Consider the following 115,343-nt stretch of genomic DNA (forward strand, 5'->3'; position numbering starts at 1 on the left):
GAGTACCGCGACGGCTACGTCGACATCCCGGACGGGCCGGGACTCGGTATCGAGATCGACGAGGACTACGTCCGGGATCAGACCGGCGGTGTCGACTGGCACAACCCGATCTGGCGCCACGACGACGGCAGCGTCGCCGAGTGGTAACGCCGGGAGAAACTCGACCGGTTTTCCGACGCCAGTCGTTCGGTACCCACCGAAACTCGGTGCAGACCCGACCGCACAGCCGTCGATCGGTCTGTAATCCGTTTTGATTGGTACTATAGGACATCAGTGAGTAGGACGAACGATGCCGAAAACTGCCATCAACCTCTACAGTGTTCGCGAACTCGAGGAGTCGACGACCGAGGTTCTCGACAGCGTCGCCGACGCGGGCTACGACGGCGTGCAGTTCGCCGGCGAGTACTCGCCGCTGCACGACGATCCGGAGACGATCGCCGAGACGCTCGAGGACCGCGGCCTGGAGGTCGCGCCGCCTCACGTCGGTATCGAGACGCTCGAGGACGACCGCGAGGCCGTCCGGGAGGCGTACGAACCGCTCGGCGTCGACGCGGCCGTCGTCCCGTGGCTCGATCCCGAACGGTTCGAATCGGCAGCGGCCGTCGACGAAACCGCCGGGCGACTCGACGCGCTCGCAGCCGATCTCGCAGACGAGGGGTGGGAGCTCTACTACCACAACCACGACCACGAGTACGCTGATCTGGACGACCAGCGGGCGTTCGACCGCTTCGTCGAGGCGACGGACGTCGGAATCGAACTCGACGTCGGCTGGGCGCTGACCGCGGGCGACGATCCCGCGGAGCGCATCCGCTCGCTCGAGGGACGGCTACGGACGGTTCACATGAAAGATATGGACGTCGACGCCGATCCGGGCTTCGTCGAAATCGGCGAGGGTGACGTCGATATGCAGGCCTGCGCCGAGGCCGCCGAGGCTGTCGGCGCCGAGTGGCTCGTCTACGAACACGACGATCCGGACGATCCCGCCGCGTCGCTCGAGCACGGTGCGGCGTTCCTGAGCGACCTTCAGTAGCGATGGAACGAGACGCCGGAGGAGCCGGCGGCGTCTAGACGGACGCTGTAAGGCCCCCGTCGACGCGGACGTTCTGGCCGGTGATGTAGCTCGAAGCGGGTGAGAGCAGGTAGGCGACCGCGTCCGCAATCTCTGCGGTTTGTGCCGGGCGTCCCATCGGGATCCGCTCTCTCGTTTCCTCGTCTACGTCGTAACTATCGACGAACCCGGGCTGGACCGCGTTCATCCGGATTCCGTTCTCCGCGTACCGGTCGGCGTAGAGTTTGGTGAAACTCCCGAGCCCAGCCCGGAGCACCGACGAGACGGGGAACTCACTCGACGGTTCGAACGCCGAGAACGTGGAGATATTCACGATCGACCCGTGGGCTTGCTCTTCCATGATGGGTGTGACGAGTCGCGCCATACGGACGGCGTTCAACAGCACGAGATCTACCCCCTCGTGCCACTCCTCGTCGGAGATTTCGAGAAGGTCGCCGGACGGCGGGTGGCCCGTGTTGTTCACTACCACGTCGATACGACCGTAGCGCTCGTGCGTCGTCTCGACGAGGGCCGCCAGGTCAGCGGGATCGGTCACCGAGCCTTCGAACCCATCTCCGCCGAGTTCGCCCGCGACCTCGACGGCGCTCCCGGACCGTGACAACAGAACCGGCGTGTATCCCTCCTCGTCTAATCGCCGGGCACAGGCCTCTCCAATTCCGCTTCCCGCGGCTGTCACTACTGCGACTTTCGTATCAGCCATACAACTGCTACCATGGTCGCGTTCATAAAAACACTCTCAGCACACACGACGGTGTTCAGAGTACACCGATTCGCCGAGAGAATCGAACACCATGAAAGCCCCTGGGCCGCTCGAGTCGGGGGGCTCGCTGCGCGCTCGCTTTGCTCGCGTGCTTGCGTCGCCCGCCGTCCCCGAGCGGCCCAGCCCCTTTCAGTCCCACCCGCGGTGGCTGGCCAGGCAGCCGACTCAGGTGGGACTGAAAGAGAGCTTTCGTGGTGGTCTCACCGGACACTGAGTACTTACGGTCGTATTTGAACACGGCCGCACACACCCGTTGCGAGTTCTTCTTTTCCCTGTTCGTGTCGAGTATCGGGGCGCAGCGGGGGTAGTTGCTGTAACCGATACGCCTTCGATTCAGCGTCAGTCGGGAGGAATTACTACGACCGGATAGCAGTGACAGCGCGACGTTCGCACCTCCACCTGACGAACCAACGATTCGAAGTACCGGCTGTCGTTACTCGAGCCGCTCGACCGAGAGCCCGTCGACGATCCGCCCGTCGGCGATCGCGACGTCGTAGGCCCCGACCGCGGCGTCGCCGAGCAGCCACTCGACGTCCGCGTCGGGATCGAGCCCGAACCGATCGCTCGAGAAGTTCGTCACCCACGTGTAGTCGCCACGTTCGCCGACCCGGAGCCCCTCGGGGAGCCGATCGCAGTAGGGGACGTCGGCCCGCTCGAGTAGCGGGCGAACGAGCGCGTCGGCCAGGTCGGCGTCCGGCCAGACCCCGCAGTAGACGACCGTGCCCTCGCGGACGTCGTTTTCGACGACTGCCGTCCGACCTGCCTCGACGCCGCCGGTATCGTACTCGAGCAGCGGCGTCGCGGCGTCGGCCTCGAGCCACTCGGCCCAGGTGCGGAACCCGTAGGTTTCGTCCCCGTCCGCGCGGCGGACGCGGGTCTCGAGGTGTGCCGGGACCGACTCGTGCTGGTCGACGCTCGCGCCGACGAGGTCGGCCAGCGGCCCCGGCTGCGGGGCGGGTCGGAGTTTGTTGTACTCGTCTTTGACGCCCGTTCGCGGGCCGAAGAGGAGTTCGCCGCCCGTTTCGACGTAGTCCGTGAGACGGTTCGCGAGGCCGTCGGTGACGAGGTGGAGCGCCGGCGCGACGACGGCGTCGTAGCCCGCGAGGTCGGTTTTCGGGTGGACGACGTCGACCTGGACGCCCCGGGCGCGGAGCGCGCCGTAGAAGGCGTCGAGCAGGCTCCAGTAGTCGAAGTCGGGCGCGTGTGGCTGCTCGTCGAGCGCCCAGAGGTTGTCGTAGTCGAACAGCAGCGCGACGGGGGCGTCGACGTGGTCGGCGTCTTCGATTGCGGCCAGTTCCGCGCCGGCCTGGCTCGCATCGTGGTAGCCGCGGTCCGGCGAGCCGTCCTGCTTCCGAAGGCCGGCGTGATACTGTTCCTGGCCCTCGAGACAGCGTCGCCAGCGGAAGTACAGCACCGCGTCGGCGCCGTGGGCGGTCGCGTGGTGGGCCCAGAGACGCATCGCGCCCTCGCCGGGCTGGGGACAGTGGGGCGGCCAGTTGACGTCGCCCGGCTGCTGTTCCATCACCCAGAACGGCCGATCTAACGCGGCCCGGTAGAGGTCGTGGTCTATCCCGAGCTGGTCCGGATCGCCGGCACGAAGCTGATCGGACGTCGGTTCGCCCTCGAGTCGGTCCTGGACGAACCCCGTCGGATAGGAGTCCCACGAGACCAGATCGAGGTCCTCGCTGACCGCGTAGGCGTCGAGCGTCGGGAACCGGCCCATGAAGTTGTGCGTGACGAACCAGTCCGGGTTCGCCTCATTCAGGAGATCGACCTGTAATCGGTTGTAGTCGACCACCGAGTCGCTCGAGAAGCGGGCGTAGTCGAGCAGCCGCGACGGGTGGTGCTCTGCGGGCGTCGGTCCCGGTGGATCGACCTCCTCGAAGCTCGTGTACCGCTGGCTCCAGAAGGTGTTCCCCCAGGCCTCGTTGAGCGCCTCGATCGAGCCGTACTTTTCGGCGAGCCACTCGCGGAACGCCGCGGCGCAGTCGTCGCAGTAACAGCGAACGGTGCGGTGACAGCCGAACTCGTTGTCCGTCTGCCAGCCCGCGACGTGTGGGTTGTCGGCGTAGCGCTCGGTCAGCTTCGTGACGATGCGCTCGGTCTCCTCGCGGTAGGCGGCGGAGTTGAAACAGTAGTGGCGACGGCTACCGTGCTCTCGAACGGTGCCGTCCGGCTCCTCCTGTCGGATCTCGGGCCGCTCGTCGACCAGCCACTTCGGCGGCGTTGCCGTCGGCGTACAGAGCACCGCCTGCATCCCGTGGTCGCCGATCAGTTCGATCGCCTCGTCCAGCCACTCGACGTCGAACTCGCCGCGTTCGGGCTCGAGGACGGCCCATGAGAACTCCGCCATGCGGACGTACTCGAGGCCGGCCTCGGCCATCTGTTCTACGTCCGTTTCCCACCGTTCTCGGGGCCAGTGCTCCGGAAAGTAACAGACACCAGTACGCATACCCGCAGGTCACAGTGGCGCTACCTAAACGTTCTCATGAGAGAGTATATGTAACACCAGACCCACCCGTCGCTATGGGCGAGTTATCGGTAGCCGAAACCACGATACGGTACGGTCTCGGCGACGGATCGGTTTCGATCGCCGACGCGAACGGCGAACTGCTCTCGGGGACGCTCGACGTCGCGGCAACGAACGAGCCAGCAGGGCTCGAGGTGACCGACCTCGTGGCGACGGAGCGGGCCGGCGGAATCGCGCTCTCGATCTCGGTTACGAATACGGGAACGGAGGCAGCGTCGCTCGACCGGCTGACCCTTTCCTGGGTGTCCGCCTTCGGGCCGGACGCACGAATCTACCACCACGGCTACCAGTCGTGGTCGCCGACGGCGACGCTTCCGGTCGGCGAGCAGTTCCCCGCCGAAGACCCGGACAACGCGCCGATGATGCTCGATCCCGCGGCCCCGGAGGATCGACGGACGAGCAGCTACCTCACCGGCTTCGTCGAGGAGGGGCGGGCGCTCACGATGGGGTTTCTCGAGCACGAGCGCTTCTGCACCCGGTTCGACGTCGTCGACGACGCCGACGGCGTTCACGACGTTACGGCCGTCTGCCCGTTCGAAGGGGTTTCCCTCGAGCCCGGCGCGACGCTCGAGGTACCGACTCTGTGGGTAGACGCGAGCCGCGACCTCCGCGAGGGGCTGACGGTGCTCGCCGACCTGGTCGGCGAGGAGATGGACGCTCGCGTCCCCGAAGAGGTCCCGACCGGCTGGTGCTCGTGGTACCACTACTTCACCGACGTCACCGAGGCCGACGTCCGCGAGAACCTCGACGAACTCCGGGAGTGGGGCATTCCGGTCGATATCGTCCAGCTAGACGACGGCTACATGGAGGCGTTCGGCGACTGGCGATCGATCGGCGACGGCTTTGCTGATATGGCTGCGCTCGAGGACGACATCGAAGCGGCGGGCTACAGGTCGGGACTCTGGCTCGCCCCCTTCTACGTCGAGAACGGCGCCGCGCTGTACGAGGACCATCCCGACTGGTTCGTGACGAAGCCCGGAACCGCGGACGGTGGCGTCGGCGAGCCCGTCGACGGCGGATTCCGCGCCGGATCGCAGCTCTACGGCCTCGACACGACCCATCCCGAGGTCCAGGACTGGCTCCGGGAGACGTTCGCGACGATCGTCGACGACTGGGGCTTCTCGTATCTCAAGCTCGATTTCCTCTTCGCGGCGGCGCTGCCCGGCGAGCGTTACGACGCGGACGCGACCCGGTTCGAGGCCTACCGGCGTGGCCTCGAGATCGTCGACGAGACGGTCGGCGACGACGTCTTCGTGCTCGGCTGCGGCGCGCCGCTCGCCCCGAGCGTCGGACTGGTCGACGCGATGCGGATCGGACCCGACACCGACCCGGTCTGGGAGACCGAGGGCGAGGCGGCGAGCCAGCCGGCGCTGAAGAACGCAGTCCGGAACACCCTTACCCGCCAGTTCCTCCACCGCCGCTGGTGGGTGAACGATCCCGACTGCCAGCTCGTCAGGGTGACGAGCGACCTCACCAGAGCCGAGCGCGAGGCGTTCGCGACGCTCGTCGCGACGACCGGCGGCGTCAACGTCTTCTCGGACCGCATCGCCGAGATCGATCCCGAGGGCCGACGGTTGCTCGAGCGCTCGCTGCCGCCCGTCGAGACGGGCGTCGTCGAGGGGCTCGAGGGCGCCGAGTTCCCCGAACGAGTCGTCTGCGAGCGACCCGGCGACGGCGCGCCGACGGTCGCGGTCTTCAACTGGGCCGACGCTCCCCGTACCATCGAGTTCGATCCGTCCGAGTACGCAGCGACCGCACCAGACGCCGACTCGCTCGCCGTCTGGGACGACGTTCGCGGCGAACGGCTTCCCGCCGAACCGCTCGAGCGAGAGCTCCCGGCCCACGGTGCAGCGGTGTTCGCGGTCGTCGAAGACGACGAGTCGACTCCCGTCGGCGACGAATCGACCCTTACCGGGGGTCCGGTCGGAACGGAGTAACGGACGAACGGCCGCGGGTTGCGGAGCCGACAATTTCTTTCCTCTCGTCGATGGTCGTTCGAACGGGCACCTTCCGTTTCACTCGGATTCCGAAGCGACACGCCGTTTCTGCGAGAAAGAGCGGCGATCGCTCGAGTCGACTGCCGACCCGACTACGTCTCCTCCGCGACGACGGTTACCTCGCGAGCGGTGTCCTCGAGTTCGATCCACTCCCGATCGGTGAGCGTCCCGTCGTCGTCGGTGTCGCGCGAGACGGCGATCGGTCCGAACTCGTAGACGTTACTTTCGAGGAGTTCGTCGGGCGCTTCGGCGAAGTGGATCAGTTCCTCGTAGCTCCCGCTCGAGTCGTCTAGCCCGAAGTAGACGTGCGTGCCGCCGTTCATCGCGGGCGTGGTCGCCTCGACGTCGCCGTACGCCTCGTCGACGCCCCAGTTCTCGGGCACCGTATCCCGTACCAACACGGACTCGTCGTCGGGTTCGACGACGTCGACTGCGAGTTCGGTGCGGTTGGTCTGGCCGCCGGTGAACACCGATCCCGAATCCTCGCGGTCGCCCTCGGCGGTGAACTCGGGTTCCTCGCCTTCGATCGGCCCCTGCTCGGCGTCGCCGATCCGCATCGTCTCCTCGCCGTCGACGATCCGGACCTGTTCGAAGCCGAGCGCGTTGGTGAAGACGGTGTGTCCGAAGAAGGAGAGGACGTGGTTCTTCAGGCCGAAGGGGTGGAGTTCGGTCTGGTTCGCCGGCGGCAGCAGGCCGCCGACGGCGTGGATGCCCTGCCACGCCTCGTCGTCGGTGAAGATCGAGCCGGCGCTAACCAGGCCGTCCGTCGTTCCGGCGACGGACCCGCCGGACTCCTCGAAGGCGTCCGCGTCGATCAGCGTCATCGGCGCGTCCTCGGCGTAGGGGTAGCCGAGCGGCGCGACCTTCCAGAGCATCCGCTGGATCGGTCGCGTGTCGGTCAGCAGCGGGTGGTCCTCCTTCTCCTCTACGTGGGCGACGCCGAACGTCTCCGTCACCACGTCGTCGGCGTCGATCCCGGCTGCGGTCTCCATCTCGGCGAGCAGGCGGAGTCCGGTGTCGGTCACGACGAGGTTGCCGTCGTCCTCGACGAACGCGTCCAGTGCATCGGCGTAGGCCTCGCGGTCGTCGCCCGCGTCGTCGTGGATGACGACGAGGTGGTCGTAGTCGGCCGCGGCGCCGTCCGCGACTTCCGCGGGAGTCAGGGCGACCGCATCGATCCGGTCGTTCGCGTCGTCGTAGTCCTCGAAGAACGCGAGCGGCGTGACTTCGTACGCCTCCTGCTCGAAGCCGAGGGCGTCGCGCGGGTCCGGATGGTCGGTGTCGGACTGCAGGGTGCCGATTTGAACGTCCATGTGGACCGGGCGCTCCTCCATCAGGCTCTCCACCTCGAGCGTCCACTCGCCGCCCTCGGGTTCGCGGACGACGAACGGCTCGAAGTCGTGGTGGGCCTCGCCGTTTCGCTCGGACGGGCGGTAGGCGCGGACCTCCTCGCCGGCCGGATTCTGGAGCACGACGTCCGCGAGGTCCTGCTCGGCGTGAGCGTGCACCGAGAGCGTGTGGAGCCCCTCGGCCACGTCGAGGGTCGTCGTCTCCGTCTCGTAGGCGTCGACGACGAGTTCCTCATCGGTCGCGTTCACCGCCGTGCTTCCCTCCTCCTCGAAGAAGCTGAGCTCCTCCGAGGAGCGGGTGAGTTCGTCGGTCGTGACGTAGGCGACCTCGGCCGACTCCCCGCTCCGGGTCGCGACCGTCGAGTCGACGTCGCGCAGCGCGTACTCGGTCATGGTCCGCATCGACTCCATGTAGCCCGTCACCCACATCTCGCAGAGCTCGGGGTTGTAGACGTTGCCGCCAACCATGTGGCTGTAGGCCATCTCGAAAGCCATCGTCGTCACGTCGAGGCCGCCGCGGTCCTCGCTGGCGCCCATGAAGCCGATCAGTCCGCCGGTAATGGTGTAGCCGATCGTGTCCCAGATCGTCGAGTAGTCGTAGGCGGTCTCGGGCAGCACGGGGAAGCCGAGCGCGTCGGTGTTGAAGTCGTCCGTCGCCGCCTCCTGGGCGTCCGCAAGCGCCTCCCAGTTGTCGAGTTTTTCCTCGAGGCTCTCCTCTAGGACGCGGTTCATCTCGTAGAGGTCGTGGAACTCGTTCTGGGTGTACTCGATCTGGTTGATCAGCCCGAGGATGAAGTCGGAGTTCCACAGCATCGCGTGGAGGTCGGCGCCGTGTGTCAGGTTCGCGTACTGGCGGAAGTGCTCGACGGCGCCCATCGCGTCGGGGACCGTGGTGACGATGTCGGAGGGGTTGTCCTCCGCCCAGCGGTCCTCGTCGGGTTCGCCGGGGTGGTGAACCGGATCGATCCAGCCGATCGTCGGATACTGGCGGTTCGTGTCGAACACCTCGGCGTTGCCGCGCTCGTGTAGCGGTGCCGCCGGTACCCTCGGGCTCCCGGTGCCGTCGCCGCCGACCTGCCAGCCGCTGTCGTACTGGGGACTGCGGGCGACCCAGCCGTCAGGGTTGACCGAGAGGATAATCAGGACCACGTCGTCGAGCAACCGCTCGAACTCCTGTTCCCGTCCGGTGAGAATGCGCTCGATGAACCGGTAGCAGGCCTCGGGGCCGGCGCGCTCGAGACCGTGGATCGAGGCCTCGAACATGACCTTCTGGCGCTCCTCGAACTCCTCGGTGCCGCGGATCTCGTCGATGTCGTTCGTGATCTCGGCGACGTGCAGGTCCTTCGGGTCCTCGCGGTCGGTGATGCGGTTGTGGTGGCCGGGACTCTGCCCGAACTCGACGTCGTGGGGGTTCTCCGCGTCCGAGAGCGCGTAGAAGTCGAGTCGATCGGAGTGCTCGGACTCGAGGTGCTCCATCCCGCTGATCATCTGCTCGTAGTCGATGAAGTCGACGGCGCGGTGGGGTGCCGGGAAGACGCCGAGCGGGTACTCGCCGAGACGCCAGAACGGGTTCGAGCCGGGCGAGTAGCTCAGCTCCTCCGTGCTCGGCAGATCGATAACCTCCTCGACCTGGGCGGTCGTCAACTGCGCGTAGGCGACGGACTGGTCCTCCAAGATCCAGTCGTCCTCGAGGTCGACGTCGAGTCCCAGCAGGTCGTCGATGCCCGACTCGTCTTCGAACCGGATCAGCGTCGGGACCGGGTAGTCGTCGGGCGTGTGGTTGACGACGTACTCGTACTCGTCGGTCATCGCCGAATCCTCGAGGTCGGCGACGGCGTTCCCGGGCAGGGTCAGCGCCGCACCGACGGCTGCGGCCAGTCGGCCGAACTGCCGACGGCCGATCGAGACGTCCTCGAACGCGCTCTCGTCGGGAATTTCGTGAGCGTGACCGGCGTGATTTCGTTCCTGTTCGTCCGCGTCGTTCGGTTCCGCTTCGTCGTGCGATGGATCGTACTCGCTCATGGCTACTATCGTGGCTGTTTCGTGTCGCGTGTCGTTCGTCGGGCTGTGCTCCGGCGTCGGCGGGACGATCGCTACTCGCCCGCCAGGATCACCTCCTCGAAGCTCGCGAGGTCGCCGTCTTCGCCCCGTCGTGTGGCGGCCAGGGCGTCGACGTAGCCCGCGCCGGCGTTGGTCGGCGTGTAGTCGGCCGTCCCGCTCGGCTCCTCGAGTCCGTCCGTCGCCTCGGCATCCGCGGTCGCCTCGAGCGTCGAGATGACGTCGATCGGATCGGGGACCTCGCCGTGGTGCTCGAGGAACGCGTCGATCACGAGGGAGGCACAGCCGACGGCGACGGGACAGGCCATGCTCGTGCCGCTGAGCAGGCCGTACCACAGCTCCTCGTCCTCGCCCAGCGCCCACAGCGGCTGGGCGGGGTTCAGCGTGCTCATCACGTCCGCGCCCTTGGCCGCGACGCCCGGCCGGTGGAGCCCGAGCGGGCCGTCGATCTCGGCCTCCGGAACGCCGGAGTAGAGGTCGACGACGTTCCCGAAGGCCGTTTCGCGGTCGTGGTTGCCCTCGGTATCGCCCCGCGAGGAGAAGTCGGTGATCGACTGGTCGGCGTGGGCGGCGGCGACGTTCATCACGTACGGGGCCTGCTTGCGCTGGCCCAGCGTGTCGTTCTCGGGACCGTCGTTGCCCGCCGAGAACGAGACCAGAACGTCCGCCTCGTAGGCGTGCCAGGTGGCGACGTTCAGCGGATCCCAGGGGTCGAACTCGCCGGGGCCGGCGCCGTAGGAGTTCGACGCGAGGTGGATCTCGTGCTCGCCGGCCTCCTGGAGCGTGAGCAGGTGGTCGTACGCCGACGTGGCCTTCAGCAGCGTGAGCGACGCGTTGGTCGAGTACGACGTCAGCGTCACATCGGGCGCCATCCCGCGGTACTCGCCGTCGCTCTCCGAGCCGTCGGCGCCGATACTCCCGCTGCAGTGGGTGCCGTGGCCGACGTCGTCGCTGTTGACGAGACCGAGGTCGACCCAGACGTCCTCGTCGCCGCCCTCGTCGAGCGGGTTTCCGACCCACTGCCAGTTCGCCTCGAGGTTCTCCTCGAGGTCCGGGTGGGCGCCGTCGATGCCGGTGTCGATGACGGCCGCGTGGACGTTCTCCCCGGTGTAGGGCGTCTCGAGCCCCTCACCCTCCTGGACGTCGCGGGCGCGGGTGTCGGGTCTGGCGTCGTCGTGCTCCCAGTCGAGTTCGACGTTCGGCGACACGCGGCGAACCTCGTCCCAGCCGGCGACCTCGAGCAACTGGTCGCCCGAGAGCAGTCCGTAGCCGATCGGGAGCGTCTCGTAGCCGTAGAAGCCCTCGGCGAGATCGAGTTCGGCGAGCCGTCCGACGTCGGCGGCGTCGTCGAAGACGACCAGCGCTTCCTGGAGGTCGTCGGTGGCGGTCTCGAGGCCGTCCGCGATCGTCGCAGCGGCACCCCCGCTGAAGGCGACGGCGCCGGCGCTCGCGGCGCCGACGAGTCGAAGGAACTGTCGTCGGTTCGATGCTGTCTCGTGTGGATTAGGTGACATCTAATCGTCGTGTACGGTGTGTGCAATTCGCACGGAACGCTCGAGCGCGTCCGCGGTGTGACGGTTCATCGGTTCGGAAAGAAGGGCGTTATCCGGTCGAACGCCCGGGCGAGACGGTCAGGTTTCCTCGGCGACGACGGTGACCGTCCGATCGGTGCCGCTGATCGCGGTCCACTCGCGGTCGGTGAGCGTCCCGTCGTCGTCGGTGTCGGTCGTGACCGCGATCGGGCCGAACGTGTAGCGCCCGGTCTCGTCGACGCTGTCCGGCGCCTCGGCGAAGTGCGTCAACTCCTCGTAAGCCGACTGCGGGTCGTCGACGCCGAAGTAGACGTGCGTGCCGCCGCCGAAGGCGGGCGTCGTCGCCTCGACGTCGCCGTGGTCCTCGTCGACGTCCCAGCCCTCGGGGATCGTATCGCGCACCACGACCGCCTCGCCGTCGGGGTGGCGAACCGTCGCGTCGAGCTCCGTACGGTTGGTCTGACCGCCGGTGAACACCGACGCGTCGTCCTCGCGCTCGCCCTCGACGATCAGGCCGGCCTCGTCGAACGCGGTCTCGAGGTCGAGGTGCGCCTGGACGTCGAAGCCGTTGACCACACCAGGGACGTTCACGAGCTTCGCGACGACGTAGAGGACGCGCTCGCCGCCGTTTTCTTCGAGGTCGTCCGGCGAGACGCTCGTCGAGACGTCGGCGTCGCCCTCGAGGCCGGCGTCCTTGTCCACGATCGTCGGTTCGCCGGTCAGTTCGTCCGGGTTCTGTGCGTCGTACAGGAAGAGGTCGACGTGTGGATCGCCCTTCGTCGCGCCCGCGTTGGCACCGCTGTAGTGGCTGAACGCGACAGAGGCATCGATCTCGCCGGGATCCGAAACGTGAACGTAGCCGGCGACGGCGCGTTCGTCGTCCGGAACGCCGAGGCCGACGGTCCCGGAGATCGATTCGTCCGTGAGGTCGCGGGTGACCGCGTCGATCGCTGGACCGACGTTCGCGCGGCCGTAGCCCTCGTAGGGGTCGCGACCGCCGAAGCGGTAGACCGGAACCTTCGCGCGGTGGTACGGCGCGGCGGTCAACGCCGTTTCGCTCGCCGTCGCGAGGATTACCTGCTTCAGGCGGAGACTGTCCTCGTAGCCCGCGTCTGCCGGTTCTGGCAGGGCGATCGCCTCGGTTGCATCTTCTTCCATCGCGTCGGCGACGAGCCCGGAGATTCCGGCGACCGACGGCGCGGCCATCGACGTCCCGGCCTTCCCGGTGTAGTCGCGAACGTCGCCGTAGCGGTCGTCGTTCTGGCCTCGTCCGGGACCGAACGCCGAGAGCAGTTCGCCGTCGAACTCGAGCAGCGTATCGACGACCTCGTCGGCGAGCGTGGGCTCGTAGTCGGCGTCGCCGGTGATCGCCTCGTCGAACTCGGTCTTCGGCTCGAGTTCCTCGTCATCGAGGTCCTCGAGTTCCTCGACGGGCTCGAGGTCGGCCTCGGTCGCCTCCTCGTCGCCGTCGTCCTCGGTGACGTCGTCTTCGATCTCGCCGATGTCGGCGGCGACGTCGGTGTCGGTGATCTGTCCGCCGGGTGCCGTCACGTCGGGCTTCGTGTACGGCTCGCCGGTTTCGTCGTCGATACCGCCGATCCCGCCCGAGGAGTAGGCGGCGATGCCGTCGAAGGGACCGGTGGAGACGACGGAGATGGCCTCGCTGGCGACCGCGGGAGCCCCGTTCCCGCTCGCGGGCGTCGCGTCGTTACCGGCCGCTGCGACGGGGAGGATCCCCGCCTCGGCGATCTGCCTGATCGATTCGGGGATGTCGTCGAGGGTTCCCCCGGCCGCACCCAGCGGCAGGCCGCCGACGTAGCCCCAGGACATGTTCAGCGCCCGCACGTTGAACGTCTCGGCGAACTCGTCGGCGAACTCGCCGAACGTCTCGGTGGCGGTCCCGAGGTCGGTGAGACTCGTGATACTGTAGCCCGGGGCGACGCCGGCGTGGACCGAGAGGTCACCGTCCTCAGTCGCGTCGCCGTCGGTCTCCTCGTAGTGACGGAACGCACCGACCGCGATGGAGTCGACCTGACCGGTCGAGACGAGTTCCCCCTCGAGCGGCCGGACGAAAACCGTGTAAGTCGCCTCGCCCTCGTCGTGGACCGTCGGAGTTTCGGCGATCGTGCTCTCGAGGTGGAGCTCCGTCGAGCCCGTGACGTCGCCGGTGCGGTCGAGTTGCACCCCGTCCGGCCCTTCGATGACGATCTCGATGGCATCGCCGAAGGCGGTGGCGAAGACCCCCGTCTCGGCCTCGGCGTCGACGGTGTAGCTCAGCGTATCGCCGAGGACGAGCGTCGTAAGCGGCTCGTCGACCTGCGTACGGTCGTCGTCGATCGCGCTCGCTCGACCGCTCCCGGCCATGATCGAGGCGACGTGCGTCCCGTGACCGTTCTCGTCGCGGGGACGACTGTAGCTGCCGTACCTGTCGTGGTCGTTGTGCCAGCCGACGAGGTGTGGGAGACCCGTGTCTTCGACCCGTTCGAACGGATCGATCTCGCGACCTTCACCCGGGTGCGTCGACTCGAGTGCGAACTCGCCGTCCTCGGTGGTGACGGTGACGCCGGTCCAGGGACCGATATCCGGATGCCGCGCGTCCGTCCCGGAGTCGGTGAGCGCGAGCGACCGGTCGGGCCGGCCCCGATACCCTCGCTCCCAGGCCTGCAGCGCCTCCCGTACGCGAATATTGGTGTACGCCGCGTCGAGAGAGTCGTCTCCGTCGGTACCGAGAGCGGCTACCTGGTTGCTGAGCGCCGTCGACCCCGCCATCCCGACGCCCGCCAGCGCTCCGATCTGAAGAATCGATCGTCTCGATAGCCGTGCCCCGTCGTTCTTCTCGTTTTGACTATCGTGCCCTTTCATAACACAACCCATCGTTATTCCCTAGTCATATAAAAGATTATGGCAAATCCATCCAAACATAATCAGACACTCCGTAGAAAATTGGACATCTATCTAAATTCCTCCGTTTGCTTGCGACCCTTCATACTGTATTCGGACCGTGGTCGTTGATTTTACAGGAATACATGACTATCTGTGGAGATTGAAAATGCCTGTTCCATTTAGATCTGTTCAACTTTTAGAAATGAACGCTCAGTTGTAACCGTTTGGCGCTCTAATTCCGTGTATAACTGTTGTTGGAATTGAACTGGACCGTTCGCGCGACGGGAGATAGCCGTTCGACGGAACCCAGTGTTGCAGTCGAGAAACGCCGGCAACTCTTTCGACAGGGGTGTTGATTTTCACCCTCACACCGTCGTTCGCAGTTCGATTCCGGCCAACCGTCTCTCCACTCGAGCGATGGACTCCGATACTGGTGGCTAGTCAACGATTATCACGCGTACAACTGTGATAGTGGATTTCATAACTAACAGCCCCTGGGTCGTTGGTCGAACTGGTATGTCCGAGACACCACTCGAGTACCAGAAAGACGTACTCGCAACGGTCGTGGACGAGGCGGTCCACGAGGGGATGGCGTCGGAATCCGAGGCCGAGCGGTTGCACGACCGCCTGGAGTCGGTCGAATCGATGCAGTCGGTCGACCAGTTCTGGGACGACCTCTCTCAGGAGTACGAACTGCTCGAGCCCGCCTGAGGGGTCGAGCGGGGGAACGGGACGCAGAACGCAGAGCAGGAATCGCATAATCGACCGGAGAAAGTGCCACAGGGTCTGCCCTCGTGTCGTCGGTCGTGCCGGAGCGTGTCGTAGCCGGTCGTGCTTCGAAGCTCTTATACTCGGGAGTTGGGTAGATCAGTACGACTCGCTGAGCCGCGGGCGTCAGTGGGCACCTGTCCGGCACGTCGCCGCCACAGGTCGGAATGTGATCCGCGGGGAGACCCCCGCCGGGTTGAACCAAGAAATGCCCGCAGGAGATTCCAATGGCAAAAAGCTTCTACTCCCACATCAAGGACGCATGGAAGGACCCCGGCGACGGAAAGCTCGGGGAACTGCAGTGGCAGCGAAAGCAGGAGTGGCGCGACCAGGGCGCAATCGAACGGATCGACCGTCCGACGCGTCTCGACAAGGCACGCGAACTCGGCTACAAGGCAAAGCAGGGTATCATCGTGGTCCGCGTTTCGGTCCGCAAAGGGACCGCTCGCAAGCAGCGCTTTACCGGCGGTCGCCGGTCGAAGCGCCAGGGTGTCAACCGCATCGGGCGGCGCAAGAACATCCAGCGCATCGGTGAGGAGCGCGTCTCCCGAAAGTACCCCAACCTGCGGGTACTCAACAGCTACTGGGTCGGCGAAGACGGCAGCCAGAAGTGGTTCGAAGCGATCCTCGTGGATCCGAACCATCCCGCGATCCAGAACGACGACGATCTCAACTGGATCTGCGACGACGCCCACAAGAACCGCGCCTTCCGCGGACTCACCAACGCAGGCAAGGCCAACCGTGGTCTCAACAACCGCGGAAAGGGCGCCGAGAAGGTCCGACCGTCCAACACGGGCGGCCGGGGCCGCGCGAAGTAAGCCGACGCCGAACACGTTTTTTTGCCGTCCGCGAGAACCGAACCGACAGCGCTCGAGCCGATTACTGCCGTAGACGGAGCGAACAGCGTGAACCCACCGTCGAACGGTATCGAGCGACGCCCGTCACCCGACGGGATGCGTGACCGTTCGGGGTGTGAACTTATCTGACCCCACGGTGTACACTCGTTCATGCCGAACCACGTTCTCGTTCCGGTAGACGACTCGGACCGTTCGACGCAGGCCCTCGAGTTTGCAGTCGAGGAGTACCCTGAGGCGACGATCACGGCGCTGCACATCCTCGATCCGGGGGACTTCTACGCGGCGACGGGGATCGAGGGTGGTGCGATGGCGAACTACGACGAGATCCAGAAACACCACGAGACGCGAGCCGACACGATTCTCGAGAACGCGAAAGAACAGGCGGCCGAGCACGGCGTCACCATCGAGACGGAGCGCATCGTCGGCGGCATCTCGAGATCGATCGTCGACTACGCGGACGACAACGACGTCGATCACATCGTCGTCGGCAGCCACGGACGGACCGGTGCCAGTCGAATCCTCCTCGGCAGCGTGGCCGAGACCGTCGCCCGACGATCGCCCGTGCCGGTGACGATCGTTCGCTGAGCCGGTCACGGTATCGCTCCCTTCGGAGACCGTCCTCGAGTGAGCGATGCATACCGAGTCCGCTTTCCCCTGAGACTGTAGCTCACAGGAGCCAACATACGAACGATTAGGCGGTTCGAACTCCTCCCTCCCGAGTATGTCGGACGAACCGACCACCGTCGCACTTGTCTGCGTCCAGAACGCCGGCCGGAGCCAGATGGCGACCGCCTACGCCGAGCGCGAACGCGACGCTCGTGACCTCACCGACGCCGTCGAGATCCTGTCGGGTGGAACGCATCCGGCGGAATCGGTCCACGACGTCGTCCTCGAGGCCATGCACGAGGCGGGGTTCGATCTCTCGGATCGGACGCCGGCAGAGATTACAGAGTCAGAACTCGAGGCCTGCGACTACGTCGCGACGATGGGCTGTTCGACGCTCGAACTCGACGCCGACACCGACGTCCGCGACTGGGACTTAGAGGATCCGCACGGGCGAGAGCTCGAGACGGTCCACGAGATCCGCGAGGACGTGAAAGCGCGCGTCGAGGCGCTGTTCGACGAGATCGAAGCCGGACGCGAGGAGTGATCGAAGAGCGAAATCAGACCGTCGTGAGAGAGCCGACCGGTGCGTCCGTTCGGTCACGGGCGCGCTCGATGCCGTCGTTGCCGGCCGCGATGAGCGCGAAGACGCCCGCGACGTCGGCGTCGGCGGTTTCGACGATATCGAGCAGCAGTTCCTGGGTCTCACCCGAGCGGATGAGGTCGTCGACGACGAGAACCGACTCGCCGGAATCGATCGCCGAGGCCGGCAGGTAGTAGGTGATCTCGATGCCGGACTGGAGCCGTTCGCGAGCCTCGATGAACTCCTCGACGGCGGTCTCCTTGGTCTTCTTCGCGTAGGCACAGCGAGTCCCGTAGTAGCTCGCGAGCGCCCCGGCCAGCGTGATGCCGTCGGTCGCGGCAGTCAGGACGACGTCGGGCCGGTCGAAGTCGAAGGCGTTGGCGACGACGGGAGCGACGAGGTCCAGAAAGGGCTGGTCGAAGACGGTCGCCGTGTTGTCGACGTAGCCCTCCTCGTCGACGGTGATCCTGGCGTCGAGTTCGTCCGCGAGCGCGTCCCGTCCCAGTTCCTCGACGACCTCCGCCGCGCGATCGGTTCCGGGAAGGACGTGCCCGTTGACGTAGCGGTTGAGGTCGCCGGCCGGCAGGTCCGTTTCCTCGGCGAGTTCGTCGTACGTTCGCGTCTCTTTCAGCATCCGCAGGACGTCGACCGCCCGGAGCTGGAGGGCGGCCTTCTCGGCGCGGTTCATAGTGATGTTCACGATTCCGTAACCATGGATATGTCGATTGCGGACAAGATGAATATCAGCACGTACGTGATCGTGTCACACGCAACTCGTCGGGGTGAATCGCGTCGAAAAGACCGCGAAACCGGCCGCTACTGGAGGAAGTCGGGTTCCGTCCGTTTCTCCTCGCGTTCGGCCTCGAGGTGGTCGCGGAACGCCTCGATCTCGACGTCGTACTCCTGATCCTCGAAGCGGTCGCGCACCGAGATGTTGCCGTCTTCCTCCTCGTTGTCGCCGACGATGATCTGGTAGGGGACCCGATCGTCGTGGGCCGCGCGGATCTTGCGCTCGAGGGTGCTGTCACGGTCGTCGACCTCGACGCGGAAGCCGTCGAACTCGTTGGCGACGCGGTGGGCGTAGCCCAGGTTGCCGTCGGAGATCGGCAGCACGCGGACCTGCTCGGGAGCGAGCCAGAGCGGGAAGTTACCCTCGTAGTGTTCGATGAGCATCATGAAGAAGCGCTCGTAGCTGCCGTACAGTGCGCGGTGGATCATCACCGGCTCGTGTTCCTCGTTGTCCTCGCCGACGTAGTCGAGATCGAACCGCTGGGGCATGTTGAAGTCCAGTTGGACGGTGGGGCCGTCCCACGAGCGGCCGATGGCGTCCTCGAACGCGAAGTCGATTTTCGGGCCGTAGAAGGCGCCGTCGCCCTCCTCGAGTTCGTAGTCGAGGTTTCGCTTTTCGAGGACCGACTCGAGCTGCTCCTCGGCGCGGTCCCAGATCTCGTCGCTGCCGACGGACTTCTCGGGACGCGTCGCCAGCGCCATCTCGTACTCGAGGTCGAACGTCTCGAGCACGTCCGTGATCATGTCCATGATCCCCTCGACCTCGCGCTCGATCTGGTCGGGGCGGATGAACAGGTGGCCGTCGTCGATCGTGAACGCCCAGACCCGCGACAGGCCCGAGAGCTCGCCGCGCTGTTCCTTGCGGTAGACCTTCCCGTTCTCCGCGTAGCGGATGGGGAGATCCCGATAGGACCAGGAGTGGTCCTGGAAGATGGCGGCGTGGCCCGGACAGTTCATCGGCTTCAGGCCGAACTCGTCGTCGCCGACGTCGAAGATGAACATGTCGTCGGCGTAGTTCTCGTAGTGGCCCGAGCGGTGCCAGAGGTCCGTCTTGAAGACGTGGGGCGTCTCGACGTAGTCGTAGCCCGCCTCCTGGTTGAGGCTCTCGACGAAGTCCTCGAGCTCTTTCAGCACCGTCTTCCCGGCCGGGTGATACAGCGGCAGTCCGGGGCCCGTCACGTCCTGGATCGAGAAGAGATCCATCTCGTTGCCGATGCGGCGGTGGTCGCGCTTCTCGGCTTCCTCCTTGCGTTCGACGAACTCCTCGAGGTCGCTCTCGTCCTCGAAAGCGGTGCCGTAGATCCGCGTCTGCATCGTGTTCTCCTCGTCGCCGCGCCAGTAGGCGCCGGCGATCTCGAGCAGTTTGACGACGCCGATCTCTCCCGTCGAATCGACGTGCGGGCCGGCACAGAGGTCCTCCCACTCGCCCTGTTTGTAGAAGGTGACCTGCTGGCCTTCGTCGGCGAGTTCCTCGAGAAGCTCGAGCTTGTACGGTTCGTCGGCCAGCCGGTCGCGGGCCTCGTCGACGGAGAGCTCCTCGCGCTCGATCTCGTAGTCTTCTGCGATGATCTCCTCGATCTCCCGCTCGAGGTCGGCGAGATCCTCCTCGTCGACGTCGAGGTTGTCGAAGTCGTAGTAGAAGCCCTCGTCCGTCGGCGGGCCGATCGCGAGATCGACGTCGTCGTAGTGGCGCTCGACGGCCTGGGCGAGACAGTGCGAGGCGGAGTGGCGCATGACCCGGAGGTACTCCTCGGAGCCGTCGGTGACGATCTCGAGTTCCGCGCCGTCGTAGACGGCTGCTTCCTTGGCGACGAGTTCGCCGTCGAGCTTTCCGGCGACCGTGTCGCTTCCGAGGCCGGGGCCGATCTCGTAGGCGCAGTCTTCGACCGTCGCGTCGGCGTCGACCTCGAGTTCGGATCCGTCTGGCAGTACGACCGCTATCCGCTGCTGTGAATCTGGTTCTGACATTGCTGTAATCGGTGTGGGAACTTCGGACAGAAGTTCGGACGGGCGTCCGCGCACGCCGCTCGCTGGCGGATCGGGACCGGCACAGCGAGCGGTAGGTGTGGATTAGAAGCGGGCGAGAGCCCCTGTAAAGCGGACACCTACCATCGTGACTACGAGTTATCTCGAGCGGGATAAAAACATTGTGATGGTGTGGTCGCCGGCCGAACGGTTTTGACTCCAAGCGAGCTAGACCGGATCGTGGGCATTGATCCGTCAGGAGACGACGATCCGTTCGAAGATCCGTTCGAAGACCCGTTCGCGGACGACCCACTCGAGGATTCGTTCGAAGACGATTCGTTCGGCGGTGGGGACGATGGTGCCGACGAACTCGAGGACACGTTCAATTCGATTGAGCGATCGACGCTCGTCGCGTTCATCGTCGTCGCGGTACTCGTCCACGCCGGACTCTTCGGTGCCAGCCTGGGGGTGATGCTGATCGGATTCCGGGCGCAGTGGATCTTCGGTGGCGCGCTCACGGTCGGCGGCGTCCTCGCGCTGGTTCTCGGGGTCGTGGCGTACCGACGGTACCGGAGCCGACAGTGAGTTTTTGATCGAGGGCGGCCGGAATCTACGGATTCCCGGGTGTTCTATCGCGCTGGGCGTCCGGAGCCTCGCAGCTCGCGGGCGATCCGGGATACTGTCGGAATCGACACGCGTTTGTCGTCTCGGCGAACACGACACCGTATGACACCCTCGGTCGCGCTGTTCGACCTCGACGATACGCTCTATCCGTACCCGCCGTGCAAGGAGGCGGGGATGGACGCAGCCTTCGAGACCGCCCGCGAGTTAGGATACGATTTCGACCGTGAATCCTTCGACGAGTTCTACCAGACCGGGCGTCTCGAGGTCAAGCGCGAACTCTCGGGAACCGCAGCTACCCACGAGCGGTTCATCTACTTCAAGCGTGCGCTCGAGGAGCACACCGGCGAACCCAGGGCCGGCGACGCCCTGGCGCTCGGCGACGCGTTCTGGGAGGCCTACGTCGACGAGATGGAGCTCTTCCCGGGTGTCGAGGAGACGCTCGAGACGCTCCAGCGAGAGGGCGTCGACGTCGCGATCACGACCAACCTGACGACCCGAATTCAGCTCGCGAAGGTCGAAACGCTGGGACTCGAGTCCGACATCGATCTCCTGCTCACCTCCGAGGAGACGGGCCGGGAAAAACCGGGTTCGGTCATGTTCACCCTGCCGCTGGCGCGACTCGACCGGCGCCCCTCGGAAGCGATAATGGTCGGCGACAACGTCGGCGCCGATATCGTGGGCGCCAACGCCGTCGGCCTCGAGACGGTGCTCTGGAACGCCGACCCCGACGAACCGCTCGAGGGACGACGGAAACCCGACCACAGGATAGATGCCTTCGAGGAGCTAACGGAGGTGGTACTGTGATCCTCGAGTCCGAGCGACGACAGGTCGTCGAGCACGCCGCCGAACTGGCCGAACTGACCCCCGCGCGGACGGGGAACCTGAGCGTCCGGGACGGCACGGACGGCGACGCCTTCGCGATCACGCCGACGGGCGTTCCCTACGACAGCTTCGACGTCGAGCAGACGCCGGTCGTCGGCGTCGACGGCGAGCAGCGCGACGGCGAGATGGCGCCCAGCAGCGAGGTCCCGATGCACAGCGCCATCTACCGCCGGGAGGACGTCGGCGCCATCGTCCACACCCACTCGCCGTGGTCGACGGCGCTGGCGACGGCCCACCAGCCGCTGCCGCCGATCCACTACATGATCGTCGCGGTCGGGAAGCGGGTGCCGGTCGCCGAGTACGCCCCCTACGGCACCGACCAGCTGGCTGCAAACATCGTCCGGGCGATGGAAGACGCCGGTTCGACCGCCTCGTTCATCGAAAATCACGGCCTCGTGGTGACGGCGCCGGACCTCGAGACCGCCCTCGAGAACACCCACCACGTCGAGAGCCTGGCCCGGCTCTACCTCGAGATCCGATCGGCGGGGCTCGAGCCGCGAGAGCTCTCGGACGAGCAGCTGGAGACGGTGCTCGAGAAGTTCGAGTCCTACGGGCAGTAAATCGAGTCCTACGGACAGTAAACCGCCGAGAACGCTGTTTTCTCGGGATCGATTCGTCACCCGTTACGCACGGGATCCGCCGGTTCGGGTTGCCGGTACAGCAAGACGAGACCGACGGTCGCGAGGACGGTCCCGACGGTAAGCAGATGGAACCGGGACGCTCGAACGATCGTGTATATTTCGGGGAGGAAGCCGACGAGAGCGAGCGCGATCCCGGCACAGAGGAGTACGTATTCGTTTTTCATACAGTCTCGCTCTCGTGAGATACTGAATTTCTTTCGGCGTGGTCGTCGTGCTAACCGAGCGCGACCGTCTCTTTCGCTCGAGCGACGCCGTCGATCACCGCCTGGGAGGGACCCGATCCCGTCGGGGTCAGTCCCGATCTGCCAGCAACTCTTCTGCGGTCACGAGCGCCTCCATCTCGAGACCCGCCTCTTCGACGTTCTCGCGGCCGCCCTCCTGCCGGTCGACGACGACTAAGGCGCGCTCGACGGTGGCGCCCGCCTCTCGAAGCGCCTCGACGGCGTCGACCAGACTCGTCCCCGTGGTGACGATGTCCTCGACGACGACGACCTCCTCGCCGTCCTCGAGGCGACCCTCGACCAGGTTCCCGGTGCCGTACTCCTTGCGCTGCTTGCGCGCGATGACGTAGGGAACGCCCGCGGCGACGCTGGTTGCGGCCGCCAGCGGGACACCGCCGAGGGCGACGCCGCCGAGTTTGTCACCCGCCTCGAGTCGCTCGGCGAAGGCGTCGGCGATGGCCTCGAGACAGCGCGGATCCGTCTCGAAGAGGTACTTGTCGACGTAGTACTCGCTCGTGCCGCCGTGGGAGAGTTCGAACTCGCCGAACTGTACGGCCTCCGCCTCGCGCAGCGCGTCGATGAGGTCCTGGTTCGTCATTAGGGGGAGAGGCGACCCGCACCGAAATAAACGGTCTGATACTGGCGGGCGGCGGCCGCCGGAGCCACTTTGGGAGCGGGCTTCGAAGAGCCGCCGATGACACCGGCTCCAGAGAACGGGTCTTCCGCCGTCGACGAAGCGCACGCTGCCGACGAACCACGCCCCGAGGCGCAGGCGGTGCTCGACGCGCTCGAGGCGATGGGCGCCCCTTCTATCGCCGACCTCACGCCAGAGGACGCACGCGAGCGGATGGACGACCTGCTCGCGGTGGACTCGAGTATCGAGGTCGCGAGCGTCGAAGACCGGCGTATCGACGGCCCTGGAAGCGAGATTCCGATCCGGATCTACGATCCGTCCGGCGAGTCGAACGACAGCGAGGCGGACGACGGCGAGGCGGAATCGCGACCGGCGATCTGTTTCTTCCACGGCGGCGGCTGGGTTCTCGGCGACCTCGAGTCAGCCGACCCGACCTGCCGGAAGCTGGCGACCGAGACCGGTTATCCCGTCGTCAGCGTAGAGTACCGGCTCGCGCCGGAACACCCGTTCCCGGCCGGGCTCGAGGACTGTTATGCCACCCTCGAGTGGGTCGCGGAGAACGCCGCCGAGTTCGGCGGCGACCCCGACCAGATCGTCCTCGCGGGCGACAGCGCCGGCGGGAACCTCGCGGCGGGGACGTGCCTCCTGACGCGGTACCGCGACGGGCCGGACGTCGCCTACCAGGTCCTCGTCTATCCCGTCACCGGCGACGCGACCGAAACGGCAGCCTACGAGGAGAACGCGGCGGAGTACGGGCTGACGGCCGACGAGAGCGAGTGGTTCCGGAACCACTACTTCGAGCGCGAGATCGACGCGGCCAATATCTTCGCCGCGCCGCGGCTCGCGAACGATCGGCTCCTCTCGGAACTGCCGCCGGCGACGATCCTCACGGCTGGCTTCGACCTCCTCCGGGACGACGGTGCGGCCTACGCCGACCGACTCGAGGGTGCTGGCGTCACCGTCAGCTACCGAAACTATCCGGGAATGATCCACGGCTTCTTCGGGATGCTCGAGCAACCGGCGGACCTCTCGGTCGCCCACGAGGCCCACGCCGACGTGGTGGCCGATTTGCGGGACGCGCTCGAGTAGCCCGTCCGGTCGACCGATCGGCGGTCGAGATTCGCGTTCACGTTCGCGGACACTTTTGTCGCCGTGCGCCCTCACTCGAAGCATGGATCTCGCGATCACGAACACGCTCGCGCTGACGATGCGCGACGATCGACTGGGCATGCTCGAGGACGCGACGATCGCCGTCGACGACGGGGAAATCGCGTTCGTCGGCCCGGCGGACGAGTTTTCAGGTGACCCCGAACGCACCATCGACGGCGACGGCCTCGTGACGATGCCCGGGCTGGTGAACGTCCACGCGCACACCGGCCTGACGCTGCTCCGGGGCGGCGCGCAGGACGTCCCCGAGATCGAGTGGATGAACCGCGCGCTCGGGCCGCTCTCGGCGGCGATGGCGCCCGCCGATCACGTCGCGGGAGCGAGACTGGGCGTGCTCGAGGCGGTTCGCTCCGGCGTGACGACCGTCGGCGAGTACGCCCGCGACGTCGGGAGACTCGTCGAAGAGGCCTACGAGCCGACGGGCGTTCGCGTCGTCGCGACGGAGACGATCAACGCCGTCGACGGCCCGACGGACGATCTCGGGCCCGACGAGCCGTATCCGCTCGACGAAGCGCAGGGACGGTCGGCGCTCGAGCGCAACGAGGCGCTGTTCGACGCATACGCAGACCACGAGCGCGTCTCGTGTCTGTACGGCCCGCAGGCGCTAGACATGGTGCCGCCGGGACTGCTCGAGGAGATCCGCGACCGCGCCGCGGAGCACGACCGCGGGATCCACATGCACGTCGCCCAGGGCGGACGCGAGCAGCGCCAGATCGAGGCGCGCTACGGCGCGGACGAGACGACCGTGAGCGTGCTCGAGGATCTGGGACTCGTCTCGGATCAACTCCTCGCGGCGCATCTCCACGGCGCGACGCGAGACGAGCGTGCCCACCTGGCCGACGCGGGCGTTCGAATGGCCGCGAACCCGAGTTCGATCGCCGCGATCGACGGCGTCACCCCGCCGATTGCCGAATATCGCGAGCACGGCGGCGTCGCAGGTATCGGCACCGATCAGGCGCCGGGACCGGGCGGGCACGACTTCCTCCGGGAGCTCCGGACGACGGCGCTGCTCGCGAAGACGAAGCGGACGGATCCGACCGCGTTCCCGGCCTGGGAGGCGCTTCGTGTCGGGACGATCGAGGGGGCGCGGGCGCTCGGGATCGACGACCGCGTCGGGTCGCTCGAGGCCGGAAAGCGAGCCGACGTCGTTCTGCTCGACCTCAAGCATCCGTCGACGGCACCGATCGTCTCCGAGCCGCTGCACACGGCGGTGCCGAACATCGTCTACGGCGCGAACGCCGGCGTCGTGGACACCGTTCTCGTCGACGGGGAGGTCGTCCTCGAGGACGATGCGGTTCGGACCGTCGACGAGCGGGAGATCCTCGAGACGGCGAACGAGCGCGCGAGCGACGTCTTCGCTCGAGCGGCAGAGACGTGGCGGGACGCCAATTCGGAACTCGTCGACCGTGTCGAGGACGGCTGGCTCTGAGGGGCAGAACTACTCCAGGACGGTCTGCGGACGTTTGAGGTACATCTCCTGGTCGACGACCCGTTCGTAAACGTCGTAGAGGGTGTCGACCGCGTCGCGATCCGGCTGAAACTGGATGTGCGGCGCCGAGTGGTAGGCCCGACAGGAGGTCAGAAAGAAGTAGAGCGTCTTGTGGTGTTTCGGCGTCGCGTCGACGACGCCCAGCGAATCGCCGGCGAGATCGTCGGAGAAGTCGTTGAGCATCGCTGCGATGTCGTCGGCGAGTTCCTCGTCCGGGCGGTAGACCGGGGCCCCGAACGTCTGCTCGAGGAACTGGGTCGTCGCCTGGAGGAACGGGTTCGAGTCGATCCCGGTCGGGTCGACGGCCGCGAAGGTCTCGTACAGGTCCAGCAGCGTCGTCAGTTCGTCGCTGGTGATCGCGATCGGCATCACCGGATCGCCGCGAGGGAGGGAGTACTCCGGAAAGCTGTGGGTCCCAGGGTTGGGGAGCGCCGATAGCGTGTCATCGATACCCATGGAATGTCAACGGCTCGCGCGCCCTAACCGTTTCCGGAGATCGAGGCCCTCGGTTGCCGTTACTCCTCGGGTTCGTACTCCTCGTAGATCCGGTCCATGCGGGCCGCCATGACGAAGTCCGCCTCCAGCAGGCCGTCGATCTTGTGCGTCCACATCTCGATCACTACCTCGCCCCACGAGAGGTGGATGTCGGGGTGGTGCCACTCCTCCTCGGCCAGTTCGCCGACCTCCTTCGTGAACTCGAGAGCGTCCCGGAAATCCTCGAACTCGTAGGTGCCCTCGAGGTGGTGTTCGTCGACGACTTCCCAGACGTCGCGGTCGAGTTCCTCGTACAGATCGATCAGTTCCTGTCCCTCGAGGGGGTCCTCGTCGCCGGTACAGGCCTCACACTCTCGATCGGCAAGTTCGGTCTCTGCCATACGTGAACAGACGGCGTCCGAAGCTATGTAACTCTCCCGCCGGCGAGCGAATCGGCAGCGCATCCCGATCGACCTGCCCAGATGTATACAGTTACTGTAACCATTGTACACGAAAAACTTTTAGCGCTTCTGCGCAACCTACTGGATACAGCATCCGTTATCATGTCCCAGGATATCTTCGACGAGCGAGAGTACGAACGACGGTTGGGGCGGACGAAGGAGCGCCTCCGCGAGGAGGAACTCGACGCCATCGTCGTCTCGGACCCGGCGAACATGAACTATCTGGCGGGATACGACGGCTGGTCGTTCTACGTCCACCAGGCAGTCATCGTGACGCCGGAGCGCGACGAACCCGTCTGGGTCGGTCGCGAGATGGACGCCAACGGCGCGCGAGCGACCACTTGGCTCTCGGAGGAGAGCATCCGATCCTACAGCGACGACCACGTTCACTCACCGTACGACCTGCACCCGATGGACTACGTCGCGGGCGTGCTCGAGGAACTCGAGGTCGACGGCGGCCGAATCGGCCTCGAGATGGACGCCTCCTACTTCACCGCGAAATCCTACACGCGCCTTCAGGAGAACCTTCCGGAGGCCGACTTCGAGGACACGACGCTGCTCGTCAACTGGGTCCGCGTCAAGAAGTCCGAGCAGGAACTCGAGTACATGCGGCAGGCGGCCCGGATCTCCGAGAACGCGATGCGGGCGGGACTCGACGCGATCGAGGAGGGCGTCCCCGAGTACGAGGCGGCGGCGGCGATCTACGAGCGGTTGATCCGTGGCACCGACGAGTTCGGCGGTGACTACCCGTCGATCGTCCCGCTCATGCCCTCGGGCGACCACACCGGAACGCCACACCTGACCTGGACCGATCGTCCGTTCGAGGACGGCGATCCGGTCATCATCGAACTCTCGGGGTGCCGTCACCGATACCACTCGCCGCTCGCCCGGACGACGTTCGTCGGCGACCCTCCCACGGAGCTCCAGGAGACCGCCGACATCGTCGTCGAGGGGATCGAAGCCGCGCTCGATACCGCCGAGCCCGGCGTCACCTGCGAGGCGGTCGAGAAGGCCTGGCGCGATAAGATCGCGGAGTACGGTCTCGAGAAGGAGGACCGCATCGGCTACTCGATGGGACTGGGCTACCCGCCGGACTGGGGCGAACACACCGCGAGCATTCGTCCCGGTGACGAGACGGTGCTCGAGGAGGACATGACGTTCCACATGATCCCCGGTATCTGGACGGACGAAATCGGAATGGAGATCAGCGAGACGTTCCACGTTACGAGTAGCGGAGCCGAAACGCTTGCAGACTTCCCGCGAAAACTGTTCACCGCGTAACCCCCGATGAGTACACCACCATCCCAGCAGGAAGCCGAACCGGACGAGGAACTCGATTCGGCGCTCGTCACTGCCCGCCGGCAGCTCGAGCGCGCCGCAACGCACATCGACGTCGACGAGGGGGTCATCGAACGGCTCAAATATCCGACCCGAGTCGAGCAGGTATCGGTCCCGCTCGAGCGTGACGACGGGAGCGTCGACGTCTTCACGGGCTACCGCGCCCAGCACGACGACGTCCGCGGGCCGTACAAGGGCGGCCTCCGGTACCATCCCGAAGTGAACGCCGACGAGTGTATCGGCCTCTCGATGTGGATGACCTGGAAGTGCGCCGTCATGGATCTCCCCTTCGGCGGCGGGAAAGGCGGCATCTCCATCAACCCCAAGTCGCTGAGCGACGAGGAGACGGAGCGGCTCACCCGCCGGTTCGCCGAGGAGCTGCGCTACGTCATCGGCCCGACGACGGACGTTCCGGCACCCGACATGGGGACGGACGCCCAGACGATGGCCTGGTTCATGGACGCCTACTCGATGCAGCAGGGTGAGACGATTCCCGGCGTCGTCACCGGGAAGCCACCCGTTATCGGCGGTAGCTACGGCCGCGAGGAGGCCCCCGGTCGATCGACCGCGATCGCCGCCCGCGAGGCCGTCGACTACTACGGCGGTGACCTCGAGGATACCACGGTCGCCGTCCAGGGATTCGGGAGCGTCGGCGCGAACGCCGCCCGCCTGCTCGAGGAGTGGGGCGCGACCGTCGTCGCCGTCAGCGACGTCAACGGCGCGATCTACGATCCGGACGGACTCGATATCGGATCGATCCCGACCCACGAAGAAGAGCCCGAGGCGGTTCTCGAACAGGACGCGCCGGAACACCTCTCCAACGAGGAGATCCTCGAACTCGACGTAGACGTGCTGATCCCCGCCGCGGTCGGCAACGTTATCACTGCCGACAACGCCGACCGCATCGCGGCCGACATCGTCGTCGAGGGCGCGAACGGGCCGACGACGTTCGCCGCCGACACCATTCTCGAGGAACGCGGCGTCCACGTGATTCCGGACATCCTCGCCAACGCTGGCGGCGTCACGGTGAGCTACTTCGAGTGGCTCCAGGACATCAACCGCCGGAAGTGGAGCCTCGAGGAGGTCAACGAGGAACTCGAGGCGAAGATGCTCGACGCCTGGGAGGAGGTCCGGACGGAGGTCGAGGCGAAGGAGCTCTCCTGGCGCGACGCGGCCTACGTCGTCGCGCTCTCCCGGATTGCGGAGGCAAAAGAGAAGCGCGGCCTCTGGCCGTAGTCGAGCGTCTCAGTTCAGGTCACTGACGCGAGACGCGCTTTCTGACCGGTACGCTACCCGTTACGGTCGGGAAATCCCGAGTCCTCATGTCTCGTGGTGGCGCGTATCGTCCTCAAGAGAGATTCGATGCGGTGGCCGCTCCGATACCGGACCGTCTCCCGGTCCCAGTCGACGTCGACTATCCCGGCGTCGGAGAGCATCGGTAGGTGGACATGCAAGAGCGCGATTCGTGCTTCGTCACCGGTCAGTTTCTCACGACTATCGACCAGGAGTCCGTCACGCAGTTCGTCGATGGTCGCGACGGTGTCGTTCTCCTGAGATAGTTGCCAAAGCAGATGTCGTCGGATGGGGTTGGCAAGAATCCGGAGAGAGCTGTCGAGTTGTTCGTCGTTCCACTCGGTACTGGGGCTGGGAGACGCTTTCATTGGCGTTCGACCTCGTCAGAAGGGAAGCGTTAGCGGGTGTTATCTATTCTCGTACGTTCGCGCGCAGGTCCTTGGAAAGTATTCGGACGTATAAATAGCCGCTTCCGGATTGTAAACGACGTTCTATTTCGCCATCAGTTTTCGCCCTCGGTTTCGAGGAGGGCCAGCGGATGGTAATACTGGTTTCGAACGAGAACTTCGTCGCTAATCGAGACGCCCATTTCGGACAACTCCGTGACGATCCGGGTGATGTCGTCGTTGGACTGGCCGACGGTTTCGAGTCGAATATTGCCCTCACCGATCATGAGTTCGCGAACGTTCACCACGCCAGGGACGTCGAGCGCTCGTCGAGCGAGGGCTTCTCGTTCGACTATCGGCGCGGTACCCGTAATCAGGACGTGCAAGGGGAACCCTGCCCGGTCGTAGTCCAGTACGGTGTAGTAATCGGTGATAATTCCGTCCGCTTCCAGGTGGGTGATACGGTTACTGACGGTGCTCGCCGTCACGCCCACCTGCTCAGCGATATCTCTCGTCGTCGTGTTGCGGGCGTCTTGCTGGAGTGCGTACAGAATCCCCCTGTCGACATCGTCCAGTACGGTAGCAGACATATGGTACCATTACGCACGAATCGCAAAGAAGATTCACTGGTCGGTATGGGACGACGAGACGACCGAGTGGTGTCGTCGGCCGATTGAGAACGAACGGAAAGCGTCCCTCGCGGGAAACGGCTGGCGGGACCGACGTTCAGCGAGTGGGCTCGCTCGAGAGCGCGTCCGATAGCTTCTCGATCGGGTGAGGCGGCTCCTCGCAGCCGTCGTACCCCGACAGCTGGCTCCGGCAGGACGCGCCGGGGGCGACGACCGTCTCGCCGTCGCTTTCCTCGACCTGCTCGAAGAGAACCTCGCCGATCCGCTGGCTGAGCGAGTAGTGCTCGGCCTCGTAGCCGAACGAGCCAGCCATGCCACAACAGCCCGAATCGAGCGCGTCGACCTCGTAGCCGACGGTCTCGAGGACCGTCGCCGCGTGGCCGTCCTTCTTCGTCGCCTTCTGGTGACAGTGGCCGTGGTAGGTCAGCCGCTCCCCGGGGTCGGCGGTGGGGAGCCCGGCGGCCAGATCGAATCGCTCTACGTACTCCATGACGCCGTAGGTGCTCGAAGCGACCGCCTCGACGTCGACGCCGGAGCACAGGTCGAGGTAGTCGGACTGGAACATGACGGCGTCCGAGGGCTCGACGAGGACGACGTCCCAGCCGTCCTCGACGAACGGCGCGAGGGCGTCGACGTTCGTTCGGGCCCGCTCGCGGGAGAGGTCGAGGAAGCCCTTGGAGTGGGCCGGTCGGCCAGTCGAGGTCACCTGGTCGGGGATCCGGACGTGGACGCCCGCCGTCTCGAGGACCTGGACCGTCGCTTTCCCGGCTCTCGGATGGTTGTAGTTCGTGTACGTGTCAGGGAAGAGCAGGACCTTCCGGTCGGCCTCCTCGAGCGGAACGCGGGAGCCGCGCGCTTCGAACCACTCCTCGAGCGATTCGCCGGCGAAGGTCGGAAGGTCGCGTTCGCGGGCGATTCCGAGCGTCTTCTCCGCGACGAGCCCGGATCCGGGCAGCGACGCGGCCCAGTTCGAGAGGGGTGCGAGCGCGGAGCCGACGGCGTTCAGCCGGTCGACGTTCGCGAACAGCTTGTCGCGGAGACTCGAGCCGTTCTCCTGATGGTTCGCGTGCTCCACTTCGGCCTTGAGCTTCGCCATATCGACCTCGCTCGGACAGTCCCGGGCGCAGCCCTTGCAGCCGATACAGAGGTCCATGATCTCGGCGAGGAACTCCGCGTCGGTCGCGTCGACGTCGAGTTCGCCGCTCATCGCTCCACGGAGCATGTTGGCCCGGCCGCGGGTGCTCAGACTCTCCTCCTCGGCCGCGCGGTAGGTCGGACACATGACGCCGCCGGTCGTCTCCTGGTCGCTCCGGCAGCCGCCACAGCCGTGACAGAGTTCGGCCATCCCCTGGAAGCCGTTCTCGTTCTCCCAGTTCAGGGCGGGTTCGAACCCCGCCTCGAACTCGTAGTCGGGGTCGAACCGCAGGTTGGCGGTCATATCGTGGTCGCCACAGACGTTCCCCGGATTAAGCAGCCAGTCGGGATCGAACGCCGTCTTCAGGTCGCGAAAGAGCTCCCAGACGTCGTCGCCGTAGAGCTTGTGGTTCCACTGGGTGCGCGCGCGGCCGTCGCCGTGTTCGCCCGAGACGCTCCCGCCGTACTCGACAACGAGGTCCGTGACGGCGTCCGAAATAGCCTCGAACTCCTCGAGTCCGGCCTCGCTCTTGGTGTCGACCAGCGGCCGCATGTGCATACAGCCGGGGCCGGCGTGGGCGTAGAAGCTCGCGAACGTGTCGTGCTCCTCGAGCACCGCCTGGAAGTCGGCGACGTAGTCCGCGAGGTTCTCGGTCGGGACCGCCGTGTCCTCGATGAACGAGATGTGCTTCGCGTCGGAGGTCCGCGAGAGCAGGATCGGCGCCGCGCTCTTGCGGAGCTTCCAGAGTTCGGCGATGCCGTCGGGGTCGTGGGCCTCGAGGGCGTCGAAGGCGCGGACGGGGTCGGTCTCGGACGCGGTCACGTTGCCCTCGGCGTCCGCCTCGGCGTCGTCCGCCGTGGGATCCGGGACGGTCTCGTCGGGCAGCCGATCGGCCAGCAGCTCCGCGACCTGCTCGCGGCCGTGGTCGTCGTCCTCGGCGTAGAACTCGACGAGCAGCGCCGTCTCGGTACCCGCGGGGAGTCGCTCGACCAGGTCGGCGAACTCTTCGGTTCGCTCGGCCAGGTCGATCAGCACGTCGTCGATCGCCTCGATCGCCGCGGGATCGTGGCTCCGGACGATGGTGTCGACGTCGGCCATCGCCTCGAGCAGGTCGTGGTAGGTCAGCAGGGCGACGGACGTCGTCTCGGGGACGGTCTCGAGCGAGACGATCGCCTGCGTGATCACACCGAGGGTTCCCTCGCTGCCGGCGAAGACGCGGGCGAGGTTGATCGTCGCCTCGGGGTCGGATTCAGCGTCGTCGTCGATCACGGCCGAGTCGCCCGCGGTCTCGTCGAAGGCGTCGGGTTTCCCGTAGGCTTCCGCGACGAGTCGATCGAGGTTGTATCCCGACACGTTGCGCTTCAGTTGCGGGAAGACGTCCCGGATCGAGTCGGCTTCGTCGTCGATCACGCGACGCAGGGCCTCGTAGATCCGCCCGAGCAGGTCGCCGTCGGGTTCGGCCCGATCGCGCAGTTCGGCCATCGTTATCTCGCCGAAGCGCTCGATAGAGCCGTCGGCGAGGACGACCTCGCAGGCGTCGACGTAGGCGTCGGTCTTGCCGTACTGCAGCGAGTGGGCGCCGGTCGAGTTGTTGCCGATGGCGCCGCCGACCGTGCTCCGATTTCCCGCCGCAGGGTCAGGCGCGAACTTCAGATCGGAGGGCGCGAGCGCGTCGTTGAGGTCGGCGAGGACGGCTCCCGCCTGGACGGTCGCCCGTCGCTCGTCGGGGTCGATCTCGAGCACCTCGCCCATGTGCGCCGTGAAATCGAGGACGACGGCCTCGTTGACCGCCTGCCCTGCAAGACTCGTCCCGCCGCCCCGTGGGAGCACCGGGATCCCGTTCTCGGCGCAGTACGCGACGACGCTCGCCACGTCGTCCGTCGAACGCGGGAGGACGACGCCGATGGGCGTCATCTCGTAAGCGCTCGCGTCGGTCGCGTACAGCCGGCGGCTGTACTCGTCGAACCGGACCTCGCCGTCGATTCGCTCCTGGAGGTCCGCGACGAGTGCGGGACGGTCGACGTCGCCGCCGACGTAGTCGTAGTCCGCCCGCGGGTCCGCTGCGGGATCGTCCGCCCGCGGATCGTCCGGCGGCCCAAGATCGGTTTCGTCCGGCGTGGACGTCTGGTCGCTGTGGTCGGTCGTGGAAGGCGAGTTGTCGGTGGCCATCGTCACTCGTCAGTTCGACTCCGGCCGGTAGACGGCGTTCTCGAGGTCACCGTGCCCATCCTCCTCGAGCACACCGACGTTGTGCGCGACGATGTCGGCCAGTCGGTCCCAGTGTTTCGGCGTGTGGCCGCCGGTGTGGGGTGTGATGAGGCAGTTCTCGAGGTCCCAGAGTTCGTGATCGTTCGGCAGCGGTTCGGGGTCGGTGACGTCGAGTGCGGCGCCGCGGATCCCGCTGAACTGCAGCGCCGAGACGAGCGCGTCGGTGTCGACGATCCCGCCGCGAGCGGCGTTGACGATCACCGCGTTCGGCGGGAGCGTCGCCAGCGCGTCCTCGTCGACGAGGTTGCGAGTCAGGTCGTTGAGCGGACAGGCGAGAACGACGTACTCGCTTCGCGAAAAGGCCTCGTGGATGTCCGCTTCCTCGAAACTCAGCACCTCGTCGGTCGGGCCGCCCTTCGAGGGCGTGTAGCGGATGCCGATCGTCTCGACGTCGAACCCCTCGAGACGCTGGACGATCTCCTGGCCGATGGAGCCGAGGCCGACGATCGTGACGGTGCTGTCCGTAAACTCGTGGGACTGGAAGTGACGCCACTCGCCGTTCGACTTGCGCCGCCAGCCCTCGTGGAGATTTCGCGCGAAGACGAGCATGTTGGCGATCGACTGCTCGGCGATACCGGGAGCGTGGATACCGCCTGCGTTGGTGACGGTAACGCCGTGATCTGCCAGCGCGTCCATCGGGACGTGGTCGGTGCCGGCGAACGTACACGCGAACAGTTCGAGACGGTCGGCGTCCTCGAGCAGGTCCTCCTCGATCGTGATGCCCGTCACGATCCGCGCCTGCGGGACGAGTTCGCGCTCCTCTTCCGGCGTCCGCGCGAGCGCGACGGTGTGCTCGGGGAGCCGCTTGCGCAGCGTTTCGGCGTACGATTCCATCGACAGCCCTTCCGTTCCCTCTCTCAGAACGACGACGTCTGGATTCGTGCTCATGTAGGTGACTCCTGCGTTGCAGTGACGGATCTCCGCCGCTGCGACGCAACTATACCCTACGGTTGTCATCCTCTCTCTTATCCTTTTTGTGTAGTCGGCGTCAACACTGATTGTGTATAATTAAGTCCGTGGGGAACGTCAGTGACTGTCATGAACGAGCCGATACGGGACCGCCTCGTGTCCCTCCGCCGCAGTTTGCACCGCCATCCCGAGCCAGCCTGGCGCGAGTTTTACACGACCGCACGCCTCGTCGAAGAGATCCGAGCCATCGGCGTCGACGAGTTAGCCGTCGGCCCGGACGCCTACGATCCCGCCGACCGGATGGCCGTCCCCGAGGTCCGTCGACTCGCATCGTGGGATCGATGGGCACGCGACCGCGGTGCCGACCCCGACCTGCTCGACCGGATGGCCGGCGGCAACACCGGCGCGGTCGCCGTCCTCGAGCGCGGCGAGGGGCCTGCAATCGGGCTGCGGGTCGACATCGACGCGCTGTTTATCGAGGAGTCGCTCGACGAGGACCACGCTCCGGTCAGCGAGGGCTTTCGCTCGGAGATCGACGGCACGATGCACGCCTGCGGGCACGACGTCCACATGACCTGGGGGCTGGCCGTCCTCGAGGCGATCAAGGAGAGCGACTTCTCGGGCCGACTCGTCGTCTTCTTCCAGCCCGCCGAGGAGACCAGCGGCGGCGGCTGTCCGATGGCGAAAAGCGAGTTCGCGGACGATCTGGACTACCTGCTCGCCGCCCACGTCGGTCTCGACCACCCGACCGGCGAAGTCGTGGCGGGAATCGAAAAACCGCTCGCGATGTGTCACGTCGACGCGACGATTCACGGCACCTCCGCACACGCCGGCAAGGCGCCCAACGAGGGCGACAACGCGATGCACGCGATGGGGACGGCTATCGAGAACGCCTACGGCATCCCGCGTCACAGCGACGGGATGACCCGCGTGAACATCGGCTACGCCGAGGCTGGCTCCGCGAGCAACGTCATCGCCGAGGAGGCCCACATGGAGGCCGAAGCCCGCGGCGAGACCAACGAACTGATGGCGTACATGAAGGAGAAATTCGAGCGAACGGTCAAGTCGGCGGCGACGATGCACGGCTGTCGCGCCGACGTCGAGGTCGTCAGCGAGTCGCCCCGAGCCGACAGCGATCCCGAGTTGCAGGCGCTCGTCAGCGAGGCCGCGAGCGGCGTCCCCGGGATCGATCACGTGCTTCCAGCCGCCGATTTCGGTGCGAGCGAGGACGCCACGTTCCTGATGGAGCGCGTCCAGCAGGACGGCGGGTTGGCGACGTACGTGATCGTCGGCACCGATCACCCCACCAGCCACCACACGCCGACGTTCGACGTCGACGAGGACAGTCTCGAGCACGGCGTCGACGTCCTCGTCGAGACGATCCGGGAACTCGAGCGCCGGCATCCGGTTCCACACGTCGACGAGGGGACGGACGTGGGAGACGTCGCGGACCCGGAGGGCAGTGAATGAGCAGTCGACTCGTCACCCGCGAGGAGTGTGAGGACGCACGCGAGCGAATCGAGGACGTCGTCCACCGGACGCCGCTCGATACCTCGCAAACCTTCGCCGAGATGAGCGGCGCGGCCTCCGTCGGTCTCAAACTCGAGAACGTCCAGCGAACGGGCTCGTTCAAGATCCGCGGGGCGTACAACACGATGGCCCAGCTATCCGACGAGGAGCGCGAGGTGGGTGTCATCTCCTCGAGCGCGGGCAACCACGCCCAGGGCGTCGCGCTGGCCGGCCAACTGCTCGACATCGAGACGACGATCGTCGTGCCCGAGGTCACGCCGGCCGCAAAGATCGAGGCCACCCGCGGCTACGGCGCCGAGGTCGTCGTCGAGGGCGACATCTACGAACGGTCCTACGAGTACGCCGTAGAGCGCGCCGAGGAGACCGGCGAGACGTTCGTCCACCCCTTCGACGACGAGGCGATCATCGCCGGCCAGGGGACGATCGGCCTCGAGTTGCTCGAGCAGTACCCGGAGATCGACACCGTCCTCGTCGCGATCGGCGGCGGCGGGCTCATCTCGGGTATCGGAACGGTGCTCGAGGCCCACGATCCGGATATTCGAGTCGTCGGGGTCCAGCCGGAGGGCGCCTCCCACGCGAAACCGTCGCTCGAGGGCGACGCGATCCACGAACTCGAGGACGTGGACACCGTCGCGGAGGGGATCGCGGACACGCGACTGCTCGAGACTACGTTCGCGAACGCCCGCGAGGTCGTCGACGACGTGGTGAGCGTCAGCGACCGCGAGATCGCGGCTGCCGTGACGTTGCTCGCCGAGCGTGCGAAGACCGTCGTGGAGAGCGCGGGGGCTGCGCCGCTGGCTGCCGCCATTTCCGAGGGCGCGGATCTGGACCTCGAGGACGAGCACGTCGGCGTCGTGATCTCGGGCGGGAACGTCAACCTCACCGAGCACGCCGAACTGAGCCGGACAGGGCTCCACGAACTCGAGCGCTACGTCGAGGCCAGGCTGGCCGTCGCGGGCTGGCCGACGACCGTCGGCAGCGTGGTGGAGACCGTCGAGTCGGAGGGTGCGGAACTGGACGTCCTCGAGCGTGCGCGCCGGGGCTCCGTCGACGAGCCGAATCGGGTTCCCGTGACCGTGGGGCTCGAGGGGAGCGGAAAAGAGCATTTGAAGGGCGTGCTCGAGTCGCTATCCGATCTCGAGGGCGTTTCGGTGGTCGAGCGCTCGCTCGAGTAGTCACCTCGAGAGCTGCTGGCGCGCTGAACCGCGACTTCGTCGCGGTTCGATTAGCGCGAGGTCTTCGTGAACGAAGTGAGCGAAGGCCTGGAAGACGCTCCGCGTCTTCCTTTGGATGAGTGAGCGAGCGAAGAGAGCGAACGAATCGGCTGGGGTGGGTGTGGAAATCCATAGTTGCCAGTATGAACAGAACGGAGAGTACACGACTCGCAAATCACGACCACTGGGGATTGCCTCGTCCTCCCCAGCCGATTCGCTTACTCACTGCGTTCGTTCGCTCATCCCTCACGCGGCTTCGTCCCGCGATTCACTCGTCGCTCATCGCGGTCCAGCGCGCGCCACCGCACGTGGATGGCTTCGCGCTGTACGATCTGCACGGGATGACCTGCTCTGTACGAGCCGCGCGATACGATCGTCGAAGCGAAAACCGAGTTGCGAATACAAAAACTGATTACGCAACTTTCGTGCTCGGAGCGACCGCCTCGATCGCCTCGAGGAAGATCCCGATCCCCAACTCGATCTCGCGCTCGCTCGAGTCCAGCGGCGGCAGCAGCCGGATCGTCTTCTTGCCACAGCCCAGCGTGAGCAGTCCCCGCTTCAACGATTCCTCGACGACGGCGGCACGACGCTCCGGCGTGTCGAACTCGACGGCGAGCATCAGGCCTTTCCCGCGCACGTCGACGACGTGATCGGGCGAGTCGTCGCGAAGCAGTTCTTTGGCCTGCTCGCCACGTCGAGTGGCGTTCTCGAGCAGGTCGTGTTCCTGGATGGCCTCGAGGGTGAACGCGCCCATCATCGAGCCGAGGAGGTCGCCGCCGCCGAAGGTGGAGCCGAGCCGGTTCTTCTCCGTCGGGAAGAGCTCCGAACGCGAGATAGTCGCGCCGACGCGCAGCGCCTTCGCGCTGGCGATGACGTCGGGTTCGATCGGGTAGTGATCCGAGGCCCAGATCTCGCCGGTGCGCCCGACGCCGGACTGAATCTCGTCGACCACGAGCGGGATGTCGTACTCGTCGGTGACGTCCGCGACCTCCTGCATGAACGCCTCGCTGGGGAAACGGTAGCCGCCGACGCCCTGGATCGGCTCGAGGGTGAGAAACGCGATCTCGTCGGGGTTGATATGCCCGCCCTCCGGCGAGAGGGAGTTGCGCAGTTGTGAGCCGGCACCGGTGAAGAAGCCACAGTCACAGGTGCTCGCATCGCAGCCGCGGTCGGCACAGAACGGCACCGTCTCGATCCCGCTGATCTCGGGGTAGTGACGCGTGTACACCTCCTTGGACTTGGTGATCGAGAGCGTCCCGAACGTGCGGCCGTGGAAGCTCCCGCCGAAGGCGACGCCGTATTTCGACGGCGCGCGATAGTCGTGGCTGATCTTCATCGCGTTCTCCATGGCCTCCGCACCGGAGTTCGAGAGGAAGACGGTGTCCATCCCGTACTGGCTCGAGACCTCGGTGAGTTTCTCCATCAGGTGACTCGAGCCCGGCACGTCCGACTCCTCGGGGGTCGGACCGGCGCCGAAGTACATGTCCTGGCCGGCGATCTTCATCGGTTCGACGAGGTCGAACTCCCGGAGTTTCCCGAGGACCTTCTCGTTGTTGTAGCCGATCGGCGCCGCGCCGATGTGACAGGTGAAATCCAGCAGGACGTTCCCGTCGACGTCCGTAACGAACGGTCCGTCCGCCTCCTGGGTGATGTCCCAGACGAACTCGTGGGAGTACTCGCTGGGGGCCGAGTAGCTCTGGTGAAACTCCACCCACTTCTGGGCGTTCGGACCGGGAAGCGCGTCCGCGTCGGGTTCCGCGGTGTCCCTATTCATACACAGTTAATGTGTACCACATACATTAAAACTTGTTATAGATCGGGTGAGGGTCGGGAACACGCCCCACAGTGGCCGGAGCGCAACGACCGACAGAGATCCCCTCGAGAGCGGGCCAGTGCCGGCTGATCGGGGCAGCACTCGGCGAGTGAGAACGGGAAAGCGGAAGAACGGGAGAACGGAAGAGCCGAAGAACTGGAGAACGGGAAAACGGGGAAACAAAAAACGGGAGAGCGGGACGTGACCGGTTTCGAGAAGACGACGTCGGTCGCGAAGAGATACCGATCGTCGTTTCGTACGGACTGCTGTAAATCGTTGCCGGCGAAACCGCAGACACGTCGCGGCTCCGCCGGAAAATCGTCACAGCAGACCGTCTCAGTCGTCGTCCTCGCTGGTCTGGGCTGTCCCGCTGATCGACGACGGTTCGTCGCTCGAGCCGATGATCACGGTCTCGTCCTGGAGCAACGTCCGCCCGTGGTTCGCACTGAAGTGTTTGATCAGTCCGAGCATCGCGAGGAAGCAGACGAACGCGAACGGGCCGCCGGTGATGATCGCTGCAGACTGCAGGGCGTCGACGCCACCGAGGATCATGAGGATCGCGGCGGTCATCCCGAGGACCACGCCCCAGAAGATCCGGTTGATGTTCGACGGTTTCGCCTTGCCGCCGGTGGTCATCATCGACACCGCGAGCGTCGAGGAGTCCGCCGACGTGATGAAGAACGTCGTCACGAGCAGCATGAACGCGAGCATGAACACGGTGCCGATCGGGAACGCGTCGAACATGATGAAGCCGGTGGCTTCCGCGCCGACTTCGAACGCCATGACCTCGCTGAAGTTAGCGATATTGTTGTGTTGCATCCAGACGGCCGTTCCGCCGAGCGAGACAAACCACGGAATCGTCGCTGCCGAGGTCGCGACGATGCCGGTAAAGGCGACCTCGCGGACGCTTCGGCCGCGGGAAATCCGTGCGATGAACAGCCCCGCGAACGGAGACCACGAGAGCGCCCAGGCCCAGTAGAAGACAGTCCAGTCGTTCACCCACTGGGTCCCACCCTCGGTGCCGGCACCGGTAAAGAGGCTCATGGAAATGAAGTCGGTGATCATCCCGCCGATCGCCTGCGTTCCGAGCAGGACCAGGAATATCGTCGGACCGACGATGAAGGTCGCGATCAGAAGGATGAAGAAGAGAACCATGTTGAAGTTCGAGAGCCGCCGGATCCCCTTGTCGACCCCGAGCACCATCGAGATGGTAAACAGGAGCGTCATCGTCGTCACCACGAGGATAATTCCGGTGTTCCCCAGGTCGATCCCCCACTGGAAGTTGAGCCCGCTGACGAACTGGCTGCCGATGAATCCGAGCGAGGTTGCGACGCCGCCGATGGTCGCGAAGACGGCGAGGATGTCGATCGTCTTCGCGGCCGGGCCGTCCAGATTCTCCTTCCCGAGGATCGGCGTGAGCGCCGACGACACTCGCAGTGGAACGTTCTCGTAGTTGTACGCGAAGTAGCCGATCGCGATCCCCATGATCGTGAACACGGCCAGTTGGGGCAGGGCCCAGTGGAACAGCGTCTGCTGTACGGCGACGCTCATCGCCGCACCCGACTGGCTGCCGACGTCGAACAGCGGCGAGGGATTGTCGTAGTAGAACAGTGCCTCGGTCGGTCCCCAGAACACCACGCCCGCTGCGAACCCTGCGGAGTACAGCATCGCGAAGAACGACAGGAAGCTGTACTCCGGTGGATCGTCACCGAACCTGATCTTCCCCCACGGTCCCACGATCAGGAACAGCAAGAAGACGACGATCAGGAAGACGATCGCTAGCAACGCCCAGTTCAAGTACGCGAGCATCCCCTCGTTGAGCGTCGCGATCGTGTTCTCGACGGTGGTCGGACTGATGAAAAACATCGCGATCACGCCGACCGTGATCCCAGCACCGAAGAGGAAGACGATCGGATCGAGTTCCTCGAAGAACTGATCGAACATCCCCGCGTCGGACTCACTCATCTCATCTCACCCCTGAAACCGAGCTGCCACTGCGCAGTTCCCCCCGATTCCACCTACTGTATGCCGTGCTGAGCGATGGCATACCAATCTGGTTGCTGGTCTACATAATAAGTATTTTCTTTTCGTATCTGGCATAAACGGATTGTGTATATTCTCGGAAGGTTGTCACTCCGCTCCCAGAGCCGTTTGCGGTCGGGGATGCGGATTCGACGGCAACTCTCGTGAGCACGCTCTACACAGAGAAAAAGGCGCTACTCTTCGGGAGTGACCAATTGGGCCAGGATCCGCGGCGTGAGCCGGTTAGCACAGTCGAAATCGCACGGAGAATCCGAGATCGATACGCAGAGCCCGATCTGGACGGTACCGTTCGATCGGCAGTTGCAAAACTGGGCAGGCAAGCACTCAGTTCGTCAGTTCCTCGAGTTTCTGTTCGCGGGTTTCGGCGCTCTCGTTGACGCGTTTGGTGTACTCGTCGACGCGATCCTTGATCTTTTCGCGGGTCTCCTCGGGCGAGAACTCGTCGGACATCGTCAACAGTCGGACGAACGCCCGGAGTTCCTCGTCGGTAAGCTGAGCGAACTCCTCGTTGTCGAGTTTCTCGACGACTTCGTCGACGTCGATCTGGCCGACGGGGTCGACGTTGAACTCGACGTTGACCATCCGGTAGTTCGAACCGGCGAGTCGCTGTTCGGCCTTGCCGACGCCCTCGGAGAGCATATCCTTGAACGGGGTGTAGTAGCCCATCGTTCCGAGATGGAGGAAGGCGAGCGTGTCCGTAATCCCCTGGGTGTACGCGTCGCGGTCCTCGTCGTCGGGGTCGAAGACCGTGTTCCGATCTCGTTCCTCCATGTACTCGAAGAGGATACTGAAGTCGAGAACCGCGTTTCTGACCCGGCGTCGAATCCGGTTTCGCTTCTGTTTCTTCGAGTGGTCCGTGTAGTCGGTCTTTCGACCGAGCAAGAAATCGCGATCGGAGGGCGTGAGGATACCACGTGGCCGATCGGAGTCCGCTGCTGTCTGTAGTGACTCCGGCACGTCATCCTGACTCATACACAGAACACGGTTACCACTCGAATTAACCCTTCTGATCTAGCAGACGTGACAGCGTACGCACACTTCCTGCGTCACTGAACCCCCGATCTCGAGCGATCCGGTTCCTCTCGTCGTCCGTTTTCTGGCCTCTCTGTGTCAGTTTGCCGCGTAGCCTCGCTCCGAGAAGCGCGTTCGTGATACAGTTTTCGTGTACTGATGACGGCCGCAGTCGCCGAGTAGAAGTCAGTCAGTTGCCGTCGGTTACCGACCTGCGCCGTCGCGTTTCACCCCGGAGTGTCGCTCGGCCCGCGGGCGGAGAGTTCGGTCACGCTCTCGGCGAGCACGGCGACGCCGGTCTCGAGGCTCCCCTCGTCGACGTCGAACGTCGGCGTGTGGTGGTTCGTCGGGTGATCCGTCCCCAGGATGACGTACGTCGCGAGCCCGCCGCCGTCCTGGACGCGTTGCATCAGGTAGGTCGCGTCCTCGCTCACGCCGAGTTCTTCGGCGGGGACCACCGTGTCGATGCGCTGGTTCTCCCTCGCGACGTCGCTGACGAGCTCGCGGAGCGCGGGATCGCTGTCCGTTCGCGGCGACTCGCTGATCGTCCGGAGCGTCACGTCGCAGTCGTGCATCTCCGCCGCGGCGTACAGTACGCGCTCGAGTTCCGTTCGGATGTACTCCATCAGCGCCGTCGTCTCGCCGCGCACCTCTCCCTCGACGGTGATCTCCTCGGCGATGACGTTGCTCGCGGTCCCGCCCTCGACGCGACCGAAGTTCACGCGGGTCATCCCGTCGCTGTGACGCGGGATGCCGTAGGCGTTCTGGACCGCCGACGTCATCGCCTGCATCGCGTTCGCCCCCTCGTTGGGTGCCTTCCCCGCGTGGGCGCTCGCCCCCTCGAAGGTGGCCGTCACGTGCGCCATCGCGAGGGGTTTCTCGATGCCGGCGACGATCGTTCCCGACGGGTGGTTCAGCCCGATGTGGAGCGCGAACAAGTAGCCGACGTCGTCGAGGTATCCCCCTTCGGTCATCGCCTTGCCGCCGCCGGAGATCTCCTCGGCCGGCTGGAAGAACACCTTGAACGTTCCCGAAAAGTCGCTGTCTTTCACCGCCTCGAGAACCCCCAACCCGATCGTCGCGTGGGCGTCGTGCCCGCAGGCGTGCATGTACCCCTCGTGCTCGGAGCGAAATCCCTCGTCCGCCGGCCGGTGGCCCGCCTCGTCGGACTCCCGGAGCGAGATCCCGTCCAGATCCACCCGCAGACCGACCGTCGGCCCCTCCCCTTGCTCGAGGACGGCGACCGCACCGGTGTGGCCCTCCGCGGTTCGCTCGAGGATATCCGATCGCACCCCGGCCTCGCGGGCGCGCTCGAGCCAGGACTCGAGTTCGCGTTCCTCGGGAACGGCCATCCGCGCGTCGGTCTCGAGCGCCTCCCGGCCGACGGCGATCTCGTCGACGCCGATCCGCTCGAGTTCCTCGACGACGCGCGCCGTCGTTCGGAACTCCCGCCACCCCGGTTCCGGACATCGGTGGAGATCGCGCCGTATCTCCGAAAGCCTGTTTCGAACGTCGTGCACCATCGTCTGGAGCAGTAGGGAGTGGCCTCACTTAACGATAGTCAATAATCGTATTCGGTTTGTACACGACGACGGCTTCACGGGAGCGCTTCGAGGGATTCCCAGTACCAAGACACCACCGCTAGTAACAACTGAAACGGTTTCCACACCGATCGCGCTGTCCGCGGGTCTCGCTTGTATCGCTCCCGGGTCGTTCCTCCCCGTTCACGTTCCGCGGTTCTCACTCACTTCGTTCGCTCACGGTTCGTTCCTCTCCGTTCGTTTCGCGGTTCTCACTCACTTCGTTCGTTCCGAACCGCGTACGTTCCGAACCCCGCTCACTCCGAACCGCGCTCCCATCGTGCGATCGGGTGTGCACTGACGTTCAGTGGCTACTATCATCCACGGCACCCTACGAGACTACCCCGACTCTCGAAAACCAGGAGCGACGACCGAGAAAGCGGGTAGTGCTGGAGAGTGATTAGGATCCTGAAGAGACTGGTTTCGGCGGAATCACAGCGACAAAGTCTAAGCCCGTTCTGAACGGACGTACTCCATGGTAACAGTAGGCACTGTATTTGAATTGCTCGAGGAGAAACGCCGGCGATACGTCTTGTACTATCTTTACGAACGGGACGGGCCTGTAGGCGTCGAAGAACTCGTCAAAACGGTCGACGAATGGGAAGACGAGCCGCCACCGCAGAATCGTTCACTGGATCGCTTCGAGGAGATCGCCCTCGAGTTGAAACACACGCACCTTCCGAAATCTGCGGAGGTCGAATTCGTCCAGTACGACCCGGACCAGAACATCGTTCAGATCCAGGGTTCGCCACACGAGTTCGATACGTTCGTCACCGTCGCGAGACTGGTCGAGAAGCCAGAAGAGTGAACACGGCCACGGTGGGTCTCCGCCGAAGTAGCCAGTCACACCCGGACATACTCTCGAGACGAACGAGGGGAACCTGACGTCGGTTACTGCGCTCCGAGATACGCGGTAGCGTCCATCTCGACGCGGACGTCCTCGGGCAGCCGCGAAACCTCCACGCAGACCCTGGCCGGCGGTTCGTCGCCGAACTGCGCGCCGTAGGCCTCGTTGACGCGCTCGTAGTCTGCGAGGTCGGTGAGGTAGACGGTGACCTTCACGACGTCCGCGAGGCCGTCGCCGCCGGCCTCGTCGACGACCGCGGCGATATTCTCGAGGACGCGTTCCGTCTGGTCCTCGATGTCGCCCTCGACGGCCTCGCCGCTCTCGGGGTCGACCGGGCCGTAGCCGGAGACGTAGAGGGTCTCCCCGGCGCGGACGCCCTGCGAGTACGGGTTGTCGTTGCTCGGTGCGCCGTCGGTGCTGATGGGCGTTTTGTCTGACATGGTCGAGTCGCGGCGATCAGGCGGTCTGTTGCATCTCTGCCGTCACGTGCTCGATCGCGTCGGCGACGACGTCGAGCGCCGTCTCCGCGAGGTCCTCCGTGAGCACGAGCGGTGGCAGGAGTCGAAGAACGTTACCGTGTCGGCCGGCCGTCCAGACGAGCACGCCGTGTTCGAAGCAGTACTGCTGGACGGCGTCGACGAAGTCGCTGTCCGGAGCGCCGTCGGCGTCGACGAACTCGGCGCCGATGAACAGTCCTCGTCCGCGGACCTCACCGATGTGGTCGTTCCCGTCGGCGACCTCACGGAGACGGTCGCGGATGGACGATCCGAGTTCGCGGGCGTGTGCCAGCAGATCGTGCTCCTGGATGTACTCGATGGTGCGGGTTCCGGCCCGCATCGCGACGACGTGTCCGCGGTAGGTGCCGGCGTGATCGCCCGAGCCCCACGTGTCGAGGTCCTCGTGGTAGATCGTCGCCGAGAGCGGGAAGCCGACGCCGCCCAGCGCCTTCGCCGAGGTCATTACGTCCGGCGTGACGCCCTCCCAGTCGTTGGCCCACCACTCGCCGGTGCGGCCGAGACCGCTCTGTATCTCGTCGAAGACGAGGACGATATCGTTGTCGTCGGCGATGTCGCGCAGCCCCTGCAGGAAGCCTTCTGGTGGCGTGATGACGCCGCCTTCGCCCTGGATCGGCTCGACGAAGATGCCGGCCGGGTTCGCGAGGCCGCCGTAGGGATCCTCGACGATCGCCCGGACCTCCTCTAACGCGTGATCGACCGCCTCCTGGGGCGCCTTTTCCTGACGGAACGGGTCCGGATACGGCGCGTGGACGACGTCGGAGAGCAGCGGCGAGTAGTGCTCTTTGAAGCTCTTGTTGCCGGTGAGACTCATCGCACCGGTCGTCGCGCCGTGGTAGGCGCCACGGAACGCGATCAGACCGTCGCCGCCGGTGTTGTACTTTGCGAGCTTGATCGAGGCCTCGATCGCGTCGCTACCGGTGGGACCGCCGAAGACAACCTTCTGGTTCCCCTGCAGACCCGCGGGTGCGATCTCGTCTAGCTTCTCGATCAGTTCGAGTCGGGCCTCCGTCGGGAAGTCGACCGTGTGGACGAGCTTATCGGCCTGCTCGTGGACGGCCTCGAGGACGTACGGGTTCGCGTGACCGACGTTGAGCACGCCGATGCCGGCGAACATGTCGATGTAGGTGTTCCCGTCGACGTCGCGGACCGTCGCACCCGATCCCTCCTCGAAGGCGACCGGGATATCCTCGGGGTACGCGACCGCACTGCTGTCGATCTCGCGCTGTTTCTCGAGCAGTTCCCGCGACTGCGGACCGGGAACGGTGTCGACGTTCGGTGCATCCTCGTAGTGTAGCTCGTCGATGGGTGGGCCTGCCGTCATACGTAAGGCCAGGTGAAACAGTGATAAATAGTTTATTCACAGTAATCATATAGGACGTACACAAAAACTGATTCCGTAGTCGATTTCGAGGTCGAAGATCGGACTCTTAGTACACAATAACCGTGTCCGGGCGATCGGTGTCGGTCGCCGCGGAATCGGCTCACGATCGACCGCCCTTCCGTGTTGGATGACCAGTTGCCACGACGGTGACCGTCTCGAGGATTGCTCGACGAGTACGACGAGCGTCGCAGCTGGACTGACGAGGGAATCGTTCCGGAGGAGCAGCTTCGGGCCTGACGCCGCCGGCTACCAGGGTTCGTTCTTCAGGCCGAGCTGATAGGCGATCATGTTAGTCGTCACATGGAGAATCGGCGTGAGGACGATGACGACCGCGATGACGCCCCACGTGAAGACCTCGAAGAACCACTCGGTCGCGAGCAGCGCCGTCAGCGGGAGCGAGACGACGACGAAGTCGAGCTGGTCGAGGCCGGGGAACATCGCGCCGCGCTGGCGACCGGTCCGACGCTTGAGGAACGAGGCCAGGATGTCGCCGAGCATCGCCCCGGCTGCGAGTCCGATCGCCGCCGGGAGCACGAACGTCGGCACGTCGAATCCGAGCGCTGCGCTCACGTCGTCCGCGAGGAGGTTCAGGACGCCGGCGAGACCCATCCCGGCGAGGATCCCTGCGACCGTCCCGCGCCAGGTCTTCCCGTCGCCGAGTACTCGCTTCTTCCCCCACGTCCGACCGCCGTCGATCGGCCGGCCGCCCCCGGCCAGAACCGCGGCGTTGTTGGGAACGTAGGCGGGCAACATCGCCCAGAAGGCGACGACGATCGTCTCGAGTACTGCCATATGCGGCGGAATGGGCCGGCGTGTCTTAACCTGCGGTGGTTCGCGGTCGTCGAATCGGTGGGCGTCGTCCACAGGATAGAGCACTACATCCATATAAGTGGAGACATATCACTCAGATATGATTCCGCCAATCGCGAGCCGGTTCGTCGCGGGGGAGGAACCGGCGGAGGCGCTCGACCACGTTCGACAGCTGAACGATCGCGACGTCAAGGCGATCGTGAATCTGCTCGGTGAGCACTACGACGACCGCGAGCCGGCACACGCCGACGCCGTGGAGTACCAGGAACTCGCCGAAGACATCGCTCGATCGGACCTCGAGGCCTGCATCTCCGTCAAACCCTCCCAGATCGGCCTCGACCTGGGCGAGGACGTCTTCCGGGAGGAACTCACCGAGATCGTCGAGACGGCCGCCGACCACGGCGTCTTCGTCTGGATCGACATGGAAGACCACACGACGACCGACGCGACGCTCGACGCGTTCGAGGACCTCGCGCGGGAGCATAACGGAGGGGTCGGTGTCTGCGTCCAGGCGAACCTCAAACGCACCCGCGATGACGTGAAACGGCTCGCCGACGTGCCCGGAAAGGTCCGGTTCGTCAAGGGTGCGTACGACGAACCCGACGAAATCGCCTACAAGGGGAAAGAGACCGTCAACAAGGAGTACGAGGCGTTGCTCGAGTACGCCTTCGAGCACTTCGAGGACGGGATCGCGGTCGGCAGCCACGATCCGGCGATGATCGACCACGCGATTTCCCTCCACGAGGAGCACGGCACCGACTTCGAGATCCAGATGCTCATGGGCGTGCGCGACGACGCGCAGTACGACCTCGCCGACGAGTACGAGGTCTGGCAGTACGTCCCCTACGGCGGCCGCTGGAAATCCTACTTCTACCGGCGTGCGATGGAGCGCAAGGAGAACCTCTGGTTCGCCGTTCGGGCGATCATCGGCCGCTAAAGGAAAGGGCTCATTAGCCCCTAGTGTGAGTTGGAGTACATGGCTTCGTGGAAGCGGGATTTCGCGAGTGGGCTGATCGTCCTCGGGCCCATCCTCGTGACGCTTTACGTCATCTACTGGCTCTACGGACTCGTCGCCGGGATCACGCCCGGTCTGATCCTCGACGAGGCAGCCCTCCGGCCGCTCATCTCGGGTGACGGCCCACAGGCCCAGCAGACACGCGAACAGATCGCACAGTTCCTCCGGGTTGTCGTCGCGCTGACCGTCTTCATCATCCTCACGTTCTCTGTGGGCTATCTCATGCGAACGACCGTCGGCGGTCTGGTCGAACGACTCGTCGACAACGTCGCCAACCGCGTTCCGGTGATTCGGGTCGTCTACAACGCGTCGAAGATGGCGGCCGAAACCGCCTTCGGCGAACAGGACTCGCTTCAGACGCCGGTCAAACTCGAGACCTGGGACGGACTCCGGATGACGGCGTTCAAAACGGGCAAAGTAACCGAAGACGGCCGTGAGGTGCTCTTCCTGCCGACGTCGCCGAACATCACCACCGGGTTCGTCATCGAGGTCGAGTCCGACCGGATCACCGAACTCGACGAGGACGTCGAAGACGCCCTCACCCGCGTGCTGAGCGCAGGGTTCGGCGACTCGAACCGCAACCGCGGCATGGACGCGGGCGTCTCCATCGACGTCGTCGACGAGGCGACGGCCGACGGCGGCGAGAAAGACACGGGAAGAGGGAAGGCGGACGCGGACGACGACTAACACCAACCTTTTACGCTGCGGTCTTGCGCGTTCGCGACGGAATCCCGTCGCGAACGCGCCGTCCCTCGGTAAAAGGTTGATCAACAGCGCTCCTCCCTCCACTCCGTTTCGGGTCGGTCGTCGGCCCGCTCGCAGCCGACGGCTGCTCGCGGCGGATTTCGGTGAGCGGCCTGCCCTCCCCCGGGTTGCGGGCTCACCGTATTACGGCGAGCCCGCGTCCGGCCGAAGATCGCTTACGTGGCCGCTTCGATAGCTGTGTACGGGAGTTATCGATTCATCCACTCGTGTAGGTCCACGATCTCTTGGACGGGTGGCGAGCCAAGGACGATTTTCCCGGGACCGACATCCCGCGAAACGGTCGCTCCCGCTGCAACGACCGTCCGTTCGCCGATCTCGATACCAGGCGCGAGGACGGCACCGGCCCCGACGAAGACTCGCTCGTGGAGGACGATCCGCTCGAAAACGTCGTTTCGGAACTCCATCCCCCGTTCGCTCAGTTCGTGGGTAACGCCGACGACGCTACAGTTCGGACCGATCTGCACGTTGGGTCCGATTTCCGCGTTCTCGATGTACGTCCCCGCGTTGACGTCGACCTGGTCGCTGATACGGGACTTTTTGATGGAACTCCGTTCGTAAACCCGGCATCCGTCGCCGAGTTCGGAATCGTGAATGGTCACGTGTTCTCGGATCTCCGCCTGGCCGACGCTGGAGTCGACCACTCTCGCGGAGTCGTCGATAGACGGCATACGTTCGAACGGACTCGAGCCCACTTCAACCCTCTCGCAAAAACGCGATCACAGAGGCGCCGACGGCGTCAGTCGTCGGTCGTAACCTCGAGCACCATCTCGTCGCCGTCGCGCAGCGTGTACTCGGTCGGCTCGACGTCGTCGCCGTCGACGGTGAACGTCATCTCCGTGCCCGCGTCACCCTCGTCGTAGGTCGTTCCGTCGTGCTCGAGGACGTGGTCGCCGTCCTCGGTCGCGAACGCGAAGTGCGGCAGCAGATCGATCGCTTCCGCGAACGTGACGCGTTCTTCGCCCTCCATGAACCACTCGTCGGTTCCCTCGTGGAGGTGGAAGTCGATCGAGTGGTTCTCGGCGTGCTCAGCCTGGTACCGGTCTTCGGAGAGGTCGACCGGGGAGTCGTCGATCACGATTTCGATGTCACCGCGTTCGTCGATCCGATCGTCATCGTCGGAGAGACAGCCGGCGAGGAGCGCGAGACTCGAGGCACCGAGGATGACCGCTCGTCGTTTCATATACGCCTGCAGGAAGCTGCCGATTCAAAGGGTTCTGGTTTCCCTCTCGAAAGCGGGAAACGACCACTGTTCGTGCCGAACGCAGCAGAGTCCACCCGAGTTGTGCCCCGAGTGAGTGAAACCCTATTTGTAGGTAAACCACTCGTCGTACTCGTCGGTGCGGCGCTCGACGACCTCGAAGAACTTCGACTGGATCTCCTCGGTGACGGGGCCGCGCGAGCCGTCGGCGATGACGACGTTGTCGACTTTCCGAATCGGGGTGACCTCGGCCGCCGAACCCGTAAAGAACAGTTCGTCGGCGGTGTTGAGTTCGCCCCGCGAGATCGAGACGTTGTCGTGGACCGTGTAGCCCAGGTCCTCTGCGAGCGTGATCGCGGTGTCGCGGGTGATGCCGTCGAGGATCGACTCGGAGAGGCCGGGCGTGTAGATCTCGCCGTCGCGCACGAGGAAGATGTTCTCGCCGGGTCCCTCAGCGACGTGACCCTCCTTGTTCAGCACGATCGCTTCGGCGTAGCCGTTGCGGCGAGCCTCCTCGCCGGCGAGCATGCTGTTGACGTAGAGGCCGGTCGTCTTCGCGTTCGTCGGGATCTGACTCGAGGAGTGCTTGCGCCACGAGGAGACCATCACGTCGATACCGTTCTCGAGGGCGTCCTCGCCGAGGTAGGTCCCCCACGGCCAGGCGGCGATCGCGGTCCTGGTGGGACAGTCGCCGGGGCTCACGCCGAGACTGTCGTAGCCGTAGAAGGCGATCGGGCGGATGTAACAGGAGGAGAGGTCCTGGCGCTCGAGGAGTTCGAGCGTCGCCTCGGTGAGTTCCTCGGCCGTGTGGCCGATCTCCATCTCGTACGGCTTCGCTGACTGATAGAACCGCTCCAGGTGTTCTTCCCAGCGGAAGATCGCGGGTCCTTCTTCGGTCTCGTAACAGCGCGCACCCTCGAAGATGCCGCTGCCGTAGTGGAGTCCGTGGGTGAGCACGTGGATCTGTGCCTCGTCCCAGTCGACGAACTCCCCGTCCATCCAGATCGTGTCGACGTCCATCTCGTCGAAGCCCATGGACGGTGGGACGAAGCCCTTCGTAATGAACGTTCGCGATTGTCACGATCAAACTCGGATACGAGAACCCGGTCGAGGTGTCCGTCGCCTACTCGTCGCGTTCGCGGACTCGGATCGATTCGACCGTGGCGGCGACGGTGCCGACGACTGCAACCGCGACGGCGCCGAACTGCAACAGCGTCGCGAAGGCGGTATCGGGGCTCGAATCGGGGTCGTGATCGTGGTCCGCGTGGTCGTCGTGCTCGTGGTCGGCACCGTCATCGTGATCGGCACCGTCGTCGTGCTCGTGATCGCCGTGGCCGTCCGCCGAAACGGCGGTCGCATCGATCCACTCGCTCACGTACGACCCGTCGGGAGCGCCGGTTACGCGAAGCTCCCAGTGGCCTTCGTCGGGAAGGGGCTGGACCGTCGCGTACGTGCCGTCGTCGTGGGCCTCGAGTTCGACTTCCATCTCCGTTCCGTCCTCGCTGCTCGCCAGCAGCCGGACGGGTTGGTCTGATTCGACCGGCTCACCGTCGTCGAGGAACGCGACCTCGAAGACGATCGGCTCGCCCGCCTCGAGCGTGAACGACTCGTTCGTCGCGTCGGCGACCGGGAGCGCCGTCACCTCGACGAGCACGTCGTCGTACTCGTACTCGATCGTCGCCTCGGCGGCCTCGTCGTCGACGCCCGCGACCGCGGCCGTCGGCGCGGACGTGAGCACCGCCGAGAGGAACAGGACGACGACCAGGAGTGCAACCTCGAGTCGCACGGCTCGAGCGATCCGCGAGACCGTCGGGGGGTCGTCGCCTCCGTCGAATCCGCCGTCCGTACTCGCCGGCCGTGCGGCGCCGGTCGGTCCGCCAGACCGGGCCGATTCGAGCCGACGCAGGAGGACGAACCGGGTGATGCCGCCGAGCGCGAGCGCGGCGGCGACGAGGACCAGTTTTGCGACCAGAGTCAGCCCGTAGAACGTGTCCGTGAGACCGTCGGCGGTCGGGACGTGCCACGACGCGAGGACGAGTCCCGTCGTCACGACGAGGGTGACGCCGACGAGCGCGAGGATCGAGTATCGACGGATCGTGCGCTCGAGGAACACGGATCGGTCGTCGGCGTCGGCCGCTCGAACGTGTGGAACGACGACGAACGCGAGGACGGCCAGTCCGCCGATCCAGAGACCGGCCCCGACGATGTGGACGAAGTCGACGACCGTTCCCTGCAGTCGATCGATCGCGGTCGCCGAGTGACTCGTCCACGCGATCGTTCCCGCGACGGCGAGCGACCCGACGAACGTTCCGACGAGCGACCGGCGACGGGGGAGACGGCCGCGAGCCATCGCTACCACGAGTCCTCCGAGCGCGAGGCCGAGGACGGACTGGACGAGCCAGGCCCGGCCGAGCGGCGTCTTCGCGAACTGGGCGACCGTCTCGACGGAGAGCGGTCCCAGTGCCGTGCTCCGAGCGAGTCCGAGGACGAGCGCACCGACGAGCGCGAGTCCCGCAGCGCCAGCGAGAAGTTGCGTGAGACGGCGGTCGATCGCCTCCCGCCGCTCCGCGCGAGCGAAAACGGGGCCGACCGCGAGGGTAGCGATCGCCGGAATCCCGATCAAGCCGACGACGCCGACGAGCAGTAGCGACTTCGCCCCCGCCTCGATCGGCGAGACGGATTCGTCCGTTTCGTCCTCGTCGTAGGCTTCGAGGACCGCGTCGCGGTCGAGCGGCTCGTCGCCGACGGCGAAGAAGAACGAGCCTGACGTGGTGTGACCGTCGTCGGCGAGCACCTCCCAGTCGACGGTGTACATCCCGTCCTCGCCGTCCGCGTCGTCGATCGGGACGCGAACGATCTGCGTGTCGTCGGGGTCGATCTCCGGTTCGCCCGAGACGGCGTCACCGTCCGGACCCTCGACGGTGACGTCGGCGTTGACGACGCCGTCGCCCGAGAAGTAGAGCGTGACCTCGTCGGGCGGCGAGTCGACCTGCTCGCCGTTCGCCGGGTCCGATTCGCTCAGGTAGGCGTGGGCCGCAACCGGCGTCGCCACCAGCGCGATCGCGAGGCCGGCGACGACGAGACATGCGAGTATCGCCGCGAGAAGCGACCGACGAGGGGCCGAATTGCGTCCATCGAGCGACGATCTCGCGCTCATCGGTCAGCGGAGTCTGCTGGAGTAGCCGACGCCCGAGTCACCGACGTACTGTACCGTGTCGACGCCCTCCTCGACCTCGACGTGGGCGGCGACCTCCTGTTCTTCCATGTCGAGGATCGCGACGATCCCGTCGGCGTCGGCCGGACTGATGAAGTAGCCGCCGCCCTCGACGCCGGACCGGTGGAGAAACGGCGCGTCCTCGGGGCGAACGATGTCGCCGATGTCGAGCGTCTCGAGGATCTCGAGTTCCTCGACGTCGATGACGGACGCCTGGTCGGTCTGTGTGTGTGCAGTATAGGCGTACAGCGTGCCGTCCTCGCTCTCGTGATAGCGGAGCGCGTCTGGACCTTCGTCGACCTCGACGATGCCGAGTTCGTCGCTGTCTTCGCTCGTCACGTCGAGGAACCGAATACTGTTCCCGTCGAGGACGCCCAGTACCTCCTCGTCGGGAGAGAGGTACATCCCGCCCGAAAAGTCGAGTGTGTCGACGACTTCGTCCGTCTCGGTGTCGACGACGGGTGTCTCGTCGCCGTGCTCGAAGTAGGCGAGGCCCGTTTCGGGGGCGTAGGCCTTGTAGTGGGTCCCCTCCTCTTCGTTCTCGAACTCGATGAAATCGCTCCGTTCGTAGCTCTCGAGGTCGATCACCGGCGCGCCGGGGTCGTTGACGTTCGTCGCGTAGCCCATCGAGCCGAGGTCCTCGTGGTACAGGAGTTTTCCGTGGCCCTCGTTCTCGAGGCCCGACTCGACGATCTCCGTGACCTCGTGGGAGTCAGTGTCGACGACGTAGAAGGTCCCTTCCTCGTCGCTGTGGGCCCACATCTCGTCGTCGTTCGGGTGGTACATGTGCGTCGCATCCGGTCCGATATCGACCTCGTCGACGATCTCTCGGGCGCCGGTGTCGATGACGAGAACTTGCGACGGCGACTCCCGGATGACGTAGATCTCGCTGTAGTCGGCCGTAATCCGCGGATCGCCCCACCCCTCGTCGTCGAGTCCGTCGGTGATTTCGTCGACGACCTCGCCCGCTTCGGGATCGATGACCGCGATCGTGTTCGGAGCGAAGGCGTAGACGAGTCCCTCGCTATCCCCGCCGTCGGTTTCGTCGCCTCCACCGTCGTCGTTCCCGTTGTGCTCGTGATCGTCGTGCTCGTGGTCGTCGCCCTCACTGCCGTCGCCGTTGTCATCGGCACACCCGGCGACGCTGACGACGAAACCGCTGCCCAGCACCTGTACGAAACGCCGTCGTTTGACGGGTCGGTCCATACGCCGCTCTCTCTTCCTGAAAATATTCTTGCTTCTGGTTCAAACGTCGAAATTATGGTTCAAACGTCGAAACGAGTTGTCGCTGTGACGACCGGTTCTCGACGGTTCACGTCGACTGTTTCCAGCGTAGAGAAGGACGGCCGATCACGCCCTTAGGTCGGGGACCGACACAGGTCACCGCGACTCGACACCGCCGTCGAGCAGACCGTCGACGAGTCGGGTGAACCGGTCGAGCAGCCGGTCGGGGACCGTGGGTTCGACCGTCGACAGCAACTCACCCGTCAGCCCTGGATTCGCCAGGCGGAGGGTAACGCGGTTCCGCTCGTCGTATTTTTTCTCGACGATGTCCCGTTCGACCAGTCGGTCGAGGTGATACTCGAGCGTGCTCCGAGCGATCTCGAGCGCGTCGGCGATCTCGCTGGGCCCCGTCGGCTCGTGTTCGATCAGGTAGACGACGATCTCGCGGGCGGTTTCGCGCCGGAACAACGCCAGCATGGCCTGTTCCTGCTCGTCGTACTCGGGGGGATAGTAGTGGGTCCGGCCGTAGAACTCGCGGCGGACGAGTTCGTCGTCGGCGATCAGTCGACGGACGTGGTACTGAATCTGTCCGGGCGCGAACGCGGACTCTCTGACGAGTTCGTTGAAGTGAATGCCGGCGTTGGCGTAGACGTGCGTTCTGATCTGGCGTTTCGTATCGGTCATTTGAATCGTGGGGAGATCCGACGCAGTCGCTACTGCTGGCTAGGGCCGTCGTTTTGATAACGGCTTTCGTTCGTTCTCACGGGGTGGGAACGGAGAGTTCGGCCGGTTCCGTGATCGAAGCACATAGGTGACACTCTCCCCGAAGTAGAGTCGCGGCAATGCAGCACACGAATCCGTTCGACGTCGGATGGGTGGATCCACAGCTGACCCCCGTCCTCCTCGCCGTGATCGTCCTGGCAGCGGCGGGTACGACGGTGCTGTTCTGTATCGGGATCGTCGCGTACTCCCGGCGACAGTCGATGCGGTACCTGCTGATTACGGTCGCGCTCGGCCTGCTGATGGTGCGCTCGGTGGTCGGACTCGGGACGGTCTTCGGACTGGTGCCCATGACGATCCACCACCTCGTCGAACACGGCGCCGATTTCACGATCGCCGTTCTGATTCTCTACGCGGTGTATCGAAGCGGTCCGGGCGCCGAGCAGACGACGCTCGAGAGCGACGGTGACTGAAAAGAGCGGTCACCCGAGTCGCTCGAGGACGTCCCGCCCCTCGAGGTAGACCAGGTCGTGCCGGTTGGCGTACGCGCGGGCGTCGACTGGGGTGAGCGCCTCGCCGGTTTCGTCGTCGAGCATCTCACAGACGACGACGGCGGGCTGGAGGTCGGCCGCTCCCGCGAGCGCGAGGCCGAGTTCGGTGTGGCCCTCGCGCTGGCCGAGCAGACCGGGTGCGGCTTTCAACAGGTGAACGTGCCCGGGAACGCGAAACTCGTCGGCGAACGTCGTTTCCTGGGGTTCGGCGGCGGCCTCGCCGAGCGCCCGAATCGTCAGCGAGCGATCGGCGTCCGTGATCCCGGTGTAGGTGTCTCGGTGGTTGACCGTCAGCGAGAACGACGAGCGCTCGTCGTAGCCGAGTTCGTGGTCGGCCGCGGCGGGGTGGTCGACTTCTTCGGTGTAGAACGGGAGATCGAACGCCTCTGCGATGTCGTGGCTCAGGGCGACGCAGACGAGTCCTCCGGCGTCGTTCCGTAGCTGGGCGACGGCCTCGGGCGTCACCGCGTCGGCGTGGTAGATGAGGTCCGTCTCGCCCTCGCGGTCGGCCGCGTCGTGGACGAGCACCGGCTCACCCGCCCGGAGCGACTCGAGTGCGCGCTCGAACGCGGTTGCGGATGCACTGCTTCCCGTCCCCGTGTTGGTGTTCGCGCTGGCGTGACGCCCGGTCATCGGCCATCACCCACGGAGACCGTGACGTGATCTCCGTCCTCGAGACCGAGCACCTCCCGAAGCTTGTCGGGGGCGATGACCTCGAGTTGGTCCTCGTCGTGGTGCGTGCGCTCGGGGGCGATGATGTGTGCCTCCTCGTAGCGCTCGCCGTCGGCCGTTTCGACCGTCGCGGAGTGACAGACCGCGGGGCCGTACGTGCGCTCGTCGTCCTCCCAGCCGTCGATCGGAACCGGCTCGAGCGAGGCGACGGCGCTGCGCCGGCGGACGCTGTCCTCGCGGAGGTCGACGTTCAGGGTACCGGGAAACGGCTCGTAGCCGAGTCGGTCGGCGAACTGGCGCCTGTATCCGGACAGCGAGATGTAGTGGCGACCCTCGCCCATCCCGCTCGTGACGGTGCCGTCGAGTTCGACCTCCGAGTCCGCCTCGAAGATGCGACGGTAGTCCTCGTACTCGGTGTGGAGCGCCCGCTCGCCGGCGTCGGTGATCGCGACCCACTGGCCGTCGCTGACCGTGTCGCGTTCGAGCAGGTCGGCGCTCTCGAGTCGCTGGAGGCGTCTCGAGGCTGTCTGGTTCGACGCGTCGAGCCGATCCGCGAGATGAGAACAGGAGATTTTGACGTCGCCTTCGAGCCCGCCCTCGAGGGCGAGCAGTTTGAGGACGGCGAGTTCGTCGTGACCGACGGCGGACTCCGCTGTCACTGGCATACCAGTGGGTTTGGTGCAGCGGGGTAAAAGCATACCGAATGTGGCATGCGTAACAAAACTGTTACGCAGTTCACCGGCGTTGTCGTCAGTGTTCGTCCATCGGCGACTCCGCGGAAAAACCCACCGGAGTTCGGAACGCTGCCCGAAGCGAGCTATAGTAACAACTGAAACGGTTTACACACCGATCGCACGGTGGCTGTGCGCTCGAGTGTGCGCTGATTCTCAGTGGTCGGCGACGAGCGGATCGTCCTCCCAGAACTCGCTGCCCTTCTTCAGTTTCGGTACCCAGGTGTCTTTCTCTTTCGAGAGGAGCGCGACGCGCGAGGCCGGAACGTCTTTCAGTTCGGTGAACTCCGGCATGTACTCCTGGACCTCCTCGGTGAACTCGACGACCCGCTCGTGGTCGGGCATCGAGGAGCGGTCGAGTCGACCCTGGGAGTGGCCGACGTGCATGTACGCCTTCAGCTCGATGAAATCGGGGTCGGCCTGCTGGTAGAAGCCGGCGTACCAGTCGGGATGGTGCATGTTCTCGCCCTCGACGAGCGTCGTTCGCAGGACGGTACGGGTCTCGTCCTTCTCGGAGAGGACCTCCATCGTCTCGAGGAGTTTCTCCCAGGCGTCGTCCTCCATGGCGCCGACGACCTGATCGAAGGTGTGGCGCTCGGCGGCGTCGACGCTGACGTAGAGCTGGGTCGGATCGCACTCTCGGAGCATTTCAGGACGGGTGCCGTTCGAGACCAGGAAGGTGGTGATGCCGCGGTCGCGGAAGGCCTCGATCAGCTCCGGCAGGTAGGGGTACAGCGTCGGTTCGCCGTCGAGCGAGATGGCGACGTGGCGGGGTTCCATCGCCTGGTCGAAGACCTCGCGCGGAACCTCCTCGTTGCCGCCGAATCCCGACAGAAGTCGCTTCTGGAGCTCGATCGAGGCGTCGACGACGGCTTCGGGATCGTCCCACTCGACGTCGCCCAGTTCGTAGGCGTGGCCCTTGTGGTCGCGCCAGCAGAAGACACAGCGCTCGTTGCACTTGACCACGGGCGTCATCTGGATGCAGCGGTGGGACTCGATCCCGTAGTAGATGTACTTGTAACACTTCCCCTCGCCGCGCAGGGCGTTCGCCGTCCAGCCGCAGGTCTGGGCCGCGGTGTGGTTCTCGCTGTGGTAGTCCGGACTCGAGACCTGTGCCGGGGCGTCGTCCTCGCCGTCGGCGTTCGTCCCGGAATCCGCGGAGTCGCTCATGTTGGCACCCGTTGGACCGGCGCGGGCAAAAGGCGTGTGGTGTCTCGTTGCTCGAGGACGCTACTTCTGGTGTGGCAGCGTCCCGGGCTCGACCGACTCGTCGCCGTCCTCGTCGTTCTCGTTCGCGATCTCCCGTTCGAACGTGTAGAGAACCAGGCCGGTGTTCGCGGTCATGATCACGCCGGTCATCGGCGCGGGCGCGAACAGGTAGAGCCCCACCCCGAGCAGAAAGGGAAGTGCCGCGATCGCGGCCCACCGCTGTGGCCGGGAGATCCCCTGCTTGATCGCGTCCCGGTGGATGAGCGCGAAGATCGCGGCCGTCCCGCTGAGGCCGAAGGCGGCGACCGCGACGTCGAGTCCGTCCATACCTGAGGGTTGGTCGGTCGATAGAAAAGGGTTCTGCGACCGACCCGATGCTGGCCCGCTTCGATTGCGTCTGCCGGTTCCCGGCATCTGGGCTCCGGCAGAAGTATCTTGTCGGTCGGCACGGACGTTTGCCTATGGCCGATCAGATAGACGATCCCGAGGAACTGCCGTCGACGGCGGGCGAGTTCGCAGAGGAGTATCCCGAGGTCTGGGAGCAGTACTCGGATCTCGGCGAGGCCTGTTCGGCGGCCGGCCCGATCGACGACGAGACGAAACGCCTCGTCAAACTCGCACTTTCGATCGGCGCCCAATCGGAGGGGGCGGTCCACTCGCACGTCCGGCGCGGCCTCGACGAGGACGTCGATCCCGAGGCGCTGAAACAGGTCGCGGTGCTCTCGATCCCGACGCTTGGCTTCCCCCAGGCGATGGCCGCGATCAGCTGGATCGAGGACCTGACCGACGAGGGCGAGACCTGAGACGGTCTGCTGTGACGATTTTCCGGCAAAACCGCAGACGGGTCGCGGTTTCGCCGGAACTGACTTGAGCAATCCGTACGAGGCGACCGAGCGCTCGGTTTTTGCGACCGTACTCGAGCGCCGACGAGCCGAATCCGACGTGGCCTTTCCGGGCGAACCCACCACCGGGATCGATTCGCGATCCGCGCACTCTCCACGTCGTGGTGGCGCGCGCTGTCGATCACGTTCGAGCGAAGCGAGGTGCGAGTTTCCGAGCACCTCGACGGCGAGAACTGATGGACGGCGCCGTGCGAGGGGCGAGTGAGGGAACGATGTGACCGAGCGAGTCGGTTGGGGAGGGCATGGCCATCCCTTGTTGCCGGCGTGAGTCGAGTGTTCGAGTGAAACGTCATGTTGTGTATCGGCTGCGAGTACGGCTGCACTCGTAGCGAGTGCGACTGAAGAACCGAGAGCTCTCCACGACTGGCAACAAGGAATTACTACGTCCTCCCCGGTCGATTCACTCGCTCGCGGGTCGTCCCTCCCGCTCGTGCGACTCGCGAAGATCTCGCACAGCATCGAACCGCGTCTCGCTAGTCGCTCGTCGCGATTCAGCGCACGCCACCGCAACGTGGTTTGATCGGTTCGGCGGTACGGGCTCCTTCTACATCGAACATGCGCCCCCTGCTCCCCTCATCGAGTCCCGCGAACGCGCTCGAGCACCGCCAGCGTCCCGTCGGCGTGGACCGCTTCGAGCACCTCGTCCGCGGCGTTTTTCGCAGAGCTGTCGGCGTTCGCGACGGCGAAGCTCCGCCCCGCGACTTCGAACGTCGAGACGTCGTTGACCGAGTCGCCGATGGCGACGGCGTCGGCGAGGTCGAAGCCGACGTGTTCCGCGATGGTCTCGACGCCGTCGCCCTTGTTCGGGGTCGCGTCCTTGACGTGGTAGGCGTAGCCGGTGTCGACGACCTCGAGGCCGTGCTCGGCGGCGATCTCGCGCAGCGGCTCGACCGGCTGCTCTAAGTTGATCGCGACCTCGGTCTCCCGCCAGCGGTTGACGGTATCCTCCTCGCCCCAGCCGGGCGAGTAGCCCGCAGCGCGGTACTCCTCGGTGACGGCCTGGGCGGCCTCGCGGTCGGCGGTGAAGAAGACGTCGTCGCCGGTGTAGACGACGCCACCGTTCTCGGCGACGACGAGTTCCGGCACGCCGACGAAGTGACAGAGGGCGATAGGGTAGGGGAAGGCCTTCCCCGTGGCGATCACGACGGGGGCGTCCCAGTCGCGGATCGGGTCGAAGACGCGCGGGTCGATACCCCACCCGTCGGGGCGGGTGAGCGTGCCGTCGATGTCGAGGACGAGCGGTGGGGCGGTCATAGCTGGCTGTTGGCGAGTGAGGATAAAGATGCTGTGACCGAGGGCGGCCGGATACCCGTCGAACGCAGTTGTCTCCCGGCTGGCGCTTCTCGGACAGTTCGTCTCGCCTACCCCCGACGCTCAGTAGTCCGGCCCGAATCGGTTGATCGTGACCGTGACGACGAGAAACGTGATCATCGTGAGTACGCCACCGACGACGGCCGCCACGACTCGAGCCCCCAGCGCACCGTCGGCGACGAGAAACAGGATGGGAATCATGATCGCCAGAACGATCAAAAGGTTTCGACCGTCACGTTTCGCGAACTCGACCTGGCTAAACATATGGTTCAAAGGCAATCGCTCCGGTAAATCAGTTGTGATCGGTCCAGTACACCGCAGAGACCGTAGCGACGACATCAGAGTCCGAACCGTGATGAGTTCGCACGTCCGACCGAACCGAAGCCAGCGAAACGGTCAGGCGCTGGGGAACGCCCTCGAGAACGCGACGTAGGAGACGGCCAGTCCGATCCCGCCCGCCACCAGCCCGGGTGTCGAATCCCCGCTAACGACTGTCACGACTGCCGCCACAACCGAACCGAGTATCAGGGCGCCGCCGGCTGCACCGTGGTGAAACTGCAGCGACCGCTGATCCGCGACGAGCGGCTCCCGCTCGTCGGCGGGACGGGAGAGGGTAACCCAATAGGGGATGACGAAGCGGACCCCGATACCCAGAGCGGCCGCGACGACGGCGCCGAACTCGACGCTGCTCGTAAGCACCACCGTCGCGAAGAAGAATCCGAAGGTGACGGCCATCGCGATCCACTTGCTCCACTGGTCCGCCCGCTGCATACGTTCGGAGAACTCCAGTTCAGACGGAGACTGGGGTTCGGATTCGGACATGTGCCAGAGAAGGTGAGTCCACCCACATAACTGTTCTCGACCGCGTTCGGCGTTCCACGCGATCGCTCGAGTTCCGCTTCGAGAGCCGATCTCCCGGTACCGCTGCTTGCAGTCCACCCCCCCCAAGCTCTAATGCGCTGGTGCTGGTAGAAATCACCCCAAGCGTTCGCTTAGGGACGAACTATGTACACCGATATCCTCTTTCCGACGGACGGGAGCAGTGGCGCTAGCGCGGCGATCGAGCACGCCCGGGATCTGGCGGAGCAGTACGATGCGACCGTTCACGTACTGCACGTCGTCAACTCGTCGTACATCGGCTACACGGGCGACGATGACTCCGAGAAGTCACCGTCCGGGATGCTCGGTGGACTCTCCGACGAGACGCAATCCGGAATGCTCGGCGGTGACTCCGACGAGACTCGATCCGGAATGCTCGGCGGCGATCACGAAGACCTCCGAGACGAAGTTCGAGAACGTGCGGTCGAGATCGTCGAGGAGGTGGAAAGACAGTTCGAAGGGGTCGAAACGGAAGGGATCGTTCACGTCGGAGAGCCCTATCAGGTTATCCTCGCGTACGCCGACCACGCGGATATCGATCTCGTCGTCATGGGGACCCACGGCAGACGGGGTGTCGACCGGTACCTGCTCGGGAGCGTTACGGAAAAGGTCGTTCGGGTGTCCGACGTCCCTGTCGTCACGGTTCGAAAAGAGGCGGAACCGCCGGAGACCGTCGACGAAGCGACCTAGCAACAGTTTCGACCGCTCACGTCGAACGAGGGGGTCGAGATACGGCGTCCGGGTCGTCAGTGGAACTCGCCGAGACGGTATTCCCGCCGCAGAAATTCGTCGACGGCACCGGTCGCGTCCGCGACCGGCAACCGATCGTCCTCGCGTCCACGCTCACCGAAACGGTGAGCCGCGGGTGCAAAGCGGTGTCGCTATCAGAAGCCGAACGTCGGCCAGATAGACGCGTCGAAGACACCGATCGCGACCAGCACGGTTGCGAGCAGTCCCGAGGCTGCGATACCGAACGCCGGCGGATCGACGTGTGTCTTGCCGTGTGCGTAGAAGACACGGTTACAGACCTCGCCCATGAGTGCCCCGAAGACACCGAAGGCGAGCGCGAACAGCATCACGACCGGCTCGCTCATCCCGGCCGAGAGCGCGCCGAACGCACCGACGGATCCGGGCAGCGTGATGTGGTGGGTCACCGGGAAGTTGTCGACGCCGCAGTTGAGCAGCACCAGACTGGCCGCACTGATACCGAACACCAGCACCGGGCTCTCCGTAACGAGGTAGACGAAGCCACCGATGAGACCGCCGATGATACCGATCGACGCGACGCCGCTCCACTTGTACTGCCACGGCAGCCAGATCCCGGGCGCCTTCTCCTCGTCGCGCTCGGCGGGACCCATGTCGAAGACGTTGTCTCCGTACACTTCACCGATGATGTCGTAACCGAAGACGACGCGGTGGACGAGCGCGGAGACGAACACGATCAGCGCGATGTTGTCGGTTCCGAATCCAACGTAGTTGAGCAGCTCGGTGGCTGCAAAACCGAAGACGCCGAAGATAGCACCGACGGCTAACACGTCGATACGGTGTGTCCCGAGGGCACTGGCGATATCCTTGCCGTCGTCCAGTTCTGGATAGCCCTGTTTTGCCGCGTACGCCGCTGCGGCTGCACCGCCGGCGAAGGCGATGTGTGGACCGAAGATCGGTCCGAAGCCGATGGCTCCGGTGATCTCGTCCCCGGCACCAGCGAACACCGCCGCTTCACCGGCAATGACCATGAAGCCGGTGAAGACGAAGGCGGGCAGGGCACCGATCGCCGCACCGAAGGCACCGCCTGCCAGGGCGGCCATCCAGAACACCGGATCGCCAAGTGCCGTCTCGAGTACCATCTATTCACTCCCTCCGTCGCGAGCCCAGTCGAGCGACCGTTCGACGGCGTCGCTCCAGCGGCTGTACTTCTTGTCCGCCTCGTCGCGGTCCATCTCCGGTTCGAACTCGCGGTCGATCTGCCAGTTGTCGCGCAGCCCCTCGATGTCCTCCCAGTAGCCGACTGCCAGGCCCGCCGCGTAGGCGGAGCCGAGTGCGGTCGTCTCGTCGACCTCCGGTCGGACGATTTCCGAGCCGATGATGTCGGACTGAAGCTGACAGAGGTAGTTGTTCTTGACCGCGCCGCCGTCGACCTTGAGATCCGCCATCTCGATGCCGGAGTCGGCCTCCATCGCCTCCGCGACGTCGCGGGTCTGGTAGGCGATCGACTCGAGCGTCGCGCGAACGACGTGCTCTCTGCGAGTGCCGCGGGTCATCCCGACGATGGTGCCACGGGCACGCTGGTCCCAGTGGGGTGCGCCGAGGCCGGTGAAGGCGGGAACGACGTAGACGCCGTCGGTCGAGTCGACGCTACGGGCGAGTTCGGCCGTCTGGGCCGGGTTGTCGATCAGCGACATGTCTTCGAGCCACTCGATCGCCGCCCCGGTGACGAAGATCGCGCCCTCGAGGGCGTACTGGACGGGTTGGCCCGAGCGCTGGAAGCCGATCGTCGTCAGCAGCCCGTGGTCGCTCTCGACGGCCTCGTCGCCGGTGTTCATCAGGAAGAACGAGCCCGTGCCGTAGGTGTTCTTGGCCTCACCGGCGTCGAAACAGGTCTGGCCGAACAGCGCCGCCTGCTGGTCGCCGAGCGCGCCGGCAACCGGAATCTCAGCCTCGAGGAAGCCTTCAGGGTCGGTCGAGCCGTAGGTTTCGTCGTCGCTCGAGGGGCGGACCTCGGGCAACATCGCTTCCGGAATGTCGAACTCCTCGAGGAGTTCGTCGTCCCACTCGAGGTCGTGGATGTTGTACAGCATCGTGCGCGAGGCGTTCGTAACCTCGGTGATGTGGTTGCCCGTGAGGTTGTAGATCAGCCAGGTGTCGATCGTCCCGAAGAGGACCTCGCCCTCCGCAGCTCGATCCTGGATGTCTGCGGGACGGGCCCGCTCCATCTTGATGGGATCGGCGTTGTCGAGCAGCCACTCCGCCTTCGTCGCCGAGAAGTAGGCGTCCGCCTCGAGCCCGGTCTTCGCACGGATGGTGTCGACCAGATCGTCCTCCTCGAGCTGTTCGACGCGATCGGTCGTCCGTCGGTCCTGCCAGACGATGGCGTTGTGGACCGGACGGCCGGATTCAGCGTCCCAGAGGAGCGTCGTTTCGCGCTGGTTCGTGACGCCGATGGCCTCGAGCTGGTCGGGGCTAATCCCCGCTTTCCCGAGTGCCGTCGTGATGACGCTTTTCGTGTTTTCCCAGATCTCCATCGGGTCGTGTTCGACCCAACCGGGTTCGGGATAGAACTGTTCGTGTTTTTCATAAGCGTTCGCGATGACCTGTCCCCCGTGGTCGAATACCATAAATCGGGTTCCGGTCGTTCCCTGATCGACTGCGCCGACGTACGTATCTCCTGTCATTGGTAGTCCCCAGACGTTCATGCGCCGCCTTTACTGACGATCGCATGCTATTGGTAAACATTTGCTACGATCATTATAAATGTTACCAAATTTGTAGCCCTATTGACAGTATTGCAGACGGCCAGTGAGTAGACTATCCGAGAAATATGCCCCGTATGCGGCCAAATATCTGTTCTGAGGAGGGTCGAACTCGGTTCTGGGGACGGTTGTACTCGGCTCTCCAATATTCGTTCACGTCGCACTAATCGGCATTCTATCCATTTGTTATGGGTGGTACGGTGGCGTCGATAAAATAAAGACGGGGGGGCGCTAGGTACGGATGAAGGGATGGCACATGATACGGAGGTCCTCGTACTCGGCGGTGGCTCGACCGGCTGTGGCATCGCCAGAGACCTGGCGATGCGCGGCCTCGAGGTCACCCTCGTCGAACGAGGCAATCTAACGGACGGGACGACGGGTCGGATGCACGGCCTCTTGCACAGCGGCGGGCGGTACGCCGTTTCCGATCAGGCCAGTGCGATCGAGTGTATCGAGGAAAACAAGATTCTCCGGGACATCGCCGGTCACTGCGTCGAGATGACTGGCGGGCTGTTCGTCCAGCGCCCCGAAGACCCCGACGAGTACTTCCAGGAGAAACTCGAGGGCTGTCGCGAGTGTAACATTCCCGCGCGGGTTCTCTCCGGCAGGGAAGCACGCACGGTCGAACCCTACCTCGCGAAGGACGTCAAACGCGCGATTCAGGTTCCCGACGGCGCGATCGACCCGTTCCGACTCTGCGTCGCGAACGCGATCGACGCCGAACGCCACGGCGCACGCATCGAGACCCACGCCGAGGTCGTCGACCTCCTGCGTAATGGCGACGACATTTACGGCGTGGAGGTGCGCCACGACTCCGGGCCCGGCAAGCGGACGCACAAGACGCCGGGGACGACCGAGGAGATCACCGCGGACTACGTAGTCAACGCGACGGGTGCGTGGGCCGGCCAGATCGGTGCGATGGCCGACCTCGATATCGAAGTCCGCCCCTCCAAGGGCGTGATGACAATTATGAACGTCCGACAGGTCGACACCGTCGTCAACCGATGTCGACCGAAGGGCGACGCCGACATCGTCGTCCCTCACGAGACGACCGCTATTCTCGGGACGACCGACGAGGAGGTCGAGGATCCGGACGACTACCCCGAAGAGGGGTGGGAGGTCGACATGATGATCGACACGCTCTCGGAACTCGTCCCGATCCTGGAGGAGGCCCGGACGATCCGCTCGTTCTGGGGCGTCCGGCCGCTGTACGAGCCACCGGGACGCGGCACGAAGGATCCGACGGACATCACGCGGGACTTCTTCCTGCTCGACCACGAGGACCGCGACGGCGTCGACGGCATGTCGAGCATCGTCGGCGGCAAGTTCACCACCTACCGGGCGATGGCCGAGCAGATCTCCGATCACGTCTGCGAACAGCTCGGTGTCAGCGCCTCCTGTACCACCGCGGAGGAATCGCTCCCGGGCAGCGAGAACCTCGAGGTGCTCGAGAAGGGGATGGACGACTTCGGACTGCGCTCGCCGGTCGCCCGCCGGAGCAAGCAGCGACTCGGCAGTCGCTCGCCCGAGGTGCTCGATACCGACGAGGCCAACCCCGTCATCTGTCAGTGCGAAGGTGTTACGCGGGCGGAGGTCTGCGACGCGATCTCCCAGTCGGGATCCGACCTGAACGCGGTTCGCATCCGAACGCGGGCTTCGATGGGCAACTGTCAGGGCGGGTTTTGCTGTCAGAATATGGCCAGCGAACTCCACCCCGAGTACGACGAGGAGACGACCCGGGAGGCGCTGGACGAACTGTTCCAGGAGCGCTGGAAGGGCGAGCGCCACGCCCTCTGGGGCGAACAGCTCTCCCAGGCGATGCTCAACTACGCGCTACACGCGACGACGATGAACCGCGACAACGACCCCGCGAGCGCCGCCGAGCCCGTCGAGTACGGCGCGTTCGACACGGGGGTGCAGTGAGATGGCGATCGAGGACGACGTCCTCGTCATCGGCGGCGGGCTAGCCGGTGCGACCGCCGCACTCACCGCAGCGGAGGAAGGCGTTCAGGTCCGACTGGTCACGCACAAACAGAGCACCCTCCGGCACGCGAGCGGTCTGATCGACGTTCTCGGCTACACGCCCGCGGGAGAGGGGCCGATCGTCGATCCGTTCGAAGCGCTCGCGGACCTCCCCGAGGGCCATCCCTACGAGCGCGTCGGCACCGAGGCGGTACGCGAGGCGCTCTCGTTCTTCGACGAGATCGCCGGCGACGCCTATTCGGGCGGGCACACGGCGTCGAACGCGCTCGTCCCGACCCACGGCGGCACCGTCAAGCCGACCGCGCGCTACCCCGTCTCGACGGCGGCCGGCCTGGCGAGCGTTCCGGAGGACACGCTGCTCGTCGGATTCGAGACGCTGACCGACTTCGACGCGCCGCTGGCGGCGTCTCACCTCGAGGCAGCCGGCGCGCCCTTTTCGGCCCGTGGTGTCACCCTCACGTTCCCCGGAATCGTTCGCGACGACGCGAAGATCAACCGCTACGCCCACCTGCTCGACCACGAGGAGACCGTCCAGACGGGTGCAGGCGAGACGTCCGCGCGCGAGGCGCTCGCGGCGACCGTCGACGCCCACCTCAAGGACGAGTCCCGGGTCGGGTTCCCCGCGATCCTGGGCGACGACCACGCGGCGGACGTTCGAGCCGACCTCGAGGACGCACTGGGGGTCGACGTCTTCGAGGTCCCGATGGGGCCGCCGAGTCTGCCCGGAATGCGCCTCGAAGACATGCTGTACGACGCGCTCGGTGACGCAGGCGTGCGAGTCACGTCAGGGGTTCCCGTGATCGACTACGAGACCGACGGGAACGGCGCGATCGAGCACGTCGTCGTCGACCGTCACGGCCAGGAAGTTCCGTACCGGGCCGAACAGTACGTGCTGGCGACCGGGGGCCTCGTCGGAAAGGGTGTCCGGAGCGAGCGCGAGCGGGTGTTCGAACCGATCTTCGACTGTCACATCCCCCACGCCGCGGAGCGCTACGACTGGTTCGTCGAGGACGTCTTCGGCGAGCAGCCCTACGCCCGGTTCGGCCTCGTTCCCGACCGCGAACTGCGGCCGCTCGGCGAAGACGACGACCCCGAGTTCTCGAACCTGCGCGCCGTGGGCGGGGTTCTCGGCGGCTACGACTACGCGGCGGAGAAATCCGGCGCCGGCGTCTCGCTCGCGACGGGATACGTCGCGGGCGAGCGGGCCGGCACGGAGGCGAGCAGATGACCGCAACCCTACCAGTGATTGTACTTGACTCGAGCGAGCGAGCGACCACGGTGATTCGATGAGCGACGCAGAACAACCAACCGACGACCACGTTCCAGGAGACGACGAGTTCGAACCGATCCAGGTGTTCCCCGAGGCCGAGGAGATGGACCTCCGACCGGGTGCCGACAACTGTTACAAGTGCTCGACCTGCGACACGAACTGTCCGGTCGCCGAGGTCGACGACGAGTTCCCCGGCCCGAAGTTCCAGGGGCCCGAGCAGTGGCGGCTCAAGCGCCAGGACGACCACGACATCGACGACTCCGTGATGAAGTGTTCGAACTGCATGCGCTGTGACAGCGCCTGCCCGTCCGAGGTTCCACTCTCGCAGATGCACAACACGGCGCGAGCCGAGTACGTCGAGGAGAACATGAGCAAGTTCTCCCGCGAGTACTGGCGCAACCGGATGCTCTCGAACTACCGCCAGCTCGCTCCGCTGGCCGCGACCTTCCCCCGAACGGCGAACTTCGTGATGGGACTCTCCGTCACGAAGTGGATGGGCGAGAAGGTCCTCGGCATCGCGGGCGACCGGGACTTCCCCGAGTTCGCGAAGACGACCTTCCGCGAGTGGTGGGCAAAGCGAGGTGGCAACGCCACCTCGAGGGAGCGAGCGCAGGAAGCGCGAGCGGAGCGCGGCGCCGAGGTCCAGAACGAGGACAAGCGCATCGCCTACTTCCACGGCTGCTACTCGAACTACAACACGACGGAGGTCGGGAAGGCGCTCGTGCGCGTCTTCGAACACTTCGGCTACGAGGTCATGATCCCCGAACAGGCCTGTTCCGGGACGCCGATGTTCGCCAACGGAATGCTCGACGACGCTCGGCGGGCCGCCGAGACGAACGTTCGGGAACTCTCCGCGGCGATCGAAGACGGCGCCGACATCATCGCCTCCTGTACCTCCTGTTCGATGTCGCTCCGCCAGGAGTATCCGGAGCTGTTCGACTTCGACGGGACCGAAGACGTCGCCGAGAACACCTGGGAGGCCGTCGAGTACCTTCGAGTCCACGAGGACCTCGAGGGCGAACTCGAGGGGACCCAGGTCGACGACACCAACTTCGCCTACCACGCCCCGTGTCACTCGCGAAACCAGGGGCTCGACGGACAGACGATGGAAGTGATGAGCGCGATCGACGGCGTCGAGGCCGAGGACGTCGGCGACTCCTGTTCCGGAATCTCCGGAACCTACGGCTGGAAGGAAGAGAACTACGAAACCTCCATGAAGATCGGTGAGGAAATGTTCGACCACATGGAGGACGCGGAAGCGACGACCGGACTGACGGAGTGTCCGACCTGCTCGATGCAGATGGAACACGGAACCGGCTACGAGATCCAGCACACCCTGCAGGTTCTCGAGGCCGCACTCGTCGGAACGGAGTTGGAGGAGGCGTAATGGACCTTCAGGAACGCATCGCTCGACGACGGTCCGCCCGGCGCGACAGCGGGATCGTCGTCAACCGTGAACACCTCAGCCCGGTGGTTCACCGATCGGAACCGGTGGGTCGAGGCCCCGTTCTCGAGCAGTTGCTCGACGCACTCGAGGCGGTGTTCGACAGCACGCTTCCACAGCCCGTCGCGGTCGTCGGTCCCGCGGGTGCCGGCACTTCCGCGATCGTCACGGCGCTGTTCGCGGCGCTGAACGAGCGGCTCGGTAAAAGTACCCGCACGATGGGGACGACGACGCGGGCCGGCAGCACCGGCCCGGTGACGTGGTTCGTCTACGTCGACGCGCGCCGCGTCGAGAGCGCCTTCGCGTTCTACCGGACCGTCCTCTCGCGGATCTCCGCCGAGTCGGTCCCCGAGAGCGGCGTGGGGACCGACGATCTCCGCGAGCGACTCTGCTCGCGACTCGAGCGACCGGACCGACGTGCGGTCATCGCGGTCGATCACTACGACGAACCCGAGACGCTCTCCTACGAGCGCGTTCGCGAACTCGTCGAACCGACGGCCGAAAACATCTCGACGGTCGCCGTCGGACAGACCGAACCCGACGGCTGGGACGGGCCGGTAGTGACCGTCCCGGCCTACCGACACCACGAACTCGTCGACGTCGTCACCGATCGAACGTCGAGCGGGCTCTCTCCGGGTGCCCTCGACCACGAGGCCGTCCGTGAGGTCGCGATCTGGGCCGACGGGAACGCACACGACGCCCTCGCCGCACTGTTCGGCGCGGCGGTGCTCGCCAGCGAAGACGGCGCGGAGCGAATCGAACAGTCACACCTCGAGGCCGCGACTGCGGACGTTCCCGAGAACGGCGTCCACGTCGATCGAGTGCTCGCACTCTCCGACACGCGTCAGCAGGTCCTCCGCCACCTCATCGCGGTCGATTCCGCCGACCGCCCGATTCGCGACGTCGCGGCGGAGATCGCCGACCGGTCGTCGCTGACCGCCGGCACGGTCAAACGCTTTCTGTACGAACTCGCGGATCGGGGCGTCATCGAACGCGTCCCGCTATCTGCCAACGGGAGCGGCCGCCGCCCCAGCACGGTCGTCGCCCGGTTCCCGACGATCGCGTTTCGGGCACTCGGCCCGCCCGAGAGCGTCCCCGCGACGGACGATTCGTCGTAAGCAGCAGGCGAGACGGCGTTATTTTGAACGAAGCGGATCGCTCGAGAGTGAAGACGCGAGTAGCTCGGCCGGGAAGCCTCGAGTACGGTACAGAATTTTAAACCGGAACTAGCGTCTCAGAGTATCGGACGATCAGTGACGGACGATCGAAGAAACGCAGCGGCGAGATCTATTTCAGTTCGGTGTTACGGATTCAGTGCGCCTCGAGAGCCGCGGACTCGACGATTATCCCACCGTCTGGGCGACCGGTGCGATCGAATCCGTCGTGTCGTCGCCTGCGTTCTCGTCGTCGGTCGTCTCGTCGGTGCCCTCACCGTCGTCTTCGTCGGTTCCGTCGGCGTCTTCACCGTCGTCAGCGTCTTCGTCGGCACCGTCGTCAGCATCGGCGTCTTCGTCGGCACCGTTCTCGTCTTCGTCAGCGGCGTCCTCGTCCACCGGTTCCTCGTCGTCGGTCTCCTCGAAGTCGCCGATCTCGACGGCGTCGCCCTCGACGACGGCGGTTTCGGAGACTTCGGTCTCGGTCTCGAACGCGGTCTCGTCGCCGACGACGGTCACGGTGTAGTCGCTGACGGCTTCGACGCTGCTGTTCGTGTAGCCGTCCTCGACGCCGAGTTCGTCGTCGGTCGCGTACGGGACGGTCAGTTCGAACGAGCCGTCCTCGTCGACTTCGGCCTCCTGGGTGTAGACGAACGCGCCGCGTTCGGTGCCGGGGTCGAGTTCGACGTCGACGACCACTGTCGCATCGTCACCGGCTGCCTCGTCGACGGTGCCGGTGATCGTCGCGCCCTCGACGCGTTCGTAGGTCTTGACGGCGGGACCCTGGCGCTCGTCGAAGACTTCGACGTCGACGTTCGGGTTCTGCTCGAGTTGGGCGATTTGCATCTGCGTTCGCTGGTCGACCATCTGGTTGATCGCAACCTGTGGCTCTCCGTTCTCGCCGTGGAGTACCTGATCGGTCTCCGGATCGACGAGGGCGTAGCTGATAAACGGCGTCGAGCGATCGTCGTTCTCGTGGACGAGCCGGTAGTGCTCCATTCCGTTCGCGTCGTCGAAGTAGAGCTGTGAGAGCGTCGTGTTGTCGTACGGCACGTCGCCGAAGCGCTCGTCGACCTCGTCGCGATCGATCTGCTCGTTCGCCTGGTAGTCCTCCGGCGTGACGTAGTGACCGTAGTCTGGACCGGACCAGGCCGTAATCGCGCTGAACTTCCCACCGGCCATCTGGTCGTCGATCATCACGTAGCGCATCTGCTCGTGGGCGTCCTCGTCGGCCATCGCTTCGAGTTCCTCGCTCGAGCGCACGTCGTTATCGTCGTCGAGCGGGTCCTCGTCGGCGGCGATCGCCTCGAGGATCAGTTCCGACTGCTGCTCGGACTCGGCCGTGAAGAACGCCGAGGAGGTGCGCGCGTTCTGCTGGAACGGGTTCGAGTGCGGGATGCGTTCGCCCTGGGTCGTGATCAGGTGGCCGTAGTCCCACCAGGAGATCACCCCGTAGGCTCCCTCGGGGTAGTCGTAGTCTCCGCCCTCGGGGTAGTCGTAGGTGCCGTAGTACTCGAGTTCGCTGGCGTTGTCAGCGCCGCCGTAGGCGCCGGGGTCGGGGGTGTTAGACTCGAGCCAGTGGGTCGACTCCTCCCAGACCATGGCGTCGGGGTGTGGGGATGCTGCTTCGCCGCGATCGATTGCGTTTCCATCGGCGTTGACGACCGGAAGGAGCGGAGCGAACAGGAGCAAGACGACCACGAGAACGACGATGATCTGGTAGGTCTCGATCTCCCGGAGCGACTGGGCGCTGCGCTGCAGGTCGAGATCGAACAATCGGACGACGTCCGCGACGAAGACGGCGTTGACGACGGCGACCGCGAGCACGAGATAGTACGCAAAGCGGATCTGCGTCGCGGCCATGCTGATCAGGAACAGCGACCAGACGAGGATCAGCGTGTACTCCGCGCGGTACTCCCGACCGAAGAACGGACGAACGGCGAGGAACACGAGGCCGGCCAGCATGGTGTAGAAGGCCGTGCCGAACTCACTGAAGACGTGTGCGGTGAAATTCGCGGGCTGTTGGGCTTCCTGGATCGTCGTTCGGTGATCCGCGGGATCCAGCGGCATGATTCGGCCCGTCGCTTCGCTCATTAGTCTGCCGAACAGGTCCGGAAGCACGACCGCCAGAACACCGAGTGCGACGACGATCATTCCTACGACCGCGACGGGATAGTACCGCCGGTCGATTCCTCGATTATCCCACTCTCGTGCGAGCCACGCCATCGAAACGAAGCCGCCAACGCCGAGTATGGCGAGTGCCGGCTGCATGTATCCGAAGCTCGTGACGCTGAAGCCGGGTTCCTCGATCAGGAGAATCGTGACCAGCGCCGTAATCCCGAAGCTCGTCGCCCCGACGAACGCCAGGTGGTCCGGCGAAACGCCGCGAAGATAATCGATACAGAGTGCGGTGATGAAGAACACGCCGAAGATACCGATTAGGACGACCGCAGGCGGCCAGACCCAGACGTACAGCGCCAGTGCGAAACCGGCGAGTGCGCTGTATAGCGCGGGTTCGCGAAGCGTCTGCCAGTCCTTGTCGACGACGAGTTCGTAGATCGGTTTCTCGCGTTCGGCGGTCCGAATGGCGACCATCATCGCGAGGACGGCGATCGCCATGAACAGGACCTCGGCGACGTGGTGCTGGAGCTGTCCCGCAGTCGAACGCGCGAGGAACTGACCGGGTGCGAGCGCGAGAAGAACTACTGCAACGAGTCCGCCGATCGTACCGCCGAGTCGGCGACCCATGAAGAATACCGGGATCGCGACGAGCGCTGCCATCGCCGGAACGGCGAGCAGCGAGACCAGATACAGCGTACTCGTCGAGGGATCGCCGAGGCCGACGACCATCGCGACCGTGACGATAATCTGGTCGAATAAGGTTCCGAACTGACCGACGTAGTTCCCGGTCGGGAAGCCGGTCCAGATCTCGTACGGCATCGTGTACGGATAGTTCTCCGCGGTCCACTGGATCGTCCGCCAGTGATACCACGAGTCGACGCCCGCGAGGGCAGCTGTTCCGTCTTCAGTTACGAACGCGCCGTACGACTGGGCTCGTACCCAGAACATAAACAGCATCACAGCCCCGATTACGGGAATGTGATACCAGTCTTCCCACGTCTCGAGGACGGATGAGGACATATCAGTTCCCTCCTCGGCGTGTTCAGTGTCGGTACTCATTAGGTTTCACCAGAGGTATGTAAAGAATAAGCTTTGTCATATACTCTCGATTTGTTTACAGTCAGGTTTCGGAACACGTATCTGCGTCGGGTCGGCTCGCCGCCAGTCGTTCTATCAGTACCCGGACGTGATCGGGTGAACGAAAAGGCTTATTCCGCGTTCGACAAAACCGATCCCCGATGAAGGTTTCCGTCGTCATCTGTACGTACGCGATGGAACGCTACGACGTCTTCTCGGAGTGCGTCGATAGCGTTCTCGCACAGACTTACGATCCACTCGAGGTCGTCATCGTCGTCGACGGGAACGAGGACGTGTTCGATCGCGTCTGTGAGGATTACGGCGGACTCGAGGATGTCGTCCTCCACTGTAACGACGAGAATCAGGGGATCTCCTACAGCCGGACGAGGGGTGCCGAACTCGCGACGGGCGACGTAGTCGCGTTTATCGACGACGACGCGGTCGCCGAACCGGATTGGGTCGAGGAGTTGGCTCGAGTGTACGACGAGACCGACGCGATCGCCGTCGGCGGCCACGCGAAACCCGACTGGGTCACCGAGAAACCCGATTTTTTCCCCGAGGAGTTCTACTGGCTCGTCGGCTGTGACGAGCGGGGAATGGGCGAGCACATGGAAGAACTGCGGAACACGTACGGCTCGAACATCTCCTTTCGCCGAAACGTGTTTCTGAACGTCGGCGGCTACGACGAGAACACCGGCCGAAAAGGTGATCGACACATCCAGGCCCACGAGGCGCCGGTCTGCATCCGAATGGCCAACAAGTACGGGAAGGGCGTGATCTACAACACCGACGCGGTGGTCAATCACAAACTGTTCGATTATCGGGGCGACTTCCGGTGGCTGGTGTTTCGATCGTTCTGGCAGGGCTACTCGAAGCGGATCATGGACCTGCTGTTGCCCGAGGCCGCCGGGGACAAGAACGAGTATCTGAAGCAGTTGCTGCTCGAGTTCGTTCCCTCGAGAGTGCGGGAACTCGTTCGGGAGCCCTCGAGTACGAAGGCGAAACAGCTCGTGACGATCTTCGTCTTCACGGCGGCGGTCGGCTTCGGCTACCTCTACGGACTCGTGCAGTCCGACGACGCGCTCGTGCGGGAGGGCACAGAGAACGAGTTGACGACTGCGTGAGGATTGCAAACTCGAGACCGGCGTGATCTCGCTCAGTTCGTGAGGGAGTTGGCTCAGTTGCTCTTGATCGCGAGGTTCGTCGTCCTCCTCAGGTCTGATGACGATTGACGACGATACGAGTGCTCGTCTGCGGACGCGGCCTCGTGAGTATTATTTCTCGAGTGTGGGAACGCTGTCTCCCAGGTCGTCGCGACGCTCGCCGGTGAGATACTCGTGATAGTAGCCGATTCCGCGGACGCCGGTGAAAAATCTCGAGAGGGCCCCGAAGGCGAGTCGATCACGCGTCTCGAGTTCGGGATCGGGGCGTTTGACGCCCGACGGCCGGGGTGGGATCCCTGGGGTCCCGAAGCGTTCGGGATGATATCGCTGGAGTTGGCAGAGCCCGCGACCGACCCGGCGGTCTTTTCTGATGAGTGCCTGCAGCGAATCCCGGACGGGATGGTACATCGTCACGTCTTCGGCGAAGTGCATGTCGTAGCCCGCCTCGTAGACCCGGGTGCCGAACTCCTTGTCGCCGCCCGAGGTGAGTCGGTGATCGAAGAGGCCGACGTCCTCGAAAACCTCGCGGCGGACGAAGAGACAGCAGGTCGGGGCGAACTGTTGGTGCTCGATGTACTGCTGTACGGGGAATCCAGTGTGGTGGTCGTAGCGAGCCGCGAGAGTGGGGTCGTCGGGAAGAGTGAGTTCGACGTTACAGCCCATGTAGTCGGCTTCTTGGGTTTGGAAGGTTTGGAGGGCTGACTCGAGCCAGTCCTCGGGGACGGTCATGTCGGCGTCGACGAAGGCGAGGATTTCGCTGTCGGTGTTCCGGATGCCGGTGTTGCGGGCGGCGTAAGAGGACTGGATCTCGGTTTCGTGGCAGAGTACAATCCGATCGTCGGCATACGACCGGGTGATTTCAGGAGTCTGGTCAGTAGAATTGTTGTCGACAACGTAGATTTTGTGTTCGTGATCGGGTGGTTGAGAGCGTAGCGAGTCAACCGTGGTTGCAATGCCGTCGGGATCGTTATAGACGGGAACGATGATTGAGAGCATGGTCATTGTTCCTCTCGTTCCGAGCGGTGCAACGAGATCGATTCTCTGAGTGTACCATAGGTTTGCGTGAGTTTTAAAATATATTCGAGGAGATAGAAACCGATAAGCGATAATAGCGACATATCACGACCGGAGAATCGGCGGGAAAGCCGAAACGGGCTTGGTGGGAGGTAGTTGATCGGGTGTATCGGATGGAAGTATCCACCGAGTTCAGGATGATACCGTCGCATCTGTGCCCGTCCTCTGCCGATCCGAAGCGCCTTCGACTGGAGTGCATCCCACGAATCCCGTGCAGGATGATATGTAGCCACATCATCTGCGTAACACTGAGTGAACCCAGCACGGTGAACGCGTTGTCCGAATTCCTTGTCACCACCCGATACCAGTCGTTCGTCGAACGGTCCTGCCGAGGTTATAACATCCGCTCGAATAACGAGAGCACAGGTCGGTGCGAAGTTCTTGTCCTCGAGATACGTTTTAATAGGAAAAGAAAACGTTTGTTCATATCGTTCCCAAACCGTTGGTGACTCCTCGTCAGTTATGACGTTGACTTGATATCCCATGTAATCACATGACCGCGTTTCGAAGGCGTTGATGGCGTCTTCAAGCCACGTTCGGTCAACACTCATATCCGAATCGAGGAACGCGAATACCGATCCCGTTGCTGCTTTTATTCCTCTATTACGTGCGGCGTAGGAACTCTGAACATCTGTTTCCTCCAGGGGATGGATCAGTTCTGAATGACGCGTAGCGAATTGATCGATAACGGTCTTAGTGTTATCCGTAGATGCATTGTCGACCGGTAGGACTTCGTACTCGTCGTACGTCTGGTTGACGACGGCCGCTAACGTCGTCTCGATCCCATCAGGATCGTTGTATACTGGGATGATAACTGAAACAAACGGTTCATCATTCTCGGCCATGCGCAATTACTATATTTAGCCTCGGCATTTCTCATAGTCGTTGTGAATGACAAAACAGATAGGCATTGAACGTAATATAATCAGGTTGAGCGATAGACTCTGACAAAGGGATTATTCTGTTTCCGAATAGTCGATCTCTTTTATTCGGTTCCATTCCATTGAGGTAAATCTGGGTGTCCGTTTGCAGTTGGATTTTCTGCCAAAACTTCATCTCGGTGTTCCATCCAGTCAGAGTGACGAACGAGAATTACGATGGGCACAGAATCGAGATCCAGTATCTTAGCGATCGATAGTCGATGTTTTCCATCGACGAAGAGCAGTTCACCGTCACGTCCAATATCAACCGCAATTTCGTTCGCAGCGTCTAAATACAATCCCTCATTCGGCCGGTCGTCTTCTTCGAGCAACTCGAGTTGAGTTTTGAATCCGTTTTCTGCAATAGATCGATAGAGTTCTTCGATTTCTTTGACTCGGATTCGCAGTTTCTGGTCAGAGTCTCTTGATGAATTCTGGCGTTTTTGCCAGAACTCAGTCGCTTCCCATGCTACACCCTCGACAAAATGTCGCTTTATAGCTCTATAGTGCGAATACTCGTCGAAACGTTTCGTAGGTCTATCCCAATCTCCGTCTGTAACTTTTCCAAATAGTTTCCGACGACCCTTCCATGGTGGATGTTCCCGGTTGGTTCGATATTTGATCCTATCAGGGTCTACCCATACAACTTTGAATCGATCAGGAGGGAAATCGTATTGAAAAACATCAGATGAGGCTCGCCATCGATAGTACTTGGGAGCTACCGTTTCGTAGAGCTGTTGTTGCCGACTGATTGTCTGGATAAACATAAGTTCTAATCCAGATATGATCATCTCCTGAATTCTATATCGAGAAATGTATGTACTGATCTTATTAGCGGAGGTCTTCATTGAGTCCGAATTCCCATCAGATCACCAAATATTTGTCGCACATCGAGTATTAAACAGATCTAGTGCCTATGATGGCTTGTCCACAGCTCTATTGTACTGTTGCCAGCGTAGATCTGTCGCGTTGATTTTAGCGATAATTCCCTAATTAGGTTTACGAGAAGAGTTCTAAACCAACTCTACGACCAGTTCACTTTCAACCTAGCCTAACTATACACTGCACTACTATACCTCTGGAATTAGATTGATTACTACTAAATATGGAAGCGGATCGTCTACTATTGACCGGACTTGAATACATTGGGTGGCGGACTGGCATAAGACGTCGTATCCGAAACAGCAACCAATATCTCCAATCATTGGTGTTCGGTCCGTACCAGACCGGCGTCTCGGCGTTAGTGTCTGCTCTCCGAACGGTTACACCTGAAAAATACACTGATGCAGATCCATTCAAAATACTCACTGTAGATCCCACCAATATCGTCTTTGAGACAGAGGATCATTTCCGACACCGTGGGTGGGTCGTTGACGGGGACTGGGACTTACAACGACGCCAGATCGATAGTATACCGCTGTATCAATATCTTAAAAAACGATTTGTCAACGGTGAATCGTGGGACAGTTCGGGTTACATCAATTACGCCCGCTCACAAATCGAGGGAAATTCTAATTCATGGGGGCTGACATCCCGCGATCAAATCGAAGATCGGTGTAAATACCTCGACCGGCTATGGGAATCGATTCGCGAGAAAGGGTACAAATCACAGGCCGAGTTGCTTGAATCCCGCTCGAGGGACACCTATCGAAGAAACGTCGACGAGATACACCCGCGTCTGAACGAAATTGGTATTGATATCGGTCGTGGCGGAGAGCTACTGTGGAACCGCGTTGGTCACCACAGGCTGATTATGGCGAAGCTTCTTGATGTTGAGTCGGTCCCGGTCCTCGTCTACCGACGTCACTCAGATTGGCAAGTTACACGAGACGCGATTTCAAGGAGAGAAACGGTATCTGACGTCGATGAGTCACATCCAGACTTAGCAGATGTTTCTCGAAGCGAATAAGCAGTCGTTCGCGAACACCGTTCGTTGAGTGTCGGGTTTGGTGCGGCCATTATCGATAGTAATGTATTCGAGAGTCGAAGCAGATGTTTTTAATCATTCTGAGGTGTTTGAATTGTCAGTACAATCTTTGTTCACGTGAATATTGACAAACAGGCACACCTAGTATTAAATCTTCGACAATCTTATATATACACTCGAATATTTCTTATTCAAATTCATTGATATTTAGACTGAATCACAACAGGCAACCCTAAAAGAGCATTCTACCCCATGAGAAATGAGTCAATTAATGTTATATCCATGTTGATATTCTCTCCAGAAGGAGTATCCGCTATTGAATGCGGCTCGAATTAGCCTCCAAATTCTGTTGTCCTTGGTTCATTACCCACCACAGACTCAAGCAAGAAGTGGATGGAGTACTGTGACGAACTCTGCACAAGCGACCAGCAAATCCCCGACCATCCAGACCTACGTGATTTGAAGTAGTTCGGACGATGACAACAGAGTGATGAAGCTCGGGCAGACTTCGGTCGTCTATTTCTTTTCGAAGTTCGGATCCTCTATCGCAGGGTTCGTCGCGACCCTCTACATCGCTCGAGCCCTCGGCGCCGAAGTCTACGGAATCTATGCACTGGCGCTCGCGGTACTCGCCTGGCTCAAGATCGGCGGCAAAATCGGGGTCTCGTCGGCGATCACCAAACGAGTCAGCGAAGGTGAGGATTCGGACGCGTACTTGATGACTGGGCTCGGGATGATGGCAGCGATCTTTACGATCGCCGCGACCGCAGCGATCGTTCTCCGAAACCCGCTCGAGAGCTACATCGGCGCACCGGTCCTCTCAGTTCTGCTGGTGTTGCTCGCGGCCGAACTGTTCCGGTCGTTCACGTCTTCGGCACTCCAGGGACAGCATCTCGTGCACGTGTACGCAGTCCTGGATCCAGTGAACGTCACGATGCGCAGCGTCCTCCAGATCGGTGCGATCGTCGTTGGGTTTAGTGTTGCAGGGCTGCTCGCAGCGTACGCGTTCGCCTCCATCGCGATCGCACTGGTGAGTCTGCTGGTTATTTCCGTCACGCTCACCCGTCCGACGCTTCGACACGCGAAGAGTCTCTTCGAGTACGCGAAGTACGCCTGGCTCGGAAACCTGAAGAAGATGTCGTTCAGCTGGATCGACGTCACCGTTCTCGGTTTCTTCGTCTCCTCGGCGCTCGTCGGCGTCTACTCGATCGCGTGGAGCATCGCCGCGGTGCTGACGATCTTCAGTAAGGGGATCAGCACGACGCTGTTTCCCGAGATCAGCAAGATCTCTTCGCAGGAGGACGTCTCACAGGTATCGAACCTCGTGACCGATGCCCTCCGGTACAACGGCCTGTTCATGATACCCGGGTTAGTGGGGGCTGCGGTTCTCGGCGAACGAATACTGCTCATCTACGGGTCCGAGTTCGTCGTCGGGACGACCGTCCTCCTGATTCTGATCGCTGCCCGGACGATTTACGGCTACCAGAAACAGCTCGTGAACACGATCAACGGCATCGACAGACCCGATATTGCGTTTCGGATCAACGCAGCGTTCGTCGTCGTGAACGTGATACTCAACGTGATCCTCATCTGGCAGTTCGGCTGGCTCGGTGCGGCCGTTGCGACGACGATCGCTGCAGCGGTTACGCTCGTGTACGCGTACTTCGCGACCCGTCGGTTCCTCGAGTTCGACGTTCCCGCTATGGATATCGCGTACCAGTGCGTCGCCGCTCTCTGTATGGGACTCGTCGCGTACACCGTGGTGGCAGTTGGCCCGCCGATGGAGGATTCGATCGTCGGACACCTAACGACGGTTCTCATCGTTGGCGTCGGAGCAACTGTCTACTTCGTCAGTCTGTACGTTCTCTCTCGAGAGTTCCGGACTACGATCGATCGTAACGCCCCCGTCGACGTCCCGTTCGTTCGAGAGTAACGTTCATATCACTCATAAAATATATGCCGGCTCACCGAAACCATTCGAGACATGCAAGCAGTCGTCCTGGCCGCGGGCAAGGGAACCCGCCTCCGGCCACTCACCGAGGACAAGCCGAAGGTCCTCGTCGAAGTCGACGGCACACCGCTCATCGAGGACGTCTTCGACAATCTCCTCGAGATCGGCGTCACCGAGCTCGTCGTCGTCGTCGGCTACCGGAAAGAGCAGATCATCGAGCGCTACGGCGACGAGTACCAGGGTGTGCCGATCACGTACACCCACCAGCGCGAGCAGTTGGGACTGGCCCACGCGATTCTGCAGGCCGAACCACACATCGACGACGACTTCGTGTTGATGCTCGGGGACAATGTCTTCCGGGGCAACCTCGAGGACGTAATCAACCGCCAGCAGGAGGACCGCGCCGACGCGGCGTTCCTTGTCGAGGAGGTGCCGTACGAGGAAGCCTCCCGCTACGGCGTGCTCGACACGAACGAGTACGGCGAAATCGTCGAAGTGATGGAAAAGCCCGACGACCCACCGTCGAATCTCGTGATGACCGGCTTCTACACCTTCACACCCGCCATCTTCCACGCCTGTCGGCTCGTCCAGCCCTCCGACCGCGGCGAGTACGAACTGCCGGACGCGATCGACCTCCTCATTCAGTCCGGCCGGACTATCGACGCGATCCGGATGGACGGCTGGCGGATCGACGTCGGCTATCCCGAGGACCGGGACGAGGCAGACCAGCGGCTGCAAGAGGCCGGCGCCATGTCGCTTGGCGAATAGTCGCGTTCGGGACGGGTCGCTCGAGAGGAGCCGAACCTCGCCAACGCTGCCGACCTCAGTACGGAGTTCCGACGAGTCTGACTGCGAACGTCGGTCCCAACTGTCGGTGTAGAGTGGCACCTGTGTTCTAAACAGTTTGACGCGATGATGGCGAATCCGGATCACCTGCTTTTCAGTATCAACTGATAGAACGAGTCGTCGGCCGATCTGGATTGGGGTCCTGTCCTGGAAGGAGAACGGAACCACCCCTCCCCCACACCGGATTTCAGATGAAACCGTTCGAACGAACGGGAGGGTCCGTTCACGGAGTCTGATCGAGAGTAGCGACGGTAGCTGCCGAAGACACCGGAGAGAACGGTTATCCACCCGCTGAAGGGGCTCTACCGTTCAGAACTCGACGTACTCCCTGTACCTTTATTATATATTTTACTCTAGTGGTAATCTAGTAGTAGTACGCTGTTGGAAGAAGCTAGTTCACGGCCGACTCGTGACAAGTTATCTGTTCCAAACACCATCCGGAATCTTGCTTATATGTGTGCTGTGGATTCCAAGTGGGTGGACCAGAGAGACGGTATCCGCAAGCCGAACCCGCAACGAAACGATGCGAACACCGTTTTTCAGATGAATTCAGTTCGGAACCCGGCTCGAGAGGTCTCGTTCCGCCGAATATCTACGATCGGTTCTGTCGAGAGGTAGCGAACAGAGATCGGCATACTGCGTCTCCACTCGAGTCACCCCGGAGTCGCGACCGATTTCATCTGAAATCCGGTGTGGGTGGGGCTGATCTCGACCGACGACACCTGCTCGGTCGCAGCAGAAATCATCTGAAATCCGGTGTGGGTGCGCTACCCAATCACAACCGGTACCGCGTATCGGCACCGTTCGGTCCCGAAAATTCATCTGAAACGCGGTGTGGGAACGGTAGCCGAACCGTCCCGTGAGCCACCGGGAGAGGACGGAGACGACAGAACGGTGATCCGGTACCGATCGGACGCTGGCGGAGGGAAAGAACTAAGGAAATTTCATCTGAAACGCGGTGTATGCCTTTGCACGTGGAGGGGACGGGGACGCTCGGCGAGTACGCAGCCGAGAACGGCGCTGTCGCCCACTCTCGCTCCGAATCTCGCGACGATCCCCTCTCGGTCCTCGACGAGGAAGACCGTATTTTTGCGAACGAGGACCTGCTTCGAATCGATCACGTCCCCGATCAGAACAAGATCGTCGGGCGGAACAACCAGATCGAGACCGTCGCCCGACGGCTCAAGCCGACGATCTCCGGCGGGACGGGGAAGGGAACGCTCCTGCTCGGCAAATCGGGGTCCGGGAAGACGCTCGTCACGCGGTACGTCAGTCGCGAGGTGGTCGAACGCGGCGAGGAGAACGAGGTTCGAATCGGTCGAGCGGTCATCGACTGTGCCCAGCGCCGGTCGGAGGTTCAAACCGTCATCCACCTCGCGAAGAGCCTGAACGATCCCGAGAAAACGGGGATCACGATCCCTCACTCCGGCATCGCGACGGGCGCCTACTACGACCGGCTCTGGTCGGTCATCGACGAACTCTACGACGCCATCATCGTCGTCCTGGACGAAATCGACCGGCTCGCACCGCCCGACGACGTCCAGAACGTGCCGCCGGAGGAGGCCGACGACAGCAAACTCCTCATGCAGCTCTCGCGGGCGGGCGAGGAGAACGACGTCGACGCGAGCATCACGGTCATCGGCATCAGCAACGACCTCAAGTACGGCGACCGGCTGGACACCCGCGTCGAGAGCTCGTTCTCCCCGGACGAGATCGTCTTCCCGGCGTACGACGCGAACCAGCTCGGCGACATCCTCGAGCGTCGGCGCGACGCCTACCGTGAAGACGTGCTCACGGACGACGTCATCCCGCTGTGTTCTGCGTTCTCGGCGCAGGAACACGGCGACGCGCGGCGAGCCATCGACCTCTTCCGACTCGCCGGCGAGGTCGCCCGCGACAACGACGCCGGCAAAGTCACTGAGAACCACGTCCGCGTCGCGAACGACGACGCCGAAGTGACCCGGATTCAGGATCTGATCCGCGGCTGTCCGACCCAGGCGAAGATCGCGATCGCCGCGCTCGCGACGATGGACGAGTTTACCGACCGCTCGGCGTTCAAGGCGACGGAGATGTACCGCGTCTACCGCGCGTTCGCCGAGGCGATCGACGCGAACGTCCTCGGCAAGAAGCGGATCACCGATCAACTTCGAGAGTACGAGACGCTGAAGATCATCGATATGACCCGGACGAGCGACGGCTACCGGGAGGGAACGTACCTGCAGCTCTCCCTGCTCGACGACTCGAGTCTGCTCCTCCAGACGATCGGACTCGACGAGCGGTGTGCGAACATTCCGATCGACGGACGGATGCGCCAGCACCTCCTCTCGATCGTCGAGACGTAGCGATGTTGATGGCTCCACACCGTGCGCTCGAGTGTGCCTGTCGGGAACGCTCACACGGCGGACGCCACCGGAGTCGTCATCGTTGGACTGAAAGTCACGAGAAAAGACTGGTAACTGACCAGTACCCTTTTGAATACCGACACGGGAGACACGTACAATGGAGAACGATGGGGCCCGCGTGGACGCGGTCGAGCGCGAGACGGAGGCTCTCGTCATGACCGAGACGACGCGGGACATTTCGGCAGAGGAGGTCTGTGTCCTCATCCCGACCCTGAACGAGGCGGCGACGATCGGCGACGTAATCGAGGGTTTCCACGAACACGGATACACGAACGTCGTCGTCGTCGACGGTGATTCCGACGACGATACGCGGGAGGTCGCGCGCGAACACGGCGCTCAGGTGATCACCCAGTCGGGTGACGGGAAGGGACAGGCCGTCCGCGAGGCACTGGAGTACATTACCGTCCCGTACGTGCTGATGGTCGACGGCGACGGAACGTACGATCCGGCGGACGCGGACGCGATGATCGAACCGCTCGCACGCGGCTACGAACACGTGATCGGTAATCGGTTCGCCGACATGGACGACGACGCGATGGCCGCGCTCAACGGGTTCGGGAATCGACTGATCAACCGCTCGTTTCGGTTTGTTCACGGAGCCGAGTACGACGACATCCTCTCGGGGTACCGTGCGTTCACGACCGACTCGTTCGAACGGCTCTCGCTGGATTCGGACGGCTTTACGATCGAGACCGAACTCGCCGTCGAGTGCGTCAAACACGGAGTCGATACGACCGTGATTCCGATCAGTTACAGCGCTCGACCCGAAGAGTCGGAGACGAACCTCCACCCGCTCAAAGACGGCGGAACGATCGTTCTGGCGCTGTACTCCCTCGCGAAGACGAACAATCCGCTGTTTTATTTCGGGAGTCTCGGCGTAGCCGGCATCGCATCCGGCGGCGTTATCGCGATGTACGTCCTCTGGCAGTGGGTCCAGTACCAGCAGGGCCACGAGATCTTGGCGATCGTCTCGGCGGCCGCCATCCTGCTCGGTGTCCAGTTACTCATGTTCGGCGTCCTCTCGGATATGCTCGTGACGCTGCACCGCGAGCAGCGCCGACGCCTCGAGCAGATCACGCGAAACGCGCGCGAGCGAGACGACGATTAGAACGGCAACATCGACCGCACCTGCTGGACGACGCCGTTCGAGTGCTCTCGGCGATACTCCTCGAAGGGTTCGTGGAGCGCGTTCAGCAACTCCTGGCGCGATCCGAACCGGTCGGGTTCGGTCTCCTCGAGCATCTCGCCGAGCGGGACGTCGTTGCCGTGGACGTCGTAGGGGATGTTCTCGTGACCGAGTTCGGCCGCGACATCATCCTTCGTTGCCGGAAACGCGAGATCGGTGTTCCTGAGACGAGCGTCGACGGCAGCGATGCCGAAGTCGACGCTGTCGGGTTTATCGTCGTCGTTGTTCGACGGTGGCCGGACTCCCATGCGTTGTGTGTAGGGGACCACATCTCAAAACCGCTACGGAGACGACCGCGGACCTCTTCTCGAATGCCGACACGTCTTTGAGGGCCGCGACGGAGTATCGTATATGACCGAGTACACCACGGTTTCGATCCCGAAAGACCTCGCTGACCGCGTCGAGGAGACGATTGAAGGAACGAGTTTCCAGAGCACCAGCGATCTGGTCCGGTTCCTGCTCCGAAGTATCGTCATCCAGCACCAGCAACAGGGCGAACTCACCGAGGCGGAGTTCGAGGAGATCGCCGAACAGCTCCGCGGACTGGGCTACCTCGAGTAGGCGAGCGAGTCAGCGGTCCCGATCGAGCGCGACTCCTCGACGCATCGCTTCGATACACACGACGGTGCTGAGAGTACACCGACTCGCTGAGAGAATCGACCACCACGAAAGTCTCACCGTACGCTGCTCACTCACAGTCGTATCTGAACACGGTCCACCGCACGGGCCGAGCAATTTTCCGTCTCGAGTCGGTAGTCGCTAGTGGAGGTTGGGGTACAATGCCACACGTTCCAAACTTCCCCTCTCCCGACGAACCCGAGGACGAAGAACAGCCTTCCGGGAGCATCATCGACCGGATCATCGACGACGGAACCTGGCCGTCGGCCGCCAGCCGCTGATTCGCGCCGCCTCGTTCTCGAGTTATTTTGGTATCGCCGTGCGTTCGACCCTACAGTGACCCCTCCGGCGCGCGGGCGTCGATGATCTCGAGCGGCTGGCGCTCACCCGTGCGATCGAAGGCAGCGAACGATGCGTCGTCGATCTCCCACGGCGGGACCGCGACGAAGATCACTTCCGCGAGGTCGTCCCGCTTCGTTACCTCGAGTTCTCTGACTGGATGAGAGACGAACTGTCCCTGGGCCTGGCGGGCGGGTGTCGAGAGGTCGACGCCGAAGACCGCGTTGACCGCGTTGCCGGGATCCGGAAGGAAAAAGTCCGTGAAGACTGGCGTCTCGGGTGGCACTTCGTCGGCCCCCTCGAGTTCGCTGGCGGGGGTAACGGAGACGCCCGTCGTTACACGGTTCGGATCGGCGTCGCTGGCGAGTTCGATCAGGACGTCGACCAGCGCGCGAGTGACGTATACCACGGTCATCGTAGGAGGGGAGCGAAGTTAGTTGTGTCTCTCAGATCGGGAGCAGTTTTCGCCCGGTTTTGGCGTACAGCAACGGCGCTCGCTTTCGCGACCCGGAGAGGGCGGTCTCGAGCGCGGTCGGCGCGTCGCTCATCACGCCGGCGCCGTGGCCGACGAGCACCCGATCAGGAACGAGATCACCGAGGGCGTCGCGCGGCGGGATCGCCCGTCGCATCGGATGAACGCCGAGGCGTTCGCCCCTGGCGAGGAAGTAGTCGGCCGTCCCAAGTGACTCCGAGACCAGAAGCGTTCGCCGGTCGGGATCGTAGATGGCGACTTCCTGCCAGAACCGGTTGTTGACGATGGTTCGAGTCTTGAACCCGGTGTCGGCGAGTTCGTCGCCGAAGCGGACGACCGGCGCGTCGACCTCTTTCGAGACCCCCTCGAAGAACGCCGGGAGGTAGACGGGGACGTCGTGACGGTTCGCAATGTCGGCGGCGTCGCGGGTGTGTCGATCGAGTGTGACCACGACGCCGGTCACGTCACCGAACTCGGCGAGGAACTCGTCGAGTCCGTCGGTGTCGACGGGGTCGAACACCCACACCTCGCCGTCTCGCTCGAGGGCGTGGCTGGCCCGCTGCATCTCCTCTTCGGGGTGGGCGATCCAGCCAACGCCGCCGTCGAAGCGATCGATCTCCGCGAACTCGGTCGCGTGCTCGTCGACACGGAAGGTCATGCCGACTACTACGTTCGCTCCACTCATAAACGTGGACAGGGCGGCGACGCTTCTATGTCCCCACCCGAAGTAGGAACGACCATGCTCACCGGGCTCTCCTGGCTCGCACTCGAGGTCAAGTACCTCGAGCCGGCACGGCGGTTCTACGAGGAGACGCTGTCGCTGTCCGTTCGCGACGAGCGCGAGAACGAGTGTGGCCTCGCCGCGGGCAAGACGGATCTCGTCCTGCGACGACCCGACGACCTCCCGCGGGGCGGACTCCACACCCACTACGCCTTCTCAATCCCGGCCGACGAGTACGACGAGTGGTGGGATCGGTTAGGCGAGGCGTACGATCTCGAGGAAGCCCGGTTCGGCCCCGCGAAGTCGCTCTACCTGTACGACCCCGACGGCAACTGCGTCGAACTCGGCCAGCAGGACGTCGAGGGACCGGGAATCGACGGTATCTTCGAGGTCGTCCTCGAGGTGGAGTCGCTCGAGCGCGCCCAGTCGTTCTATTCTGACCTCGGCTTCGAGACGGTCGACGCGGGCGACGATCGCAAACGGATTCGGATGGACGGCCCGATGGCGCTCGAACTCTGGGAACCACACCTCGGGATCGCCGACGCCCGTGGCGGCGTCCACGTCGATCTCGGGTTCGAAACCGAGGATCCGCAGGCGGCGCTCGACGCGGTCCGTGATCGCGTCAGCCGAATCGATCGGGACGCGGCCGAAGAGGTCGTCGTTCGCGATCCCGACGGCCACTTCCTGACGTTTGCGACCTGATGGCGCTCCGTCCGGACGCGAGCGACGTCCCGTGGAGACTCCTTCCGAGTGCAGGCCAGCCGTTTATCGACGGCAGTCTCGTCCACCGGGATGGATCGCTCATGACTATCGATACTACCGAAGACCTCTTTGTGACCGGATTGAAGCACGCGTACTACACCGAACAGCGCCTCGTCGACGCCCTCGAGGAACTCGAGGAGACCTCCTCGAGCGAGCAGTTACAGGACGGGTTCGCCAAGCATCGCGAGGAAACCCAGACGCAGATCGACCGCATCGAGCAGGTGTTCGAACAGCTCGATGCGGAGGCCGAAGCCGAGGAAGACCCCGTCATCGAGGGAATGATCGAGGCCCACGAGGACTTCATGAGTCGGGATCCGAGCGAGGAGGCGATCAACCGGTTCAACATCGCCGCCGGGCAGAAGGCCGAACACTACGAGATCGCCACCTACGGCACCCTCGTTCCGATGGCCGACCAGCTCGGCATGGACGACGCCGCCGACACGCTCGAGGAGACGCTTCGGGAGGAACAGGACGAACTCGACACCCTCTCGGAGATGGGTGAGGAGTTCGACTACGGCGAACTCGAGGCCTGAACGTTCGAGTTCGTTCGGGAACCGTCCGCAGTTCGATCCCGCACCGCTCAGCACGCGGTTCGATCTCGCACTCTTTTCCCGACGAACCGACCCTGCTCAGTCTCGAGAACGGCCTCGAAGCTGTCGGTCTAGAGTGGGTCCGTGTTCACGTCGACGCCCGGCGGCGCGACGATCAGAAAGCCCCGGAAGTGAACGAGGCTGCCGCCGGATTCCTTGACGTCGCGCGCGAAGCCGGCCGCCAGGTCGTTGACTTCCCCGTCCACACAGAGGACGAGTACACTGCCGTTCGAGACCGTCTGGAGCCACTTCTCTGCCGGAGTCGTCCCGTCGAGGATGCCGAGGACGATCTCACCCTCGAACTCCTCGTCGATGTGCTCATCCTCGACGGTCCGTAAGTCGAGGTCGAAATCGGTCATGTGGACTCACTCGAAGCGCGACGAGAAAAACGTTCGCTTCCAGAGACCTGTCACCACACGTATCAATCCTGCGGAAATTCTTTCTTGAACCCGCGGAACTCGGTGTGGTGAGCCTCCTCGTCCGCGAGAATCGTCACCGCGACGTCCTCGGTGACCGGGTCGTTGGCCTCCTCGGCAGCCTCGAGCAGCGATCGGTAGGTCTCCATCGCCTCCTCTTCGGCCTCGAGGACGCCGTCGATGACCGACTGTACGTCGGTCGTGTCCTCGGGCGGCTGAAGACTGGACTGGCGCGCCTCGAACGACTCCGATCCGGGCGGGGAGTGATCGAGTTGCTTCAGTCGATTCCCCAGTAGCCGGGCGTGCTCGAGTTCCTCGTCGACGTCCGTCTCGAGGCTCTCTTTGACCTCCTCGGCGTGGACGCCGTCCAGTACGATGGCGTTCGTCAGGTAGTTCATCACGGTCTCGAGTTCGTCGATGTACGCCTCCGTCAGCAGGTCGGTGACTTCGTCAGTCGTCATTGCGCACCGGCCTACCACGGACGGGGGTATAATCCTCACACGCGGTTTCGTGACCAGTCCGTTCGCCCGGGACATCGGCCCTACGGAACGCTCCACTGGCCGCACGGTCCGCCGGCTGCACGGTACACTCTTGGCGCGAGCGCTCCAATCGACGCCTATGCGCGAGCTCGACGAGACCGATCTCGAGATTCTCGAACTCCTCGCAGCCGATGCCCGCCGTCCGTACAGGGAGATCGCCGACCACGTCGGGCTGACGCCACCGGCCGTCTCCGATCGCATCTCGCGGCTCGAGGACCAGGGGATCATCCAGGGCTTTACGATCGACATCGATCGTGGAACGCTGCGCGGTGACGTGCCGGTACTCGTCGAACTGGAGCCGACCCCCGATGCGGTCGCCGACGTCTACGCGGCTGCCGGCGCCCTCGAGGGCGTCGAACACGTCTTCGAGACGATGGACGGCCGCGTGGTCGTCCACGCGGCGATCCCGGACACCGACGCGCGATCCTGGCTCGAGCGGGAGATCGACCTCGCGACGTTGAGCGGCTACGACGTCGCGCTGTGCAACCGCTCGGAGCGAATAACCGATCTCGCGGCGACGGGGTTCGCACTCGAGTGCGTGGTCTGTGGCAAACAGGTCACCAACGACGGAGTGACGGCCACGGTCGACGGCGAGATCAAGACGTTCTGCTGTACCTCCTGTGAGGACCGGTACGTGAGCCGGTACGAGTCCCACCGCGACGCGCTCGAGTGAACGACACTACCACCGATATGACCGATCGGCGTTCGAGTGCGTGCCCGATTGTAACACGTTGCAGTTCCGTCGTCTGCAGCCTCCTATCTTCCCAGCATATCGATTACGTCTGATCACACGTGCTGAAAGAATCTTGTAGGTGTGCACACGTCTAATTATCCGAGTCTATACTAATTGTTAGTGACCGTGTGTCCACCGGAGAGCGCGCGCCAGCGCCCCGAAAATAATTCCAGTATACTTACAGAGAAATATATGGGGTGTATGCTGGAAATAAAATAGCCGTACGGGTGACGTCCCGTATGATAATAGGATCACTGCTCAGTAATAGGCCGTTGATGTCTTGCGGTTTTCCGACGCCGGGCGACTACTGTCTGGGTTGACACGTCACGACATACCTGATACAGCGCCAGCTTTATATACATCGTCGGGCCTCGGAACGGATACAATGTCTTCACAAGGCAACCCAACCTCTGATACCAGTCAGGGGGGTCGAGTTCTTCCAGGGCACGTTAGATTCCACTGACGAAATCGAGTCAGCACGTGTCTTCGATACGACCCTCCGGGACGGCGAACAGTCGCCCGGAACGTCGTTCTCCGCCGACGATAAACGGCACATCGCATCGATTCTGGACGAGATGGGAACCCACGTTATCGAGGCGGGATTCCCGGTCAACTCCGATGCGGAGTTCGAAGCCGTTCGTGATATCGCGTCCTCGACGTCGACGACCACCTGCGGGTTGGCCCGCGTCGTCGACAAGGACATCGAAGCGGCGCTGGATTCCGGCGTCGAGATGGTGCATACGTTCGTCAGCACCAGCGACGTCCAGATCGAGGACTCGATGCACGCCACGCGAGAGGAAGTCGTCGAGCGCGCCGTCGAGTCGGTCGAGCGTATCACCGACGCGGGAGCGATCTGCATGTTCTCGCCGATGGACGCGACGCGGACCGACGAGGCGTTCCTGCTCGAGGTAATCGAAGCGGTCAGCGAGGCCGGCACGGACTGGATCAACATTCCGGACACCTGTGGCGTCGCCACGCCGAACCGGTTCCGGGCCATGATCGAGAAGGTCTGTGCACACACCGACGCGCGAGTCGACGTCCACACCCACGACGACTTCGGGCTGGCCACCGCCAACGCGCTGTCCGGCATCGAAGCGGGGGCCGACCAGGCCCAGGTGTCGGTCAACTCGATCGGCGAGCGCGCCGGCAACGCCGCCTACGAGGAGTTCGTGATGGCCGTCGAGTCGGTCTACCAGTGCGATACCGGGATCGACACGACGCGAATTATGGAGCTCTCGGAGACCGTCGAGGAGCGAAGCGGCGTCCCGACGCCGGGCAACAAGCCGGTCGTCGGCGACAACGCCTTCTCCCACGAGAGCGGCATCCACGCCGCCGGCGTCATCGAGAACTCCGACACGTTCGAACCCGGCGTCATGACCCCGGAGATGGTCGGCGCGACGCGTCGACTGGTCATGGGGAAACACACCGGGACGCACTCGGTCCGCGAACGCCTGTGCGAGTCCGGGTTCGACCCCACCGACGAACAGGTGCGCGAGGTCACCCGTCGGGTCAAGGACTACGGTGCCGAAAAGCGCCGGATCACGGTCGACGATCTGGAGCGATTCGCCGAGGAAGCTGGCGTCGAGCGCCAGCAGGAGCCAGAGGAGGTGCGAATCTGAGGGATGCCTGCCCCGTTCGCTACAGGCCGGGAGCCCCGGCTATCGCGGCAGCGTTCCCACCAGCGTTCGCGCCAGCATTGCCCGGGCCGGAACTATTATTACGACTGGCGGGCTTACGAGATGAGTAATGACGGATCGCGCTTCACCATCGGCTCGCGCTCGTGCAGCCGACGGCAGCGCGCTCGCTCGCATTCGTATTGTAGGGGCCAACTAGCCCCTCACCTACTCCTTCCTCGATTCCGGCCCGTATCCATCGCATCGCCTTCAGAGCGACCAGCAATCCAGCAGATGACATCATCCAGAGCAACGGACCGCCCCAACGCGGCAGGAGACCATCGATGAGCGAACGCGCAGCATCGGTTCCCACGACAGAAGAACAGCACGACGATCAGGATCCGACTCCCGACGACGCGGACGAGTCGGCCGACGCCGACGCGACTCCAGAACCGGCGTCGGAAACCGAACAGAAGCCGGTCACCACCGGTGCGGAGTCCGTCGTCCGCGCGCTCGAGAACGCGGGCGTCGAACACGCCTTCGGCGTGCAGGGCGGCGCGATCATGCCCGTCTACGACGCCCTCTACGACTCCGAGATCACCCACGTGACGATGGCCCACGAGCAGGGCGCATCGCACGCGGCCGACGCCTACGGCATCGTCTCGGGCGAGCCGGGGATCTGCCTGGCCACGTCGGGGCCGGGCGCGACGAACCTCGTCACCGGCCTCGCCGACGCCGACATGGACTCGGACCCGATGGTCGCGCTGACCGGCCAGGTGCCGACCGAGTTCGTCGGCAACGACGCCTTCCAGGAGACCGACACGACGGGCGTCACGACGCCAGTCACGAAGGACAACACGTTCTCGAGCGAACCGGATCGCGTCGGAAGCGACGTCAGCGAGGCGTTCGCGCTCGCCCGCGAGGGCCGACCCGGACCGACGCTAGTCGACCTGCCGAAGGACGTTACCAATGCCGAGACCGACCGCGAACCCGACGCGCCCGCAGTGCCCCACACCTACGAGGTCCAGGAGCGTGCGGATCAGGAGATCGTCGACGTCGCGGCCGAACGGATCGAGACCGCCCAGCGTCCCGTCATGCTGCTCGGCGGCGGCGTCATCAAGGGCGAGGCCAGCGAGGCCTGTCGCGAGTTCGCCGTCGAACACGAGATCCCGGTCGTCACGACGATGCCCGGCATCGGCTCGTTCCCCGAGGATCACGAGCTATCTCTGGAGATGGCGGGCATGCACGGCACCGGCTACGCCAACATGGCGATCACCCACTGTGACACCATGCTGGCGATCGGCACCCGGTTCGACGACCGCCTGACCGGCGGCATCGAAACCTTCGCGCCCGACGCGGAGGTCATCCACGTCGACATCGACCCCGCAGAGATCTCGAAGAACATCCACGCGGACTACCCGCTGGTCGGCGACGCCGAAACGGTCGTCAACCAGTTGAGCGAGGCGGTCGACACCTCGCCCCAGGCCACGAAGTGGCGCGCCCAGTGCCAGCAGTGGAAGTCCGACTACTCGATGGCCTACGACACGCCCGACGACGAACCGGTCAAGCCGCAGTTCGTCGTCGAGGCCCTGGACGAGGCCACGAGCGACGATGCGGTCGTGACGACTGGCGTCGGCCAACACCAGATGTGGGCCTGCCAGTACTGGACCTACACCGAGCCCCGGACCTGGGTCTCGAGTCACGGTCTCGGAACGATGGGCTACGGGCTACCGGCGGCGATCGGGGCCCGCTTTGCGGCCGACGACGACCAGGAGGTCGTCTGTATCGACGGCGACGGCTCGTTCCTGATGACGCTGCAGGGACTGTCTGTGGCCGTCCGCGAGAACCTGGACATCACGGTCGCCGTGCTCAACAACGAGTACATCGGGATGGTCCGCCAGTGGCAGGACGCCTTCTTCGACGGCCGTCACTCCGCGTCGGACTACGGCTGGATGCCCGAGTTCGACAAACTCGCCGAGGCGTTCGGCGCGCGGGGCTTCCGGATCGACGACTACGACGACGTCGCCGACACTATCGACGCCGCGCTAACCTACGACGGCCCCTCCGTGATCGACGTCCACATCGATCCGCAGGCGAACGTCTACCCGATGGTTCCGAGCGGCGGCGACAACGGTCAGTTCGCGCTGACGGAGGACCAGCTATGACTGGCGGTCTCGAGGGGCCATCCCCCGAGGAGCGACCGACCCCGGCCGGTCGGCGCAACAAGCAGGGGATCCGCATCGATCCGGAGATCGAAGCGAAGCACGACCCCCGACGCACCGTCATTTCGGTGCTGGTCGAACACGAACCCGGCGTGCTCTCGGACGTCTCGGGACTGTTCTCGAGGCGGCAGTTCAACATCGAGAGCCTGACGGTCGGCCCGACGGCCGACGATGATCGCGCCCGGATCACCCTCGTCGTCGAGGAGCCCGATCCCGGCATCGACCAGATCAAAAAGCAGCTTCGAAAGCTGCTGCCGGTCATCGCCGTGCGGGAACTCGAGCCCGACGCGATGCGCCGGGAACTGGCGCTCGTGAAGGTCAACGCCGAGCGCCCGGACCGGGTCGCCGCCGTCGCGGACATGTACGACGCGAAGACGGTCGACTCGAGTCCCGAGACGGCGACCATCGAGATCACCGGCGCCCGCCAGAAGATCGAGGCCGCGATCGAGACGCTCGGCCAGTTCGGCATCCGCGAGATCGCTCGAACCGGGACGACGGCGCTCGCTCGCGGCACCGACGACACCGCGGTGCCGCCGACGGAATCGTCCGCCACCGAGGCGAAGCAGACGAAGCAGTTTACCCAACCAGCAGACGATGACTGAAGACGAATTCACCACCGAGATCTACTACGAATCGGACGCAGACGAATCCCACCTCGACGACGTAACCGTCGCCGTCCTCGGCTACGGGAGTCAGGGCCACGCGCACGCGCTCAACCTCCACGAGAGCGGCGTCGACGTGGTCGTCGGCCTGCGCGAGGACTCCTCCTCGCGCGACGCCGCCGAAGCGGACGGCCTCACGGTTACGACGCCGGTCGAGGCGGCCGCGCAGGCGCAGGTCGTCTCGATGCTGGTCCCCGACACGGTCCAGCCCCACGTCTACGAACAGATCGAGGACGAACTCGAGGCCGGCGATACGCTCCAGTTCGCCCACGGGTTCAACATCCACTACAACCAGATCCAGCCCGCCGACGACATCGACGTGACGATGATCGCGCCGAAGTCGCCGGGCCACCTCGTCCGACGCAACTACGAGAACGGCGAGGGGACGCCGGGACTGCTCGCGGTCTACCAGGACTCGACGGGCGACGCGAAGGAGCGCGCGCTGGCCTACGCGAAGGGCATCGGCTGCGCCCGCGCGGGCGTCGTCGAGACGACGTTCCGCGAGGAGACCGAGACCGACCTCTTCGGCGAGCAGGCCGTCCTCTGTGGCGGCATCGCCGAGCTGATCAAAGCCGGCTACGAGACGCTCGTCGACGCCGGCTACAGCAAGGAGATGGCGTACTTCGAGTGTCTCAACGAGATGAAGCTCATCGTCGATCTGATGTACGAGGACGGAATCGGCGCGATGTGGGATTCGGTTTCGGACACCGCCGAGTACGGCGGGCTCACCCGGGGCGACGAGATCATCGACGATCACGCCCGACAGAACATGGAAGAGGTCCTCGAGCAGGTCCAGAACGGCGAGTTCGCCACCGAGTGGGTCGCCGAGAACCAGGCGAACCGACCCGTCTACACGCAGCTCAACCAGGCCGAGAAGAACCACGAGATCGAGGAAGTCGGCGAGCGCCTCCGCGGGCTGTTCGCGTGGGAAGAGGGACAGGAATCCGAAGCGGAAGACGACGAGGAACGAACCCGAGTCCAGGCAGACTGACATGACACGATCGAATCAACAGACCACGAGCGACCAGTCGATGGGGAACGTCAGCCACACGAATCCCTACACCGGGGAGACGGCCGGCCGCCTGTTCAGCCGCGGCCCGACCGTCGTGGCCGACGGCGGGGAGCGGGACTCCGAGGAGACCCGCTCCGACGGCAATCCTGCCGCGACGGATCCCCAGCACAGCAGCGACGAAACGATGAAAAACGTCGACCACACGCCGCCACACGGCGCCGAAGACGCCAACGAGGTCTTCGAGCGCGGGCGCGAGCACGGCCGCGAGTCCGAGCGGGGAGTAGACGACGTATGAGTCGGGGAACGCTGTACGACAAGGTGTGGGACCACCACAAGGTGACGACGCTGCCGACCGGACAGGACCAGCTGTTCGTCGGTCTCCACCTCATCCACGAGGTCACAAGCCCGCAGGCGTTCGGAATGCTGCGCGAGCGCGACCTCGAGGTCGCCTACCCCGAACTGACCCACGCGACGGTCGACCACATCATCCCGACGGCGGACCAGTCCCGGCCCTACGAGGAAGAGGCCGCCGAGGAGATGATGAGCGAACTCGAGCGCAACGTTCGCGAGGCGGGAATCGAGTTCTCGGATCCGAACTCGGGCGACCAGGGGATCGTCCACGTCGTCGGGCCGGAGCAGGGCCTGACCCAACCCGGCAAGACGATCGTCTGTGGCGACTCGCATACGTCGACCCACGGCGCGTTCGGCGCGCTCGCGTTCGGGATCGGCACCTCCCAGATCCGGGACGTGCTGGCGACGGGCACCCTCGCGTTCGAGAAACAGAAGGTCCGCAAGATCCAGGTCGACGGCGAACTCGGCGACGGCGTCGAGGCGAAAGACGTCATCCTCGAGATCATCAGCCGTCTGGGCACCGAGGGCGGCGTCGGCTACGTCTACGAGTACGCCGGCGAGGCCATCGAGAGCCTCGGGATGGAAGGTCGGATGTCGATCTGCAACATGTCGATCGAGGGCGGCGCCCGCGCGGGCTACGTCAACCCCGACGAGACCACCTACGAGTGGCTCGAGGAAACGGACTACTTCCAGGAGAACCCGGAGAAGTTCGAGGAACTGAAGCCGTACTGGGAGTCGATTCGATCGGACGAGGACGCGGAGTACGACGATATCGTCCGCATCGACGCCGACGAACTCGAGCCGGTCGTCACCTGGGGTACGACCCCGGGCCAGGGGATCGGCATCTCCGATCCCATTCCGGCACCGGAAGACCTGGCCGAGGACAAGCAGGACACCGCACGACGCGCCCAGGAGCACATGCGCGTCGAACCCGGCGAGACGATGGAAGGCTACGACATCGACGTCGCCTTCCTCGGCTCCTGTACCAACGCTCGACTGCCGGACCTGCGACGTGCAGCGGAGATCGTCGAGGGCCGTGAGGTTCACGAGGACGTCCGCGCACTCGTCGTCCCCGGCAGCCAGCGCGTCCAGGAGACCGCCGAGAAGGAAGGCCTGAAGGACGTCTTCGAGGACGCCGGCTTCGAGTGGCGAAACGCCGGCTGTTCGATGTGTCTGGGCATGAACGAGGACCAACTCGAGGGCGACGAGGCCTGTGCCTCCTCCTCGAACCGGAACTTCGTCGGCCGCCAGGGATCGAAGGACGGCCGCACCGTCCTGATGAACCCGCGGATGGTCGCCGCGGCGGCGATCACCGGCGAGGTCTCTGACGTGCGCGATCTGAAGGAGGTGACGACGGTATGACGAGCGAAACTGACGAGGTCGAAATTCCGGAAGTCGACTCCGCGTCGGGCTCCGGTATCCCGATCCGTGGGAACGACATCGACACGGACCAGATCATCCCCGCCCGGTTCATGAAGGTCGTCACCTTCGACGGCCTGGGCGAGTTCGCCTTCTTCGATCTCCGGTTCGACGAGAACGACGATCAGAAGGACCACCCGTTCAACGAGGACCGATTCCAGGACTCCTCGGTGATGGTCGTCAACAGCAACTTCGGCTGTGGCTCCTCGCGCGAACACGCGCCCCAGGCGCTGATGCGCTGGGGAATCGACGCGATCATCGGCGAGAGCTTCGCCGAGATTTTCGCGGGCAACTGTCTGGCGCTCGGTATCCCGACCGTGACGGCGGACAGCGAGACGATCCAGGAGCTCCAGGAGTGGGTCGACGAGCACCCGGACGAAGAACTCGAGATCGACATCGAAGCGGAGACCGTCACCTACGGTGACGAGACGATCGACGTCACCGTCGACGACGCCCAGCGCAAGGCGCTCGTCGAGGGCGTCTGGGACACGACGGCGCTGATGAAGTCGAACACGAGCGCGGTTCGGCAGACGGCCGAGGATCTCCCGTACGTCGAGGACGCGGCGATCCCGGAAGCCGAGTAGACCGTTCTCCAGTTTTCGCGACACCTTCTTCGCTACTCGAGCGACAGCTGGTCACTCTCGGACGCGAGTCGCCCCGACTCGATCGTCACGGACTCGTTCCCGAAAACATATGATATAGTGACTTAATTTCTATATTGAATGTCTCTGCGTCTGGGGGTTAGCTACCGAGTAGGATGCTTCTGTCTGGCGGTCGTGTTTCTCTCGCTGGCTCTCGCTGTCGGCCCAGGGACGGCGGTGGCGGCCGGGGACCCTGTCGAGGCGTCCGGCACGACCGACGAGGTTTCGATCGATCCGGAACTCGAGGACACCGACGGCGACCGCTCCGTTATCGTTCAGTTCGAGGACGAGTCGAGCGACGATCCCGCGGCGAAGCAGGCCGATGTGGAGACGACCCAGCGCGGCTTCCAGGAGTACGCGAACGCGACCGACGGAGTCGCGGTCGAGAGACAGTTCTGGATCACGGACGCCACACTCGTGACCGTCGACACCGATCGAGTGTCGCTCGCGGAACTGGCGGCCCTCGATGGGGTGAGCGAAATTCGGACCGAGAGTGTGATCGCCGTCTCCACGGCCAACGGGGCCGAGGGCGCGGCCGACGACGGCAATTCGTCGAACGGATCGTACGCGCCGGGACTCGAGCAGAGCAACGTCTCGTCGGCCTGGGACACGTACCACACGAGGGGTGACGGTGCGTCGGTCGCCGTCCTCGACTCCGGTGTCGACGGGAGCCATCCGGATCTCGAGGTCGCGAAGTGGAACGATTTCGGCGACGCACCCGCGGCAGAACCGACCGCGTACGACGATCACGGGACGCACGTGTCGGGTGTCGTCGCCGGCGGAAACGAGAGCGGAACGCACGTTGGCGTCGCACCCGACGCCGATCTCTACCACGGGGCGGTCATGACCGACTGTGAACGGGATCGCTGTGTCGGATACGAGCGTCACATCCTCGCGGGAATCGAGTGGGCCGTCGAGGAAGCCGCCGACGTCGCCGTGCTGAGCCTCGGCTGGGACGGGTACAGCCCCGCCACGATCGACGCGATCGAGAACGCGAACGACGCCGGAACGCTCGTCGTCGCCTCGAGCGGCAACGAGGGCGAGGGGAACTCCACGTCACCGGGGAACGTCTACGACGCGATGAGCGTCGGCGCAGTCGACGAGTCGGGGTCGGTTCCCGACTTTTCGGGGGGCGAAACGATCGAGACGCGCGAGGCCTGGGGAACCGACGCACCCGATCGGTGGCCCGAATCGTACACCGTCCCGACGGTCGTTGCGCCTGGAACCGACGTCGAGAGTACGGTCCCAGACGGTGGCTACGAGACGAAGCGCGGGACCAGTATGGCGGCCCCGTCGGTCGGCGGCACGGCCGCGCTCGTTCAGTCGGCGACGGCGGCGGATCTCGGGTCCGACGACCTCGAGAGTGCACTGACGGAGTCTGCGACCGTGCCGGCCGACCGGGAGGGAGACGTCCGGTACGGTCACGGCGTCGTCGACGCCGCGGCGGCGATCGACGCGGCCGGCGGGCACGCGACACTCGAAGGGACGGCCACGGATACGGTGACCGGCGATCCCCTCGCGAACGCCTCGGTCGTAATCGTCGCGGCGGACGGCACCGAACGCGAGACGACGACCGACTCCGACGGGACGTTCGAGTTCACCGGACTCCACGGTGAGCAGGAGCACGACGTTACCGTCGAGCACGACGGCTACGAACCGGAGACCGAGACGACGCGGATTCCGGCGGACGAGACGACTGAAATCGATGTCGCACTCGCCGGAAGCGCGTCGATCGACGTCACGCTCACCGACGCGCAGTTCGGCGACGACGTCGAGGACGCGACGGTCGTCGCAAACGGGACGCGCGGGACGTATCCAGCTAAGTACGTCGGTGACGGCACGTACCGGATCGAGCACGTACCCCGCGGCGAGTACGATCTCCTGGCGGACGCGCCGGGCTACGTCGAGCGCGATCGGGTCGTCACAGTCACCGCACACGACCGGGTCAGGGAGTCGTTCGAGTTAGAGGGCGACGCGACGCTCGAGGTCGCCGTCGAAACCCAATCGGGTGAACCAGTCGAGAACGCGTCCATCACGCTCGAGCGCTCGTCCGGCTCCGCACTCGAACCGGACGAACGAACGGACGAGAACGGCACGCTCACGGCGGTCGTCGCCGGGGTAGACGGATCCTATTCGATCGAGGTATCGGCTCCGGAGTTCGAGACGACGGTCGTCGAGTCCGGCCCGGTCGAGACCGGATCGACGGGAGCCGTCACCGTCTCGCTCTCGGATACCCGCGAGTCGGTGTCGCATCTCGGCGCGCTGGCGGCGGCGTTCGCGTTGGTCGCGGTCGGCGTCGCGCGTCTGGCTCGATCCTGACGCTCGTCGTCACGCGAGTTTCGGATCCGACGGCCGCGCCTGGCCGCCGGGCAGTACTCGTGGTATTCGATACCCTCTTTTCCTCCGGGGAGCGAAGGTTTTGCATGACTCACGAGATCGCCGTCGTTCCCGGCGACGGAATCGGACGAGAGGTCACACCCGCAGCGGTCGACGTCCTCAGCGCGCTCGAGATCGACTTCGAGTTCGTCGAGGCCGACGCCGGCGACGCGGTTGCGGAGGAAACCGGCGAGGCGCTGCCACAGGAAACGTACGACCTCGCGGCGTCGGCCGACGCGACGCTGTTCGGTGCCGCTGGCGAGACCGCCGCGGACGTCATTCTCCCGCTTCGAGAGGCGGTCGACTCCTTCGTCAACGTCCGGCCCGCGAAAGCGTACCCGGGTATCGACGCCGTCCGCCCCGAGACGGATCTGGTCTTCCTCCGGGAGAACACGGAGGGGGTCTACGCGGGTCACGAGGATCGACTCACCGAGGACGTCGCGACGCTGACCCGCGTCGTCACCCAGTCGGCCTCGCGTCAACTCGCGGAGTTCGCCTGCGAGTACGTCTCCGAGGGCGATCACGACGGGTTCACCATCGCGCACAAGGCGAACGTCATGCGGGAGACGGACGGCGTCTTTCGCGATACGGTTGCAGCGGTCGCCGACGAGAACGGCGTCGAGACCGACGAGGTGCTGATGGACGCCTTCGCGACGCGGATCTGTCTCGATCCGACGCAGTTCGACGTCGTCGTCTGTCCCAACCTCGCGGGCGACGTCCTCTCGGATCTCGCGGCCGGACTCGTCGGCGGACTCGGCCTCCTTCCCTCCGCAAACGTCGGTCCCGAGCGCGGGCTGTTCGAGCCAGTCCACGGCACCGCACCCGACATCGCCGGCGAGGGCGTCGCGAACCCGGCCGCGACGATCGTCTCCGCCGCGATGTTGCTCGAGTACCTCGGCTACGACGAGGAGTCCGACGCAGTTCACGAGGCAGTCGAGTCGACGCTCGAGAACGGCCCGCGAACGCCGGACCTCGGCGGCGACGCGAGCACGGAGGACGTGACGAACGCGATCATCGATCGCCTCTAGGAGAGCGCCTTACGTCAGGTCGTTCTGCGTTCGTTTTTAGATCCCAGAGTGAGAAATCATGGCGGTGTTGAGAGTACACCGACTCGCCGAGAGAATCGACCACCACGAAAGCCCCTGGACCGCTCGGATCGGGGGCTCGTTGCGCGCTCGCTGCGCTCGCGTGCTTGCGTCGCCCGCCGTCCCCGAGCGGCCCAGCCCCTTTCAATCCCACCCGGGTCGGCTGCCTGGCCAGCTATCGTGAGTGGGACTGAAAGGGGCTTTCGTGGTGGTCTTGCCGTACGCTGATTACTCGCAGTCTAATTTGAACACGGCCGAAATTACTGGCGCCCCGATCGAATGGCTACCACGTAACCGGACGAGAACCGGCTACAGCTGTCGTTGAACGCAACGGTCGTTCGGTGGTCGACGTTTCCGGGCCCCAACTGGCAAGTTCGCCGTGACAGGTAGCGACCGAGCAAGATCGCCGTCTGATCGGTCGCCCCGGGACGCAATCCCGGTGAGGATTGCCGGAAGCGAACGAGATTGCGATAAATACAATCGAAGAGATCAGAAAGAATCACGAGAACCGGGGTGAACAAATAAGAACGTGCAGAGTACAGTCAATAACGAAGGCCCCCTCGAACATTATGTTACCCGAACAGCGAAAACGAAACGTCGTGGAACTCGTCTCGGAACGGGACGGGTGCTCTGTCGAGGAGTTAGCCGACGAACTCGACGTCTCGAAAGCGACGATTCGGCGAGATCTTTCCGAACTCGAGGACGAACAGTTAGTTGATCGATCCCACGGCGGTGCCGTTCCCGCGACGGCCGTCGGACGCGAACAGACGTACATCCAGAAGGAAGTCCAGAATCTGGAGGCGAAGGCGAGCATCGGCTCTCGAGCCGCCAGAGAGATCCACGACGGCCAGGTCGTCTTCTTTGACTCGGGGACGACGACGATCCAGGTCGCGATGCAGGCGCCGTCGGACACCTCGTTCATTCCGGTGACGAACTCGCCGCTGCTGGCGCTCGAACTCGGCAAGAACGCGAACGACGTGAAACTCACTGGCGGGACGCTTCGCCACCGGACGCGGGCGCTCGTCGGTCCGAGCGCGGAGTCGTTCATGGACCGGACGAACTTCGATCTCCTCTTTCTGGGAACGAACGGAATCGACGCCGACGGCGCGCTGACGACGCCCAACGAGGACGAGGCGCGAATGAAACAGCTCATGGTCGAGAACGCCGAACGCGTCGTTCTGGTCGGCGACCAGACGAAGTTCGGCGATCGCAGCTTCGTCCAGTTCGCCTCGCTCGAGGACGTCGACGTGCTGGTAACCGACGCCGAACCGACCGGCGAACTGGCCGAGGCGTGCGACGCGGCGGACGTAACCGTCGGCGTGGAGGTGCCGGATGATCGCTAGCGTGACGCTCAATCCGGCCGTCGATTACACGGTGGAACTCTCCGAGTCGCTCGCGGCGGGAACGGTCGCCCGAGCGACCGACCATCAGTACGACGCGGGGGGGAAGGGGATCAACGTCTCGAAGTATCTCGTCGGCCTCGACGTCGAAACCGTCGCGACCGGCGTCGCCGGCGGATTTCTTGGGCAGTATCTTCTCGAACAGCTCTCGGCCCAGGGAATCGCCGCCGACTTCGTCGAGATCGACGGTGAGACCCGGCTCAACACGACGGTTCTCGAGCCGACTGAGGAGTACAAAATCAACCAGAACGGTCCCCACGTTCCCGCGATCGCGGTCGAGGATCTCGTCGACCGACTGCGCGAGTACGATCCGGATCGGGTGGTCGTTGCGGGGAGTTTACCGCCGGGCTGTAACCCGGAGACGATCGACCTGCTCGCAGAGGCCGGTCCCTGGGAGACGGTCGTCGACGTCGACGGCGCGACGCTGTCGGCCCTCGACGCCGAGTACGCTCTCTGCAAACCGAACGTCGACGAACTCGCAGCGGCGACGGACCGTCGAATCGACGGCGTGGAGTCGGCGCTGGAAGCAGCGAGGGAGCTTCGAGCGGACGGGTTCGACAGCGTCGTCGCCTCACTTGGCGGCGAGGGGGCGGTGATGGTGACGCCCGAGCAGTCGTTGCACGCGCCTGCTCGAGAGATCGAGGTCGTCGACACCGTTGGAGCGGGTGACGCCTTGCTGGCGGGCGTCCTCGCCTCGCGCTCGCACGGAGACTCCGATGCTGACGCGCTCAGCCACGGGATCGCCGTCGCATCTCGAGTCGTTTCGGTCTCGGGAACGCGTGCGCCGTCGCTCGCCGGCGTTCGAGACGATCGAGAGTCGATCGCCGTCTCGGCATACTGTAGTAGCCACTGAAACTCGATCTACACCTGATCGCACGACGGGAGCGCGGTTCGGAGCGAGCGCGGTTCGGAACGAGCGCGGTTCGGAACGTGCGCGGTTCGGAACGAACGAAGTGAGTGAGAACCGCGAAGCGAACGGGGAGCGGATGCGACCCGTGAGCACGAAGTGAGTGAGAACCGCGGAACGCGAACGGAGAGCGAACGCGACCCGTGAGCGAACGAAGTGAGTGAGAACCGCGAAGCGAACGGGGAGCGAACGCGACCCGTGAGCGAAGAAAGCAAGAACCGCGGACAGTGCGATCGCTGTGTAAATCGTTTCAGTTGGTACTGTAACGTCGTTCTCGGCTCAGTCGATGAGTTTCTGCCTCGGTATACTATACAAATATATCGATACGAAATAAACATATTCGAAAACACTTTTGCATTCGGGTATGATGAGTAGTGACAGGGACGAGACTAATGAAAGACGATGTAGAAAGCCAACTGCGTACGTACCTGATATCGGTAAAAGAGGATCTGATGACCGGCGTATCGTTCATGATCCCCTTCGTGACGATCGGTGGGATCTTCCTCGCGCTGGCCTTTATGATCGCAGAACTCCCGTTCACCGCAGGGGACACGGAGACGGTGTTCGAGGAGACGGGATCGCTCGGGTGGTACATGGCCGAGATCGGTGTGCTCGGTCTCACGATGATGATCCCCATTCTGGGAGCGTACATCGCCTACGCGATCGCGGACAAACCCGGGCTCGCACCCGGCTTCATCCTCTCGTGGGCGATCCAGCAGGAGCAGATCATCGAAGCGGCCGGTCTCGTCATCGGTTTCGAGGCCGACGGTGCAGTCGCGGGCTTCCTCGGCGCGATCGTCGCCGGACTGCTCGCCGGATACGTTGCCCGCTGGATGAAAGGGTGGCCGGTACCGTCGGCTATCAAACCGATGATGCCGATTCTCGTGATCCCCGTCTTCACGACGCTGTTTCTCGCGCCCGTCGTCATCCTCGGACTCGGCGTTCCGATCGCGATCATCGACGACGCGTTGACGACGATGCTCCGCGGCATGGAGGGGACGAACGCCATCCTGCTCGGGGCGATCCTCGGCGGGATGATGGCGGTCGATATGGGTGGTCCGATCAACAAGGTCGCGTACGTCTTCGGGACCGTCCTCGTCGCGGACCAGATTTTCGCCCCGATGGCCGCCGTGATGATCGCAGGCATGGTTCCGCCGCTCGGACTCGCGCTTTCGAACTTCATCGCCCCGCAGAAGTACTCCGCGGAGATGTACGAGAACGCGAAAGCCGCCATCCCGCTCGGTCTTTCGTTTATTACTGAAGGCGCGATTCCCTACGCCGCCGCCGACCCGCTTCGGGTCATTCCGTCGGCCATCCTCGGGAGCGCAACGGCCGGCGCGACCGCGCTCTGGCTGGGCGTCACGATGCCCGCGCCCCACGGCGGGATCTTCGTCGTTCTCCTCTCGAACAGCATGCTGCTGTTCCTCGGCTGTCTGCTCCTCGGAACGGTGGTCACGGCCACGGCTGTGACGCTGCTCAAACCCGACTACCACGAGCGAGTTGCCGGAGCGAAGCCCGCGCAGGCAAGTGATTAATCCCTACACGACTTTCCACTACGTACAATGACTACGACTCAACCCGATATCGAGACCGTACTGACACGCGAACTCATCGTACTCGAGGAGCCCCCGGCCCAGAAAGAGGCCTGTATCGAGTTCCTGCTCGATCGAGCCGTCGAGACCGACCGCGTCACCGACCGCGAAGCGGCCCTCGAGGCGCTTCTCGCCCGCGAAGAGGAGGCGACAACCGGCGTCGGCAAGGGGATCGGCATTCCGCACGCGAAGAGCGATGCGGTCTCCCGGCCGACGATCGTTTTCGCCCGCTCCGAGGACGGGATCGATTTCGACGCGATGGACGAGAAACCCGCGACGTTGCTGTTTATGCTGCTCGTCCCCGAGGAAGGCGGCGAGGAGCACCTCCAGCTGCTCAGTTCGCTTTCGCGGGCGCTGATGCACGACGACGTTCGCGAGCAACTCCACGAAGCCGACTCGAAGGCCGCGATCGAGGACACCATCACGGAGGCGATCGCATAATGGAACGAACGGTAACCGTGGTTCCGGAGGACGGTCTCCACGCGAGACCCGCCGCGAAGTTCGTCGAAACCGCGAACGAGTACGATGCCGACGTTCGAGTCGCTGCCGACGGTGACGATCCGGTCGACGCGGCGAGTATGCTCGCCGTCACCAGCCTCGGCGTCGCGAGCGGCGACGACGTCACGATCGTCGCCGAGGGTGAAGAGGCGGAAGCCGCGCTCGACGCCCTCGAGGAACTCCTCTCGACGCCCGAAACCGAGGCCTGAGCGATGACTGCCGACGAAAACGCGACGCGAACGTACGACGGAACCGGTGTCAGCCCGCTCGCCGGCGTCGGCACCGCCGTCTGGTACGAGCCGGGCGGGGGAACTGAACTCGAGGCGCCGCCGGATCCGGCCGACGTCGACCCGGAAGCCGAACGCGACCGATTCGACGAGGCGCGCGACCGCGCCCGCGAGGAACTCGAGCGCGAACGCGAACAGACGGCCGACCGCGTCGGCGAGGACGAGGCCGCTGTGTTCGACGCGCACAAACAGTTCCTCGACGATCCCCAGATCACCGACGGCGTCGAGGCCGCAGTCGACGACGGGGTGCCCGCCGAACACGCCGTCCAGCGTGCGTTCGAGGATCCCATCGAACAGTTCGCCGGGATGGAGGGGAAGATGGCGGAGCGCGCCGACGACCTCCGGGACGTCCGCGATCGGCTGATTCGGTTGCTGACGGGCGGTGACCGGGTCGACCTCGCGGCGCTCCCCGAGGGGACGGTGCTGCTCGCCGAACGGCTCACGCCGAGCGATACCGCGCAGCTCGATCCCGACCGCGTGGCTGGCTTCGCGACCGCGGAGGGCGGGCGAACCTCCCACGCGGCGATCTTCGCCCGCTCGCTCGCGATTCCGGCCGTGGTCGGCGTCGGAGCCGACCTCACGAAGATCGAGGCCGATGCCGACGTCCTCGTCGACGGCGAGGAGGGGACCGTGATCGTCGATCCGACCTCCGACCAGCGCGAGCGCGCAGCCGGCGGGCGCGACGTCGAGATCCGCGAGGAGCCGGTTACGACGGTCGACGGGAAGTCGATCGAGGTCGCCGCCAACGTCGGGACGCTCGCGGAACTCGAGGGTGCGGTCCGACAGGGTGCGGACGGGATCGGGCTCTTCCGGACCGAGTTCCTCTTTCTCGACCGGGAGGGGCCGCCGGACGAGGCGGAACAGCTCGAGGTCTACGCGGAGGCGCTCGACGCCTTCCCCGACGGTCGCGTCGTCGTCCGAACCCTCGACGTCGGTGGTGACAAACCGATCCCCTACCTCGAGCAGCCCGACGCCGACAATCCGTTCCTCGGCGAGCGCGGGGTTCGCCGATCGCTCGGTCCGGACGCGGATCTCTTCGAGATCCAGCTCCGGGCCTTGCTCCGTGCGGCAGCAGACGGCGACGGACGGCTCTCGGTGATGTTCCCGATGATCGCGACGGTGCCGGAACTCGAGGCAGCCCTCGAGACGGTCGAGTCGGTGGCTGAAGATCTCGAGGCGGAGGACCTCGAGTACGCGATACCCGAACTGGGTGTAATGATCGAGACCCCCAGCGCGGCGCTCCTCGCCGACGAACTCGCCGAACGCGTCGACTTCCTCAGTATCGGGACGAACGACCTCACGCAGTACGTGATGGCCGCCTCTCGAGAGGACGACCGCGTTGCGGCGCTTCACGATCCGCTCGAGCCCGCCGTTGTTCGGGCGATCGCTCGCACCGCCGAGGCCGGTCGCGCAGGCGACGCCTGGGTCGGGATGTGCGGCGAGATGGCCGGCGACCCCGACCTGACGGAACTGCTCGTCGGGCTCGGCCTCGACGAACTCAGCATGAGCGCCGTCACGATTCCGGAAGTCAAAGCGGCTATCGCCGAAACCGAGACGACAGATGCGGAGGAGCTTGCCAGCCGGGCAATCGAATCGAGCACGAAAGAGGCAGTGCAGAAACAGATCACCGAGACTAACCTATGAAATTCGTCGCAGTCACATCCTGTCCGACAGGTATCGCACACAGCCAGATGGCAGCCGAGAACTTAGAGCAAGTCGCGGAGGCGAACGGTCACGAGATCGACGTCGAGGTGCAGGGCGCCATGGGCCAGGAGAACGAACTCTCGAGCGAAGATATCGAAGCCGCCGACGCGGTTATCATCGCCGCAGACACCTCGGTCAGCCAGGATCGATTCGGCGGCAAACCGCTCGTCAACGGAACGGTAAAGGACGCGGTCAACGACGCCGAAGGGGTCCTCGAGGAGGCGATCGAGGCGGCCGGTGGTGACGCCTCGGCTGCCAGCGGCGACGCGACGGCGACCGACCAGGCTGAGTCCGGCTCTGACGGCGGCGTCGCTACCGAAGCGGAAGACTCGAGCGAGGCCGTAAAGCGGGGTGGCGATCCCTCCAAGGGACTGTTCGCGCGACTCAAACGACTCCTCTCCTGAACCGCGAGCAGCGACGTTCGCTGCTCGATAGAACTGCGGACGCTACCCGCTCGTCCCGAACACTCTTTCAATTCGATCGATCGGCTCCGCCGAGCCGACGAAGACCGGCACTCGCTCGTGTAGTTCGGTTGGCTCTCGCTCGAGTATGCGTCCACTGCCGTCGATCGCCCGACCGCCGGCGGCTTCGATGACGTGCGCGATCGGGTTGGCCTCGTACTGAAGACGCAAGACGCCGTCGGGACGGCGCTCCGTCTCCGAATAGCAGAGGACGCCGCCATACTCGAGGACGGCGCCGACGTCGGCGACGGCTGCGCCGCAGTATCGGAGTCGTCGCTCGGTGCGGAACTCGTCGAAGGCTTCGAGAAGCGCGGACGGAAGGTCACTTCGAGGGCCGGAAAATCCGCAGACGCTGTCGTCTTTCACCCCCTCCGTACCGCCGGCGTCGCTCTCGAGCGACAGCGAACGCGGATTGATCCGCTCGCCGTCTTCGAGACGGTACTGGACGGCGTCACCGTCGGCCGCGATTGTCATCGTGATACACGGCCCGAAGACGACAATCGCGCTCGCGACGAGGTCGGTTCCCCGCGCCGGAAGCGGTGCGTCGTAGATGCCAAGCACCGTTCCGATCGGACCGTTCGAGGCAAGGTTGCTGGAACCGTCGAGCGGATCGATGGCGACGCCGTAACCGCTCCCGCAGTCGAGAACGTCGGCGCGCTCTTCGCTCGCGTACTCGCCGACGGCCTCGAGCGGTTCGATCGCTTCCCGAAACCGGTCGTCGAGCCATCGATCGGCCACCGACTGACCGTCACCGGTCGGATTTCGCTCGTCGTCGTCGGCCTCGGGGTCCCGTCGCAGGTCCGGCAGCGCAGCGGGAACGCCCGTCGCGACGTCGGCGACCGCATCCAGGATCCGTTCGTACTCCCCTCGGCTGTGAACCCTGTTCATAACACGTCGTCGGCCGAGGCACCCTCGAACACGACCTGTTCCAGAGCGTCGAGGATCCGTTCGGGATCGTCACGTTGCCAGACGTTGCGGCCGACGGCGAGTCCGCCTGCACCCGCATCCATCGCGGCTTCGACCGTCGAGAGGAACTCGTAGTCGCTGGTCTTCGAACCGCCGCTGAGAACGACGCGGACGTCGCCGGCGGCATCGACAGCGCGGGCTAGCGCCTCCTGGCTGCGCGGATATTTTACCTTCGCGATGTCGGCACCGAGCTCGAGCCCGATCCGGGCGGCGTAGGCGATGACGTCGGGGCTGCGGTGTTCCTTGATCGCCTGTCCGCGCGGATACGACCACATTGCGACCGGCAGGCCGTGCTCGCGAGCCTGTTCCTGAACTGCGCGAAACTCCTCTATCATCTCCGGTTCGCGGTTCGTGCCGGGATAGACGGTGTACCCGATCGTATCCGCGCCGACCTCGACGGCGTTTTCGACCGACCAGGTCTGGGGCGAGTAAGGTTCTCCCTCCCAGAGGCTCGAAGTTCCGTTACACTTCGCGAGCAGCGAGACGTCGTCCTCGTAGGACGGGTAGTAGGTCTCGGCGAGTCCTTTCTGGACGGCGAATGCCGTGACGGCGTCGTGAGTCGCCATCTCGAAGACGGTCTCGGGGTCGAGGCGGTCCTCGACGCCAGCGAACGCCGATGGACCGTGCTCGAGACCGTGATCGTGTGCGAGAATGAGCGATTTTCCGTTTCGACTGATCGGAGCGTCGTTGAACGGCTTCATGTGTGTAATATTCTGGTATTGTGCTTAATTACTTTCGAATACTTTTGTTTCTGATTGAAGTAGTGGATATTTGGGTCCAAGACGTTCACGTTGGCGGTCGCTCGGCCGAGGCACCGGGACGGTCCACTGTGTTTGTCCCGATTCGGACAGAAGAGAGATGGTTCCGGTGTGGAATCAGACCCCCCCGAGAGGGATCACATTCGAAGAAGGGGACCGGACTGGTCGCCGGATCGAGGCCACCGACTGGTCGCCGGATCGATGCCACCGGTCTCTAGTGTAGACCGTCAGATCGAAACAGCCACGCTCCAGTTGGCTGGAAGGTGTTCCGGTTCGATCGACGATCGACTGGATTCGTGCCGGCTCGCAGGCATCCGTCGTCGCGAGCGACGCGTTCAAAAAAACCGTCCCGGCAACCAGTCACACGCACCGTATCGAGGCCCGCCACCGCTCTCTATCGCCTCGAGTCGGTTTCGGCGGACGAGCGACGCGCTCCGGAGGTGCCCTCAGTTGACCTCGAGCGTCCACTCTCCGTCGGCCTCGATGTTGATCCAGACGGTTCCGTCCGCCGCGTAGGATCTCGAGTTATCGAACGAGCCGGTCCGGTTGACGATCGACTCGCTGCTGCCGTCCGCGCCGTGGCCGTCGACGATAAACTCGCCGTCGCCGTCGTGTGCCAGCGAGAGGCTGAGATCGTCTTCCGCCCAGATCGGACCGACGAACGACGAGCCAGTTCCGGAGCGCTCGATCGGCGGTTCGGTGAGGTCGTCGCCGTGAATCTCCGGCTGGGAGAGCGCGAGCGACCACGTGTCGTCGGCCTCGATATCGAGCTGATAGGTCCCCTCTTCGACGATCACGATCGACTCACCGGCGGTGTTTCCGGCGGTGGTCGTGAGGACGTCACCGCCGTTGCCGGCGAGTTCGACGGTGAACTCGTCGTCGCCGTCGTGAGAAAAGCTCGCGGTGGCGACTCCCTCGTCGAGCGAGAACGTCGACGTCGTCTCGGATCCCGAGCCGTCGAACTCGTACGATTTCCCGGCCTCGAAGATGGTCCCATCCGGCCGGTCTGCGCTTACGTCCTCGTCGTCGTTGTCACGCTCGTACGTCCCGTCGACGAGATCGGAGGGCGTGATCACGTCGAGACCGCGGTGCTCGATGTGATTGACCAGGTGCTCGAAGTCGTCGAGGGTCATTCGGTTCCCCTCGACCTCGTCCTCGTCGACGATCCGCGGCAGGCGAAGCACGGTTAGCTGGTTGTACTGGTCGGCGAGATTGATGTGTCGCCGAACGCCGCCGTGGAGATCCGGACCCCAGATGTGCGAGATCATGTGTCGCCCCGTCGGCGGCATGGTGCTCGTACAGGCACCGAACAGGAACGCCGACTCGTGGACGTCCCTGACGATCTCGTGGGTCGTCTGGTCCATCCGGTCGTCGGGAACGAACAGGTGACGTGCGCCGTCCTCGAAGCCGTTCTCCGCGAGCAGTTCCTGGGCGTGCTCGAGTTCGCGCCGTTGCCGGTCCTCGGGCAGTTCCGACAGTGCCGTGCTCGGCGCAGGATACGAGCAGATGTCCCAGCCGCGCTCTTGAAGCTCCTGGAGTTGGTCGACGTCCATTCGATCGCCGGCGCCGATCGCCTCGGGGTTGACCGCCACCGCGGCCGTCCACCCGCGCTCCTCGAGCATCTCGGCCGCGATCTCGTACTGCGAGTCGAAACCGTCGAAGAACGAGAGAATTACCTTCCCGTTGTCGACGGATTCTGTCCGACGAAGATCGTCGATATACATCTGGACCGGCCTGTCGTCGTTGGTCGCGAGGATGTTGATCGCGCTGACCTCCGACAGATCCGGCTCGTCTGCCGGCTTGTGTTCGTAGCCGCAGTCGAGACGGAGCCAGCCGGTATACTCGTCCGGGATGACGCGTACCGTAGTGAGACGCCGACTCCGCCCCGGCGCGATGAACTCGACGTAGATTCGGTTTGCGGACTCGGGTTTGATCGCGACGGAGACGTCGGACTCGGTGAGATCGATATTGTCCGAAAAGTACACGCTCAGACCGGCCTCGCCGCCGTCTTCGTTCTCGACGACGGCGGCCTGGGAGCCCCGTCGGGCCTCGTCGGGTGCCGGCGAGACGTCGCCGGACCGCTGGTACAGTTCACCCTCGAAGTCCTCGAGCAGTTCGCCGTCGTTTATCGCGGGCCACTGTACCCCTTCACTGTCGGTCTCGTCCTCGCCATTCTCCGACTCGTTGCCGTCGCCCCCGGAGTCATCGGCGTCATCACTGCCCTCCTCTTCGGACTCGTCGTCAGAGAGGAAGTCCAGGCAGCCGGCGACCGTCGCCGACGTTACACCGAGCGCGGCTAACATTCGCCGTCTGGAAGAGCCGTGTGTAGTGTCGTTTCCGTTATCCATGTCGCTCACCGTAACCGTGCCAGCCTGCGTACTTGTTAATAGAGTTGTTAAACCGGTCTTGCACGGGAAAATGAGGTTCGAACGCCTCTCCCAAGCCGGTTTTATGCTGTTGCTAAGCGTCAACTTGCTGCTTCTCAGATTCAACGGACCTGCGTCGGTTTCGCCGACAGGTCGACGACGCGATCTCGTACCGTCAGTTGTAATCCATTTCTGGAGCAACCGCTGACAGTCGTGCAGTACTCCGGGAAACAGTTACAACCAACGGTATCAGACGACGTCGAGTGCGTCCCTGTCCGCCCCGCCGAGTTCGACCAGCGCGTCGGCCTCGAGGAGATGACACTCGCCGGGGATCACGAGCAGGTGGAGCGGGTCGCCGAACGACCGCTCGGCGAGGTCGGACATCGCGCCGGCCGCGACGAGTGGATCGGGGCTTCCGGCGCGGGCGACGACGACGCCGACGAGGTCGGGATAGACCTCTGCGAGGAGGTCGGCGCCGACGTCGGCGGTCATGTACTCGTCGCGATCCGCCTTCTCGTCAGAACGAGTCGCGTTCTGTCTGTCGGGTGGATTATGTCCAACCTTGATGTCGAGGTAGACGACCGTGTGCAGGCCGTCTGCACGGTTGTCGTCGATCGTCTCCGTCACGCTCGCGGGGAGCCCCTCCGCCCCGTGAGCGTAGGGAAACGGCAGCGTCGTCGCCTTGCCAAACCGGTAGTTCTGGAGCCCGGTCAGCGCGCTGGCGGCCGTCTGTGCGGTCACGCCGTGGATCACCCGCGTCTCGATGTCGCGGTCGTGTGCGCGAAGTCGGAGGTCGACGTGAGTCGTCGAGATCATCGTGTCTCCCGCGGTTAGAAACGCCACGTCCTCCCGCTCGGCGGTCTCCAGGATGTCGTCCGGGTGTTGCTCGACACCGGCCCGGTCCCGGACCTCGATCGTCACGTCGTGGGTGGACTCGAGTTTCTCGACTGTCGCTCCGAGCAGTTTACTGGTGTAGAACTCGGCGTACACGTGGTCGGCCGCGCGGAGCGCCTCCTGCCCTTCGACGGTGATCGACCGCTCGTCGTAGAGCCCGAGGCCGATGAACGTAAGCATAGCCGCCGATAGCGGGAGCGGCCGCTATAACCTTTCGAGTCGGCATCTCGCTCTCGGCACCGGTGGCAGGAACTATGTGGTACCAGTTACTGATACAACACGAAGAGAGACGGGATGAGAGAACCGACATCCGAGAGCAGAGACGAGATACTCGAGTCGCTATCCGAGCAGCCGCGCACGAAACCGGATCTCGTCGCCGCCTCGTCGGTGTCCCGGTCGACAGTCGACCGCCGACTCGCCGAGCTAACGGACGAGGGGTACGTCGAACCCGTCGACTCGAGCTACCGCCTCACCGAAATCGGCCACCTCGTGCTTCAGGAACGGCGGGCCTACCGATCACACATGGAGACGCTCGAGGCGGCGGCGCCGGTGCTCGAGCCAGTCGAACCGGGATCCGTCGACGTAGCGTTTCTCCGCGGCGCGACCGTCGAGACGCCGACGCCGTGCGCTCCGTGGAAAGTCTTCGAAGCGAGTCGCGGGATCCTCAACGCCGCGGACTCGCTGATCGGGACGGGGCCGACCGTGGTTCCCACAATTCTCGACGACCTGGGGAACGCGGTCGAACACGGGGGACTGACGTGCGAGTTCGTCCTCGACGAGGAACTGTACGAGTCGTTCGACGACCGCGAACGAGAACTGGTGCGAGAGATCGTCGAAGCCGGCGACGGCCGGCTACTGCTGACGTCGCTCTCGGATTCCTACGCGATCTGGATCGCAGAGGGTGACGAAGAGATACACGCGGGACTGACCGTGTACGACTCCAGCGGTCCGTGCGGCGTCATTTTCAACGACGACCCCGATGCCGTGGCCTGGGCCCGCGAGCAGTACCACGAGCGCCGCGCGTCGGCCGACGTCGTACTGGAGTGTCGATAAGCCACGACGCCGGATCCGACGGCTCGAAGCGTCAGCGTTAGGACCCGGTAGCAGCGACTATCGGTATGGAGGTGCCGTGTGTCCGCGTCGAGCCCGAGGCAGGCGAAGCGACGCGATCAGTCCTCGCTGAGGCGGACCTGATCGACGACGACTACGAGATTACCGTCGAGGACGGCTGGCTCTACGTTCCGGTCACCGACCCCGACGCGGTTCCGAGCGAGTACGCGGTCGTTCACCATGCGGTCTCCGAACGCGAGACGCAGACGATTCCCGCCGATCTGCTCGAGTTCGAGCCGTCGTACGAACGGCTCGGCGAGGCTGCACTCATCGACGAGGACGACGAGGAGCGCGCGCGGGCGATCGCCGACGCCATTCTCGAGTCGGATCTCCCCGTGGGGACGGTGCTGAACAAGAAATCGAAGGTGAAAGGCGAGACGCGAGTCCGCGACTGGGACCGCCTCGCCGG

At 64.2% G+C, this 115,343-nt stretch carries 103 protein-coding genes and 1 pseudogene (1 of these 104 running past the window's edge); 54 read left to right on the forward strand and 50 right to left on the reverse strand.

The genetic code is table 11. The features are described from left to right. Positions 1-147 (forward strand): annotated as a pseudogene (locus CV102_RS26545) (galactonate dehydratase); the annotation flags it as partial. A gap of 142 nt (positions 148-289) precedes the next feature. After that, positions 290-1,030: a sugar phosphate isomerase/epimerase family protein gene (locus CV102_RS06710; RefSeq protein WP_148857127.1), complete on the forward strand. Its 741-nt coding sequence runs from the start codon at positions 290-292 to the stop codon at positions 1,028-1,030. A gap of 34 nt (positions 1,031-1,064) precedes the next feature. Here CV102_RS06710 and CV102_RS06715 read toward each other — a convergent pair whose 3' ends face one another. Continuing rightward, complete coding sequence (locus CV102_RS06715) at positions 1,065-1,769, reverse strand: SDR family oxidoreductase (RefSeq protein WP_148857128.1); 705 nt, start codon at positions 1,767-1,769, stop codon at positions 1,065-1,067. 493 nt (positions 1,770-2,262) lie between these two features. After that, positions 2,263-4,281: a beta-galactosidase gene (locus tag CV102_RS06720; protein WP_148857129.1), complete on the reverse strand. Its 2,019-nt coding sequence runs from the start codon at positions 4,279-4,281 to the stop codon at positions 2,263-2,265. Positions 4,282-4,355: 74 nt separating this feature from the next. Here CV102_RS06720 and CV102_RS06725 point away from each other — a divergent pair, with 74 nt between their 5' ends. Next, a complete protein-coding gene (locus CV102_RS06725) occupies positions 4,356-6,296 on the forward strand; it encodes a glycoside hydrolase family 36 protein (protein WP_148857130.1) in 1,941 nt (646 codons plus the stop codon). A 152-nt stretch (positions 6,297-6,448) separates the two neighbouring features. Here CV102_RS06725 and CV102_RS06730 read toward each other — a convergent pair whose 3' ends face one another. The 3 genes from CV102_RS06730 to CV102_RS06740 all read right to left on the reverse strand — a co-directional run bounded on the left by CV102_RS06730 (position 6,449) and on the right by CV102_RS06740 (position 14,157). Continuing rightward, complete coding sequence (locus tag CV102_RS06730) at positions 6,449-9,727, reverse strand: M14 family zinc carboxypeptidase (RefSeq protein ID WP_148857131.1); 3,279 nt, start codon at positions 9,725-9,727, stop codon at positions 6,449-6,451. 71 nt (positions 9,728-9,798) lie between these two features. Then, positions 9,799-11,277, reverse strand: coding sequence for a S8 family peptidase (locus tag CV102_RS06735; protein WP_148857132.1), 1,479 nt, complete (start codon positions 11,275-11,277; stop codon positions 9,799-9,801). A gap of 117 nt (positions 11,278-11,394) precedes the next feature. Continuing rightward, positions 11,395-14,157: a S8 family serine peptidase gene (locus CV102_RS06740; protein WP_187432882.1), complete on the reverse strand. Its 2,763-nt coding sequence runs from the start codon at positions 14,155-14,157 to the stop codon at positions 11,395-11,397. A 537-nt stretch (positions 14,158-14,694) separates the two neighbouring features. Here CV102_RS06740 and CV102_RS06745 point away from each other — a divergent pair. From CV102_RS06745 to CV102_RS06760, 4 genes are all read left to right on the forward strand, one after another. After that, positions 14,695-14,889, forward strand: a complete 195-nt coding sequence (locus CV102_RS06745; RefSeq protein WP_148857134.1) for a hypothetical protein — start codon at positions 14,695-14,697, stop codon at positions 14,887-14,889. Between the two features lie 284 nt (positions 14,890-15,173). Beyond that, complete coding sequence (locus tag CV102_RS06750) at positions 15,174-15,764, forward strand: 50S ribosomal protein L15e (protein ID WP_148857135.1); 591 nt, start codon at positions 15,174-15,176, stop codon at positions 15,762-15,764. Between the two features lie 189 nt (positions 15,765-15,953). Continuing rightward, positions 15,954-16,388 carry a universal stress protein gene (locus CV102_RS06755; RefSeq protein WP_148857136.1) on the forward strand — a complete coding sequence of 145 codons (435 nt, stop codon included), beginning with the start codon at positions 15,954-15,956 and terminating at the stop codon, positions 16,386-16,388. A gap of 136 nt (positions 16,389-16,524) precedes the next feature. Further along, positions 16,525-16,953 (forward strand): arsenate-mycothiol transferase ArsC, encoded by a 429-nt coding sequence (locus tag CV102_RS06760; protein WP_148857137.1) that lies wholly within the window; start codon positions 16,525-16,527, stop codon positions 16,951-16,953. 13 nt (positions 16,954-16,966) lie between these two features. Here the strand turns inward: CV102_RS06760 and CV102_RS06765 are convergent, their stop codons facing one another. Together CV102_RS06765 and thrS are read right to left on the reverse strand one after the other, a co-directional pair. Next, positions 16,967-17,677: a phosphoribosyltransferase family protein gene (locus CV102_RS06765; RefSeq protein ID WP_148857138.1), complete on the reverse strand. Its 711-nt coding sequence runs from the start codon at positions 17,675-17,677 to the stop codon at positions 16,967-16,969. Between the two features lie 128 nt (positions 17,678-17,805). After that, positions 17,806-19,746, reverse strand: a complete 1,941-nt coding sequence (thrS, locus tag CV102_RS06770; RefSeq protein WP_148857139.1) for a threonine--tRNA ligase — start codon at positions 19,744-19,746, stop codon at positions 17,806-17,808. A 237-nt stretch (positions 19,747-19,983) separates the two neighbouring features. Between thrS and CV102_RS06775 the strand changes: the two genes are divergently transcribed. From CV102_RS06775 to CV102_RS06785, 3 genes are all read left to right on the forward strand, one after another. Next, positions 19,984-20,328 carry a DUF7322 domain-containing protein gene (locus CV102_RS06775; protein WP_148857140.1) on the forward strand — a complete coding sequence of 115 codons (345 nt, stop codon included), beginning with the start codon at positions 19,984-19,986 and terminating at the stop codon, positions 20,326-20,328. A gap of 141 nt (positions 20,329-20,469) precedes the next feature. Next, entirely contained in the window at positions 20,470-21,171 is a 702-nt protein-coding gene (locus CV102_RS06780) for an HAD family hydrolase (protein WP_148857141.1), read from the forward strand. Beyond that, positions 21,168-21,809, forward strand: coding sequence for a class II aldolase/adducin family protein (locus CV102_RS06785; RefSeq protein WP_148857142.1), 642 nt, complete (start codon positions 21,168-21,170; stop codon positions 21,807-21,809). Before CV102_RS06780 ends, CV102_RS06785 begins: the two co-directional genes overlap by 4 nt. A 56-nt stretch (positions 21,810-21,865) precedes the next feature. On the opposite strand, the gene CV102_RS06790 is transcribed toward CV102_RS06785, so the two are convergent. Beyond that, on the reverse strand, positions 21,866-22,054 hold the full coding sequence (locus tag CV102_RS06790) for a hypothetical protein (protein ID WP_148857143.1): 189 nt from the start codon (positions 22,052-22,054) through the stop codon (positions 21,866-21,868). Between the two features lie 127 nt (positions 22,055-22,181). Continuing rightward, positions 22,182-22,709, reverse strand: a complete 528-nt coding sequence (gene pyrE, locus CV102_RS06795; RefSeq protein WP_148857144.1) for an orotate phosphoribosyltransferase — start codon at positions 22,707-22,709, stop codon at positions 22,182-22,184. A 96-nt stretch (positions 22,710-22,805) separates the two neighbouring features. Here pyrE and CV102_RS06800 point away from each other — a divergent pair, with 96 nt between their 5' ends. Both CV102_RS06800 and CV102_RS06805 read left to right on the forward strand, forming a co-directional pair. Beyond that, on the forward strand, positions 22,806-23,834 hold the full coding sequence (locus CV102_RS06800) for an alpha/beta hydrolase (protein ID WP_148857145.1): 1,029 nt from the start codon (positions 22,806-22,808) through the stop codon (positions 23,832-23,834). A gap of 82 nt (positions 23,835-23,916) precedes the next feature. Next, on the forward strand, positions 23,917-25,341 hold the full coding sequence (locus tag CV102_RS06805; RefSeq protein WP_148857146.1) for an amidohydrolase family protein: 1,425 nt from the start codon (positions 23,917-23,919) through the stop codon (positions 25,339-25,341). Between the two features lie 9 nt (positions 25,342-25,350). On the opposite strand, the gene CV102_RS06810 is transcribed toward CV102_RS06805, so the two are convergent. Both CV102_RS06810 and CV102_RS06815 read right to left on the reverse strand, forming a co-directional pair. Continuing rightward, a complete protein-coding gene (locus CV102_RS06810; RefSeq protein ID WP_148857147.1) occupies positions 25,351-25,857 on the reverse strand; it encodes a hypothetical protein in 507 nt (168 codons plus the stop codon). Positions 25,858-25,916: 59 nt separating this feature from the next. Next, the gene (locus CV102_RS06815; protein ID WP_148857148.1) at positions 25,917-26,276 is read right to left on the reverse strand and encodes a 4a-hydroxytetrahydrobiopterin dehydratase; all 360 of its coding nucleotides are present in this window, start codon (positions 26,274-26,276) and stop codon (positions 25,917-25,919) included. A 162-nt stretch (positions 26,277-26,438) separates the two neighbouring features. Here CV102_RS06815 and CV102_RS06820 point away from each other — a divergent pair, with 162 nt between their 5' ends. Then, on the forward strand, positions 26,439-27,617 hold the full coding sequence (locus CV102_RS06820; RefSeq protein ID WP_148857149.1) for a M24 family metallopeptidase: 1,179 nt from the start codon (positions 26,439-26,441) through the stop codon (positions 27,615-27,617). Between the two features lie 6 nt (positions 27,618-27,623). Then, positions 27,624-28,910, forward strand: coding sequence for a glutamate dehydrogenase GdhB (gene gdhB, locus CV102_RS06825; protein ID WP_148857150.1), 1,287 nt, complete (start codon positions 27,624-27,626; stop codon positions 28,908-28,910). A gap of 53 nt (positions 28,911-28,963) precedes the next feature. Here gdhB and CV102_RS06830 read toward each other — a convergent pair whose 3' ends face one another. From CV102_RS06830 to CV102_RS06845, 4 genes are all read right to left on the reverse strand, one after another. Further along, entirely contained in the window at positions 28,964-29,335 is a 372-nt protein-coding gene (locus CV102_RS06830) for a DUF7344 domain-containing protein (RefSeq protein ID WP_148857151.1), read from the reverse strand. Between the two features lie 134 nt (positions 29,336-29,469). Then, positions 29,470-29,943 carry an Lrp/AsnC family transcriptional regulator gene (locus tag CV102_RS06835; RefSeq protein ID WP_148857152.1) on the reverse strand — a complete coding sequence of 158 codons (474 nt, stop codon included), beginning with the start codon at positions 29,941-29,943 and terminating at the stop codon, positions 29,470-29,472. Positions 29,944-30,079: 136 nt separating this feature from the next. Beyond that, complete coding sequence (locus CV102_RS06840) at positions 30,080-33,286, reverse strand: FAD-binding and (Fe-S)-binding domain-containing protein (protein WP_148857153.1); 3,207 nt, start codon at positions 33,284-33,286, stop codon at positions 30,080-30,082. A gap of 9 nt (positions 33,287-33,295) precedes the next feature. Beyond that, a complete protein-coding gene (locus CV102_RS06845; protein ID WP_148857154.1) occupies positions 33,296-34,273 on the reverse strand; it encodes an NAD(P)-dependent oxidoreductase in 978 nt (325 codons plus the stop codon). 150 nt (positions 34,274-34,423) lie between these two features. Here CV102_RS06845 and CV102_RS06850 point away from each other — a divergent pair, with 150 nt between their 5' ends. Then, positions 34,424-35,764, forward strand: coding sequence for an amidohydrolase (locus tag CV102_RS06850; protein WP_148857155.1), 1,341 nt, complete (start codon positions 34,424-34,426; stop codon positions 35,762-35,764). After that, the gene (locus tag CV102_RS06855) at positions 35,761-36,999 is read left to right on the forward strand and encodes a threonine ammonia-lyase (protein WP_148857156.1); all 1,239 of its coding nucleotides are present in this window, start codon (positions 35,761-35,763) and stop codon (positions 36,997-36,999) included. Before CV102_RS06850 ends, CV102_RS06855 begins: the two co-directional genes overlap by 4 nt. A 451-nt stretch (positions 37,000-37,450) precedes the next feature. Here CV102_RS06855 and CV102_RS06860 read toward each other — a convergent pair whose 3' ends face one another. From CV102_RS06860 to CV102_RS06875, 4 genes are all read right to left on the reverse strand, one after another. Next, positions 37,451-38,812 carry an aminotransferase class III-fold pyridoxal phosphate-dependent enzyme gene (locus CV102_RS06860; RefSeq protein WP_148857157.1) on the reverse strand — a complete coding sequence of 454 codons (1,362 nt, stop codon included), beginning with the start codon at positions 38,810-38,812 and terminating at the stop codon, positions 37,451-37,453. 375 nt (positions 38,813-39,187) lie between these two features. Beyond that, positions 39,188-40,816 carry a BCCT family transporter gene (locus CV102_RS06865; RefSeq protein WP_148857158.1) on the reverse strand — a complete coding sequence of 543 codons (1,629 nt, stop codon included), beginning with the start codon at positions 40,814-40,816 and terminating at the stop codon, positions 39,188-39,190. Between the two features lie 402 nt (positions 40,817-41,218). Next, a complete protein-coding gene (locus CV102_RS06870; protein WP_148857159.1) occupies positions 41,219-41,866 on the reverse strand; it encodes a hypothetical protein in 648 nt (215 codons plus the stop codon). Between the two features lie 266 nt (positions 41,867-42,132). After that, on the reverse strand, positions 42,133-43,428 hold the full coding sequence (locus tag CV102_RS06875) for an amidohydrolase (protein WP_148857160.1): 1,296 nt from the start codon (positions 43,426-43,428) through the stop codon (positions 42,133-42,135). Between the two features lie 532 nt (positions 43,429-43,960). On the opposite strand from CV102_RS06875, the gene CV102_RS06885 reads away from it, so the two are divergent. After that, on the forward strand, positions 43,961-44,293 hold the full coding sequence (locus CV102_RS06885; protein WP_148857161.1) for a DUF7344 domain-containing protein: 333 nt from the start codon (positions 43,961-43,963) through the stop codon (positions 44,291-44,293). An 83-nt stretch (positions 44,294-44,376) separates the two neighbouring features. On the opposite strand, the gene CV102_RS06890 is transcribed toward CV102_RS06885, so the two are convergent. The 3 genes from CV102_RS06890 to CV102_RS06900 form a co-directional block, all read right to left on the reverse strand. Continuing rightward, positions 44,377-44,772, reverse strand: a complete 396-nt coding sequence (locus CV102_RS06890; protein ID WP_148857162.1) for a Rid family detoxifying hydrolase — start codon at positions 44,770-44,772, stop codon at positions 44,377-44,379. A 16-nt stretch (positions 44,773-44,788) separates the two neighbouring features. Then, positions 44,789-46,171, reverse strand: coding sequence for an aspartate aminotransferase family protein (locus CV102_RS06895; RefSeq protein WP_148857163.1), 1,383 nt, complete (start codon positions 46,169-46,171; stop codon positions 44,789-44,791). A 306-nt stretch (positions 46,172-46,477) separates the two neighbouring features. Beyond that, positions 46,478-47,023, reverse strand: a complete 546-nt coding sequence (locus tag CV102_RS06900; protein WP_148857164.1) for a CDP-2,3-bis-(O-geranylgeranyl)-sn-glycerol synthase — start codon at positions 47,021-47,023, stop codon at positions 46,478-46,480. A 118-nt stretch (positions 47,024-47,141) separates the two neighbouring features. Here CV102_RS06900 and CV102_RS06905 point away from each other — a divergent pair, with 118 nt between their 5' ends. Together CV102_RS06905 and CV102_RS06910 are read left to right on the forward strand one after the other, a co-directional pair. Beyond that, positions 47,142-47,978, forward strand: a complete 837-nt coding sequence (locus CV102_RS06905) for a proline dehydrogenase family protein (protein ID WP_148857165.1) — start codon at positions 47,142-47,144, stop codon at positions 47,976-47,978. A 39-nt stretch (positions 47,979-48,017) separates the two neighbouring features. Then, positions 48,018-48,743, forward strand: coding sequence for a DUF502 domain-containing protein (locus CV102_RS06910; protein WP_148857166.1), 726 nt, complete (start codon positions 48,018-48,020; stop codon positions 48,741-48,743). 266 nt (positions 48,744-49,009) lie between these two features. Here CV102_RS06910 and CV102_RS06915 read toward each other — a convergent pair whose 3' ends face one another. The 6 genes from CV102_RS06915 to CV102_RS06940 form a co-directional block, all read right to left on the reverse strand. Then, positions 49,010-49,489, reverse strand: a complete 480-nt coding sequence (locus CV102_RS06915; protein ID WP_148857167.1) for an acyltransferase — start codon at positions 49,487-49,489, stop codon at positions 49,010-49,012. A 68-nt stretch (positions 49,490-49,557) separates the two neighbouring features. After that, a complete protein-coding gene (locus CV102_RS06920; protein WP_148857168.1) occupies positions 49,558-50,001 on the reverse strand; it encodes a hypothetical protein in 444 nt (147 codons plus the stop codon). 123 nt (positions 50,002-50,124) lie between these two features. Beyond that, positions 50,125-51,054, reverse strand: a complete 930-nt coding sequence (locus CV102_RS06925; RefSeq protein WP_148857169.1) for a branched-chain amino acid transaminase — start codon at positions 51,052-51,054, stop codon at positions 50,125-50,127. An 88-nt stretch (positions 51,055-51,142) separates the two neighbouring features. Further along, positions 51,143-53,176 (reverse strand): copper resistance CopC/CopD family protein, encoded by a 2,034-nt coding sequence (locus tag CV102_RS06930; RefSeq protein ID WP_148857170.1) that lies wholly within the window; start codon positions 53,174-53,176, stop codon positions 51,143-51,145. Positions 53,177-53,179: 3 nt separating this feature from the next. Continuing rightward, positions 53,180-54,439 carry a YncE family protein gene (locus CV102_RS06935; RefSeq protein WP_148857171.1) on the reverse strand — a complete coding sequence of 420 codons (1,260 nt, stop codon included), beginning with the start codon at positions 54,437-54,439 and terminating at the stop codon, positions 53,180-53,182. A 174-nt stretch (positions 54,440-54,613) separates the two neighbouring features. After that, complete coding sequence (locus CV102_RS06940; protein ID WP_148857172.1) at positions 54,614-55,141, reverse strand: winged helix-turn-helix transcriptional regulator; 528 nt, start codon at positions 55,139-55,141, stop codon at positions 54,614-54,616. Positions 55,142-55,299: 158 nt separating this feature from the next. On the opposite strand from CV102_RS06940, the gene CV102_RS06945 reads away from it, so the two are divergent. Next, positions 55,300-55,650 carry a DUF7471 family protein gene (locus CV102_RS06945; RefSeq protein ID WP_148857173.1) on the forward strand — a complete coding sequence of 117 codons (351 nt, stop codon included), beginning with the start codon at positions 55,300-55,302 and terminating at the stop codon, positions 55,648-55,650. A gap of 9 nt (positions 55,651-55,659) precedes the next feature. On the opposite strand, the gene ribB is transcribed toward CV102_RS06945, so the two are convergent. From ribB to CV102_RS06965, 4 genes are all read right to left on the reverse strand, one after another. Continuing rightward, complete coding sequence (ribB, locus tag CV102_RS06950; RefSeq protein WP_148857174.1) at positions 55,660-56,361, reverse strand: 3,4-dihydroxy-2-butanone-4-phosphate synthase; 702 nt, start codon at positions 56,359-56,361, stop codon at positions 55,660-55,662. After that, complete coding sequence (locus CV102_RS06955) at positions 56,358-57,065, reverse strand: DUF120 domain-containing protein (protein ID WP_148857175.1); 708 nt, start codon at positions 57,063-57,065, stop codon at positions 56,358-56,360. Before CV102_RS06955 ends, ribB begins: the two co-directional genes overlap by 4 nt. Before the next feature lie 222 nt (positions 57,066-57,287). After that, complete coding sequence (twy1, locus tag CV102_RS06960) at positions 57,288-58,301, reverse strand: 4-demethylwyosine synthase TYW1 (protein WP_148857176.1); 1,014 nt, start codon at positions 58,299-58,301, stop codon at positions 57,288-57,290. 60 nt (positions 58,302-58,361) lie between these two features. Next, the gene (locus tag CV102_RS06965) at positions 58,362-58,667 is read right to left on the reverse strand and encodes a hypothetical protein (protein WP_148857177.1); all 306 of its coding nucleotides are present in this window, start codon (positions 58,665-58,667) and stop codon (positions 58,362-58,364) included. A gap of 134 nt (positions 58,668-58,801) precedes the next feature. On the opposite strand from CV102_RS06965, the gene CV102_RS06970 reads away from it, so the two are divergent. Then, a complete protein-coding gene (locus CV102_RS06970) occupies positions 58,802-59,143 on the forward strand; it encodes a carboxymuconolactone decarboxylase family protein (RefSeq protein ID WP_148857178.1) in 342 nt (113 codons plus the stop codon). A gap of 672 nt (positions 59,144-59,815) precedes the next feature. Here CV102_RS06970 and CV102_RS06975 read toward each other — a convergent pair. The 3 genes from CV102_RS06975 to CV102_RS06985 form a co-directional block, all read right to left on the reverse strand. Then, entirely contained in the window at positions 59,816-60,496 is a 681-nt protein-coding gene (locus tag CV102_RS06975) for a phosphoglycolate phosphatase (protein WP_148857179.1), read from the reverse strand. A gap of 120 nt (positions 60,497-60,616) precedes the next feature. Continuing rightward, positions 60,617-60,817: a hypothetical protein gene (locus CV102_RS06980; RefSeq protein ID WP_148857180.1), complete on the reverse strand. Its 201-nt coding sequence runs from the start codon at positions 60,815-60,817 to the stop codon at positions 60,617-60,619. Between the two features lie 132 nt (positions 60,818-60,949). Next, positions 60,950-61,375 carry a hypothetical protein gene (locus CV102_RS06985; RefSeq protein ID WP_148857181.1) on the reverse strand — a complete coding sequence of 142 codons (426 nt, stop codon included), beginning with the start codon at positions 61,373-61,375 and terminating at the stop codon, positions 60,950-60,952. A 183-nt stretch (positions 61,376-61,558) separates the two neighbouring features. Between CV102_RS06985 and CV102_RS06990 the strand changes: the two genes are divergently transcribed. Next, the gene (locus CV102_RS06990; RefSeq protein WP_148857182.1) at positions 61,559-62,122 is read left to right on the forward strand and encodes a universal stress protein; all 564 of its coding nucleotides are present in this window, start codon (positions 61,559-61,561) and stop codon (positions 62,120-62,122) included. Positions 62,123-62,316: 194 nt separating this feature from the next. On the opposite strand, the gene CV102_RS06995 is transcribed toward CV102_RS06990, so the two are convergent. Both CV102_RS06995 and glpK read right to left on the reverse strand, forming a co-directional pair. Further along, positions 62,317-63,279 (reverse strand): hypothetical protein, encoded by a 963-nt coding sequence (locus tag CV102_RS06995; protein WP_148857183.1) that lies wholly within the window; start codon positions 63,277-63,279, stop codon positions 62,317-62,319. Further along, positions 63,280-64,824: a glycerol kinase GlpK gene (glpK, locus tag CV102_RS07000; protein ID WP_148857184.1), complete on the reverse strand. Its 1,545-nt coding sequence runs from the start codon at positions 64,822-64,824 to the stop codon at positions 63,280-63,282. Positions 64,825-65,151: 327 nt separating this feature from the next. Between glpK and glpA the strand changes: the two genes are divergently transcribed. From glpA to CV102_RS07020, 4 genes are read left to right on the forward strand one after another with little or no spacing between them, the layout of a single operon-like run. Beyond that, positions 65,152-66,825 (forward strand): anaerobic glycerol-3-phosphate dehydrogenase subunit GlpA, encoded by a 1,674-nt coding sequence (gene glpA, locus CV102_RS07005; protein WP_148857185.1) that lies wholly within the window; start codon positions 65,152-65,154, stop codon positions 66,823-66,825. Position 66,826: 1 nt separating this feature from the next. Then, a complete protein-coding gene (gene glpB / locus CV102_RS07010; protein ID WP_148857186.1) occupies positions 66,827-68,113 on the forward strand; it encodes a glycerol-3-phosphate dehydrogenase subunit GlpB in 1,287 nt (428 codons plus the stop codon). 58 nt (positions 68,114-68,171) lie between these two features. Beyond that, positions 68,172-69,542, forward strand: coding sequence for an anaerobic glycerol-3-phosphate dehydrogenase subunit C (locus CV102_RS07015; protein WP_148857187.1), 1,371 nt, complete (start codon positions 68,172-68,174; stop codon positions 69,540-69,542). Next, a complete protein-coding gene (locus CV102_RS07020; protein WP_148857188.1) occupies positions 69,542-70,717 on the forward strand; it encodes a Cdc6/Cdc18 family protein in 1,176 nt (391 codons plus the stop codon). Before CV102_RS07015 ends, CV102_RS07020 begins: the two co-directional genes overlap by 1 nt. Before the next feature lie 225 nt (positions 70,718-70,942). Here the strand turns inward: CV102_RS07020 and CV102_RS07025 are convergent, their stop codons facing one another. Next, positions 70,943-73,933: an oligosaccharyl transferase, archaeosortase A system-associated gene (locus CV102_RS07025; RefSeq protein WP_148857189.1), complete on the reverse strand. Its 2,991-nt coding sequence runs from the start codon at positions 73,931-73,933 to the stop codon at positions 70,943-70,945. Between the two features lie 179 nt (positions 73,934-74,112). Here CV102_RS07025 and aglG point away from each other — a divergent pair, with 179 nt between their 5' ends. Beyond that, entirely contained in the window at positions 74,113-75,075 is a 963-nt protein-coding gene (gene aglG / locus CV102_RS07030; protein WP_148857190.1) for a glucosyl-dolichyl phosphate glucuronosyltransferase, read from the forward strand. 150 nt (positions 75,076-75,225) lie between these two features. Here aglG and CV102_RS07035 read toward each other — a convergent pair whose 3' ends face one another. The 3 genes from CV102_RS07035 to CV102_RS07045 form a co-directional block, all read right to left on the reverse strand. After that, positions 75,226-76,110, reverse strand: coding sequence for a glycosyltransferase (locus CV102_RS07035; RefSeq protein WP_148857538.1), 885 nt, complete (start codon positions 76,108-76,110; stop codon positions 75,226-75,228). A 2-nt stretch (positions 76,111-76,112) separates the two neighbouring features. Beyond that, complete coding sequence (locus tag CV102_RS07040; RefSeq protein ID WP_148857191.1) at positions 76,113-77,033, reverse strand: glycosyltransferase; 921 nt, start codon at positions 77,031-77,033, stop codon at positions 76,113-76,115. A gap of 140 nt (positions 77,034-77,173) precedes the next feature. Then, a complete protein-coding gene (locus tag CV102_RS07045) occupies positions 77,174-77,956 on the reverse strand; it encodes a hypothetical protein (RefSeq protein WP_148857192.1) in 783 nt (260 codons plus the stop codon). A 257-nt stretch (positions 77,957-78,213) separates the two neighbouring features. Here CV102_RS07045 and CV102_RS07050 point away from each other — a divergent pair, with 257 nt between their 5' ends. The 5 genes from CV102_RS07050 to aglJ all read left to right on the forward strand — a co-directional run bounded on the left by CV102_RS07050 (position 78,214) and on the right by aglJ (position 85,342). Further along, positions 78,214-79,017, forward strand: coding sequence for a hypothetical protein (locus CV102_RS07050; protein WP_187432883.1), 804 nt, complete (start codon positions 78,214-78,216; stop codon positions 79,015-79,017). Between the two features lie 508 nt (positions 79,018-79,525). Then, a complete protein-coding gene (locus CV102_RS07055; RefSeq protein WP_148857194.1) occupies positions 79,526-80,968 on the forward strand; it encodes an oligosaccharide flippase family protein in 1,443 nt (480 codons plus the stop codon). Positions 80,969-81,019: 51 nt separating this feature from the next. After that, the gene (gene aglF / locus CV102_RS07060; protein WP_148857195.1) at positions 81,020-81,754 is read left to right on the forward strand and encodes a UTP--glucose-1-phosphate uridylyltransferase AglF; all 735 of its coding nucleotides are present in this window, start codon (positions 81,020-81,022) and stop codon (positions 81,752-81,754) included. A 1,040-nt stretch (positions 81,755-82,794) separates the two neighbouring features. Then, positions 82,795-84,174, forward strand: coding sequence for a Cdc6/Cdc18 family protein (locus CV102_RS07065; protein WP_148857196.1), 1,380 nt, complete (start codon positions 82,795-82,797; stop codon positions 84,172-84,174). 157 nt (positions 84,175-84,331) lie between these two features. Further along, positions 84,332-85,342, forward strand: a complete 1,011-nt coding sequence (gene aglJ / locus CV102_RS07070) for an S-layer glycoprotein N-glycosyltransferase AglJ (protein WP_148857197.1) — start codon at positions 84,332-84,334, stop codon at positions 85,340-85,342. Here the strand turns inward: aglJ and CV102_RS07075 are convergent. Further along, positions 85,339-85,668, reverse strand: a complete 330-nt coding sequence (locus CV102_RS07075) for a hypothetical protein (RefSeq protein WP_148857198.1) — start codon at positions 85,666-85,668, stop codon at positions 85,339-85,341. The two genes, aglJ and CV102_RS07075, sit on opposite strands and share 4 nt — an antisense overlap. A gap of 103 nt (positions 85,669-85,771) precedes the next feature. On the opposite strand from CV102_RS07075, the gene CV102_RS07080 reads away from it, so the two are divergent. Further along, the gene (locus CV102_RS07080; protein WP_148857199.1) at positions 85,772-85,981 is read left to right on the forward strand and encodes a ribbon-helix-helix domain-containing protein; all 210 of its coding nucleotides are present in this window, start codon (positions 85,772-85,774) and stop codon (positions 85,979-85,981) included. Positions 85,982-86,369: 388 nt separating this feature from the next. Here CV102_RS07080 and CV102_RS07085 read toward each other — a convergent pair whose 3' ends face one another. Both CV102_RS07085 and CV102_RS07090 read right to left on the reverse strand, forming a co-directional pair. Beyond that, entirely contained in the window at positions 86,370-86,786 is a 417-nt protein-coding gene (locus CV102_RS07085) for a hypothetical protein (protein WP_148857200.1), read from the reverse strand. A 37-nt stretch (positions 86,787-86,823) separates the two neighbouring features. Further along, entirely contained in the window at positions 86,824-87,507 is a 684-nt protein-coding gene (locus CV102_RS07090; protein WP_148857201.1) for an MBL fold metallo-hydrolase, read from the reverse strand. 81 nt (positions 87,508-87,588) lie between these two features. Between CV102_RS07090 and CV102_RS07095 the strand changes: the two genes are divergently transcribed. Beyond that, entirely contained in the window at positions 87,589-88,272 is a 684-nt protein-coding gene (locus CV102_RS07095; RefSeq protein ID WP_148857539.1) for a VOC family protein, read from the forward strand. A 101-nt stretch (positions 88,273-88,373) separates the two neighbouring features. After that, complete coding sequence (locus CV102_RS07100) at positions 88,374-88,865, forward strand: YciE/YciF ferroxidase family protein (protein ID WP_148857540.1); 492 nt, start codon at positions 88,374-88,376, stop codon at positions 88,863-88,865. Positions 88,866-88,993: 128 nt separating this feature from the next. Here the strand turns inward: CV102_RS07100 and CV102_RS07105 are convergent, their stop codons facing one another. Then, positions 88,994-89,281 carry a DUF5779 family protein gene (locus CV102_RS07105; RefSeq protein ID WP_148857202.1) on the reverse strand — a complete coding sequence of 96 codons (288 nt, stop codon included), beginning with the start codon at positions 89,279-89,281 and terminating at the stop codon, positions 88,994-88,996. A gap of 62 nt (positions 89,282-89,343) precedes the next feature. Continuing rightward, entirely contained in the window at positions 89,344-89,799 is a 456-nt protein-coding gene (locus CV102_RS07110) for a ferritin-like domain-containing protein (protein ID WP_148857203.1), read from the reverse strand. Positions 89,800-89,956: 157 nt separating this feature from the next. Here CV102_RS07110 and CV102_RS07115 point away from each other — a divergent pair, with 157 nt between their 5' ends. From CV102_RS07115 to CV102_RS07195, 17 genes are all read left to right on the forward strand, one after another. After that, positions 89,957-90,550 (forward strand): winged helix-turn-helix transcriptional regulator, encoded by a 594-nt coding sequence (locus CV102_RS07115; RefSeq protein WP_148857204.1) that lies wholly within the window; start codon positions 89,957-89,959, stop codon positions 90,548-90,550. Positions 90,551-90,990: 440 nt separating this feature from the next. Next, positions 90,991-92,229 carry a LeuA family protein gene (locus CV102_RS07120; protein WP_449289627.1) on the forward strand — a complete coding sequence of 413 codons (1,239 nt, stop codon included), beginning with the start codon at positions 90,991-90,993 and terminating at the stop codon, positions 92,227-92,229. Between the two features lie 338 nt (positions 92,230-92,567). Then, the gene (ilvB, locus tag CV102_RS07125) at positions 92,568-94,388 is read left to right on the forward strand and encodes a biosynthetic-type acetolactate synthase large subunit (RefSeq protein ID WP_148857206.1); all 1,821 of its coding nucleotides are present in this window, start codon (positions 92,568-92,570) and stop codon (positions 94,386-94,388) included. Beyond that, positions 94,385-95,047 carry an acetolactate synthase small subunit gene (gene ilvN, locus CV102_RS07130; RefSeq protein ID WP_148857207.1) on the forward strand — a complete coding sequence of 221 codons (663 nt, stop codon included), beginning with the start codon at positions 94,385-94,387 and terminating at the stop codon, positions 95,045-95,047. Before ilvB ends, ilvN begins: the two co-directional genes overlap by 4 nt. Continuing rightward, positions 95,040-96,098 carry a ketol-acid reductoisomerase gene (gene ilvC, locus CV102_RS07135; protein WP_148857208.1) on the forward strand — a complete coding sequence of 353 codons (1,059 nt, stop codon included), beginning with the start codon at positions 95,040-95,042 and terminating at the stop codon, positions 96,096-96,098. The genes ilvN and ilvC overlap by 8 nt, the downstream gene beginning before the upstream one ends. A 1-nt stretch (position 96,099) precedes the next feature. Next, entirely contained in the window at positions 96,100-96,414 is a 315-nt protein-coding gene (locus CV102_RS07140; protein ID WP_148857209.1) for a hypothetical protein, read from the forward strand. Next, positions 96,411-97,832: a 3-isopropylmalate dehydratase large subunit gene (leuC, locus tag CV102_RS07145; RefSeq protein WP_148857210.1), complete on the forward strand. Its 1,422-nt coding sequence runs from the start codon at positions 96,411-96,413 to the stop codon at positions 97,830-97,832. Before CV102_RS07140 ends, leuC begins: the two co-directional genes overlap by 4 nt. Continuing rightward, a complete protein-coding gene (gene leuD, locus CV102_RS07150) occupies positions 97,829-98,473 on the forward strand; it encodes a 3-isopropylmalate dehydratase small subunit (protein WP_148857211.1) in 645 nt (214 codons plus the stop codon). The genes leuC and leuD overlap by 4 nt, the downstream gene beginning before the upstream one ends. 138 nt (positions 98,474-98,611) lie before the next feature. Beyond that, positions 98,612-100,849 carry a S8 family serine peptidase gene (locus CV102_RS07155; protein ID WP_148857212.1) on the forward strand — a complete coding sequence of 746 codons (2,238 nt, stop codon included), beginning with the start codon at positions 98,612-98,614 and terminating at the stop codon, positions 100,847-100,849. A 104-nt stretch (positions 100,850-100,953) separates the two neighbouring features. Continuing rightward, positions 100,954-101,934, forward strand: coding sequence for a 3-isopropylmalate dehydrogenase (gene leuB / locus CV102_RS07160; protein WP_148857213.1), 981 nt, complete (start codon positions 100,954-100,956; stop codon positions 101,932-101,934). Positions 101,935-102,560: 626 nt separating this feature from the next. After that, on the forward strand, positions 102,561-103,334 hold the full coding sequence (gene glpR, locus CV102_RS07165; RefSeq protein WP_148857214.1) for an HTH-type transcriptional regulator GlpR: 774 nt from the start codon (positions 102,561-102,563) through the stop codon (positions 103,332-103,334). Next, positions 103,324-104,244: a 1-phosphofructokinase gene (gene pfkB, locus CV102_RS07170; RefSeq protein ID WP_148857215.1), complete on the forward strand. Its 921-nt coding sequence runs from the start codon at positions 103,324-103,326 to the stop codon at positions 104,242-104,244. Before glpR ends, pfkB begins: the two co-directional genes overlap by 11 nt. Positions 104,245-104,690: 446 nt before the next feature. After that, positions 104,691-105,833, forward strand: a complete 1,143-nt coding sequence (locus tag CV102_RS07175) for a PTS fructose transporter subunit IIC (RefSeq protein WP_148857216.1) — start codon at positions 104,691-104,693, stop codon at positions 105,831-105,833. A gap of 27 nt (positions 105,834-105,860) precedes the next feature. Further along, entirely contained in the window at positions 105,861-106,331 is a 471-nt protein-coding gene (locus CV102_RS07180; protein ID WP_148857217.1) for a PTS sugar transporter subunit IIA, read from the forward strand. Further along, complete coding sequence (locus CV102_RS07185) at positions 106,331-106,597, forward strand: HPr family phosphocarrier protein (protein ID WP_148857218.1); 267 nt, start codon at positions 106,331-106,333, stop codon at positions 106,595-106,597. The genes CV102_RS07180 and CV102_RS07185 overlap by 1 nt, the downstream gene beginning before the upstream one ends. A gap of 3 nt (positions 106,598-106,600) precedes the next feature. After that, on the forward strand, positions 106,601-108,319 hold the full coding sequence (gene ptsP / locus CV102_RS07190; RefSeq protein WP_148857219.1) for a phosphoenolpyruvate--protein phosphotransferase: 1,719 nt from the start codon (positions 106,601-106,603) through the stop codon (positions 108,317-108,319). Continuing rightward, positions 108,316-108,783: a PTS fructose transporter subunit IIB gene (locus tag CV102_RS07195; protein ID WP_148857220.1), complete on the forward strand. Its 468-nt coding sequence runs from the start codon at positions 108,316-108,318 to the stop codon at positions 108,781-108,783. Before ptsP ends, CV102_RS07195 begins: the two co-directional genes overlap by 4 nt. A 42-nt stretch (positions 108,784-108,825) precedes the next feature. On the opposite strand, the gene CV102_RS07200 is transcribed toward CV102_RS07195, so the two are convergent. The 4 genes from CV102_RS07200 to dph5 form a co-directional block, all read right to left on the reverse strand. After that, positions 108,826-109,728 carry a class 1 fructose-bisphosphatase gene (locus CV102_RS07200; protein WP_148857221.1) on the reverse strand — a complete coding sequence of 301 codons (903 nt, stop codon included), beginning with the start codon at positions 109,726-109,728 and terminating at the stop codon, positions 108,826-108,828. Next, positions 109,725-110,507 carry a class I fructose-bisphosphate aldolase gene (locus CV102_RS07205; protein ID WP_148857222.1) on the reverse strand — a complete coding sequence of 261 codons (783 nt, stop codon included), beginning with the start codon at positions 110,505-110,507 and terminating at the stop codon, positions 109,725-109,727. Before CV102_RS07205 ends, CV102_RS07200 begins: the two co-directional genes overlap by 4 nt. A 503-nt stretch (positions 110,508-111,010) precedes the next feature. After that, the gene (locus tag CV102_RS07210; RefSeq protein ID WP_148857223.1) at positions 111,011-112,912 is read right to left on the reverse strand and encodes a polysaccharide deacetylase family protein; all 1,902 of its coding nucleotides are present in this window, start codon (positions 112,910-112,912) and stop codon (positions 111,011-111,013) included. Positions 112,913-113,179: 267 nt separating this feature from the next. Then, positions 113,180-114,004 carry a diphthine synthase gene (gene dph5, locus CV102_RS07215; protein ID WP_148857224.1) on the reverse strand — a complete coding sequence of 275 codons (825 nt, stop codon included), beginning with the start codon at positions 114,002-114,004 and terminating at the stop codon, positions 113,180-113,182. A gap of 114 nt (positions 114,005-114,118) precedes the next feature. Between dph5 and CV102_RS07220 the strand changes: the two genes are divergently transcribed. Both CV102_RS07220 and CV102_RS07225 read left to right on the forward strand, forming a co-directional pair. Continuing rightward, entirely contained in the window at positions 114,119-114,877 is a 759-nt protein-coding gene (locus CV102_RS07220; protein WP_148857225.1) for a helix-turn-helix transcriptional regulator, read from the forward strand. Between the two features lie 65 nt (positions 114,878-114,942). Then, positions 114,943-115,343: the beginning of a class I SAM-dependent methyltransferase gene (locus CV102_RS07225; RefSeq protein ID WP_148857226.1), read on the forward strand. The gene runs 631 nt beyond the window's last position; 401 of the gene's 1,032 nt are visible here — the first part of the coding sequence; its start codon is at positions 114,943-114,945; its stop codon lies beyond the right edge, outside the window.

The sequence above is a fragment of the Natronococcus pandeyae genome, from assembly GCF_008122205.1.
GTDB classification, from domain to species: domain Archaea; phylum Halobacteriota; class Halobacteria; order Halobacteriales; family Natrialbaceae; genus Natronococcus; species Natronococcus pandeyae.

Bases quoted from the DNA above. Each gene is read 5' to 3' on its own strand.
- CV102_RS06710 (WP_148857127.1), top strand. From the start codon at position 290: ATGCCGAAAACTGCCATCAACCTCTACAGTGTTCGCGAACTCGAGGAG.
- CV102_RS06715 (WP_148857128.1), bottom strand. From the start codon at position 1,769: ATGGCTGATACGAAAGTCGCAGTAGTGACAGCCGCGGGAAGCGGAATT.
- CV102_RS06720 (WP_148857129.1), bottom strand. From the start codon at position 4,281: ATGCGTACTGGTGTCTGTTACTTTCCGGAGCACTGGCCCCGAGAACGG.
- CV102_RS06725 (WP_148857130.1), top strand. From the start codon at position 4,356: ATGGGCGAGTTATCGGTAGCCGAAACCACGATACGGTACGGTCTCGGC.
- CV102_RS06730 (WP_148857131.1), bottom strand. From the start codon at position 9,727: ATGAGCGAGTACGATCCATCGCACGACGAAGCGGAACCGAACGACGCG.
- CV102_RS06735 (WP_148857132.1), bottom strand. From the start codon at position 11,277: ATGTCACCTAATCCACACGAGACAGCATCGAACCGACGACAGTTCCTT.
- CV102_RS06740 (WP_187432882.1), bottom strand. From the start codon at position 14,157: ATGAAAGGGCACGATAGTCAAAACGAGAAGAACGACGGGGCACGGCTA.
- CV102_RS06745 (WP_148857134.1), top strand. From the start codon at position 14,695: ATGTCCGAGACACCACTCGAGTACCAGAAAGACGTACTCGCAACGGTC.
- CV102_RS06750 (WP_148857135.1), top strand. From the start codon at position 15,174: ATGGCAAAAAGCTTCTACTCCCACATCAAGGACGCATGGAAGGACCCC.
- CV102_RS06755 (WP_148857136.1), top strand. From the start codon at position 15,954: ATGCCGAACCACGTTCTCGTTCCGGTAGACGACTCGGACCGTTCGACG.
- CV102_RS06760 (WP_148857137.1), top strand. From the start codon at position 16,525: ATGTCGGACGAACCGACCACCGTCGCACTTGTCTGCGTCCAGAACGCC.
- CV102_RS06765 (WP_148857138.1), bottom strand. From the start codon at position 17,677: ATGAACCGCGCCGAGAAGGCCGCCCTCCAGCTCCGGGCGGTCGACGTC.
- thrS (WP_148857139.1), bottom strand. From the start codon at position 19,746: ATGTCAGAACCAGATTCACAGCAGCGGATAGCGGTCGTACTGCCAGAC.
- CV102_RS06780 (WP_148857141.1), top strand. From the start codon at position 20,470: ATGACACCCTCGGTCGCGCTGTTCGACCTCGACGATACGCTCTATCCG.
- CV102_RS06790 (WP_148857143.1), bottom strand. From the start codon at position 22,054: ATGAAAAACGAATACGTACTCCTCTGTGCCGGGATCGCGCTCGCTCTC.
- pyrE (WP_148857144.1), bottom strand. From the start codon at position 22,709: ATGACGAACCAGGACCTCATCGACGCGCTGCGCGAGGCGGAGGCCGTA.
- CV102_RS06800 (WP_148857145.1), top strand. From the start codon at position 22,806: ATGACACCGGCTCCAGAGAACGGGTCTTCCGCCGTCGACGAAGCGCAC.
- CV102_RS06805 (WP_148857146.1), top strand. From the start codon at position 23,917: ATGGATCTCGCGATCACGAACACGCTCGCGCTGACGATGCGCGACGAT.
- CV102_RS06810 (WP_148857147.1), bottom strand. From the start codon at position 25,857: ATGGGTATCGATGACACGCTATCGGCGCTCCCCAACCCTGGGACCCAC.
- CV102_RS06815 (WP_148857148.1), bottom strand. From the start codon at position 26,276: ATGGCAGAGACCGAACTTGCCGATCGAGAGTGTGAGGCCTGTACCGGC.
- CV102_RS06820 (WP_148857149.1), top strand. From the start codon at position 26,439: ATGTCCCAGGATATCTTCGACGAGCGAGAGTACGAACGACGGTTGGGG.
- gdhB (WP_148857150.1), top strand. From the start codon at position 27,624: ATGAGTACACCACCATCCCAGCAGGAAGCCGAACCGGACGAGGAACTC.
- CV102_RS06830 (WP_148857151.1), bottom strand. From the start codon at position 29,335: ATGAAAGCGTCTCCCAGCCCCAGTACCGAGTGGAACGACGAACAACTC.
- CV102_RS06835 (WP_148857152.1), bottom strand. From the start codon at position 29,943: ATGTCTGCTACCGTACTGGACGATGTCGACAGGGGGATTCTGTACGCA.
- CV102_RS06840 (WP_148857153.1), bottom strand. From the start codon at position 33,286: ATGGCCACCGACAACTCGCCTTCCACGACCGACCACAGCGACCAGACG.
- CV102_RS06845 (WP_148857154.1), bottom strand. From the start codon at position 34,273: ATGAGCACGAATCCAGACGTCGTCGTTCTGAGAGAGGGAACGGAAGGG.
- CV102_RS06850 (WP_148857155.1), top strand. From the start codon at position 34,424: ATGAACGAGCCGATACGGGACCGCCTCGTGTCCCTCCGCCGCAGTTTG.
- CV102_RS06855 (WP_148857156.1), top strand. From the start codon at position 35,761: ATGAGCAGTCGACTCGTCACCCGCGAGGAGTGTGAGGACGCACGCGAG.
- CV102_RS06860 (WP_148857157.1), bottom strand. From the start codon at position 38,812: ATGAATAGGGACACCGCGGAACCCGACGCGGACGCGCTTCCCGGTCCG.
- CV102_RS06865 (WP_148857158.1), bottom strand. From the start codon at position 40,816: ATGAGTGAGTCCGACGCGGGGATGTTCGATCAGTTCTTCGAGGAACTC.
- CV102_RS06870 (WP_148857159.1), bottom strand. From the start codon at position 41,866: ATGAGTCAGGATGACGTGCCGGAGTCACTACAGACAGCAGCGGACTCC.
- CV102_RS06875 (WP_148857160.1), bottom strand. From the start codon at position 43,428: ATGGTGCACGACGTTCGAAACAGGCTTTCGGAGATACGGCGCGATCTC.
- CV102_RS06885 (WP_148857161.1), top strand. From the start codon at position 43,961: ATGGTAACAGTAGGCACTGTATTTGAATTGCTCGAGGAGAAACGCCGG.
- CV102_RS06890 (WP_148857162.1), bottom strand. From the start codon at position 44,772: ATGTCAGACAAAACGCCCATCAGCACCGACGGCGCACCGAGCAACGAC.
- CV102_RS06895 (WP_148857163.1), bottom strand. From the start codon at position 46,171: ATGACGGCAGGCCCACCCATCGACGAGCTACACTACGAGGATGCACCG.
- CV102_RS06900 (WP_148857164.1), bottom strand. From the start codon at position 47,023: ATGGCAGTACTCGAGACGATCGTCGTCGCCTTCTGGGCGATGTTGCCC.
- CV102_RS06905 (WP_148857165.1), top strand. From the start codon at position 47,142: ATGATTCCGCCAATCGCGAGCCGGTTCGTCGCGGGGGAGGAACCGGCG.
- CV102_RS06910 (WP_148857166.1), top strand. From the start codon at position 48,018: ATGGCTTCGTGGAAGCGGGATTTCGCGAGTGGGCTGATCGTCCTCGGG.
- CV102_RS06915 (WP_148857167.1), bottom strand. From the start codon at position 49,489: ATGCCGTCTATCGACGACTCCGCGAGAGTGGTCGACTCCAGCGTCGGC.
- CV102_RS06920 (WP_148857168.1), bottom strand. From the start codon at position 50,001: ATGAAACGACGAGCGGTCATCCTCGGTGCCTCGAGTCTCGCGCTCCTC.
- CV102_RS06925 (WP_148857169.1), bottom strand. From the start codon at position 51,054: ATGGGCTTCGACGAGATGGACGTCGACACGATCTGGATGGACGGGGAG.
- CV102_RS06930 (WP_148857170.1), bottom strand. From the start codon at position 53,176: ATGAGCGCGAGATCGTCGCTCGATGGACGCAATTCGGCCCCTCGTCGG.
- CV102_RS06935 (WP_148857171.1), bottom strand. From the start codon at position 54,439: ATGGACCGACCCGTCAAACGACGGCGTTTCGTACAGGTGCTGGGCAGC.
- CV102_RS06940 (WP_148857172.1), bottom strand. From the start codon at position 55,141: ATGACCGATACGAAACGCCAGATCAGAACGCACGTCTACGCCAACGCC.
- CV102_RS06945 (WP_148857173.1), top strand. From the start codon at position 55,300: ATGCAGCACACGAATCCGTTCGACGTCGGATGGGTGGATCCACAGCTG.
- ribB (WP_148857174.1), bottom strand. From the start codon at position 56,361: ATGACCGGGCGTCACGCCAGCGCGAACACCAACACGGGGACGGGAAGC.
- CV102_RS06955 (WP_148857175.1), bottom strand. From the start codon at position 57,065: ATGCCAGTGACAGCGGAGTCCGCCGTCGGTCACGACGAACTCGCCGTC.
- twy1 (WP_148857176.1), bottom strand. From the start codon at position 58,301: ATGAGCGACTCCGCGGATTCCGGGACGAACGCCGACGGCGAGGACGAC.
- CV102_RS06965 (WP_148857177.1), bottom strand. From the start codon at position 58,667: ATGGACGGACTCGACGTCGCGGTCGCCGCCTTCGGCCTCAGCGGGACG.
- CV102_RS06970 (WP_148857178.1), top strand. From the start codon at position 58,802: ATGGCCGATCAGATAGACGATCCCGAGGAACTGCCGTCGACGGCGGGC.
- CV102_RS06975 (WP_148857179.1), bottom strand. From the start codon at position 60,496: ATGACCGCCCCACCGCTCGTCCTCGACATCGACGGCACGCTCACCCGC.
- CV102_RS06980 (WP_148857180.1), bottom strand. From the start codon at position 60,817: ATGTTTAGCCAGGTCGAGTTCGCGAAACGTGACGGTCGAAACCTTTTG.
- CV102_RS06985 (WP_148857181.1), bottom strand. From the start codon at position 61,375: ATGTCCGAATCCGAACCCCAGTCTCCGTCTGAACTGGAGTTCTCCGAA.
- CV102_RS06990 (WP_148857182.1), top strand. From the start codon at position 61,559: ATGTACACCGATATCCTCTTTCCGACGGACGGGAGCAGTGGCGCTAGC.
- CV102_RS06995 (WP_148857183.1), bottom strand. From the start codon at position 63,279: ATGGTACTCGAGACGGCACTTGGCGATCCGGTGTTCTGGATGGCCGCC.
- glpK (WP_148857184.1), bottom strand. From the start codon at position 64,824: ATGACAGGAGATACGTACGTCGGCGCAGTCGATCAGGGAACGACCGGA.
- glpA (WP_148857185.1), top strand. From the start codon at position 65,152: ATGGCACATGATACGGAGGTCCTCGTACTCGGCGGTGGCTCGACCGGC.
- glpB (WP_148857186.1), top strand. From the start codon at position 66,827: ATGGCGATCGAGGACGACGTCCTCGTCATCGGCGGCGGGCTAGCCGGT.
- CV102_RS07015 (WP_148857187.1), top strand. From the start codon at position 68,172: ATGAGCGACGCAGAACAACCAACCGACGACCACGTTCCAGGAGACGAC.
- CV102_RS07020 (WP_148857188.1), top strand. From the start codon at position 69,542: ATGGACCTTCAGGAACGCATCGCTCGACGACGGTCCGCCCGGCGCGAC.
- CV102_RS07025 (WP_148857189.1), bottom strand. From the start codon at position 73,933: ATGAGTACCGACACTGAACACGCCGAGGAGGGAACTGATATGTCCTCA.
- aglG (WP_148857190.1), top strand. From the start codon at position 74,113: ATGAAGGTTTCCGTCGTCATCTGTACGTACGCGATGGAACGCTACGAC.
- CV102_RS07035 (WP_148857538.1), bottom strand. From the start codon at position 76,110: ATGCTCTCAATCATCGTTCCCGTCTATAACGATCCCGACGGCATTGCA.
- CV102_RS07040 (WP_148857191.1), bottom strand. From the start codon at position 77,033: ATGGCCGAGAATGATGAACCGTTTGTTTCAGTTATCATCCCAGTATAC.
- CV102_RS07045 (WP_148857192.1), bottom strand. From the start codon at position 77,956: ATGAAGACCTCCGCTAATAAGATCAGTACATACATTTCTCGATATAGA.
- CV102_RS07050 (WP_187432883.1), top strand. From the start codon at position 78,214: ATGGAAGCGGATCGTCTACTATTGACCGGACTTGAATACATTGGGTGG.
- CV102_RS07055 (WP_148857194.1), top strand. From the start codon at position 79,526: ATGAAGCTCGGGCAGACTTCGGTCGTCTATTTCTTTTCGAAGTTCGGA.
- aglF (WP_148857195.1), top strand. From the start codon at position 81,020: ATGCAAGCAGTCGTCCTGGCCGCGGGCAAGGGAACCCGCCTCCGGCCA.
- CV102_RS07065 (WP_148857196.1), top strand. From the start codon at position 82,795: ATGCCTTTGCACGTGGAGGGGACGGGGACGCTCGGCGAGTACGCAGCC.
- aglJ (WP_148857197.1), top strand. From the start codon at position 84,332: ATGGAGAACGATGGGGCCCGCGTGGACGCGGTCGAGCGCGAGACGGAG.
- CV102_RS07075 (WP_148857198.1), bottom strand. From the start codon at position 85,668: ATGGGAGTCCGGCCACCGTCGAACAACGACGACGATAAACCCGACAGC.
- CV102_RS07080 (WP_148857199.1), top strand. From the start codon at position 85,772: ATGACCGAGTACACCACGGTTTCGATCCCGAAAGACCTCGCTGACCGC.
- CV102_RS07090 (WP_148857201.1), bottom strand. From the start codon at position 87,507: ATGACCTTCCGTGTCGACGAGCACGCGACCGAGTTCGCGGAGATCGAT.
- CV102_RS07095 (WP_148857539.1), top strand. From the start codon at position 87,589: ATGCTCACCGGGCTCTCCTGGCTCGCACTCGAGGTCAAGTACCTCGAG.
- CV102_RS07100 (WP_148857540.1), top strand. From the start codon at position 88,374: ATGACTATCGATACTACCGAAGACCTCTTTGTGACCGGATTGAAGCAC.
- CV102_RS07105 (WP_148857202.1), bottom strand. From the start codon at position 89,281: ATGACCGATTTCGACCTCGACTTACGGACCGTCGAGGATGAGCACATC.
- CV102_RS07110 (WP_148857203.1), bottom strand. From the start codon at position 89,799: ATGACGACTGACGAAGTCACCGACCTGCTGACGGAGGCGTACATCGAC.
- CV102_RS07115 (WP_148857204.1), top strand. From the start codon at position 89,957: ATGCGCGAGCTCGACGAGACCGATCTCGAGATTCTCGAACTCCTCGCA.
- ilvB (WP_148857206.1), top strand. From the start codon at position 92,568: ATGAGCGAACGCGCAGCATCGGTTCCCACGACAGAAGAACAGCACGAC.
- ilvN (WP_148857207.1), top strand. From the start codon at position 94,385: ATGACTGGCGGTCTCGAGGGGCCATCCCCCGAGGAGCGACCGACCCCG.
- ilvC (WP_148857208.1), top strand. From the start codon at position 95,040: ATGACTGAAGACGAATTCACCACCGAGATCTACTACGAATCGGACGCA.
- CV102_RS07140 (WP_148857209.1), top strand. From the start codon at position 96,100: ATGACACGATCGAATCAACAGACCACGAGCGACCAGTCGATGGGGAAC.
- leuC (WP_148857210.1), top strand. From the start codon at position 96,411: ATGAGTCGGGGAACGCTGTACGACAAGGTGTGGGACCACCACAAGGTG.
- leuD (WP_148857211.1), top strand. From the start codon at position 97,829: ATGACGAGCGAAACTGACGAGGTCGAAATTCCGGAAGTCGACTCCGCG.
- CV102_RS07155 (WP_148857212.1), top strand. From the start codon at position 98,612: ATGTCTCTGCGTCTGGGGGTTAGCTACCGAGTAGGATGCTTCTGTCTG.
- leuB (WP_148857213.1), top strand. From the start codon at position 100,954: ATGACTCACGAGATCGCCGTCGTTCCCGGCGACGGAATCGGACGAGAG.
- glpR (WP_148857214.1), top strand. From the start codon at position 102,561: ATGTTACCCGAACAGCGAAAACGAAACGTCGTGGAACTCGTCTCGGAA.
- pfkB (WP_148857215.1), top strand. From the start codon at position 103,324: ATGATCGCTAGCGTGACGCTCAATCCGGCCGTCGATTACACGGTGGAA.
- CV102_RS07175 (WP_148857216.1), top strand. From the start codon at position 104,691: ATGAAAGACGATGTAGAAAGCCAACTGCGTACGTACCTGATATCGGTA.
- CV102_RS07180 (WP_148857217.1), top strand. From the start codon at position 105,861: ATGACTACGACTCAACCCGATATCGAGACCGTACTGACACGCGAACTC.
- CV102_RS07185 (WP_148857218.1), top strand. From the start codon at position 106,331: ATGGAACGAACGGTAACCGTGGTTCCGGAGGACGGTCTCCACGCGAGA.
- ptsP (WP_148857219.1), top strand. From the start codon at position 106,601: ATGACTGCCGACGAAAACGCGACGCGAACGTACGACGGAACCGGTGTC.
- CV102_RS07195 (WP_148857220.1), top strand. From the start codon at position 108,316: ATGAAATTCGTCGCAGTCACATCCTGTCCGACAGGTATCGCACACAGC.
- CV102_RS07200 (WP_148857221.1), bottom strand. From the start codon at position 109,728: ATGAACAGGGTTCACAGCCGAGGGGAGTACGAACGGATCCTGGATGCG.
- CV102_RS07205 (WP_148857222.1), bottom strand. From the start codon at position 110,507: ATGAAGCCGTTCAACGACGCTCCGATCAGTCGAAACGGAAAATCGCTC.
- CV102_RS07210 (WP_148857223.1), bottom strand. From the start codon at position 112,912: ATGGATAACGGAAACGACACTACACACGGCTCTTCCAGACGGCGAATG.
- dph5 (WP_148857224.1), bottom strand. From the start codon at position 114,004: ATGCTTACGTTCATCGGCCTCGGGCTCTACGACGAGCGGTCGATCACC.
- CV102_RS07220 (WP_148857225.1), top strand. From the start codon at position 114,119: ATGAGAGAACCGACATCCGAGAGCAGAGACGAGATACTCGAGTCGCTA.